Here is a 114887-nt window from a genome sequence, read left to right as displayed (position 1 = left end):
CGGAACCGCTCAACGTCTCCTGACAAGCTTCCCAGCGAACCTCGTCCCCGAAGTCCACACGAAGCACCAACGAGGTCAGGTCCTCAGGCCCAGGCAACAGCAGCACAGAAGAATCATCCCAGGCCCGGAGACCGATGAACCTGGCAGACCGATCAACGTGGCAGGTCCTCGACAGCCGGCAGGCCCAGAACACCGACGAAGCGAGCCGTCTTCATTTCAGCGAAAAGATCAGCATCGTCGAGGTAGGCAATCAGCTCGGCCGGATGGTAGACGACCTCGGTGAAGTCGCTGTCATGGATGTCCAGCCGTATCCAGGATCCCGGCAGATCAGACAGTGGCGGCGAGCAGGGGTAGCAGGCGGTCCCAGTGGTGTTGCAGGCCGGCGGGGCTGAAGGCTTCGGTGTCGGGCATGGTGAAACCGTGAACGGTGCCGGGATAGATCTCTGACGTGTGGATGACACCGGCGGCGCTCAGCGTCTCGTTCAGGCGGGCCAGGTCGGCTGGGGTTATGTCGCTCTCGGCGTGACCGAAATGGATCGGGGCGGTCAGCTTTGCCAGGGTGTCGGGGCCGTCGGCGGCCACCGGGGCGTGGAAAGCCGCTACCGCGGCCACCCGGGCGGGGTAGGCCGCGGCGGTGCGGACCGCCAGGAGGCCGCCGATGCAGTAGCCGGTCACCGCGATCGGGCCGCTGTCGGTCTCCGGCTGGGTGGTGAGGAAGTCCAGGTAGGCGTCGGCGTCGCTCACGGTCCGTTCGGCGGTGTGTGCCCTGATCATGGGCATCAGCTCGGTGAAGATCGCGTCCCGGGCGTCGTCGCCGATGAACTCGGGAAGCTCTACCACCGGAGTCGGGCCGTGGCGGTAGAACACGTTGGGTACGAGCACGTAGTAACCGTGTCCGGCCAGTTCGGCAGCCATCTGGCGTAACACGGGACGGATGCCGAAACCGTCCGGGTACATCAGCACCGCCGGATACCGTCGGCCGTCGTCAGGGACGGCCACGAACGCGTCTGCCCGGCCGTACGCGGTAATCATGTGCACTGTCCTGGTCTGCAAGATCTTCTCCCGTCAGAACAACCGCCAGAACAGTATCCGGCCTGCTCGATGGCTGCACGGACCCGGCGGTCGTGCACGCGGTCCGGGCCGGATGGCGGTGGTCAGTGGAACTCGGGTGCGGGCGTCCATCGGCATGCAGTGATGGTTCAGCCGGGGCGGTCAGTGTGCAGGCAGGCAACACCCGTACCGGAAAATTGGGGGCGAAGTGGTGTCTGTCGACGATCTGCGCATCCAGCTGCACGAGTCGGTACAGGCGTGTCTCGTCACGGTGCTGGCGGCGGCCGGTCAGCAGGCCGAGGCCCTGGCCACGTTCCGGGCGGTGCGCGGGCTGCTGGTCGAAGAGCTGGGCATCGACCCCGGGCCGGCGTTGCGGGAGGCGCACCGGCGGATCCTGTCTCCCTGGTCAGATGCGGTCGATCGTGTAGTGCAGGGTGAGGAACGGGAGGCCGTACAAAGCGAAGGCGTGCTCCGCGCGTAACCGGCCGGTGTCGGTGTGGACGTCGAGCCGCTCGGTGAAACCGTGCACTGCCAGGGTGGTCAGGTCGCGGGTCTCCGGGTCGATGGCGGTCAGGTAGTGGCCGGGGTGGGCCAGGTCGCTGGTGCTGGTGAGCACGAGGCCACCACCGGGGCGGGGCAGCGGCAGCAGGGTGGCGGTGAAACTGCCCCGCGGCACCGGGAAGCCGACACTGACATAACCACGGTCGTCGTGCCGGTACGTGGTGTAGATGCCGACGTAGATCGGTTCGTCGTTGTCGGCGAACGAGCGGATCCATCCCCGTACGCCAACCAGCTCTTGATCTTCAAGGGTGATGGTGTCGATGCGGCTGCGGACACCGCGCAGGGTCTCACGCTGGTTCATCGGCACGTTGGCCTGGCCGAGCGGGCGCGCCACCAGGTTGCGGTAGAGCAGGTAGCCGGGGCGGACCCAGAGCCGCCACTCGGGGACGATGGTCAGCTTGAAACGGCTGGTGTGCTCGTAGAACTCGCGCACCAGGGGGTCGACGCCGGCCGGGTCGAACTGCGGGCCGGCCAGCTCGTCGAGGGACGCGACGATGCCCTCGTCCTCGGCGTCGGCCTGGTATCTGCCGCCCAGGACGTCGGCGAGTTCGCGGACGAAGCCGGTGCCCACCCGGTTGGTGCGTGCCTCCAGCGGGACCACGAAGGGCAGATCGTCGGCCTGGGCGCGTTCGGCCAGCAGGCTCACCTGGGGGTCTCGGAAGAGCAGGGCGGACACCACCCGGAATCCGACCACTGCGGTGGCGGCTACCACGGCGGGGTTCGCGTTTCTCGGGGCGAGCAATCCGGCGGCGGCTCCTACCACCGGGCCCAGCAGCACCTTCTGTGGGCGTAGGCCGAGGGCGCCGGCCAGTGCGCCGGCGGCGATTCCTACCGGCAGCGGTGGGCTGTTCCTCACCAGGCCGCCGCCGATCGCCGCGGCGGCACCGCTCATCGCCACCCGCGACCACCAGGCCGGGATCTCGCCGGGGCGCTGCCTGGCGCGGGCCACTGCCTCGGTGCCGGCCAGGACAGCTGCGCCCACTGCGGCGCCCCGTGCGCTTCTGGACAGGGCGGCTCCGGCCAGTGCACCGATCGCCGCGGAGAGGGCGATTCCTCCAACTCGGATGTTCACCCCGTACTTTCTACACTGTGGTGTGGGTCAGCCAGGCCCAGCGGATCTCGGGAACCAGGAACGGCGGGCCGTCGGGCCGGTGGTTCCAGACGTCGCCGGACCAGCCCGAGGGTTCGAGCGCCTTCAACTGGTCGACGGCCGCCGGGAGGCTGGTGAGATCGGCGTTGAACTCCAGGTATGCGGGGATCTTCCAGTAGACGCCTGACTCCCTGACGTGGACCGCGCCGTAACCGGCGAGGCTGCGGACAAGGGCCGCGGCGAGGTCGGCGCTCCGATCCACCGAGCTTTCGGCGAACAGGCGCAGATGCATCAGTTCCGGCGTATCCACCACAGCAGGATGCCGCAATGATCATCCGCCGTGCGAGCATTCCGCCGTGAACACCGATCAGTGCTGGGAGATCATCGAGGCCGCAAGAGCCGACGTGAACCTCGACGGAGACACCGGCTCCTTGGACGATCTTCTGGGTGACGCGCTCATCGCGCGGCTGACCCGGTTGAGCCTTCCCGAGATCGTCGCGTTCGAGGTTCGTTTCGCACGCCTACGGGGCCGCGTCGCCGACCTGGACGGTATCCATCGGGTGTGCCGTCTGCTGACGACCGGAGTGGGCGACGATGGTTTCACCGACTTCTGCGCGGGCCTGGTGGGGCTGGGCCGGCACTGGTACGACCTGGTCGTCGCCGACCCCGACAACCTGGCAGACCATCCCGCGGTACGACGGATGGCTGCCGGAGCACTCCACGAGTACGCCCTGCTGGCCGAGGACTTCCAGTACGCCGCTTACCGGGCCTACGAGCAACTGACCGGATCAGAGGACGAACTGTGGCAGGAGACCGACCGCATGTGGGAGCTGCTGCCCGACGACCGCGACCCGGCCCCGGCATCGGCGGACGTGCGGTTACCACGCCTGGAGACCTTGTTCACGGAGGGGAACGCGGCACCATCTTGATTACATGATTACACCGTCTATGGTGGAGGTATGACGGTCGAGTACATCCGGTATCGGATCCCTGGCGACACGACGGCCTTCGAGGACGCCTATCGGCGGGCGGCACGGTTCCTGGCCGAGGCGCCGCAGTGTGCCGACTTCGAGTTGAGCCGGTGCACCGAGGAACCCTCCGCCTACATTCTGCGCATCACCTGGACCTCACCGGAAGACCACCTGAAGGGGTTCCGGACCGGCGACCTCTTCCCCGGCTTCCTCGCCGAGATCCGCCCGTACATCGAGGCGATCGAGGAGATGCGCCACTACGAGCCGACAACCGTCCGCGGCACTGGAAGAGCCACTCCTTCGCTGTACGAGTGGGCCGGCGGCGCGGAAGCGTTCGAGAATCTGACCAGCCGTTTCTACGAGAAGGTTCTCGTCGACGACGTGATCGGCCCGCTGTTCGCCCACATGGATCCCGGGCACCCCCGCTATGTCGCGATGTGGCTGTCCGAGGTGTTCGGCGGACCGTCGCGTTACACCGACGAACGCGGCGGCTACCCCCACATGCTGGGCCAGCACCTGGGCAGGTCCATCACCGAGCCGCAACGCCGCCGCTGGGTGAGCCTGCTGATGGACGCCGCCGACGAGGTGGGACTGCCGGACGACCCGGAGTTCCGGGCCGCGTTCGCCGGTTACATCGAGTGGGGAACCCGCCTGGCCCTGGCCAACTCCCAGCCCGGAGCCACCCCACCCCACCAGGCGCCGGTCCCCCACTGGGGCTGGGGTGTGGCACCGCCGTACCAGGGCTGAGCCATCATTCCTCAGCGGGACCGTCCAGGGCGACCCCGTACAACCGGGTGACCTGCAGTGTGATGACGACGCGGCCCTCCTTGGCCATCTGGTCCAGGTAGAGGGTCGCCTCGGGCTGGTCGCCGGCCATCTCCAGCAGCTCCCGGCCGGTTGCGTCGCCGGAGCGTCGGCTCGGTTCGGACACCGTCGCCCTGCCCTCGGCGACCATGTACGAGAGGACGTCGTCGCCCTGGACGTGCAGCGTGGCCCGCGGATCGCGGCGCAGGTGCACCACCTTGATCCGGCCGTCCACCGAGGAGAACCGAAGGCGGCGCCGGCCGGCGTCCCACTGGTAGACCATCGACGCCAGGTGCGGATGCCCGTCACGTTTGACGGTGGCCAGCACCCCGAACTGCTGCCGCTCCAGGATCCGCAGCGCCTCCGCCTCGTCGAGCGGCCGTGCGCTGGGCCCCTGCCCCGGCCCGTACGCACTGTCAGCCATGGAATTCCCGCCTCTCCCGGTTAACGTCCGGTTGAGGATAATCTACAAACTTACTATTTGTGTGCCCGCAGGACGCTGAGGCTGTCCTCGTAGATGTGGAAACGGGTGATCAGGCCGGCCTCGACCGTCAGGTGCAGGGCGAACGCCGAGGTGTACGCCCTGCCGCCCCGGGTGGTCTGTGCGATCGTCCCGAGCACCACGGCGTCGGGGCCGTCGACCAGGATGCGGGTCACCTCGGTCGCGTTCAGCTCTGGGACGTGAAACTGCTCCAGGGTCCCGAAGTGGTCGGCCACGTCGGCCCGGCTGGATCGCGCCCGGATCCAGGGCACCGCCGGATGCCCCTCCGCGGGCCAGTCCAGCTGCCAGTCGATCGGTTCAGCGAACAGCTCCGCCGTCCGGTCGTGATCCCCCGCCGCCATGCGGCCCAGCAACTCACCAACGGTTTCCCGAGTCCCGACATCCATGCCGATGATCGTTCGGGACCACGCTCCGGAGGTCAACCCATATTCGGTCAACGGGAGAGGGTCCAGGTCACCTGGCCGTTGTCGTCCTGGACTGTTATGCCGGCGGCGGACAGGGCGGTGCGGAGTGCGTCGGCGGTGGCGTAGTCGTGGCGGCTGCGCAGGCCGGATCGTAGGTCCAGGAGGGGCTGCACCAGCGGGGCCAGCAACGCCGCCGGGTCGGTCAGGCCGGTGGTGGCAGTGCGGGACAGGCGGAGAATCAGGGTGCGCAGGACGGCTCGGGCCTGGTCGGCGCCGTCGTCCAGCTCGGTGTCGGTGCTCCAGGCGTGGACCGCCGACTCCAGGTCCAGGACCGCCCGGGCCATGCCGTCGGCGTCCCGGGCCGCCAGGGCCTCGTCGAAACGGCGCTCGCACGTCGCGGCCGTCTCCGAGACGGTGGGCGGGGTCTCCGGCGTCCCGGCCACGGGAGGGGGCGTTGATCGTACGGCCGCGCCTCGGTGTGCCAGGGCCCGCAACTCGGTGAGCGACAAAGCGGACCCGGACGGGAAGACGGTGTCGGCGCCGTGGCGGCGGACGGTGAGGGCGCCGCGGCCGGTGACCCGCACCTGCCCGGCGCCGGGGTCGATGTGGACGGCGGTGTGCTCGTCGACGCCGAGGACCGCCGCGTCGTCGGGCAGGTGCTGTTCCAGCAGGCGCAGGCGGCGTTCGCCGAGGTAGCAGAAGCGGGTGTCGTGGGTGCCGCCCTCGCGGTTGTCGTAGTGCGGGACGACGGCGACGGTCAGGTCCAGGTGGCGCAGCAGGTCGAGGCCGTCGGCCCAGTACGGGTCCGCGCCGGACTTGTAGATCTCGTAGACCGGCACGGTCCAGCGCCCGAGGGTGGCGGCGGCCGCCGAGGCGAACACGGTGTGACCGCGGCGCCGCCGGAACCGGTCGTGCAGCGCCTGGGCGACGGGGCTGCCGGTCCAGCGGCGTAGCGCGTAGGTAGGGCTGCCCGGGCCGCAGAACAACCAGTCGGCGGTACGCGTCATCGCCAGCGCCTGATCATTGTCGGTCTCCGGGGCCACGGTCACGTGCAGGCCGACGCTGCGGTCGAAGTATTGGCAGGCCTTCGCGGAGATGTCGGCGACGTTCTCCTGGAACGCGTACGGGGTTTCGATGAGCACCGCGGCGGGACGGCCCGGCAGTCCCGCGGCGACCGCCCGGTGGACGCTCACCATGGTGGGACTCGTCTCACCCGATCCCATGATTGTCAGCACGGAGCCGTCACCTCCAGGGGAGCATTTGTTGCCATGATCTGGCAATTGCAGCAGTATGGCGTTGTGGATCTCACTACCGATGGCTCGACAGTCGTCGAGGTGTTCCGTCTCGGAATGCGCGGCGCGCGCCTGACCTACCGGGTCAGTGAACACCGCCTGGACGGTGACGTCCATCCCGACGAGGTCGCCCGGCGACTGGCCGGTTCCGGTCAGGTGGACGTGCTGCATTCGACGTCGTGGCGGTTCGAGGCGGGCCGGATCGTGCTGACCTATGTGGCGCTGCCCGACCCGGATCCGCACGACGCCACCGACCTGGACCCGGCGACGGGGATCGTATCCGGTGACGATCCGTTGTCGCCCTCCCCCGCGCACGTGGAGCGGACGGCGGTGGCCGCGCACGCCTGCCGGCACCTGGCGTTCCTACGGCACACCGATCCGCTGGTGGCCGGGGCCGCGCTACGGCAGCCCCGGCTCTGGGCCCTGCTGGACGGCTTCCGGCCGACGGTCGCCGGCGCGCTGCGTTAGGGACGGCGGGGCCGGCGGTCGCAAGCGCTGACTACGTGAGGCGCTCGCCGGCCGTCACCGCCGCCTGCAGGCCGGCGACCAGCTCACGCAGGCTGGCGTCGAGGTCGGCCTGGTCGGCGGTCTCGGCGATGATCTGGTCGCGGACCTCGTCGACGTACGGCTGCCAGATCTCCCGGGCGAGCCGCGTGCACTCCGCGGCGACCTGCTGCCGCTGGTCGGCGGCGGCCCGGTCGTGGTTCAGGCGGGCGCCGTCGGCCCGCCGGTCGTCAACGACCTTCGCCAGGTAGACGGCGAGCGGCAGCACGGCCTCGGCGGTGCCGAGGTGTTCACCGAGGGCGGCGAGACGCTTCGCCGCGGCCGATTTTCCCCGGGTCACGTCGCCGGCGGCTTTCAGGACGCTGAGCATCATGGTGCCGACCGACTCGACATGCCCGGCGACGGCCGCGGGAGCGGTCTGTTCCCGGTTCTCCAGGGTGGTGACCAGGGCGGCGAACCCGGGCCAGGACGGCTGCGCCCGTTCCCGGTCACGGGTCTTGCGGATCGACTGCCGCAGCCGCTGCAGACGGGCCTCGTGCCTGCTGAACCAGGTGTCGAGCGTCTGCTGGATCTCGGCGCCGGGCTCCCGGGGACGGCGCATCACCTCGTCGACCAGTCCGTCCAGCGCGGCGTGCGCGGCCCGGTCCAGAGTGTCGAGTTCGCTCAGCCAGCCGTCCCGGCGCTCGGTTCCCCGGGCAGCGACGGCGGCCTGTGCGGTGTAGTCGGCCAACTGCCCGCGCAGCTCGGTCAACGTCCCGGCCAGTGCGGCCGCCCAGTAGCGCTGCCCGGCCGCGGCACGCCACCCGGGCAGCCCCGCCGGGGACACCGCCCGCACGGCATCGGTCAGCGCCTCCATCCCGTCCCAGGATCGGAAGGCGTCCCATGTCGTACGGTCGAGTCCGCTCTCCGGTCCTCCGGTCTGATAGGGGTCCTGGGCGACCACGAAGACCGGCACGTGCTCTCCGATGCCGAACAGTTCCCGCAGCTCACGTACCTTGTGATCGCGTAGTTCCCGGTAACCGTCGAGGTCGTACTCCGGATCGGCCCCGGCCTCGTCGAAGCGGGACACCACGAACCACAGCGCCCCGGCCGGCCAGTCCCGGGCGATCAGCTCGCGCAGCAGGTCCCGTTCGGCGGTCGCCAGCTGGGTGGTCAGCACCGCGACACCGATGTCGGTCAACCCGATCGCCGCCAGGGCCCGCCCGGTGTTGGTGCGGGCGCGCGGATCGGCCGCCCCGGCGGTGAACCCGGGCGTGTCCCTGACGACGCAGCCGCCGATCGCGGTGTCGTTGACGTCGAAGGTCTCGTGCCGGGCGCTGATCGTGAGCCAGCCGGGCACACTGCCGCCGGTGTCCACGATCAACCGCCGCAGCAGCGAACTCTTGCCGGTGTCGTACGCGCCGAAGAGCGTGACGACCGGCCGGTCCAGTGCCGCGAACGTGTCCCAGTCGTCGCCGTACCGCCCGGCCAGTGAGCCGCCCGGCAGCCGGCCCAGCCAGTTCCGTACCGCGTCGATGTCGACCACTGTCACTCGTTCCCCTTCATGAGGCCGCCCGTGATGTCGAGCCGGGCCGTCGTCGTGTCCATCCGCTGCCGCAGCGACGCGGCCCGTTCGAGGTGTTCGTCGAGCAGCGCCGTCAGCTCGCCGATGGTCTGCTGGAGATGCCCGACCGGGCCGGCGCGCACGATCTGCTCGACAAGCGGCTCGGTCGCCGCGTCGATGGCCCGTGCCGCCTCCTCCTGCTGAACCTTGTGCCGGGCGTCCCGGCGGGCGTCGGTGGCCATCGTGACCACGTCGGCGGCGGTCGCGATGGCCCCCAGCACCACCCCGGCGCGGGCGACGTTGGCGCCACCACGGACCGCGCCCCACGGCTGGAAGTTGTGGCCGAGCTGTTTGCCGATCGCGTACACCGCGTCCCGTGTGCCGAGCGCTCCGGCGATCTGCGCGGCGGCGCCCACGACGGTGCCGGTGCTCCCGGTCACGGTCTCGTGCCAGGCGCCGGCCCGGGCGGTGAACCCGGCGCTGAGTTCCGGCGCGACCTGGAACTCGGCGGCCCGCATCTCCCGCCCGATCGCCGCGACGTGGTCGCTGTGCCATTCGCCGAGTTTGCGGGCGGCGTCGGCCAGGTAGCGCTCCAGGTCGGCCTGGAACCGCGGTGTCGCCCACCACGCCCCGGCCAGCAGCTCCAGCTTCTTGGCGTCCTTGCGGCCGACCGTCGCGACCTCGGCCTTCGCCGTCACCGCGTGCCGGTTCACCACCCGCCGGGCGTCCTCCCGCAGCGAGTTCTCCAGCAGCTCGGCGTCGTTGACCGCGGACTGCAGGGTGGCGATCACCGGTTCGGCCCGGTCCAGGTCCGCCGCGTCGTCGTCCCGCTGCCGGGAGAGAGTGTCCCGGTGCCGGTCCAGGGCGGTGACCGCCGCGTCGAAAGCCGCCGTCCGCCGCCCACCGTCAAGATCCTTCACAACATCGAGGATTGCCGGTACGCCGTCCCAGCCCCGATTCCCGTCGAAGTCCGCGGACTCCGCCGTGGCAGCCGCACCGGCCAGCCCGAACGGGTCACCGGACAGGCAGTGGATCCGGTCGGTGCCGACGTCGATGCCCCGGGAGGCGAGAGCCGCCCGCAGTTCCTCGCGTTTGCGGTCCTGCAGGTTCAGGAACGCCTCCGGCTCGGTCCACGGGTCGACGCCGAGTTCGTCGCACCTGTTGATCAGGAACAGCATCCGGGTGCCCTTCGGACCCCGGGCCAGTTCCTCCAGTGCCGCGGTGTCGCCGATCAGCAGGTTGATGTGGACCACCACGAACACCAGTGCCGCCTCGGTGACCTGCTCGAACGCGGCACTGTCGTGGTCGGGGTCGCCGCTCTGCAGACCGGGGGTGTCGATCAGGTCCACACCGGCCAGCTCGTGCCGGGTGGCGACCGCGGTCGCGGCGGTGGCGCGGATGTCGAACGTGGTGGACGGCTGCCGTCCGCTGTCGACGAGGATCCGCCGGACCAGCGACGACTTGCCCGAGTTGTAGTCGCCGAGCACGGCGATGGCCGGGCGCGCCGCGGCGACCCGGTCGAAGGTGGTCACGACATCGGACAGCTCCGGGTCACGACCGGCCGCGGTCGCCAGGTCGTCACGCCACGTGTCGATGGTCGCCGCCGGTGGGCTGTTCCAGGAGTCGGTGATCGCCCGGGACAGGCGGGTGCGGTCCTGGTCGCGGCGGTCGGCGTAGAGGGCGTGGACGGCCGGGTCGATCGGGGCCGGGTGACGGACGGTGTCGTCGCCGGTGCCGTCCTCGCCGAGCAGGGCCTTCTCCCCCACCCGCTGCCGGGCCCGGGTCAGGACGTCGGCCGAGGCCGGGGCGGGGTCGATCGCGGCGGCGTAGGCCCGCAGAGCCTCGATCGAGCGTACGAGCAGATCGTGGTCGGTCCGCAGTTGAACGGCGTCGCGCAGCGACGCGGCGACCACGGGAGCCAGCACCGACCAGGCCGCCTGCCGGCTGGAGCCGACGATGGCGTCCTCGTAGCCGTCGAACGTGCGGTCCACGGCGTGATGACTGTCCGCGATCGCCTGCGCGCGGGCCTCACGGGCCAGGTCGGCCGACTTCTGGGTGATCTTCTTGCCGAAGTACTGCTGGACCTGCCCGGCGATCCCGATGCCGACGGCGGTCACCCCGATCGCCCAGCCGATCGGGTTCGACAGCACCGCGATGGCCACCAGAGGCACCGCGGCGGCGCTTGCACCGACCGCGATCCCGGTGCCCCGGACGATCCCGCCGGTGCGGCCGCCGCCCTCGTCACCGCGGACCGGCGCGCCGTGGGCCGCCGTCACCTCGCCGCCTGTCACACTGTCGTCGACCGCGGCCCGCAACTCGCGCTCCAGGAACGTCCGGCGGTCCGCCTCGATCGCCTTCATCGCCGCCGCCACCGCCCCGGTGTCGAAGACGGTGTCCCGGAACGTGGCCTCGTCGTACGCGATCTGCTTCTCGAACGCCGTCCGGATCAGCTCGTCGGCGGCGGCCATCGACTGCCGGCGGGCCGCCGACAGGTGCGAGGCGGCCAGGTGGCGGACGAACCGATCCAGGGTGCCGGCGACCGGCGAGGTGTACGGGCGGCCGCGCGCCTTCTCGGACTCCGCCAGGAGGTCAGTGTGTTCCGGATAGCCGACCACGGCGAACAGCGACTCGATGTCACGTTCCCGGGCCTCGGCCTCCTGCTCCAGGGCCTGTCGTGCCTCCTCCAGCTCGGCGATCGCCCGCTCGGCCCGGGACCTGATGTCGCCGCGCAACGCGGCCAGCCGCAGGTCGGCGCCACCCTCGGCGATCGCGGCGACGATCAGGCGCTCCAGGGTGCCGAAGTTCGACCAGTGGTCCAGATAGTCGGTACCGAAATCGTCGCGTTCCCGGTGGAACGCCTCCGGATTCGGGCCGTGGAACGGGGTGGCCGCCCGGGCCAGCAGCGCCCGGCGGCTGTGGATCGCGACGACCGGTGTGTGCGGCAGCCCGATCTGCGCGAGGTGGGTGCGGATGTTGTCGGTGTGCTGCCGGACCGCCTCGGCCAGGTGCGCGGTCTGCGGGGCGCGCGCCGGATGACGCCAGTGCGGGTTACGCACGTTGAGCACGGCGATCGCCGGTTTGCCGTGATCCCGGATCCAGGAGGCGATCTTCTCGAACTCCATCGCCTGCTGCGACTGGCTGTCGAAACAGAGCAGCACGATGTCGGCGATCGCCACGGCCTGCCGCGCCTTGGCCTCCAGGCCGTCGCGGCAGCCGGTGCGCCCCCAGCCGTTGATGCCTGGCGTGTCGTAGAGCCGGCAGTCCCGCCAGACGATCGGCTGCACCTCGGTGGTGAAGTCACTGGCCCCCCACGGCGACACGTACTCCCCGTCGAGGCGCCCGAAAACCGACAGCAAAGTGCTCTTCCCGACGCCGGTACGCCCGAAGAACGCAATGTTGAACGACCCGAGCGACTCCCGCTCCCGCTCCAGGTGCCGTTGCAGCTCGTCCTTGATCGGCCCGGTCAGGCGATCGGTCAGCTCATCCAGCCGGGCCAGTTCCGCCCGGCCCCGCTCGACAGCCTCCCGCACCGCATCCCCGAATGCCCCCGCCTCAGTCGACAATGCACCCAACTTCCCGCTCGCCCGGTGTCGCACTCCATACCCTTGTTTCCCGCCCAGCCCTTGTTCCCCGCCCAGCCCTTATTCCCCGCGAGTTCGGCACGGACACCGGTGACACGGGTACGCACCCGCCGACCCTAGCGGTGCCCTGACGCGGTGGTCCCGCGTCAGGGCCGTTCGATCAGTCGGTGAGCAGGGGGTCGAGGCGGCCGGCGAGGGCCTTGGTCATGCTGGTGCGGAGGCCGGAGTCGGTTTTCACCTGGTCGCGCCACGCCGTCCAGGTGAAGGAACGGGAGCGTTCGAAGGTTTCGGCACGTTCGGCGTTCAGGTTTGCGTGCCGGCGGCCGGCCTCCCGTACGTCGAGGGCGGTCTGCAGGCGTTGCCAGGCGACGCGGCGGTTCTCGTGCTGGCTTCGGGAGTCGACTGCGGTCACCACCGTGCCGGTGGGGTGATGGGTCAGCCGGACCGCGGTCTCCACCTTGTTGCGGTGCTGGCCGCCCGGGCCCGAGTCACGGTAGACGTCGACCCGCACGTCCGCCCGGTCGATGCGGGCGCCGCCGGGATCGTTCCGGCTCGGCAGGGCCACGACGACGACTTCGCTGGTGTGGCGGCGGCCGTTCTTCTCCGACGTGGGGACACGCTGGATGCAGTGCCGGCCGGCCAGTGTTGCGTAGACGGGGTCAAAGACGGTGGAGCACGACGAGCCGGCCCTCACGGGCGACGGCGACACCGGCGTGGCGGCTCACAGCTGCGGCAAGCTCACCGGCGAACGTCTCAGCGTCCGCGCCACCGGCGGTGGCGTGAATCTCAAGACGAACGAACATTCTCGGCACCTCCTCAGTGCTCGACACCCGTCACCCCGCGACCACGAGGCAACGGCGACACCCGGGCCGGCCGTCCGACGGCTACCCCGGTGAGGACGCATCATGCCGGTTCCCAGCGCCGGGCGCACCCGGTTTTTCTCGGGGATCCTGGATCCCGAGGTCGAGAGGGCCATGCGTATCCACCTCGAGGGATACGCCACCGCATTGGGAATTGATGTTCCAAATCCTAGAATCTCTCTTCGAGATGATGGATCGTTGGGACTCCGAAGATCTGGATCACGATGACAAGGCTCGTATGATCGTCGGCGTCAGCGACGCGATCTTCGCAGCCTTGCAGGGCCGAGGGAACGACTAGGCAAGATCGTGCTCCAAGACCTGCGCGGTCACAGGAAGAGAGATCCCCAGCACGCCTCTACCGAACTTACGCGCCAGCTATCCGGACCGGCTTGCAATCAGATCGCGATCGCGCGACTCAGAGACCACGACGTGCCGGAACTCATCTGCCGGGACGGCTTCGCCCCTGACACGTTCGCCTTCTTTCCGGAGCGAGAGGAATAATCGTTCGGTCAGCCCGGCGGCGTTCTCCCGGGACCACCCGGCTGCTCTCCGGCCGTGGCGAGGCGACCGATCATCGCGTGTGCTGCGGCGGTGACCAGGGCTCGGTCGTAGCTGACGACGAATTCGAACTGGCGGTCGGCGTCGGGGCCGGTGTCGCCGAGGTCGCGGGCCATCAGGGCGGCCGCGGTGTGGGCGCCCAGCACCAGGACGGTCCACTCGCTGGCCAGTGGGTCCTGGATAGGCAGGCCGGTGCCGCGTACTCCGGGTGCGGGTTCGCCGGGCATGTCCACGCCCAGGGCGGCGACGAACGGCAGGCGGGCGGCGAGTTCGGTGTACCGGCGTCTGGTGGAGGGCCGGAAGAAGCGGACGTGTTCGAAGGCGGCGAACACCACCGGCGGCACGGCGGCTTGCAGGGCCATCATCTCCAGGGTCTTCGACACCGGGACGAGCAGGTGTTTGGGTGCGTGCCGGATCTGCCGGCCGGCGCCGATCAGTTCGTAGGGGGTGGCGCGCAGGGCAGCGCCGATCGGGTGGGCGGTGAAGCGTTCGGGCCGGAAGGTGGAGGGCGGGAATCGGCGTTCCCCACGGCTCCACAGCCAGCCCTGGCCGAGGGTGGCTCCCAGGACGAGGGCGCGGGTCAGGTCGCCGGGAGTCTCGATGCCTTCGGCGACGACTTCGGCGCCGGTCTGTTCGGCGTACGCGCGGACCGCTCCGGCGACGGTGACGGTGGCGGGGTCATCGACGGTGCGCAGCAGCCGCAGGTCGAGCTTGACGATCTCGGGGCGCAGCAGCGGGATGAAGGCCAGGGATTCGGGGTGCACCCCGACGTCGTCCAGGGCGATGGCGCAGCCGGCGGCGCGCAGTTGTTCGGCGCCGGTCAGAACGCCGGCCAGGTCGTCGGCCAGCGCCCGTTCGGTGATCTCGACGACCACCTGCACGTGCGCGGCACGTCCGGCGAGCGCGTTCAGCACGACGTCCGGGTGCCGGGTCAGCGTGGTGGGTTCGAGGTTGACGAACAACGTCACCGGGTGCCCCTGGGACAGCGATGCCGCGTCCCCCAGTGACGCCTGTAGTGCGGCGTGTTCGAGTTCGGCGAGCCGGCCGGTGGCGCGAGCGGCGTCCAGCAGTGCCATCGGGGACCGCAGGACGGAGTTCTCGGGGCCGCGCAGCAACGCCTCGAAGGCCAGCACCGCCCCGGAGTCCAGGTCGACGAACGGCTGGTAGACGCAGTGCAGACCGCCGTCACGCAGCAGATGGTCCAGGCTGACGCCGGTTGTCGACGCGTGCCCTGTGTCCATCGCACCCATGATCCACCTATCGGCGACCGCACTGCTCCACTGAGCCGGGGGCGGCCGGAGTGTTCATTCGTTCGGGGTGACCATCAGGTCGTAGACGCCGCCGGTGTCCAGGACCCGGCGGACGGTGGCGGTGGGGCTCTGCAGGGCGAAGTGGCGGCCGATGTCCTCGGCGTGGTTGCGGACCGCGACCAGGGCGCCGAGCGCGCCGGAGTCCAGGAAACTGACCTGGGACAGGTCGGCGATGACCGTGGTGGTGCCGGCCGTGTCGAGGTGGTCGTCGAGCAGGCGGCGCAGTTCGTCGGCGGCGGCCAGGTCGAGTTCGCCGTGCAGCAGGACGGTGCAGGTGGTGCCGTGGCTGACGTCGTCAGCCGACCATGCCGGTGTTGCGGTCATCGCCGTGTCCTCGCGTCGAGGGTGGATGCGATGGGCCGGCAAGCCGCGTCGCTGTGGGGGCCAAGGCTACGCGCCGCCCGGTCCGGGCGGCAGCCGCACGGCGAGCAGGGCGACGTCGTCCTCGTGGTCGTCGCCGGCGAACTCCTCGTAGAGCCGCTCCAGCAGATCGTCCAGCGGCACCCCGTCGGCGCCGGCCAGCCGGTCGTGCAGATCCCGCTGGCGGGCGTCGAACTCCTCGAGGGTGTGGCTGCGGACTTCGAGGAGCCCGTCGGTGTAGAACAGCAGTGTCGCGCCGGGTGGCAGGTGCCGGGTGTGGCTGTGCCGGGATATCCGCGGCCCGGCCCCGAGCAGCGGGTCGTGGCCGGTCAGGGTGCTCGCCGCGCCGCCGGAGGCGACCACCGGGCTGGGGTGGCCGGCGTTGGACCAGTGCAGGCGGTAACCGTCGGCGCCGCCGGGTTCCGGGGACAGCAGGGCCAGGGTGGCGGTGGCGGTGATCGGGTCGCCGAGTACCCGGGTGGCGGTGTCCAGGCGGCGCAGCAGTCCGGAGGGTGACTCGTTGCGGTCGACGAGCAGCAGCCGGAGTTTGCTGCGCAGCCGGCCCATCTGGGCGGCGGCGCGCATGTCGTGGCCGGTGACGTCGCCGATGACCAGGGCCAGGTGCCGGGGTTCGAGCTGGACCGCGTCGTACCAGTCGCCGCCGACGTGGTCACCGCGGGCGGCGGGCTCGTAGCGGGCGGCCAGTTCGAACGGTGGCGCGTCGGGCAGGTCGCTCAACATCGCCTTCTGCAGTACGGCGGCGGCGTTCTCCCGGGAGAACAGGTAGTCGGCGCGTTGCAGTGCCTGGGCGACGTACCCGGCCAGGGCGGCGAGCACGGTCTGTTCGGCGTCGTCGAGGCGGTACTGCTGTTTCCACACGAACGTGAGCGCGCCGACCGGGCCGTCCGGGCCGGGCAGTGGCACGCTGGCGCCGGACTGCCAGCCCATCTCCAGGAACGTTTCGGCGGCGTCGGGGGTGAGCGCGTGCACGGCGGCCATGTCCGGCAGCAGCACCGGGACGCCGGTGCGGGTCGCCAGCGCCGACGGGGTGGCGGCGCCGCGGGTGTAGCGGTTCCAGCGTTCGGCGACGCGGGACGGCAGTTGCAGGCCGGAGCGCAGGTTCACCCGGCCGGAGCGGTCGAGCACCGACACGCCGACGTACGCCGGGTCGAGGGTGCCGGTGACCAGCTGGCGGACCGCGTCGACCACGTCGTCGGCGGTGCTGGTGGCGGCCAGGGCGGTGCTGGCGCGCAGCAGCAGCCGGCTGCGGGCGGCCTGGGCGTCGGCCCGGTCCTGGTGCTGCCGGGCGCTGGTGGTGGTGATCCGCAGCTGGAGGCTGTCGGAGCAGGCGGCGGCCAGGTCGGCGAGCAGGGCGAGTTCGGCGGCGGTCCACTGCCGGGGGACGGTGTCGATGGCGCACAGCGAGCCGAGGACCCGGCCGGTCTCGTCGGTGAGGGGCATGCCGGCGTAGCCGACCACGTTCAGGTCGGTGATCGCCAGGTTGCCGGTGACCCGCGGGTCGGTGCGGGCGTCCTCGATCACCAGGGGCTGGGCGCTGTCCACCACGTGCCGGCAGAACGAGTGTGACAGGGGCGTCTGCCGCTGCTGCTGCCAGGGGTCGGCCAGGCCGAGCGCGCCCGGGAACACCTGCCGGTCCGCTTCGACCAGCGACACCAGCGCCACCGGAACCTTCAGCACGTTGCGCACCATGGAGGCGAAACGGTCGAAGGCCGGGTCCGGGGACGCTGTCAGTCCGGTCCGCCGTGCCGCCACCGTGCGGTCCCGATCCTGATTCTGCACACCCGCATATTCACACACCCGTCACCGGTCGGCTCGCGGCGGTGATTCCGGCGCTATAGTGGCGCGTCTGGTTGACCAGTTTTAGGAGAATTGCGTGAGCGGTACACGGCCACTCGATGTCCTGATCGTCGATGACGACGACGCGGACGCCATGATGATCGAGGAGGCTCTGCAGGGGGCTGCGACTCCTCCTGTCGTGCACCGCGTCAGCGACGGCGGTCAAGCTCTGGAGTACCTGCGCCGGGAGGGCGGCTTCCCCACCGCGAACCGGCCGGATCTGATCCTGCTGGACTTGAACATGCCACGGATGGGTGGCCGGGAAGTCCTGATGGAGATCAAGAAGGACGAGCGGTTCACGGCGATCCCGGTGGTGGTGCTGACCACGTCGAACGCGGTTCCGGACATCGTGGCCAGTTACGCCGGTCATGCCAGCGCGTTCGTCACCAAGCCGATGGACCTGGACGGTTTCGAGGAGGCGGTCCGGCAGATCAACCGCTTTTACGGCGCGGTGGCCACTCTGCCGTGAGCCGCGGCCGGGGGTGGGCCGGGGAAGTCGATCTCGGCCCACACCACCTTGCCCTGGTCCCTGGCCCGGGTGCCCCAGGCCCGGCTCACCGCGGCCACGATCATCAGCCCGCGGCCGCGGACCCGGCGCGCGTCCGGGCCGTGGATGTGCGGCGGGTCGGTGCTGACGTCGGCGACCTCGATCGCGATCGCGCCGTCGCGGTGTGACAGCCGCAGCTCGCCACCGCCGGCGGTGTGGTGCACCACATTCTGCACCAGCTCGCTGACCACCAGCAGAACGTCGTCGGCCAGGTCCGCGTCCACGTCGTCGGGCAGCGTCGCGCGGACCGCGTGCCGGATCCGGGCACTGTCGAGACTGCGGTGAAAAGGCAGCCTCAAGTCGTCCATGCCGGTAGTTCTACCCGGAGCCCGGCGCCGTACGCCAGTTGATCATGCACTGGCCCGGTTGTGCCTGATAGGGATCCCGGCCGGGATGCGGTACAACTGTTCCAACGACGGAAGGCCGGCGGTACGCGATGTCCCCTGAGGGAACCCTGACGATCAGCACGGCCGTCGGCGGTGACGGCACCGCGCGCCTGTCGGTGACCGGTGACGTCGACCTGGCTACCGCCGGCGATCTGTACGACGCGATCGCGGCGTCCGCGGCGACCCCCGGGGTGCGCACGGTGCAGGTGGACTTCACCGAGGTCGGGTTCTGCGACTCCACCGGCATCGGCGCGCTGATGCGGGCCCGGCACAGCGCCGGTGAGAGTGCCGTCACGGTCCGTCTGGCCGGCCCGCGCGGCATGGTCCGGCGAACTCTCGAGGTCGCGGGCGTTCTGCAGGTGCTCACCGGGGTATGACCATCGGCGCATAGCCCCGCCGAGCCGAATCGGCCGGGCCGGGTTACCTTTGTCGTCGTTGTGGCGTGTGAGCGCCGTGGGCGAGGGAGTGCAAGCGCAAACGATGGTCGACACCGAGCCTGATCCACTCCCGCCCGTCTTCGCCGCCGGTGGCGACGTCGGCCGTGACCTCGCCGCGGTGGACTGGGACGCCACCCCGCTCGGGCCACCCGAGGCCTGGCCGCAGAGTCTGCGGACGGCGGTCGGCATCCTGCTGTCGTCGCGGTTCGCGATGTGGATGGCGTGGGGGCCGGAGCTCACCTTCTTCTGCAACGCCTCCTACCGCCGCGACTCACTGGGCCAGAAGTACCCGTGGGCGCTCGGCCGGCCCGCCGGGGAGGTGTGGGCGGAGATCTGGGCCGACGTCAGCCCCCGGGTCGACACCGTGATGCGCACCGGCGACGCGACCTGGGACGAGGCGCTGCTGCTGTTCGTGGAGCGGTCCGGGTACCGGGAGGAGTCGTACCACACGTTCTCCTACAGCCCGCTGCGCGACGACGACGGCACCGTGGTCGGCCTGTTCTGTGTGGTCAGCGAGGAGACCGACCGGGTTCTCGGAGAACGGCGGATGGCGACGCTGCGCGATCTGGGGTCGGATCCCAGCGTCGTCCGTACCGAGCAGGAGATGCTCTCCTTCGCCGGGCGGCAACTGGAACGCAATCTGCGTGATCTGCCGTTCACCCTGACCTATCTGTTCCGGGAGGACGGCTCGGCCCGGCTGGCCGCCGCCACCGGTGTCCCGGCCGATCATCCGGTCACCGCGGCGGGTCTCTGGCCGGTGGCCAAGGCGGCCGGGGGCGAGTCCGTCCTGATCGACCTGCCGGTGACGGACGTGCCGGCCGGGGACTGGCCGGCGCCGCCCACGCAGGCGCTGGTGGTGCCGTTGCTGCAGCAGGGTGGTACGCCGTACGGCTTCCTGGTCGCCGCGGTCAACAGGTACCGGCGGCTGGACGACTCCTACCGCGGTTTCATCGAGCTGACGGCCGGGCACGTGGCCGCCGGGATCGCCAGTGCGCGCAGCTATCAGGCGCAGCAGCGGCGCGCCGAGGAGCTGGCCGAGCTGGATCGCGCGAAGACCACGTTCTTCTCCAACATCAGCCACGAGTTCCGTACGCCGCTGACGTTGATCATGGGTCCGGTGCAGGAGCTGCGGGACCGGCTCGGTGACGCCGACGAGCGGATCCGCCAGGAGCTGGAGGTGGCGCACCGCAACGGGCTGCGCCTGGGCAAGCTGGTCAACACGCTGCTCGACTTCTCCCGGATCGAGGCCGGGCGGATGCAGGCCCGGTTCGAGCCGGTCGACCTGTCCGCGGTCACCGCCGACCTGGCCAGTGTGTTCCGGTCCGCGGTCGACCGGGCCGGCCTGTCGTTCGAGGTGGACTGTCCCCCGCTGGACCGGCCGGTGCTGGTGGACCGCGGCCTGTGGGAGAAGGTCGTCCTCAACCTGGTCAGCAACGCGCTGAAGTTCACCTTCGCCGGCGGGGTCCGGGTGATGGTCCGGGCGGCCGGTGAGCACGCGGTGGTGACCGTCGCCGACACCGGTGTCGGGGTCGCCGAGGACGAGATGCCCCGGCTGTTCGAGCGGTTCCACCGGATCGAGAACGCCCGTTCACGCTCCAACGAGGGCAGCGGCATCGGCCTGGCCCTGGTCAAGGAACTGGTCACGCTGCACGGCGGCACGATCACCGCGGACAGCACCGCCGGGGTGGGTACGGTCTTCACCATCCGGCTGCCGTTCGGTTCCGGTCCGGTCCCGGCCGAGCCGGTGGCGGCCACCGCCGGCGCCGACCCGTTCGTCCAGGAGGCGCTGCGCTGGCTGCCGGACCAGGAGTCCACCCCGGCCCCGGAGGTGACAGCCGCGGCCGCGGTGTCCGCGCGGGTCCTGGTCGCCGACGACAACGCCGACATGCGCGACTATCTGGTCCGGCTGCTGCGGGCCGCCGGGCACCGGGCCGACGCGGTCCAGGACGGCCGGTTCGCGCTGGACCGGGTCCGTGCGGAGGCGTACGACCTGGTGGTCAGCGACGTGATGATGCCGCGGATGGACGGGCTGCAGCTGGTGGCGGCGTTGCGGGCGGACTCCCGGACCGCGGGCACCCCGGTGCTGCTGCTGTCCGCGCGGGCCGGCGAGGAGGCCTCGATCGAGGGCCTGGAGGCGGGCGCCGACGACTACCTGGTCAAACCGTTCTCGGCGGCCGAGCTGCTGGCCCGGGTGCGGGCCAACGTCGAGCTGTCCCGGTTGCGGACCCGGCACGCCCGCTGGCGGTCCGCGCTGATCGACTCGTTGCAGGAGGCGTTCTTCGTCTGTGACGAGGACGGCGCGGTCCTGGAGATCAACACCGCGTTCACCGAGATCCTCGGGTACGGGCCGGAGGGCCTGCCGTACGCCGCGGTCCATCCGTGGTGGCCCTCCGAGGACACCGACGCCGAGGCGTACCGCAGGGTCGCCGTGTTCTTCGACATGATGCTCGAACAGCAGCAGGGCATCGACACGGTCCCGGTGATCCACCGCGACGGCCGCCGGCTGTGGGTGGCGGCCGCGTTCAACCAGGTCGCCGACCCGGACTCCGGCCGCCGCGTCATCGTCGGCACGCTGCGCGACGTCACCGCCGAGCACTACGCCATCCAGCGCGAGACCGCCCTGGCCGGGCTCGGCATGCGACTGTCGCAGGCGGAGAACCTGACCGGCGCCCTGCACGGTGTCCTCGACGAACTGCGGGAGCTGTGGCAGGCGAAGTACGCCCTGGCTGCCGTCTTCGACGGGCCGGACCGCGCCGAGGTGACCGCCACCGACCCGGGCCTGCGCTGGAACGATCTGCCGCCGGACCACCGGGACGCCCTGATCCGGCTGCGCGACCAGCCGCTGTTGACACCGGACGGGACCGGGATCCTGCTGGAACACCCGCACGGCGCCATGGTGCTGTGGCTCGAACTCGGTGCGGACCGGCCGTTCACCGAGCAGGACCAGACCCTGTTCACCCTGCTCGCCGGGCATCTCGGCCAGGGCCTGCAACGGGTGCACCAGATCGACCAGCAGCGCGAGACCGCCCTCGCGCTGCAACGCGCCATCCTCGGCCCGCCCGATCTGCCCGCCGGTTTCGCGGTCCGCTACCAGCCCGCCACCCGCCCGCTCAAGGTCGGCGGCGACTGGTACGACACCGTCCAGCTCCCCGACGGCCTGATCGGCATCGTCGTCGGCGACTGCGTCGGCCACGGCCTGCACGCGGCCACCGTGATGGGCCAGCTGCGCAGCGCCTGCCGGGCCCTGCTGCTGCAACACTCCAGCCCGGCCCGCACGCTGACCGCCCTGGACCGGTTCGCCGCCCTGCTGCCCGGCGCCACCAGCGCCACCGTCTTCTGCGGGGTCCTCGACCCGGACACCGGCCGGCTGCTCTACTCCAGCGCCGGTCACCCGCCCGCGGTGGTGGTCGACGCCGACGGCGTGGCACACCTGCTGGATCAGGCACGATCAAGGCCGATGGGAGTACGTGGGGGCAAGCCCCGCTCCGAGGCCGAGTTCACCGTGCCGCCCCGGGCCACGCTGATGCTCTACACCGACGGCCTCGTCGAACGCCGCCGCCAGCCGCTGACCACCGGCATCGCCCGGGCCACCGCCGCGATCCTGCAGGGCCGGGGCGAACCGGTGGAGGACCTGGCCACCGAGGTGATGACCCGGCTGACCCCGGACGACGGCTACGACGACGACGTGGCGCTGCTGCTGTACCGGCATCCCGGCCCCCTGGAGCTGGAATTCCCGGCCGAGGCGACCCGGCTGGCACCGGTCCGCAGCGCCCTGCGCGGCTGGCTGGACCGGGCCGGCGTGGACAAGATGACCGCCCAGAACGTGCTGGTCGCCGCCGGGGAGGCGTGCGCCAACGCGATCGAGCACGGCCACCGTGACAGCCCCGGCGGGAAGATCCGGCTGCGGGCCGCCGCCACCGTCGACGACCTGCACGTGGTCGTCGTGGACAGCGGCCTGTGGAAGATCCCGATCACCGGCGAGACCTACCGGGGCCGGGGCCTGATGCTGATGCGCGCCCTGATGCACGAGATCACCGTCACCACCGGCAGTGCCGGCACCACCATCGAGATGCAGGCGAGGATCACCCGATGAGCACCCCGCTCGACCTGACCGCGGGGCCGGCCTCCCTGACCGCGGTGGGCGAGATCGACATGAGCAACGCCGGCACGTTCCGGGCGGCGCTGGACGCCGCCCTCACCCCCGACGGCACGGCGATCCTGACCGTCGACCTGACCGGCGTGGAGTACATCGACAGCTCCGGCCTGTCCTGCCTCTTCGAACACGTCGAACGGATCCGGCTGGTCGCCGGCCCACTGGTCGCGCCGGTACTCACCGTGTCCGGCCTGGCCGACATCACCAGGTTCGTCTAGGACGTCAGGACGGCCCAGCCGCGGGCGGGCAGGGTGATCTCCGCGCCGGTCAGCTGCCCCTGTCCCGCGGCCGGCTGGGTCGCCCCCGCGGCGGGCAGGGTCGCCGGGGCGTCGGCGAGGTTGAGGGCGGTGACCACGGCGCCGTCGCCGGTCGCCGAGCGCAGCACGATCTGCTGGTTGGCCAGGTGCACGACGTCGGTGTGCACGCGCAGCAGCCACGGGTGCCGGCGGCGGACGGCGATCAGCTGGCGGTGCAGGTGCACGGTGTCGTCCGCCGGGGGTGGGGTGGCCGGGAACTCGGGGCGCACGGCGTCGTCGCCGCCGGGGCGGTGCTCCTTCACGCCGGTCCACGCGTATTCGTCGCCGGCGTACACGCTGGGCACCCCAGCGACCGTGAGCAGCACCGCCATCGCGTGCGGCACGAAGTCGGCGCCGACGGCCGAGGCGAGACGGGTCACGTCGTGGTTGCCGGCGAACGTGGACGGCACGAACGTGGTGATCAGGTCGTTGTGGCGCTTGAGCGCGTGCGCCAGCTCGAACAGGTTACGGTCGGTGATGCCGTGCCAGATGGCCTGCCACAACTCGTACTGCGTGACGGAATCCATGGTGGAGGCGCGCACGATCTCCGGATAGTCGCCGTGGATCACCTCGCCGCTGAACCACGCCTGCGGATGACGCTCGCGCACCCGCGGAAGGACCGAGGCCCAGAACGACGGCGGCATCGCGTACGCGGCATCGAGCCGCCAGGCGTCGGCGCCCCGGTCGAGCCAGTGGTTCATCACCGCGACCGTGAGGTCGGCGGTCTCCGGCGCGCTGTGGTCGAGCGCCACCAGCGAGTCGTGCCCCTCGAACACGTCGGCCGAGACCGGCGCCCCGGCCCGCCACCCGGCCCGGTCGAAGCGGAACAGGGCGGCCGTCGGCGCGTCCGGGCCCAGCCGCTCGACCTGCTGGAACGCGGGGTGCGCCCGGCCGACGTGGTTGAACACGCCGTCGAGCTGGACCTTGATGCCACGCTGGTGCGCGGCGGCGACGAGCCGGTCGAAGTCGGCGTCGTCGCCCAGCCGCGGGTCGATCCGGAAGTGGTCGACGGTGTCGTATCCGTGGGTCTGCGACGCGAAGATCGGCCCGAGCGAGATCCCGTTGAGCCCGAGTTCGACGACGTGGTCGAGCCAGGCTTCGATGCGCCCGAGCCGGTGCACGACGGTGTCGTCGTGGGTCGCCGGCCGGACCGGCGCACCGGTGAACCCCAGCGGGTAGAGGTGCCACCACATCACGTGCTCAGACCAGGAGGACATGAGATCAAGACTACGGTGTACCGGTGCAGCACCTCCTTTCCCGAACGGACGCCGTTTACCAACGCTGGCTGACATCGATCACCGACGACGTGGACGCCGGCGAGGTGGTCATCTTCTGCCGCGAATCCCTGCCGGAGCGCCACACGACGTACGAGATCGGGGAATGGCTCCCGGGTTTTCTCATGATCGGTCAGGACGGTGACCGGGGGCTGTTCCTCGCGTGCGACGGTGGCGGCGGCCCGGTGTTCCGGTCCGACCTGGGCGGCCCGGGCGAGGCCGACCACGAGATCGTGGCACCGGACTTCGCGGCGTGGCAGCGTTCCGGTTTCCCTCTGCCCCGCGAGCCGGAGCTTCCATTGACCGCCGACGTCTGGGTCGACGACATTCCGATCAACACCGTTCAGCTGCTGGTACGCATGAGGAAGCTGCTGGGTGCCGATTGGCGGTTCGGCGAGCTGCGGAATCTGCTCGCCACCCAACCGTTCCTGGCGGCGCGGTCAGCTCATCCGTACGCCCTGCTCCGCCGCCTGGAGGACGCTCCCGAACTGCGGCCCCACCTGTTCTACGCCGGCCCCGACGGTCTGCGACCGGTGTGGTCCCTCCGCGGTCCTCAGGACACCGCGACCGCGATGGCCCAGCCGACGTAGGCGACGTTCAGCAGGACTTTCAGCGCTGGGCTCCAGCGTCGGCCGGCGGGGGCGTGGACGAGCGCGTCCACGTGGGCGACGGCGAAGACGGTGATCATGGTGGCGGTCGCCCCTGCGGCTGCGGGGCGGGTCGGCGCGGGCAGCAGCAGAGCCGCGTCGGCCAGCAGTGCCACGCCGCCGGCGAGGACCCGGAGCGGGGCGTGACCGAGGCGTCGGTCACCGTGTTCACCGAGTCCGGCGGGTTCCGGGTCACCCGGCACCAGCACCCGGCGTGGAAGATCGTGCTACCCACCGCCCGTGCCCTGCTCGGACGCACTCCCGCGTCGTTAGAACGGCGTGTCCGTGCGGATGTGGCCGGGTAGCAGCTCGATCAGTCGTTGAGCGGCGCGGGAGCGGCTGCGCCCGGCGGCGGTCGCCAGGGACAACGTCCAGCTCAGATCGAGGTTCCGGACCCGGACCGGGCGGAGATGGGGCACCGACCCGGCGTACCCGGCGGGCATGAACCCGATGCCGAGGCCGTGGGTGATGTACTGCTGGACGGCGGTGATCTCCATCGTCTCGACACACAGCTCGCGGGGTTGACGGGCGTCGGCGAAAGCCCGGTCGATGACGGTGCGCTGACCGAAACCGATCGGCAGGTCGATGAAGCGTTCACCGGCCAGGTCGGCCAGATCGACCGTCTGCTGCCCGGCCAGCCGATGATCGGCGGGGACGAACAGGGCCAGCGGCACGGCACGGATCGGCACCGCGTCCAGCCCCGGATCGTCGCCGGCGTCACTGACCAGGGCGAGGTCGAGGAAGCCGGACCTGAGCCGTTCGACGTGCCCGGCCGTGCCCCGCGCGGAGATCTCCAGCCGTAGCCGCACGCCCGGATGCCGGCGGTGGAACTCACCGGCCAGCGCGGGCACGTCGACGCTGCCGATGCTGTGCAGGGTGCCGAACGTCAGACTGCCACGGAGACCGTTGCGTTCCGGCTCGACCGTCGCCCGCGCCCGGTCCAGGGCCTCGATCGCGGCCCGGGCCTCGGGCAGGAACGCCGCGCCGGCTTCGGTGAGGGCGACGCTGCGGGTGGTACGCCGCAGCAGGCCCACGCCGAGTTCCTGCTCCAGCGCCTGCACCGCGGCGGACACCGTGGATTGTGTCGCATAGTGGCGCTGGGCGGCACGGGTGAAGTTGAGCTCCTCCGCCACCGCGACGAAGTATGCGAGTTTCCGGCCGTCCACCACTCCCCCATTGAACAGAAAAGGCCCCCATTGACCAAGGAAGGCGATAACGCTATCAGGATTATTCGTTGGTTCCGGTTGATCGCCGGGGCATGCTCGCCGTATGCCCCTTCCCACCATCACCATCGGCGACGACCTGACCGTGCACCGTCTCGGGTTCGGCACCATGCGGCTACCCGGCCCCGGCGCCTGGGGCCCACCGGCCGACCACGCCGAGGCGATCCGTGTTCTGCGGCAGGCGGTCGCGTCCGGCGTCGACTTCCTGGACACGGCCGACTCGTACGGCCCCGCGATCGCTGAGGAACTCATCCGCGAGGCGCTCCACCCGTACCCGGACGGGCTGGTCATCGCCACCAAGGCCGGCCTGCTGCGCCCCGGCCCGATCACCGCTCCCGGCCCGTGGCCACGCTGCGGGCGGCCGGAGTACCTGCGCCAGCAGGCCGAACTGAGCCTGCGCCGGCTCGGCGTCGAACGACTCGACCTGTTCCAGCTGCACCGCGTCGACGAGACCGTGCCGTTCGAGGATCAGATCGGCGCGCTCGCCCACCTGCGTGATCAGGGCAAGGTCCGCCACGTCGGCCTGTCCGGTGTCACCGTCGCCCAGATCGAGGCGGCCGCCCGCATCGTGCCGGTCGTGTCGGTGCAGAACCGATTCAACCTCGCCGACCGTACGGCGTCCGATGTTCTGCGGTATGCCGAGCACAACGGGCTGGCCTTCATCCCGTTCGCTCCACTGGCGACCGGTCATCTGGCGACGGGCACCGCGCTGGCCGAGATCGCCGCCGCCCGTGGCGTGCGCCCCGCCGCGGTGGCCCTGGCCTGGCTGTTGCACAGGTCACCGGCGATGCTGCCGATCCCCGGCACCTCCCGCACCGCCCACCTGGCCGACAACCTCACCGCCGCGGAGATCACCCTGACCAGCACCGAGATCGACGCCTTCGACCAGCTCGCCCGAGTCTGATGATCTTCACCTGCCGCAGGCCGCTGGACGAGGTCGACGCCTTGCGCCCCGAGCCGGCAGCGACATCGAGGAGACGAGCACCCGGTGCACGGGGGCCTAACGGCCGGCCGGACCGTAGCCGTCCTCGAGGGCTTGCCTCGCCGCCGCCAGGACGACCGGGTCGGTGCAGCCGCGCGCGTAGGCGTGGATCCGCCGGTTGATGTCGTGTCCGAGCAGCAGGTGGCCGAGGCGCTCGGCCACCGGGCGCAGGAACGCGGGGCGGCAGCGGAAGCTGTACCGCCACGTCGCCAGGGTGTGGCCGGGGGCTTCCTCGGCAGCGGCGAACCGCCATCCTCCGGCGAACATCTCGAAGAACCACGGACCGCGAAGCATCTTCATGCCGACGTTGGTCGGAGGAGCGAACGACACGTACTGACTGACCATGACAAAACCGTGGCGGGACCTGGTGAACGTCCGCACGCCCTTGCCGGGCCTGGTGGCGCCGTCGAGCAGCCGCTGTTCGCGTACGAAAGGATCCCATCGATACCGCAGCGGCGCGGTGGTCTGCGACACCGCGAACGCCACGTCCGGCGGCACCGGCACCACGACAGCGGCTTCAACGACTGGCATGCGCCCATGATCCATCGCGCACCCCTCCCGCGCATCCCCCGAGAGGCCTCAGCGCGCCGCCGAGCGGGAGGTTGCCGCTCAGCGCCTTCCGGGCGACCTGCTCACCCGCAGCCGCATCACCTCCTCCGGGACCGCGACCGCGTCGCTGCTCCCGTTCGGCATCGCTGCGGGCCTCGTCGTCATGGCCGCCCTCACCATGGCCGAGAAACGAAGGGAGGGCCGTCCATGTCGAGATGGTGGCCGAGCGACAGCCCAACGGCACCGGCGCAGGCGATCGGGGCGGGCGGGCGGGGTGGGTCAGCCGGTGAATTTGCCGCCGGCCGGGCCTCGGACTGCGGTGTCGACGAGGTCGCGCACTCGGGCGGCCGGCACCGGGACGCCGGGGGTGCTGACGAACCAGCGGTAGGCCTCCTCGCGGGTGAGGCCTTCGGGCGGGCTGCCCGGCGAGTACGGGTCGACGTAGACGGGCGTGCCGGGCTCGCTGCGCCAACTGCCGGCGAGCGGGCCGAGGTCCACGGTGTCGTAACCGAGGGTATCCAGGAGTTCAGCGACCACCCCATTAGCGGCCGCGTCGTCGCCGGCGATCGGCAGGGCGCTACGGTCGGGGGCGCCGGCCGGCCGGGCGAGCGTACCGAGACCGACGAAGTTGATGTTGTTGAAGGCTTTGACGACGCGCGAGCCGGCGAGATGCCGCTGGACCATCTCGCTGGAGGTCAGCGTGTCGGCGTCCAGCTCGGGGAGACGGCCGTCGCGGTACGGGTAGTAGTTCATCGTGTCGATGACGATCCGCCCGGCCAGGTCCTCGGCGTCGAGCTTCCGGTAGGCGCCGAGCGGGATCGTCGCCACCACGACGTCACCGGCGCGGGCGGCTTCGGCCGGGGTGGCCGCGCGGGCCCGGGAGCCCAGCTCGCTGACGAGATCGGTGAGGGACTCCGGGCCCCGGGAGTTACTGAGGACGACGGTCAGCCCGGCGGCGACCGCGAGCCGCGCGACCGTGCCGCCGATCATGCCGGTGCCGATGAGGCCCAGGGTTCTGGTCATGCTGCTCCCTCGTACCAAAAAATGTCAGTTTACTGTCACTTCCTGGCCGGAAAGCTAGCACAATTGTCAGTCGACTGACACTTCGAGGTGCTTGTCGTCGGCAGCGGGCTGGCGCCCTCGGGATCGAAGGCATCCAGCATCAGTACGAGGTATCGCCGCCAGCCCGCGCCCTGCTCGTCCATGGTCCAGAGCACGTTGGTGAGCATCGCCATGATCCGCTGCATGTCCGTCGAGGTGAGGTCGGCACGCACCGACCCGGCCCGCTGCGCCCGTTCGGTGAGCACGTCGATAGCCTCGAGAACCGGGGCGGACACCTCGGCCGCCATGCTCGCCGAGGCCGCGAGGGTGCTGCGCTCGCGGGCGACCAGGGTGAGTGTCGCGTCCATCAGGGTGACGAGACCCCGGCGCGGGTCCTCGTCCGTCAGCGCGTCCGTGATCACCGGCCCCAGCTGCTCGCCGATGCCCCGCTCCAGGGCCGCGCGCACGAGTGCCTCTTTGTGCGGAAAGTGCCGATACAAGGTCCGCACACCCACCCCGGCGTGCCGGGCGATAGCGTCGAGCGGGGCGTCCGGGCCCTGCTCGGCGAAGACCTCCCGGGCCGCGTCCAGCAGTCGTTCCGCGTTGCGCGCGGCGTCGGCGCGTCGAGGTCGTTCCGGTCCCGTTTGCACGCCCACACCGTACAACCGGCCTTAATGTTTCTCATTGGGCAAACTTGCCCGTCGAGCAAATTGAGGTGAGACTGACCTCATGGTCATTGACACCGCTCTATCGTTACCGGCGGCGCGGGACGCGAAATGCCCCTTCGATCCGCCACCCGAGCTGCGCAAACTTCAAGATCAGGCGCCGCTGGTACGGGTCCGGATCTGGGACGGCTCCACCCCGTGGCTGGTCACCCGGCACGCCGACCAGCGGCAACTCCTGACCGACCCGCGACTCAGCGCCGACCCGACCAAGCCCGGCTACCCGCTGCAGGTCGAGCGCCGCGCCGTCTCCGGCCGGGGCGGCATCGGCTTCATCATGATGGACGACCCCGAGCACAACCGGCTCCGGCGCATGGTCACCGCGCCGTTCGCGATCAAACGTGTCGAGGCACTGCGCCCCGGCATTCAGCGGATCGTCGACGACCTGATCGACCGGATGCTGGCCGGGCCGAAACCGGCCGACCTGGTCGAGGCGTTCGCACTGCCGGTCCCGTCGCTGGTCATCTGCCAACTGCTGGGCGTCCCGTACGAGGACCACGCCCTGTTCCAGTCGCACAGCCGCAACCTGATCAGCCGGTCCTCCACCCCGGAGGTGCGCGGCGCGTCGTTCGAGGCGCTGCACGACTACCTCAGCTCATTGCTGGCGACCAAGGACGCCGACGGCGACCTGCTGTCCCAGCTCGCCGAACGGGTCGGCAACGGCGAACTGTCCCGCGGCGACGCCGCCGGCATCGGCGTGCTGCTGCTGGTCGCGGGCCACGAGACGACCGCCAACATGATCTCGCTCGGCACCCTGGCGCTGCTGGAGAACCCGGACCAGCTGGCCCTGCTGCGCGACAGCGACGACCCGAAGCTGGTCGCGTCCGCGGTCGAGGAGTTGCTGCGTTACCTGACCATCACGCACACCGGCCGGCGCCGGGTCGCGCTGGCGGACATCGAGATCGCCGGGACGACCGTACGCGCGGGTGAGGGCGTGATCCTGCCCAACGACATCGGCAACCGTGACCCCGGCCAGTTCCCCGACCCGGACCGTCTCGACGTGACCCGTGACGCCGGCCGGCACCTGGCCTTCGGTTTCGGCGTACACCAGTGTCTCGGTCAGCCTCTGGCCCGGGTCGAGCTGCAGGTCGTCTACAGCACCCTGTACCGCCGCATCCCGACCCTGCACCGCACCGCCGAACTGGCCGACATCCCGTTCAAACACGACGGCGGCGTCTACGGCGTCCACGAACTCCCGGTGAGCTGGTGACGTCATGAAGATCCTGCTGGACCAGGACCGGTGTGTGGCCTCCGGCCAGTGCGTGATGACCGACCCGGACGTCTTCGACCAGCGCGACGAGGACGGCGTGGCGATCCTGCTGACCCCCAGTCCCAACCCCGCACACCACACGGCCGTACGCGAGGCCGCCGCCATCTGCCCCGCCGCCGCGATCCAGCTGGCCGAGGATCAGTAGGTCTGCTGGATCAGTTCGTACATGCGCCGCCGGGCCGGCGAGAAGTCGTAAGGCATCTTGCCGACGGCCTCCAACAGGCTCATCGAACCGGGCTCCCGCTTGCCGTCATCGGCGGTGGGCGGGTGCAGGGCGTCCCAGGCTTCGAGCATGTCGTCGTCCTCGTACAGCCCGGCCTCCGTCGCGGCGGCCTCCAGGGTCTTCTCGAAGGCCTGCCAGTCGGCGGCCACCCGGGCCACCCGGGGATCATCGACGGCGACGCCATCGTCGAGCGCCTCCTCGTCGGCCGTGATGCGGTCGGACTCGGCCCGCAGCTCGGGGTGCGTGGCCAGGAGGATGAAGCGGTCGGTCTGGTAGGCCGCACCGAGCGGGCCGAGCATCCGCTCGGTGACCAGCAGGGAGTCCAGATCCGCCTGACGCAGGGAGCCCTCGGGCAGGTGCCGGAACCGGTCGGTGACGAAGTCGGAGAGCAGACCCATCCGGCTGCCTTCGGTACGCATCCGCTGCACGGCGGCCCGGCGCCGCCGCACTTGCGCCTCCTGCTCGGCGAGGCTCTCCTCGACCCGCTCCAGGATGGCCGCGATGCCGTCGTCGCCGTCCTGACCGGCGCTGAAGGCGGCCCGGATGTCGTCCAGAGCGATCCCGACGTCAGCCATCTTACGGATCCACAGCAGCCGGATCATGTCCTCGTACCCGTACCGCCGGCGACCGTCACTCCCCCGCTCCGGCTCGGGAAGCAGCCCGATCGCGTGATAGTGACGGATGGCCCGCGGCGTGATCCCGGCAAAGGCGGCCGCGTCCCCGATCTTGACTTGGCGGGGCGACAGAAACGGCAGTGACATGAGTCGGCAATCCTCTTCTCCAGCGGGCGGGACGTGACTCCACTGGACCACATGCCGTTACGGCAGGTGCAACCCGTGATCAGTCGGACGCCTTGCGGTAGCCCGAAACGTGGGACGAAAGGTCGAGCACTCGAGTAAACGTTTTAACTCGACCATCGAACATCTTGACACCAACTTCGCCCCCATGTTCCGATCCCGTTTCAGTAAAACGTTTACATTCACGGGCTTGAAACAAGGAGTGCAGCGTGGCTCATCTCAGCAGGCGCACCGTCCTCACCTCCGCCGCCGTGGCCGGTGCCGCCGCGACCTTCCCGTTCTCCCGTCCGGCGGCCGCCGCTCCGGTGGCGCTCCCCGCCGACCTGCGCGGCCACGACCCGGTGACCCTGCGCTGGCTGGAGGGCGGCACCCCGCCCGAGCTGGCCGCCGGCACCACCTGGGGTGTGCCCTGGCCGCGCGGGTCGTTCGCCCCCGGCCAGCAGTTCTCCCTGACAACCGGAACCGGAACCGCCGTGCCGGTGCAGTCCTGGCCGACCGCCTGGTGGCCGGACGGCTCGGTGAAGTGGACCGCCCATGCGATCAGCGCCGCCCCCGACCGCGCCGAGAGGTACCGGCTCACGGCCGGAACCCCGGCCGCCCCGGCGACCCCGCTGACGGTCACCACCGGCCCGAAACGGATCGTGGTCGACACCGGCGTGGTCACCGTGACGTTCGCCCGCTCCGGCGACCGCCTCGTCGAGTCGATCCGCCGGGGCGACACGGTGATCGCCACCGACGGCCGCCTGATCGCGTCCAGCCAGGACCGCCCCAGCACTGACCAGGCGGCCACCGTCAAGACCGAGTCGTTCACCGGCGTCGTCGACTCGGTGAAGGTCGAGCAGTCCGGCCCGGTCCGCGCGGTGCTCAAGGTCGACGGCAAACACCGGCACGGACGGCGCGCGTGGCTCCCGTTCAGCGTGCGTTTCTACCTGTACGCCGGTTCCGACGGCATCCGCGTGGTGCACACGTTCTTCTACGACGGCGACGAGAAGAAGAGCTTCATCAACGGCCTGGGGGTGCGGTTCACCGTGCCGATGCGGGGCGAGCCGCACGACCGGCACGTGCGGTTCGCCGGTGCGGGTGACGGGGTGCTGGCCGAGGCGGTCCGCGGCATCACCGGTCTGCGGCGCGACCCGGGTGCGGCGGTGCAGCAGGCCCAGTACGAGGGCCGCGCCACACCCGACCCGGCCACCTGGGATCAGCGGGTGACCAGCCGTCTGCACTGGATCCCGGCGTTCGGCGACTACAGCCTGCGGCAGCTGACCGCCAACGGGTTCGAGATCTACAAGCGGACCAAGACCGGTCATTCGTGGGTACGGGTGGACGGCGGCCGTCGCGCGGCGGGGCTGGCCTATCTGGGTGGCCCGGCCGGTGGTCTCGCGTTCGGGATGCGGGACTTCTGGCAGCTGCACCCGACCGAGCTGGAGATCAGCGGGGCGGCGTCGGACAGCGCCCGGGCCACGGTGTGGATGTGGTCGCCGCGGGCCGGCGCGATGGACCTGCGGTTCTTCCACGACGGCCTGGGCCAGGACACCTATCCGGAGCAACTGGACGCCCTGGAGATCACCTACGAGGATTACGAGCCCGGATTCGGTACGCCGTACGGCGTCGCCCGTACGACCGAATTGATGTTCTGGGCTCTGGCGTCGACGCCGGCCTCGTCCCGGATCGCGGCCCTGGCCGACGCGAACGCCACTCCCCCGCTGCTGGTGGGCAGCCCGCAGCACAACAGCGCGGCGGGGGTGTTCGGTTCGTGGTCGCCGGTCGACCGGTCCACCCCGGCGAAGGTGGTCATCGAGGACCGCCTGGATCAGATGCACGCCGCGCACCTGGTGCAGACCGATCAGCGCAACTGGTACGGGTTCTGGGACTACGGCGACATCATGCACAGCTACGACGGCGTCCGGCACGTGTGGCGCTACGACGTGGGCGGTTACGCGTGGGACAACTCGGAGCTGTCCACCGATCTGTGGCTCTGGTACCACTACCTGCGCACCGGCGATCCGAAGGCCTACCGCTATGCCGAGGCGATGACCCGGCACACCAGCGAGGTCGACATGTACCACCTGGGCCGGTGGCGTGGGCTCGGCACCCGGCACGGTGTCCAGCACTGGGGTGACAGCGCGAAACAGAACCGGATCAGCAACGCCGGTTACAAGCGTTTCCTGTACTACCTGACCGCCGACGAGCGGCTCGGCGACATCATGCACTCGCTCGTCGACTCGGACCGGACCCTGCTGGTGCTCAACGCCGGCCGTAAACTCACCGATCAGCCGTTCGACCCGGATCCGAACGCCCTGGATCTGGGGCCGACGACGAACTGGGGTGCCCTCGCACTGGCGTGGCTGACCGAGTGGGAACGCAACGGGGATCCGATCGCCCGGACCAAACTGCTCAACGGGCTGACCACGATCGCGGCGCTGCCCAACGGCTGGGCGCAGGGCGGCAGCACGTACCGGCTGGCCGATGGTCGTTTCAACCCGGTGACCACGCCGTCGGTGAGTGTCGGCAGCCTCAGCTCGGTGTTCGGGCTGATCGAGCTGATGGCCGAGGTGCTCCCGCTGGTGGACGACGAGACGGTCCGGGCCCAGTGGGTGAAGTTCTGCCGGCTCTACAACGGCACCCGGGAGGAGCAGGTCGCCGAGACCGGCACGTACTGGGGCAGCCTCAACCTGGGGCAGGCGTACTCGCGGGCGACCGCCTACGCCGCCAGCCAGCTGGGCGACCCGAACCTGGGCCGGCGGGCGTGGCAGGAACTGCGGACCGGGCACGCCGGATACACCGAGGCGCACTCGTTCGCGCTGACCCGCATCGACGGCCCGGCGGTCCTGAACCCGGTGGACGAGGCGGACGTCTCGGCGAACGCCAGCGCCCAGTACGGCCTCGCCGCCATCCAGTGCCTGGCCCTGGTCCCGGACCAGATCTGACCGGTCAGGGCAGGGCCGTCGACTCGTGCGGGACCAGGCGGCTCTCGATGACGGTGCGGCCCGGCGGCACCGTGGCGCCGCGGATGGCCTCGACCATCCGTGCCGCCGCGGTGCGCCCGACGTCGGGCAGGTTCAGGTCGATGCTGGACAGCCGGGGCCGGCTGCCCTCGACCATCACGCTCCAGTTGTCGAAGCCGATCACCGCGGTGTCGTCGGGCACGACGACGCCGCGGGACTGGAGTGCCTCGATGACGCCGCGGGCGATCATGTCGTTGCCGCAGACGATGCCGTCGACACCGTCGACGTTGTGCAGCAGCTCGTAGGTGGCCTGGCGTCCCCACTGCTCGGTCCAGTCCCCGCAGAGTGGTTCCATCACCAGGTCCAGGCCGTGCTCGGCGAGGACGTCGCGGGTGGCCGCGGTCTTCAGTGCGGCCGCCTCCTCCGTTCCGGGGCCGAGGACGGCGGCGATCCGGCGGCGGCCGGTCGACAGCAGGTGGCGGACGGCCAACTCGGCGCCGCCCCGGTTGTCGGGCACCACCGACACGTCGTCCGGGTCGGTCGAGGTGGTCACCATGTAGACCACCGGCAGGTCGTCGACGCCGCGCAACGGTGGGCGTGAGTAGCTGCCGCGGCTGCTGCCGGCCACCAGGATGCCGTCGACCCGGCGCCGCCGCAGCGAGTCGACGAAGAACTGCTCACGCAGCGCGTCGGCGCGGCCGTCGCACACCAGGAACGCGATGTCGTGCTCGGCGAACGTCTCCAGCACGCCGAGCATGACCGGGGCGTTGCGCCTGTCGAACGGGTTGCGGGTGATCAGCCCGACCGTCAGGTCGCGTTGCTCGGGGAGGCCGTGCAGGCCCATCTCCCGGGCGGCCCTCAGGATCCGGTCACGGGTGTCGGGGTGCACCGCGCCCTTCCCGGTGAGCGCTTTGGAGACCGTGCCCGGGGAGACCCCGGCCAGGGTGGCGACCTCACGTGCGGTGACCCGTCGTTTGTCCGGCATGGCGGTGACGTTAGCAAACAGTTTCCGAATGTTTCTGACACGGAATCTATTGACCCTGTTCAGAGCGCCGAATTACTTTGCTTTCAAGAAACTTGGCATAATATTTCCGAAAGTTTCCACAGGAGTTCCCGATGGACGTCGACGGCACTCGCAGTTTTGCCGAACGGATGGGCGGGGTGGTGTTCGGTGGGGACTACAACCCCGAGCAGTGGCCCCGGGAGGTGTGGGACGACGACGTCCGGCTGATGAAGGACGCCGGGGTCGCGATGGTCACCGTCGGCGTCTTCTCCTGGTCGATGCTGGAGCCCCGGGACGGGGTGTTCGAGTTCGACTGGCTCGACGACGTGCTCGACCGGCTGCACGCCGGGGGTATCGCGGTCGATCTGGCCACGCCGAACGCCTCGCCGCCACCCTGGATGGCCGAGGACCATCCGGAGTCGTCGATGGTCGACCGGCACGGGGTGCGGGTCGGGGTCGGCAGCCGGGGGCACTTCTGCCCGTCGTCGCCGGTCTACCGGGACCGGAGTCTGCGGATCGCCCGGAGGCTCGCCGAACGGTACGGCGGGCATCCGGCGCTGGCGCTGTGGCACGTCGGCAACGAGTACCACGCCGAGTGCTTCTGCGACCTGTGTGACGAGCGGTTCCGTGGGTGGTTGCGGGAGAAGTACGGCAGCCTGGACGAACTCAACCGCCGCTGGGGTACGGCCGTGTGGAGTCAGCGGTACTCCGACTGGTCGCAGGTGCACCTGCCCCGGCCGGTGCGGGGACGGGTCAACCCGGCCCGGCAGCTGGACTACTCACGGTTCAACTCCGGCGTACAGCTGGAGCTGTATCGGCGCGAGCGTGACCTGCTCCGCGAGATCACCCCGAGCGTGCCGGTGACCACCAACTTCTTCCAGTCGATCTCGCTGCTCGACTATCACCGGTGGGGTGCCGAGGTCGACGTGGTCGCCTTCGACACCTATCCCGATCCGGGCCGGGCCGACGCGAAGATCAAGGCCGCTTTCCAGTACGACCTGATGCGCTCGATCGGCGGCGGCCGCCCGTGGCTGGTCCTGGAACAGTCGTCGAGCGCGGTGTCGCAGTGGCCCCGCAACTACGTGAAGAAGCCCGGCCGGATGCGGCTCGGCTCCTACCAGGCCCTGGCCCGGGGCGCGGACGCCGTGATGTTCTTCCAGTGGCGGGCCTCTAGATCCGGCCAGGAGAAGTTCCATTCGGCGATGCTGCCGCACAGTGGCACCGCCGGCCGGACCTGGCGGGAGGTCAGCGCGCTCGGCCGGGAACTGCCACGGGTCGCCGGGGTGGCCGGCAGCCGGTCGTCGGCGGACGTGGCGATCGTGTGGGACTACGAGAACTGGTGGGCCGTCGAGGGCTGCTTCCACCCGGTGAACGACTTCTCGTACCCCGCGACCGTGCTGGAGCACTACACCCCGCTGTGGGAGCGCAACATCGCCGTCGACGTCGTCACCCTCACCTCGGACCTGTCCCGCTACCGGGTCCTCGTCGTCCCGAACCAGTACCTGCTCACTACGGACCGGCAGGAGGCGCTGCACGCGTTCGTGGCCGCCGGCGGGCATGTGCTGGTGTCGTACTTCAGCGGCATCGTCGACGGCGACGACCGCGTCGTCCCCGGTGGGATCCGGGAGGTGATCGGCGCCCACGTGCACGAGTTCGCGCCGATGCCACCCGATGAGACGGTCACCGTCCGCGCGGTCCACGGCCAAGATCTCGTCCCGTCCGGGTTCACCGGAACAGCACGGAACTGGCAGGACGACATGGTCGCCGAGGGCGCGCGGGTGGTGGCCGAGTACACCGACGGGTTTCTGCGCGGTCAGCCCGCGGTCCTCGATCGGCAGCTGGGTGACGGAAGCTGTGTGTACCTCGGCACCCGGCTCGACCCGCAGTCGTTCGCCGTGGTGCTCGGCACCGTCCTGCAACGGGCCGGGGTGACACCGGTCTTCGACGCACCCGCCGGGGTGGAGGCCGGGGTGCGGATCGGGCCGGAACAGCGCTTCCTGTTCCTGGTGAACCACGGCGACGCCACCGCCGTGCGGCTGGATCGTGACGGCACCGACCTGCTCACGGGGGTCAGCTGGACTGCGGGTCGGTCGATTCCCCTGGAAGCGGCCGGGGTCGCGGTGATAGCGAGCCCGTCGACTCCCGCCAGATGATTCTGGTCGGGGGCCGGGGTCCGGGGCGGGTGGGTGGTTGTTCAGGGTGGCCAGCAGGCGGGTCACGGCTCGGCGGCCCAGGGCGTCGTGGTCGACGTGGACGGTGGTCAGGGTGGGGGTCATGACGGCTGCCACCGAGTTGTCGTCCCAGCCGGTGACGCTCAGGTCGGCCGGGATCCGCCAGCCTCGGTGCAGGGCTCCGCTGATCGCGCCGGTGGCCAGGATGTCGTTGGCGGCCAGCACCGCCGTCACCCGGGCGTTCTCCGGCAGGCCGAGGATCGCCTCGCGGGCGGCGGCGGGATCCCAGCCACAGTCGATCACCCCGTACGACAGGCAGTCATGGCTCTTGATCGCCTTCTGGAAGGCATCGCGGCGGCGGCGGGCGGACGTGTGCGCGTAGTCGCCCGCCAAGTGCAGGAAGCGGCGATGACCGGCCGCTACCAGGCCCGCTACCAGGCCGTCGGTGGCGTCCGCGTCGGCGAGTTCGCCGATGCCGCGCATGTGCTCGTCGTAGTAGGGCGCCACCACCGCGGGGGCCGGCTCCGGCAGGGGGGTCAGCGACACGATGCCGTCGAAGAACCCGCTGCCGGCCAGCTCCCGGACCCGTTCGGCGCGGTCCCCGGGCGGGCCGTCCAGGATCACCACCTCGACCGTGTATCCGGCGTCGCGGGCCGCGCGGGTGGCGCCGGGCAGCATCTCCAGGGAGCTGACAGCGGTGCCGGCGGGCAGCAGGAACGCCAGCCGGCCGGTCCGGCGGCTGCGCATCGCGCGGGCCACCAGGTTCGGCCGGTAGCCCAGGTCGGTGACGGCCCGGGCGACCCGCTGCCGGATCGGCTCGGTGACCGTCTCGTCGCCGTTGAGGTAACGCGACACGGTCTGGTGGGACACGCCGGCCAGCCGGGCCACCTCGCGGATCGTCGGCCGGCGGCCCGGCCGCGTCATCCCAGGTCCCGGCCCAGGTCGAGGTCGTCGACGAGCACCGGCACGCCGTCGGCCACCGACCGGTTGGCGGCGATGCCCACGGCGACCGCGCGCAGGCCGTCCAGGACTCCGGCGGTACGGCCCAGGGTGTCGGGGCGTTCGCGCAGGTCGCGGCGGAACACGTCCATCAGCATGATCGCGTCGCCGCCGCCGTGGCCACCGATGCCGGCCGGGATCGGGACCTCCTCGGCCCGGCCCCAGTGCCGCTGCACCACCAGGCGTTCGGTCTCCGGGCGGACCGGATCGCCTGCCTCGGCTTGCAGGGCCGACGGGTCGAGGACGTTCTCGTCGAGCACCGCCCCACGTTCGACGACCTCCAGCTCGGCGCGCCCAGCGGTGCCGTTGACCGTCACCCGGTAGCCCTCCCACGGGCTGTGCGCGTTGAGCGAATAGGACAGCATCGCGCCGCGCCGGTAGTCGACCAGCACCGCCATGTTGTCGTCGATGGTGACGCCGGGCGCGAACGGGTCCTGGTCACGGCGGTAGCCGTCGTGGTGTTCGGCGTTCAGGTAGAGCGCCTCCAGCCGCGGATCGGTGCGCAGATCCAGGGAGAACGGGTCACCCTGGACGCCGGTCCCGCGCTCGGGCCGCCCGGTCAGGCCGCGGGCGGCGGCGTTGTCCGCACCGTAGAACCGCAGCGCGGTGGAGGCGTAGACCCGGCGCGGCACGTCGCCGAGCCACCAGTTGACCAGGTCGAAGTGGTGGCTGGCCTTGTGCACGAGCAGTCCGCCGGAGTTGGCCCGGTCGCGGTGCCAGCGGCGGAAGTAGTCGGCACCGTGCATGGTGTCCAGCGCCCACTCGAAGTGCACGCCGGTGACCTCGCCGATCGTCCCCGACGCGATCACCTCGCGCAGCGCCGAGTTGCGGGGCGCATAGCGGTAGTTGAAGGTCATCACCAGATCGCCGGGAGAATCATGCAGAGCGGCGACGATGGTACGGCACCCCGTCACGTCCGTGGCCAGGGGTTTCTCCACCACCACGCCCGCGCCGGCGCGTAGTGCGCGGTCGACGATCCCGGCGTGGCTGTGATCGGGGGTGGTCACGATGACGACGTCGACGGCCTGCTCGGTGATGAGGCGTTCGAGGCCGTCCACGTCGCTGCGGGCGATCCCGGGGCCGGCTTGGGCGTCGTACCAGTCGATGCGGGCCGGGTTGGGGTCGCACCAGCCGACGATCTCACCGACGTCGGCGTGGTCCTTGAGCAGCGCGTCCACATACATCCCGGCCCGGTGGCCGGTGCCGACGATCGCGTAACGACGGCGGGCCCGCCCGGCCGGTGGCTCCCGGAAGGCGGGGATGACAGCGGAGTCGGCGTGCACGCTACGGCTGGACGGCGGCCGGGGCGCCGTGGGGTTCTGATCAACGCTGGACATGGATCTCCCTCAGCACCTCAAAGTGACCGTTCACTCGAACGCTAGAAGACCCCCTTGAATCGTGTCAACCGTCGTGATCCCCACCTTCGAACGCATCGACTGCGGCCGACGCCCGCGACGACGACGTGACCGGCGGTGGCGACGAGATGTACCAGACCACCCGCATCGGAAACGCCGTGGTCGGTCCGCCTCTTCGAGAAGCGCGACCCGGCGAACGGTGGAAGCGCCCGGGCCACCCGCCTGTTGACGGACTTGACCGCCACCGCCGAGGCGATCACCGCCGAGATCGCCGGGCAGCTGGTGCGTTAGCTTCCGCGCTCGGAAAGGAAGTCCAGCAGGGCGTCGGCCACCGCGGCGGGAGCCTGCTCGGCCTGGTGGTGGCCGCTGTCGATGACCCGGTGGTCGAGCGGGTGGGCCAGCCAGGGAGCCCAGATCGCCGCCGGGTCGCCGTGGATGTCGAGGTCGTCCTGCGCCGACTCGAGCAGCATGGCCGGGCAGGCGACCTGTCGCCCGGCCGCCCGGTCGGCTTCGTCGTGTTCGCGGTCGACGCCCAGGCCGGCCCGGTAGTCCTCGCACATGCCGTGGACCACCGCCGGGTCACGCAGGGCCGCCCACACGTCGGCGTGGTTGCCCGCGCCCATCTCGTCCGGTCCGGGGGTGCGGTACCACGCGTCGGGGTCGGCGCAGATCACCCGTTCCGCGGGTTTGTCGGTCTGGCCGAGGAACCACCAGTGCCACCAGGCCCGGGCGAAGGTGGCATCGGTGCGTTCCAGGTGCTCGACGACCGGCAGCCCGTCCATGACCACCAGGTGCGACACCCGGTCCGGATGGTCCATGGCGGTCCGGAACGCCACCAGCGATCCCCGATCGTGGCCGACCACCGCGAACCGGTCATGACCGAGGCGCGCCATCAGGGCCACCACGTCGGCGGCCATCGCCCGCTTGCTGGACTGGGTGTGACCCGGCGCGTCCGGCGGAAGCGTCGATCCGCCGTACCCCCGCAGGTCGGGTGTCACCACGAAGTGGCTCGCCGCCAGTCGCGGCGCCACCTCGTGCCAGGTCGTGTGCGTGCGGGGATGCCCGTGCAGCAGCACGACCGGCGGGCCGTCGCCGCCGGAGCGGGCGCGCAGCGTGACGTCACCGAGGTCCACCTGATCGAGCCGGAATCCGTCGAACATAGATCGAACCTACCCGGCAGCCGGTCCAACGCCGCGGTCGGTCGTCACGAGGTCCGCGGCTTCACCAGCGGGCACGTGGAGAATTCGGTGGTGGTGACCCGGGTGGCCGGGCCCAGCGGAGTGGTGATGTCGAAGGAGAAACAGTTCGGCCCACTGCTGCCGAAGTCGGTGCGCAGGACCCACACCGGGTCGGTGCGCTGCAGGTCCCACGCCGTGCCGGCGGCCGCCTCGCTGATCTCCTCGTCGGTGAGGCGGCCGTCGGCGGCCGCGGTGGTCAGCGTCTGCTGTGCGGTGGCGGCCATCCGACGGGAATTCTCCGTCTCCCACTCGGTGATCTCGCGCTGATGGCCGGGCAGGGCGACGCCGTACATCCAGAGCACCACACCGGCCACGGCGAGGAAGCCCAGCACCGGCACCAGGACGACGGCCAGCAGTGCCCCGCCGGCAACGGACTTCGCGGAGGGTGGCATCGGGTTCTGTGGTATCCGGTGCCGTCAAGGCCGGGTGCACGTCCACCGGCCGTCGTGCCAGCCGCAGGTCTGTTCGTAGCCGGAGCGGAACGAGCCCAGCCACGGGATGTCGTCGCGGTAGCGGACCGGTGGTGGGGCCGGGGTGAAGTTCGCCGCGTCGTCGGTGCTGCCGGTGCCGTCGTGACGGGCGACCGCCGGGTAGGGGTAGACCGGGCGGGATCGTACGACCGTGCCGGTGTCGTCCCGGCGTTTGACGGCGGTCAGCCGGTCGGGGGCGATGCCGTTCTCCACCCAGGCCAGGGTGGGAGTGAGCGCGTCGATGGCGTCCGGGCCCTCGCCGGAACCGCAGTGCGCGACACCCGGGAGCATGAACAGGCGGGCGAACCGCTGGGTGGCGGCCGCTCCGCCCATGCGTTCGGTGACGGCGTGGTAGTAGGCGATCGTGCCGTACGGAGAGATCGCCTGGTCCGCCCAACCGTGCCAGAGCAGGAGCTTGCCACCAGCGGCGCGGAACGCGGTCAGGTCCGGGTTGCTCGCGTCGTAGACGCCGGCCTGCCGGGCGATCTCCCGGAACGTCGCCGAGTCGTAGCGCAAATCACGCAGGGTCGCCGACGGCCGGGCGGACGGGTAGGCGAGGTATTTCAGCGCGTTCGTGGTGTTGCCTTCGGCCACGGCCGGTGCTCCGGCGGCGGTCGGGGTGACCCAGCGTGCCCAGTTCGCCTCCGACTCGACCGGCTCGCCTCCGGGATACATCAGCCTGCCTCGTTCGTCGCGGGGTCCGTCGTACAGCAGCCGGACGGTGTTGATCTGTGCCTCGGTGAGACAGGGGACGGCCGGGCAGCGCAGGGCCCGCGGATCGAACCCGCAGGCCCGGGGGTCGTCGATCTGTCCGTCGGCGAGGCCGTCACGGGCGTCGCACTCGCGCAGAACCGCGGCGTGCAGGGCGGGCAGCTCGGCCGCGGTCAGGATCGGGCGGCCCCGAGGGCCGGTGTTGGCGGTGGCGTGCCAGCCGGTGGACCACACGATCAGCGAGGTGAACAGGTTCGCCGGGGCGCCGGCGATGATGCCGTCGAAGTCGTCCGGGTAGCGCTGCGCCTCGGTCAGTCCCTGATGGCCACCCTGGGAGCAGCCGTCGAAGTAGGACCAGCGCGGGCCCTGACCGTAGTAGAGCGCGATGAGCCGTTTGGCGACGACCGCGACGACGTGGTCGGCGCGGTAGCCGAAGTCGGCGCGCAGCTGCGGGTCGGCGCCGAAGGTGGCGTCGAAACCGGACACGCCGACGTGTCCCTGGTTGTTGGTGGCGATGACGAAGTCGCCGCGTTCCAGGGGCACACATCCGTCGGCGGCGTCGGCGAAGAAGTCGACACTGCCGCAGAAGGCGCCGCATCCGGTCTGCAGGTACCGCTGCCGCCACGTCCCGGTGGGCAGTTGCACGTCGAACTGGATCTGCGGCGCGACGGTCCCCTTGACCTCGCAGACCGCCCAGCCGCCCGGGGAGATGGTCTCGGCCGCGGACCCGACGACCGCCGGAGCATCCGGTGTCCCGGACAGATCCTGCCCGGCCAGCGACGCACAGCCGACTTTCGGCAGCACCACGGCGGGCCCGTCCACCCGGGGCACCGCCTGCGCTCCACAGCCCACAACCATCAAGGCGGCGAGTACGACCGACAGCACCTGAACCGGCATCCGCATGAGTTCCCCCCGCCGGACAGCGAAGTACCGCCGGGTACGGGAGTCAACACCCGCCCCACCATCCGGGGATCAGGCGAACTCCCGCGGTCAGTGCGACGGCCCGGATTCGGTGTCGTACGCGGCTTGGGCCGCCCGGATGGTGGCGGCGTGCTCGATCGTCCAGTCGTAGAGCCGCCCGAAGGGTTCACGCAGCGATTCACCGAGGGGCGTGAGGGCGTACTCGACACCGATCGGGGACGTCGGGATGACCCGGCGGGTGATCATCCCGTTCCGTTCGAGACGCCGCAACGTCTGGGTCAGGACCCGCTGCGTCACCCCGGACAGCCGGCGTTTGATCTCGTTGAACCGGGTCGGCTTCGCCAGCACGGCGAGGACCATCATCGACCACTTGTCGGAAATCTGGTCCAGGATCGACCGGCTCGGGCAGTCCGCAGTGAACAGCACCTTCTCGTCGTAGTGCGCCGTGTAGGGACTGGTATCCACCATGTGCTCTAGGACCTCCGAAGTGCGTTCTTGACGGCATCCGCGCATGCCCGCAAGGTAGGTATGCAAAGCAAACCTACCTGCTCAACGCACACTTACGAAGGACTCTCATGCCACAGCCGTACTCCACCCTGCACGTGACCGTCGCGGACGGAATCGCCGGCATCGTGCTCGACAACCCTCCGGTGAACGTCATCAGCGCGACGATGATGGCGGAGCTCCGCAGCGTCCTGGGAGAGTTTCGCGACGACCGGTCGGTGCGGGTGATCGTGTTCTCCTCGGCGAACCCGGAGTTCTTCCTCGCCCACGTCGACATGCACATCCTCGACGAGGAGGACCTCCTGCACGAACTCACGGCGGCCACCCCGCACGGGGTGAACGTCTTCCAGGCCGTCGGCGAACTGCTCCGCAGCCAGCCGCAGCCGATCATCGTCAAGCTCGCCGGCAAGGCGCGCGGCGGCGGCGCCGAATTCGTCGCGGCCGCCGACATGGTCTTCGCCGCGACCGAGACCGCCGGGATCGGGCAGATCGAAAGCCTCATGGGCATCGTGCCCGCCGGGGGTGGAACGCAGTATCTCCTGGAACGCGTCGGCCGCAACCGGGCCCTGGAGATCGTCCTGACCGGAGACCTCTACGACGCGACCACCGCCGCCGCCTACGGGTGGATCAACCGCGCGGTGCCCGCGGCAGAGCTCGACACGTTCGTCGATCGTGTCGCGCGTGACATCGCCGGCCTCGCCGACGGCGTCGCCCTGCGGGTGAAGGAGATCTTTTCGCCCGGCGTCCCGGTCGAGGGCTACGAGCGGGAGGAGAAGGCCTGGTCAGCGCTGATCGCCGGGCCGGCCGCGCTGCCGCTGATGAGCAGGGCGCTGGAGCACGGCGCGCAGACCCCGGAAGGCGAGGCCGACCTGGAGCACCTCATGCGATCCGTGCGGGCCGGTCAGCGGGAGATCGTCGCCGAGCGTCCTTCCTCCATGGTGTAGACGCCGGTGTCCGGGTGCGCGGCGGCCTTCGGGTGTCCGACTCCCTCGCCGACGCTGCGTAGGCACTGGTCGAGGCGTTGCAGGAAGACGTCGAAGCCTTCTTCGGTACGCCAGGCCTGGTACGCCGTCGACGTCGCCGCCTGGACCAGGTTGAGCTGGAGGAGCGCGGTCATCTCGTCATCTGCGCCGGCTCGGGCCAGCGCCCAGGTGTGCAGGTCGTCGCGGAAGCGGGCGCCGAAGTCCTGGGTGGACTGGGCGAGTGCGGGTGACTGGGCCTTGAGCCGTCGTTGCAGGGGCATCCGGTCGGCGAGGCGTTCGGTGAACCCGGTCATGATCGCGCTGAGCGATTCCCAGAGCGGCTCGTCGGCGGGGCGCTGGTCCATCAGTGCCCGCCAGGCGTCCTGTTCCTCCGGGTCCTGGTCGAAGACGACGGCTTCCTTGCTGGCGAAGTAGTTGAAGAACGTCGCGCGGGACACGTCGGCGGCGGCGGCGATCTGCTCGACGCTGACGGCCTCGTAGCCGCGCTCCTCGAACAGCCGGAGTGCGGCTGTCCGGATGGCCCGCCAGGTCGCCAGCTTCTTGCGTTCGCGCAGGCTCATCAGCACATCCTACCGTGACTTGACGCCGTCGATAATTAGACGCGGTCTAGAGTTCGAACTCGGAAAGGGGGATCACCATGAGCAAGGTCTGGTTCATCACCGGCACCTCCCGCGGCTTCGGCCGCACGTTCACCGAAGCGGCACTCGACCGCGGTGACAAGGTCGCCGCCACCGCCCGCGACACCGGGTCACTGGACGGTCTGGTCGCCAAGTACGGGGACGCGATCCTGCCGCTCGCACTGGACGTCACCGACAAGGACGCCGTCAGCGCCGCCGTCGTCACCGCGTACCAGAAATTCGGTCGTCTCGATGTCGTGGTCAACAATGCGGGTTACGGCCTGTTCGGGGCGGTGGAGGAGATCACCGAGGAGCAGCTGCGGGACCAGCTGGAGACCAACCTGTTCGGCGCGTTCTTCGTGACCCGGGCGGTCCTGCCGATCCTGCGCGAGCAGCAGAGCGGTCACATCGTCCAGATCTCCACCATCGGCGGGGTCGGCGCGTTCCCGAACCTCGGCGGCTACCACGCCTCCAAGTGGGCTCTGGAGGGTCTCACCGAATCCCTTGCGCAGGAGGTCGCCGGGTTCGGCATCAAGGTGACCCTGGTCGAGCCGGGTGGTTTCGCCACCGACTGGGCCGGGTCGTCGGCGGTGCGTGCCACACCGCAGCCCGCCTACCAGCCGCTTCGTGACGCGATGGCGGCTCGCGCGGGCGGCGCCCAGTACGGGGATCCGGCAGCGGCCGGGCCGGCTCTGCTGCAGATCGTTGACGCGGAGAACCCGCCGCTACGGGTGCTGTTCGGTTCCCAGCCGACCCAGATCGTCAAGCACCTGTACGCCCAGCGTCTGCAAACCTGGTCCGACTGGGAGCACGTCTCACACGCCGCCCAAGGATAGGTAGGGATCGGCCCAGGCGCTGATCACCCGGGCCGCCCGCTGTGGCTGGCCCGGGGCCGTCAGCAGGTGGTCCGACCCCTCGAGGGCGATGAAACTCCGCGGATGCCTGGCGGTCTTGAAGATCCGGCTGGCGTTGTCGACACTCACCGTGCTGTCCGTGGGTGAGTGCATCACCAGCAGCGGCAGGCCCAGCTCGACCACGTGATGATGCAGCTCGGCGCGGCGGAAGTCCTCGACGAGGCTGCGTTTCAGGATCAGCGTCTTCCCGCCGACCAGCCACTCGGCGTGCCCGTCCTGCAGCACCCGGTCGGCGAGCGCCTGGTAGTGCCGCTCCACGTTCTTCGGCTCGAACGGGGCGCCGATGGTGGCGACCGCCCGGACGCTCGGCACCCGGTTCGCGGCGGCGATCACCGCGGCGCCGCCGAGGGAGTGCCCGACCAGGATGCCCGGCGGCGTACCGAGTCCGGTCAGGAACTCCGCGGCCAGCACGGTGTCGTCGACCTTGACCGCGAACGATCCGTCGCCCCAGTCGCCCTCCGAGTCGCCCAGGCCGAGGTTGTCGAAGCGCAGCATGCCGATGCCCTCGGACGCGAGCTGCTTGCAGGTGCGGGAGGCCGCGGGCGAGTCCTTGCTGAGCGCGAAGCCGTGCGCGAACACACCCCAGCCCCGGACCGGCTCGGCGGGGTGGTCGATCAGGCCGACCAGGGCGGGACCTCGACTGCTGGCGAATCGGACACGCTCGGCCACAAGACCATCCTAGTAGGTGGGGTGCGGGGTGAGGCCGGAACGGTTCAGGGCCGCCACCGGGGCGCCTCGTCGTCGGGCTGGTCCGGGCTGCCGAAGTGGAACGGCACCCCGAGATGCTCGGCCAGCGCCCGGCCGGATCTTTCGGCGGCGACCGCGGACGGGTGCCCAGGGCTGTCGACGTCACCGAGGTAGCGCTCGGCGGCGCCCCAGGGGATCACGGCCAGCACCTGCTCGCCCAGCACCTGCTCGCCCGGCGCCGGATCCAGCACGGCCAGCAGGCGCACGAACCAGTCGTGGACCGTGTCGCCGTCCCACACCGCCTCGATCGCCACGATCCGCTGCCGGATCCCGGCCGCCCGGAACACCAGCGACTCCAGGTCGAGCGGATCGTCCGGGCGGCGCGCGACCCGGTCGCCGTAGTGCCGGGACCGGTCACCGACGACGAGCTGAGCCGTGACCAGCCCGACTCCGGCGATGATGCGGATCGCCGGAAGATCCTGGCCCTGCAGCACGTACCCGTCGACCTGCCGGCGGATCCCCTCCGGCAGCGCCTCGAACCACGCCGCGCGGGCGTCCTCCTCCATCATCGGCCCATCATCCTCGGCCCAGGACCGCCTGCCGCACCCGGTCGCGGCGCAGGCTGAATGCCAGGCCGGCCAGAGAGATCAAGATCAGAAGAGCGACGATCTCCTTCGCCGTACGGTCGGCGAGGCTAGTCACGAACACCGGCTCGGACACCACCCAGGTCAGCACCGCGCACATGATCAGGCCCAGAATCGGTTCGGAGTGCCGGTTCCAGGGCATCCGGCGGCCCTGCCCGATCGTCACCGCCTGCAGCACCAGGCTCAGGACCAGCAGGCCGAGTACGACAGGGCCGCGAACCGCCAGGAAATCGTCGTCGTACGCCAGGGCGGTGTAGGCCTGGGGCGCCGCCTGACCGCCACTGATCAGCTCCAGCATGGTCGCCGGGTAGACGAGCGCGAGGGTGCCGGCGACGTAGAACACCAGTGCCGCCACCCGCCCGGGCCGGCTGATCCGGTCGGTCGGGACCGGCCGGGGTCTCCACACCGGGACCGGCCGGCGCCGCCGCCACCAGGCCGCGACCGCGAACCAGGTGACCAGCAGGCCCAGCCACCCGAACAGCCACGGTGTGGCCTCGTCGAGGGCGGCCGGGAGGTCCCGGTGCTCGATGAGCCCACCGAGCAGAGCCCCGGCCCAGATCAGGACCGCTCCCCCGGCGGCCAGGGTGAACAGGCGGCGCGAGTCGGCCGGGTCGATCACCACGATCGGCGCCCGGTACCGGGCGGCCACCTCGGCCGGGCGCCCGAATCCGGTCAGCACCGCGGCCACCGCGTCGTCGGCACGGCCGGGCCGGGTCTCGGCGGCGTCGGCCACCTCCTGGGCGATCAGGTCCCGCAGCTCCCGGGCCACGTCGGCGCGCTGCCGGTGCGGCAGGAGCAGCACGACCTCGGCCACGTATCCGTCGATCATCTCGTCAGGTGTCATCACGCCGCCCCTCGTCCAGGATGTCGTCCATCGCCTTGGCCATGCCGTGCCAGGTGCCGGTGAGCCGCCCGAGCAGATCGACACCGGCGGCGCTGAGCACGTAGTAGCGCCGCGACGGCCCCTGCTCGGCGGCCCGCCACTCGCTGGTCAGCACCCCTTGACTCTCCAGCCGCCGCAGCAGCGGGTAGAGCGTGCCCTCCTCGATCGGCATTCCCACAGCGATCAGCGATTGCCGCAGCTCATAGCCGTACCGCAGGGTCCGCAGCCGCGACAGAACGGCAAGCACCACGACCCCACGGCGAAGCTCGAGTTCGAGCTTGTCGTGCACGTCACCTACCATGCGCCACACTGTACTGTACGCCGCACAGTAGCGCCCGGATCCACATCTGGCACCAGTTCCGCACGGCAGCCGCCAGGCCGGACATACTTGCGCAGTGACGACGACCATCGTGCCCGTGGTGCCGGGCCATGCAGCGTTTGATCAGGTAGCTGTCCTGTTCGATGCCTATCGGGTGCACTACGGTCAGCCGTCGGCCCTTGCGCGCACGGGCTCCTGGCTCCGGGAGCAGGTCGCACAGCACGGGCTTGCCGTTGCCGCGGCCATCCGGGGTGATCAGGTCGGTGGCTTCGTCACGGTGGCGACCATGCCGGCATCGCTCATGCTGGGCACCGCATGGTCGATCCGCGACCTCTACGTGACCCCGCACCATCGCCGCACCGGAATCGCGAGCGCCCTGCTGCGCCACACCATCACAGGCGCACGTGCTGCCGGCGCTCTCCGCGTGTCACTGCAGACCGAGACGGACAACGTCCCGGCGCTGAAGCTCTACACCGCCATCGGCTTCCGGCCCGTCGGGGGCCTGGAACTGCTCAATCTGAGCTTCGCGCCGTGAGCGACTCGATCGGGAGGAGCGGACGTGGATGAGCAGGACTTCTGGGTGCGGCTCGAGTACCGCGTCACGGCCGAGTTCCGGAAGATCGCCGACGAGCGGCTGCGGCGGCACTGGTGCGACGGCATGATCGCCGAGGACTATGACTTCGGTGGGCCGCGGCCGTCGGTCTCCGGACGAGCGTGGTGTGGGGACAGCGGACAGGAGCAGTGGCGGTTCGTTCTGGTTCTGCCGGTCGGGATCGGCTCGTCGGAGCAGGTGGACTGGGCGGCGCTGCTGCCCGGGGACGAGGTGACGGGATGGCTCTCGGTGGATCCCCGGGCCCGGAGCTTGACCGTCGACACCTCGCCCCAGCACTGAGAGGGTCAGGGGCAGGGGCGTTCGAAGTCCAGGCCGGGGGCGTACGCTGCCCATTCTGCCGGGGTCAGGCCGCTGGTCTGCCGGCATGCCGCCGGCAGTGGGTCTCGTAGGACCTCCCGGATCGGGATCAGGTCCCACAGGGTCACGCCGGACGGGTCGGCGGTCACCAGCAGGGGCTGGCGGGAGCTGAACGCCGAACCTGTCGTCCGGCCGCCGACCACCGCCAGCAGCACCGGGTCACTGGCGAAACCGACACTCCAGATCTCGGTGGATCCGCTCGCCGTGACCGCCAGCAGTGAGCCGTCGACCGACAACGCCAGCGAGTCGGGGCGGCCGAAATCGGTGCGCCTCGCGGTGCGTACCGACTGGTCCTTGCCTTCCCGGTTGTTCCAGACCGTCAGGTCCTGACCGACCGTGACGGTGAACGCGGCTCCCGGCACCAGCGCCGCGGGGCCGACACTGTTGACCGCGAACGTCCCGGTTCTCGTGGGCGCGGTGGGGTCGGCGAGATCCCAGACGGTGACGTTGCTGCTACCACTCTGCTGACCGGCGCTGTCCGCGACGGCCAGGGTGCCGCCGGCCAGACCGAAACGGGCGGTGAACACGTTCGCGGCCGGGATCGTGGCGACCAGCGGCGGCGGTTCGTCCCCGGCCAGCCGGTGGATGCGGATCTGCTCCTGCGGGCCGCCGGCCAGGACCGCGACCAGCCCACGGACCGGTTCGAGGTCGAGCACGGCACCCGCCCGCAGCTGCGGGAAGACATTGCGCGGGCTTGCCCCGGTCAACGAGTAGAGGCTGCCGCCGGTGTAGTAGAAGTTCGTGCCGTGGACCGCATAGGTACTGCTCACCAGCGGTTCACCGGCGGACGGGACGAGTTTTGCGGTCCCGGCCGGTTTCGGGTTCCCGGCGTCGATGACGTCCCAGTAGTCCAGGCGCTCGGCGGATCCGGCGGCCACCACGTCCTCGGCCGACACCGACACCGTCCGGGACGGGATCACCGTGCTGCCCTGGAGAGTGGCCCGGCGGCGCAACGCGAAACCGTCGATCTGCCACAGCATCGCCGCCTTGGTCAGGCGCGGGCCCGGTGTCAGGATCCGGGCGCCGTCGGGGCTGAAGTCGATCGAGGTGATCCACCCGCCGGTCCGGGTCATCGTCTTGGTCTGCACCGGGGAGTCCGGGTCGGCGACGTTCCACACCTCGACGGTGCCGTCGGTGCGGCCGAGCGCGATGGTCGTACCCGCGGCGTTGAACTCCGCCGTCGACAGTCGATCCCCGGAGACCGTGATGGTGCCCCGGCGCCGCGGCTCCGCCGGGTCGGTCAGGTCGTAGAAGTGGATCGCCTTCTCGCCGTCCTGGACCGCGAGGATCCGGCTGGTCGCGCTGAGGGCGACCGGGGTGCCGGTGGAGACGCCGGTGACGGTCCGGGATCCGTCGGCGCGCCAGAGCGTCAGCCGCCCGTCCTCACCGGTGCCGGCGAGCAGGGTGGAGTCCGCGTTCATCACGGTCGGCAGCGCGGTGCTGGTGCTGGTCCAGAGCGCGCGCGGCCGGCCCGGTTCGCGGACGTCCCAGAGGGTGGCCCGGGCCGCGACGGTGAACAGCCGCCGGCCGTCCGCGCTGAACCGCACGTCGGTGACCGCCGAGCTGCCGGCCTGGGTGGTGAGCAGGCGTGGGGCGGACGTGTCGGCGACGTTCCACACGGTGAGCCGGTCGGCGGCGACGGCCAGGGTGCGGCCGTCCGGGCTGAAGGCCAGCTCGTTCACGTTTCCCAAGTTCGAGGGCAGATTTCCGGTACGACGGAAGCCCGCTCCCGTCTCCGTCCACAACTCGGCGGTGCTCTCCCCACCGATGGCGACCGCTTTGCCGTCGGGCCGGAACGCGGCGCTGACGACCGGGGAGCCCGTGGTCAGCTCGCCGGCGTAGCCGGTGGCCAGGGCCGCCATCACCGCCGCGCCACTGCGTGCCGACCGGTCCATGCCGTAGGCGCTGACCGCCAGTCGCGACGCCAGGCCCGGATCCGCGGTCAGGGCCGCCGCCGAACGGGCCAGCAGATCCTGTTGCACGAGCGTCCGTTCCTGCTGTCTCGCCTGGTCGGAGGCACGGTCGGCGTCGGCGCGGGCGCGGATCGCGGCGAACCCGGCCCCGCCGAGCAGCACCGCCACGACGGCCGCGGTCAGCAATCGGCGCGGCCAGCGGCGCAGCCGGGACCGGGCCCGGGCGGCGAGCGCGGCCTGCCGCAGTTCCGGGGTGACGTTCGACGACACGTCGGCGGTGCCCATGCTGAGCAGCGAGTCGAGCAGTTCCCGGGCGGTGGGCCGGGCCGACGGGTCCTTCTCCAGAGTGGTGGCGACCAGGTCGCGCAGCGAGTCGGGGATGCCGGTCAGGTCGGGCGGCTGGGTGAGCATCCGGCCGATCGTCGCCATCGGGGAGTCGCCGTGGAACGGGGTGCTGCCGGTCGCCGCGTACCCGATCAGCACGCCCCAGGCGAACACGTCGGCGGCCGGGCCGGCCTTTCCGGAGCCGTCGAGGCTCTCCGGGGCGACGTAGCCGACCGTGCCCATCACCTGATCGGGGCCGGTCAACTCGGCGCTGAGCTCGGTGCCGCGGGCGATCCCGAAGTCGATCACCTTGGGCAGGCCGACGGCGACCAGGACGTTCGCCGGTTTCAGGTCGCGGTGCACGACACCGGCGCCGTGGATGGCGACCAGGGCGGTGGCCACGCCGACTGCCAGACCGTACACCTCGGAGGGTTTGAGGGGTCCCCGCTCGCGGACGACACTGGCCAGGCTGGGGCCGTCGACGAACTCGACGACCAGGTAGGGCGGATCGTGCTCGACGTCGGCGTCCAGAACCGCCGCGGTGCAGAACGGGGGGACCTCGCGGGCCCGTTTCACCTCGCTGCGGAACCGGGCGAGGAAGGCGGGGTCGGAGGACCACTCGGGACGGATGGCCTTGACCGCGACCCGCTGCCCGTCGGGGGCGGTGCCGAGGAAGACGGTGCCCATGCCGCCGGCGCCGAGACGGCCCAGCAACTGGTACTGCCCGAGCCGGTCGGGATCACCGGCGAGCAGCGGCGTCATGGTCACTGAGCTGCCACCCATCGAACTCGGCCGTTACGGATCGTCCGGCTGAATATAGAACATCCCGAAACTGCTGCCCGCTGTCGCCTCGCGCGGTCTCGCCGCGGTGGCGCGCCCCTCACGGCCTTGGCCGTCCTAGGAGGCTGGGTCGAAAGGGAGCGGCTCGGGAGCCTCGGCCGCGACCCGGGTGGCCGGCAGCGACATGCTGAACGCGACGACCCCCAGCGCTCGCCCGGGTCACGTTGGGCGGAGGGCGGTCAGGGCGGCTCGGGTGATCTCGGCCGCCCGGGTCATGTCGGCGGCCGTCCGGGCCTGGTCGTCGTGGCGGCGGAGGCTGTCGGCCTGGACCCGCCACAGGCCGATCAGGGCGTGGGCCGCGATCTCGGCTCCGGGGTCGCCGGGCGGGAGGCCGGTCCGGTGGCACAGGGCTTCGGCGGCGATGGTGACGAAACGGTCGTGCATCTCGCTGCGGTAGGCGCGCAGGGACGGTGTGGCGCGCAGCAGGTCGCCGAAGCGCCGGTAGCGGTCGCCGCCGCCAGCGGTGGTGGCGGTGGTGGCGGTGGCGGTGGCGGCGGTGGCGGCGGTGGCGGTGGCGGCGCGCTCGGTGGCGAGCATGGCCAGGCAGGCGTCCAGCGGATCGCCGGGGCCGGTGATCGCGGTGCGCAGTGCGGTCGCGGTGGCCTCCAGGCGGTCCATGATCAGGGATTCCTTGGTCGGGAAGTAGTTGTAGACGGTCTTCTCCGACACTCCGCATGCCTCGGCCACGTCGGTGATCCGGAAGCCGTCGAAGCCCCGCTCCAGGAAGAGCGCCGCCGCCGTGTCGGACAGCGTGCGCCGCATGTGCTGTTTCTTCTGTTCGCGGAGCCCAGCCATGCCCCGAATTCTACACTCACTTGATTTTTACAGTGACGGTAAATATCGTTCGGCGGTATGAGCGAATACCGCATCGTGCAGGACTATCCGCACCCGATCGAGCAGGTCTGGGCCGTCCTCACCGAGCCGGAGCTGATGGGCCGCTGGACCACCACCGGCAAGGGCGGGCGGCCCGAGGGGTTCGTGCTCGCACCGGGCACCCGGTTCCGGTTCGTGGCCGAGAAGACGCCGGTGTGGCGGGGCATCGTCGACTGCGAGATCCTCGAGGTGCAGGCGCCCCGGCTGCTGCGTTACACCTGGGTCGGGGACGAGGGCGACGCGCCGACCTTCGTCACCTACACGCTGGAGCCGACTCCGGCCGGCACCCGTTTCACCTGGGCGCACACCGGGTTTACGGGGGTAGGCGGCTTCTTCATGTCGCGGTTGCTGGGCAGAGTGCGGCGCAGGATGCTGGCTGTCGGTGTTCCCGCTACGCTCGCATACGCCCGGAGCCCGCGGGGCGGCCTCGGGTGAGGCCCTCGTCGCGGTGACGGGGCAGAGCTCTGCTCCGACCGTACAAAATGGTCGTGGTTTTCAAGTTTGTCGCGGCCGGGTACTGCGCCGCGCATGGCATCCCGCATCCCCTCCGTGCGCATCGCGCGGTCCGTCACATGAGCCGGTCGAGCGATCGGCGCCGGCGGCATCCAGGCGGTCTCGGCATCGTCCGGTTCCGGGCCGATCCGTCGCTGCCGCGGGAGCAGGCAGCGGCCAGGATCTCCGCCTACGTGTACGGCAACATCATCACGTTCGCCACCATCGTGCCGTTCACCGCCGACACCGTCCGGCACGGCCACGCCGCGCTGGTGGTGCTGGGGGTGGCGGCGTCGACGTACATCGCGCACGTCTTCGCCGAGTTGGTCGGCCACCGCGCGCACGACCGTCCCCCGGCCCCGGGCGGGTTCGTGCGCGGCTTGCGGGACGCGCTGCCGATCTTCTCGTCGGCGCTGGTCCCGGCCCTGTTCCTGCTGGCCGGCAGCAGAGGCTCGATCGAGGCGGGAGCTGCGGTGACCGCGTCGGAGATCTACCTGCTGATCCGGATGAGCCTGGTCGGCCTGATCATCGAGCGGCTGCGCCCGTCCGACCGGGCCCGCGGCTGGCCAGTGCTCTCCGGTGTCCTGCTCGCGGCAGCGGCCGCAGCCGTCTCCCTGATCAAGGCAGCCCTCGGCCACTGATCACCGACGGGACGCCGGCGCCGCGTTCCGAACCCGGCCGGGGTTGCGCACCCGCTCCTGAAGCCGTGATTCTCGGAGGGCGGTCACGAACTGTTCGACGTGATCTATGCGTTGGATCCGTTTGGAGATCGTTCTCCGGGTTCGCGGTAGACAGTGATCACTCGCTGGCGTGAAAGATGAGGATCGGTCACGTCAGTGGATCTAGACGAGTAAGTCCTAACCGGGGTCAGTGGTCGTAGGCGATCAGTGACCTGGTCAGGGGCTGACCGGTGGTGCGGTTGTGCCAGATCGCGGCGGTCATGGCGAGGATGCGCTGGGCGATGCGGACGGTGACGCCTTCGATGCTGCGGCCGCCGTGTAGTTCGAGGTCGAGTTGGCCTTTCAACGTGTCGTTGACCGACTCGAAGGGCGGCTTACGGCGTACAGGAAGAAGAGGGGTTGAAGTCCGTGCTCAAGCTGATCAGCCCGACGACGGAACTACGTGCGGCATGGTTGGCGTCGCGCGACGAGTGGGGCATCGGCGTCCACCAGCCCGGCAGCGGTCTGCGCCCTGGCGACGACCTCGATTCGCCGTCCGGTTTCGCCGAGTGGGTGGCGCGGCTGCACCGCGAGAGCGACGAGAGCCGGCCGCCGGCCACCGGCTTGGTGCATGCCGCGTACTGGTGGATCGTCAGTCCCGAGGACTTCGTGCTCGGGACCATCTCGTTGCGATACGCGCTGACCGACTTCCTGCTCCAGGCGGCGGGCCACATCGGCTACAGCGTTCGGCCCTCTGCGCGGGGTCACGGCGTGGCGAGCTGGGCGCTCGCCGAGGTTTTGGACGCGGCTCGGCGACAACGTCTCGGCTCCGTGCTCATCACCTGCGACGAGGACAACGCCGCATCGGCACGGGTGATCGAGAAGAACGGCGGAGTGCTCGAGGACGTGCGCGACACACCTGTCGGGCGCAAGCGACGCTACTGGATCGGGCTCTGACGCCGATGGTCAGCCGGACCGCTGTTCGCCGAGGCCGCGGCGGTGGAGTTCGGCGCGGATGTCTGCCGGTGACGCGGTCAGGCCGGCGATCGGCATGGAGAAGCGCAGTTGATCGGCCTTGTACTTGCGTAGCGGGCGGCGGCCGCCGCGGTGCAGTCGCAGCACCTGTGATTCGTCGGCGGCGGCCACGGTGACGTCGAGCATCGCGACCGGCCACACCCACCGGACGCGGGCACCGGTCACGGCCGGGTAGGGCACCACGGCCGCGTCGCGGCCCTCGGCGGCCAGGTCGATCCAGTCGTCGCCGAACCTCAGCCACGCCGGGCGTGCGCGGGCGAACAGCAGGGAGAACGTGGCGAAGCCGATCGTGTAGACAGTCACGAAAACGGCGTTGGCGACGAGGCGGCCGCCGGGTTCCCAGAGCAGCAGGGACATGGCCGTCCATGCGGCGACCGCCGCGAGGAAGCCCGTCGCGGTCGCCGCGGCCCAGTGACGCCACGGCGACCACCCGAACATCACATCACCCGTCACGGGGGCGGCACCGTTCACCATCAGCCGATCACCATGAGCCGATCATGGCAGCCGCTGCCGCCCCGGCGCCAGGCCCGTCAGGTCGTCAGGGTGGCGTAGGAGCCGCCGATCGCCATCAGGCGGTCGTGGGTGCCCACCTCCAGGATACGGCCGTCGCCCATCACGACGATCTGGTGGGCGTTGCGGATGGTGGACAGGCGGTGGGCGATGGTGACCGTGGTACGGCCGCGGGCCAGCGCGTCCAGGGCGGTCTGTACCGCTCGTTCGGTCGAGTTGTCCAGGGCGCTGGTCGCCTCATCCAATACCAGGATGGGCGGGTCGCGCAGCAGCGTACGGGCGATCGCGATCCGTTGTTTCTCGCCGCCGGAGAAGCGGTGACCGCGCGAGCCGACCATGGTGTCGTAGCCCTTCGGCAGCCCGGTGATCACGTCGTGGACCTGTGCCGTGCGGGCGGCCCACTCCACCTGTTCGTCGGTGGCGTCGGGCCGGGCGTAGCGCAGGTTCTCCCGGACCGAGGCGTGCAGCAGGTACGTCTCCTGGCCGACCATGCTGATCACGCCGACGAGTTCCTCGAGCCGCAGCGCCCGCAGGTCGAAGCCGTCGATGGTGATCCGCCCGGCGGTGGGGTCGTAGAGCCGCATGATCAGGGCGGCCACCGTGCTCTTGCCCGAGCCGGTCGCGCCGACCAGGGCCAGCGAGGAGCCGGGCGGCACGTCCAGGTGGATGTCGCTGATCGCGGGTTTCTCGTTGTCCGGGTAGGTGAAGCTGACGTCCTCGAACCGCAGGTGGCCGCGGACCGGCCGGGGCAGGCTGATCGGCAGGATCGGGTCGTCGATCTCGATCGGCAGGTCCAGGTATTCGAAGACGCGGGCGAACAGCGCGGTCGACGCGGTCCAGGTGACTCCGACGTCGAGCAGGCTGGTCATCGGCTGGAACAGCCGGCCCTGAAGGGCGGTGAACGCCACCACGGTGCCGATGGTCAGGTCGGCGGCGCCCGGCACGACACCCGCGCTGATGTAGATGAGCGCGGGAATGGTGGCGAACATGATGTTCATCGTGGCGCCGCGCCAGCGTCCGGCGAGTTGGGCGCGCAACTGCAGTTCGACGAGGCGGGCCGACGAGCCGGAGAAGCGTTCGATCAGGGCCGGGCCGGTTCCCATGATCTTGCTGAGTTGTACGCCGCTGATCGACAGGCTCTCCTCGACGATGACGTTGAGGTCGGCGAGTTCGCGCTGGCGTTTGCCGGTGATCTCTTTGCGCAGGCGGGCCATCCGGCGGGCCAGCAGCAGCGCGGGCGGGAGAACCAGCATCGACACCAGGAACAGTTGCCAGTTCAGGGCGAGCATGGCGATCGCGGTGGCGACGGCCGTGGTCAGGTTCGACGCGATCGAGGTGGCGGTGGAGGTGACCACGGCCTGCATGCCGCCGATGTCGTTGGTGATCCGGGACTGGATCTCACCGGCCCGGGTGCGGGTGAAGAACGCCACCGACTGGCGGTGCAGGTGGCTGAAGACGTCCACCCGCAGGGTGTGCATGACGCGCTGGCCGATGCCGGTGGCGATCCAGGTCTGGGTGATGCCGAAGACCGCGGTGAGGACGGCGACCATGATCAGGCCGACGGCCAGCCAGATCAGCAGCTGGACGTTCCCGGTGGGCAGCGCTTTGTCGATGATCTCCCGTACCAGGAACGGGGTGGCCATGTTGACCAGTGACGACGCGACGATGATGGCCATCACCGCGCTCAGCCGGGGCCAGTGCGGCTTGAACAGCCGGGCGATACGACGCGGAGAGACGTCGGTGGTGTCAGACAACGCTCACCGCGTGCTGGGTACGGGCCCACTTGCGCAGGACGTTGTAGTGCGGGCGGTGGTGCCAGTAGCAGTCGTACAGGAACCGGTCGTTGTCGGTGGTGGAGCGGTAGGCGCGGTCGGAGCGGGTGAAGCAGGTGCTGCCGGCGGCGTCCTGGTGCCACGGTGAGGTGCGGCTCCAGACCTGCTGGTCGCCGGGCTGCCAGGACAGCGACGATTCCAGGAACGGGATGCCGGCGCCCGCGCAGTAGCGTTCGATAGTGCCGCGGGCGTCGGTGAGCAGGTCCTCGGCCTCCACCACGTACGGCCGGACGCCGGTCAGCTCGCGGACCCGCCGGGCCAGCGCCACCTGGTGGCCGTAGCCGATCTCGGCGCAGACCATCTCCGGGTTCATCGCGTAGTGCGACGGGATGACCCGCCGGGGGTCGCGGATGATGAAGGTGTGCCGTCCCACCGACGGGATGTGGTCCCCGCCGTTGGTGAGGTAGTCGTACTCGGTGGTCTCCTTGACGAACACCGGGTGGTCACGGGCGCGTTCCTCCAGGTGCCGGGACAGTTCGTCGTGGCTGGAGACCTTGTGGTCGCCGACCGTGGTCCAGCCCTGCACGACGATGCTGGAGAACGGTTCGTGGAAGACCTCGTGGTCGCCGCGTTCCAGCATCATCCGCAGGAACGCCGTCGACATCGACCGCGGGGTGCCCCAGAGGAACAGCAGGTTCGCGTCCATCACGCGTCCCCCGCCGGGGACATCCGGGCGATCAGGCTCGCCGGGCGGATGTCCCACCAGGACTTCTCGACGTAGGCCAGGCAGTCGTCGCGACTGTCCGGGCCGTGGACGGTGCGCCAGCCGGCCGGCACGTCGATCACCTCCGGCCAGAGCGAGTGCTGTCCCTCGTCGTTGACGAGCACGAAGAAATCGATGTCGGTACGTTCGAACGGGTTGGTCATGCCGTCGGCCCTTCGGTAGGAGTGAGGCGCAGGTGCTCGGCCACCCGCGCGCCGATGATCTGCAGCACCTCGGCCCGGGCGAGCTGCCGGTGTTTGTAGTCCAGGGCCATCACGTCGACCGATCCGGAGACGTACGGGCGCCACAGCGGTGCGAAGTGGTGTTCCTCGGGCCGGGCCGCGACCGCCTCGACGAACAGGATGTCGCCCTCGAAGACCGAGAACCGGTGACTGTCCGCGATCTTGATCAGGTTCTCGTAGAAGTCGACGGTGGCCCGCCCCTTCTGCCGCATCAGGAACGAGTACGGCCCCTGCCTCTCCCGCAGGTGCTCGTAGAGGATGTCGCCGGTCAGGTGCGGGCGCTCGGCGGCGGGCAGGTTGAGGTCGAAGTGGTGGGCGAGGGCGTTCAGCCGCTCGACCAGGGTCACCGGGCGGTACGGCGTCGGGCGGGCGTCGAGCATCGCGACCAGGGCCACCTCATGGCCGGCGCGCTGCAGCTGCACCCCCATCTCGTGGGCGATCTCCCCGCCGGTGCTCAGGCCGAGCAGGTGGTACGGCCCCTCCGGCTGGACCAGGCGGATCTGCTGCACGTAGTCGGCGGCCATCGCGGCCATGGTCGCCGGCAACTGCTCGCCCGGGTCCAGTCCACGGGCCTGGACCCCGTACACGCCGAAGGTCTTCGGAATGGCGTTGACCAGCGGATAGTAGAGCCAGCTGAGCCCGCCCAGCGGATGGATGCAGAACAGCGAGACAGGGCTCGACCCGGTGCGCAGCGGCACCACCACGTCGAGGGTCGCCTCCTCGGGCTCGTCGGCGAGCCACGTCGCCAGGTCCTTCGCGGTCGGCACCGCGGAGACCACCAGCGGGTTGACGGCGACTCCGAACTCCGCCTCGATGGCCCGGGTGAGCGCCTCGACGGTCTCCCGGCCGCCGCCGAGGTCGAAGAGGTTGTCCTCGGCGGCCACCGTGTCGACGCCCAGGGCTTGGGCGACCAGGGCACGCATCCGGTCCTCGGCCGACTTCTGCTCCGGCGGCGCGTCCGGCAGCCGGGGCAGGTCGCCGGCCCGTTCGGCCAGGTCGGCGAGGGTCAGGCTCTCGAAGACGTACCGGAAGGGCAGTTCCACCCGCATCAGCGTCCGGATCCGATTGACCATCTGCATCGCCAGCAGCGAGTGGCCGCCGAGCGCGAAGAAGTTGTCGTCGCGGCCCACCCGGTCGACACCGAGCAGGTCCCGCCACACCTCGGCCAGGAACTCCTCGACCGGGCCGGCCGGCGGCACGTGGGCCCGTTCGCGGTCGGCCCTGCCCGGATCCGGCAGCCGGCGGCGGTCCACCTTGCCGTTGACGGTGACCGGGAAGGCGTCCATGGCCACGAATGTCGACGGCACCAGGTGTGCGGGCACGACCGCGGGCATCTGCCGGCGCAGCCGGACCGGGTCGGGGTCGAAACCGGTGACGTACGCGACCAGGCGCTTGTCCACACCGTCGCCGTGCACCATCGCGACCGCCTGCTCGACACCGTGCAGTCCGAGCAGCGCGGCCTCCACCTCGCCGAGTTCGACCCGTACGCCGCGGATCTTGACCTGTTCGTCGTCGCGGCCGAGGAACTCGATCGCCCCGTCGGACCGGCGGCGGGCCCGGTCACCGGTGCGGTACATCCGCTCGCCGGGCACGAACGGGTCGGCGACGAACCGGTGCGCGGTCAGGGCCGGCCGGTTCAGGTAGCCGCGGGCCAGCGGGCGCCCGGCGATGTAGATCTCGCCGGGCATGCCGAGCGGCACATGGTCCAGGTCCGGGCCGAGCAGGTAGACCCGCGCGTTGGCGATCGGCACCCCGATCGGGGCGCTGCGGCCCTCGTCGTCGTCACCGCACAGCCAGCTGGTCACCCCGATGGCGGCCTCGGTCGGCCCGTACAAATTGTGGATCCGGGTTTCGGGCAGCGCCTCGGCGAAGCGGCGGCGCAGGCTGTGGGTCAGGGTCTCGCCGCCGGCGATGATGTGGCGCAGGCTGGTGCAGCCGGCGGCGCCGGGTTCGCGCAGGAACATCTCCAGCATGGACGGGACGAAGTCGACGAAGGTCACCTGTTCGCGCTGGATCAGGTCGACCAGGTAGCCGGGGTCGCGGTGGCCGTCGGGGCGGGCCATCACCAGGGTCGCCCCGTTGGTCAGCGCCCAGAGCAGCTCCCAGACCGAGGTGTCGAAGGTGATCGGTGACTTCTGCAGCACCCGGCCCTCGGCGCCGAGGGCGAACCGGTCGTCCATCCAGGCGATCCGGTTGCTGACCGCCGCGTGGACGTTCACCACGCCCTTCGGGGTGCCCGTCGAGCCGGAGGTGTGGATCGCGTACATCGCGTCCTCGGCGTCCACCGCCACATCGGGGTCGTGAACCGGCTCGTTCGCGGCATCGCCGACGTCGAGCAGCAGGTGGTCGTGACCGGACAGCCGGTCCCGGGTGGCGGCGTGGGTCACGACGGCCCGGACGCCGATGTCAGCGATCATCGAGGCCAGGCGGGCGGGCGGCAGGTCCGGGTCGAGCGGGACGAACGCTCCCCCCGACTTGCCGATCGCGAGGACCGCCACGACCAGGTCGAAGCTCCGCTCCACGCTCACGCCGACCAGGACGTCACGGCCCACGCCGAGCCCGATCAGGCGATGCGCCAGCCGGTTCGCACGGCGGTTCAGTTCCCGGTACGACAGGTCGGCGCCCTCGAAACGTACCGCTGTCGCGTACGGCTGCCGGCGGGCCTGGTCCCGGATCAGCTGGTGTGGCCAGAGCCGGGCGCCCCGGTCGCGGACCTCGCCGGTGCTCATCATTTCGACCGCGAGCCGTTCCGGCCCGCTCATCAACGGCAGGACACTGATCGGTACGCCGGGCCGGGCCACCGCCTCGGTCAGCAGCCGGCCGAGCATGGCGACCATCCGCTGGGCGGTGTCGTGGTCGAACAGGTCACCGGCGTACATCACCTCGCCGCCGATGCCGCCGGGTCTGCCGTCCTGGTCGAGGAACTCCACGAACTGGACGCTGAGGTCGAACTTCGCCGAGCCGGATCCCACGCCGATCCGCTCCGAGCGCACCCCGTCCAGGCCGAACTTCGCGGTCCGGCCGACCTGGGAGGCGACCATGACCTGGAACAGCGGGTGCCGGCCGGGCACCCGGGACGGGTTCAGCTCCTCCACCACACTCTCGAACGGCACGTCCTGGTTGCCGAAGGCCAGCAGATCCTGCTCCCGGACCCGGCCGATGAGCTGGTCGAACGACGGATCGCCGGTGAGGTCGGCGCGCAGCACCACGGTGTTGACGAAGAAGCCGACGAGATCTTCCAGGGCCTCGTCGACCCGGCCGGACACCGGCCAGCCGAGCGGGATGTCGGTGCCGGCGCCGAGGCGGTGCAGCAGCGCGGCCACCGCCGACTGCAGCACCATGAAGACGGTGGCGCCGTGCCGGCGGGCCGCGTCGGCCACCCGCTGGTGGGTCTCGGCGGGCAGCGACACCGGCACCGACCGGCCGCGGTAGGTGGGTTCGGCGGGGCGGCCACGGTCGGCGGGTAGCGCGATCTCGTCGGGGGCGCCGGCGAGCAGGTCGCGCCAGTACGCGATCTGCGGGCGGGCGAGCCGGATCAGGTCGCGTTGCCAGATCGCGAAGTCGGCGTACTGCACCGGCAGTTCGGTCCACCCCGGTGACCGGCCGGCACGGCGCCGCTCGTACGCCTCGGACAGGTCACGCATCAGCGGTTTCATCGATCCGCCGTCGGCGGTGATGTGGTGCAGGACCAGGACCAGGACGAACTCGTCCGGGCCGATCTCCAGCAGCCGCGCCCGCAGCGGGATCTGCGTGGTCAGGTCGAAGCCCGCACGCACCACCCGCTGGACGGTGTCCTGCCACCCGCCGGCGGTGACGGGCTCGCGGACCAGCAGGTCACCGAGTTCGGCCATCGGCACCACCTGCTGGTACGGCTGCCCGTCCAGCACCGGGAAACGGGTCCGCAACGGCTCGTGCCGGCGGACCACGTCGGTGACCGCGGCCCGCAGCGCGCGCTCGTCGAGGCCGTCGTCGAGCCGGACCACCACCGGGATGTGGTAGGCCCCGTCGCTGCCGCGCAGCTGGGCGGTCAGCCACATCCGCTGCTGCGGGTAGGACAGCGGCACCCGCTCGGAACGCACCTGGCGCCGCAGCACCGGCCGGACGCCGGTCTTCAGCACCGACACCCGCCGGGCGAGGTCGGCCAGCGTCGAGGTCTCGAACAGGTCGCGGACCGGCAGTTCGACGTTCATCGTGGTCCGGACCCGGTTCACCAGCTGGGTCGCCAGCAGCGAGTGGCCGCCGAGACGGTAGAACTCGTCGGTGCGGCCGACCCGCTCCACCCCGAGGACCTCCTCCCACAGACGCGCCAGGGTCTGCTCCACCGCGCCGACCGGGGCGACGTGGTCACGGCGGCCGGTCGCGGCGGCGGGATCCGGCAGCGCCTTGCGGTCGACCTTGCCGTTCACCGTCACCGGCAGCACGTCGAGCAGCACCAGGACCGAGGGCACCAGATGCTCCGGCACCAGGCCGGCCAGGTCCCGGCGCAGCGCGGCCTCGTCCGGGCCTCCGGCGTCGGTCACCACGTAGCCGACCAGGCGGCGATCCGCGCCGTCGCCGTGCGGAACGACCACGGCCTGGCCCACTCCGGGCAGGCTCATCAGCGCCGACTCGATCTCGCCCGGTTCCACCCGGACGCCCCGGATCTTGACCTGGTCGTCGGCGCGGCCGCGGTACTCCAGTTGGCCGTCGGGGCGGCGCAGCACCACGTCACCGGTGCGGTACATCCGCTCGCCGGGTGCGCCGAACGGGTCGGCGACGAAGCGGTGGGCGGTCAGCCCGGTCCGGCCGGCGTACCCGCGGGCCACCCCGGTGCCGGCCAGGTACAGCTCGCCGGGGACGTCGGCCGGTTGCTCGCGCAGGTCGTCGTCCAGCACGTAGGCGCGCACGTTGGGCAGCGGCCGCCCGATGGGCGGGACACCGTCGCCGGTCAGCGGGTCGCTCACGGTCGCCGCGACGGTGGCCTCGGTCGGGCCGTACGCGTTGAACATGCGCCGCTCGCGGGACCAGCGGGCCGCCACCGACGGCGGGCAGGCCTCCCCCGCCACGATCAGCGTCACCTGCTCCGGCAGTCCCCCGGCGTCCTCCACGGCCGGCAGCAGCGACGGCGGCAACGTCACGTGGGTGACCCCGCGGCTGCGGACCACATCGACCAACTCCGGGCCGGGGACCAGCCGGGACCGGTCGGTCACCACCAGGGCGGCGCCGGACAGCAGGGTCGTCCACACCTCGGACACCGACGCGTCGAAACTGACCGACGCGAACTGCAGCCGCCGGGAGCCCGGCCCGAGCCGGAAGATCTCGGTCTGGGACCGGACCAGGTTCCGGGCGCTGGCGTGGGTGACCACGACGCCCTTCGGCACGCCTGTCGAGCCCGAGGTGTAGATGAGGTAGGCGGCGTGGTCCGGCAGCAGCGGCTCGTGGCGGTCGGTGTCGCGCACGGCGCCGCCGTCCAGCCCGGCCAGTTCGCCGGTGGTCTTCGGGTCGTCCAGGACCACCTCGGTGATCGCCGGCGAGCCCGGCAGGCGGGTGCCGGCGGTGGTGACCACGCAGCGTGCCCGGGCGTCGGCCATCATGAACTCGGCGCGCACCGCCGGGTAGGCCACGTCCACCGGCAGGTAGGCACCGCCGGCCTTCGACACGGCGACGGCGGCGACCACGAACTCGGCCGAGCGGGGCATCCGCAGCGCCACCACCACCTCGGGGCCGACGCCCTGGTCGATCAGCAGGCGGGCGAGGCGGTTGGAACGTTCGTCCAGGTCGGCGAAGGAGATCGGGGCGTCGTCACACACCACGGCGGTCTCGGCGGGCCCGTGCTCCACCCGCGCGGCGAACAGCTCCGGAAGCGTCCACGGATCGCCCTGCGGTGATGCGAGCACTACGGCCTCCTCGTTGACAGTTGCGACGATCGTTAACGCCGCGCACAGTCCGCCACTGTGGAGGAAAGCCGAATAGGTGGCAAGATGGTAAATATCATGACGATTGCGCTACACAGAATGTGCTCCTGCCGCGTCGCCGTCATCGACAGCCCCGCGCGGTCCGGGCCGCAGACCCCACCACCTGCGGATCAGCCCACCCGAACCCCGGCGTGATCCACCGACACGGTACGTGCCGCTGTCACGTGGACGGTCACGCTCGGTATTCCGCATGCAGACCGGGGTGTAAGGAAACCGAGAAAGTCTCCGAATCGGATTTCCGACCGCACGGTGCCGCTGTCAACGAAAGTCACACGTGTGTCTGTCGATCGCCGGACGCGCCGGGGTGGGCGGGATCGGCATGCTCATCGGTGTGCGGCGGTGCCGGCCGGTACCGCGTACCGGAAAGGGGTTCTTCGATGGGTGACTTCGTTGCGGTTGCGGGATCACGCCGGGTTCGGGTGATGCTGCGGGTGATCGGGCTGGTGCTGACGCCGCTGCTCGCCTTCTGGGCGTGGCAGGCGGGCGACGTGTGGCTGGCCGTGCTGGGCGCCGGCGTGGTCGTCGGGACGGCGGTGCTGATCGCCGGCGACGTGCGGGCGCTGCTCCGTGAGCGACGCGACGCCTCGTGAACGGCGGCGGGACCGGGCGGGCTCCTCGGATCTCGCCGAGGAGCCCCGACGGGTTCGCCCGCGCTCAGAGGACGATGTCGGCCAGGCGCGTCACCTCGTCCAGGTCGTCGGTCGACGGGATCAGGATCAGTTCGTCGGCGCCCAGGTCGTCGAACTGTTTGATCGCGTCGCGCAGGCCGGCCGCATCGGTGTGCACGCCCGCGACGGCGAGGTCCCGGTAGTCGCCGGTGGCGGCGTAGTAGTCGCCGACGTTGGCCAGGCCGCGGTCCGGGTCGCCGAGGGCGAAGTAGTTCAGGGCGACCAGCCGGGGCTTGCCGGTGCGCCCGGCGGCCTGCCACGCGGCGCGGGCGCCGTCGAAGGCCTCGCCCGCCATGGACGCCGGCATCGTCCCGGCGATGAAGCCGTCCGACGACTCGGCCATCCGCCGGTACGCGGCCGGGCTCATCGCGCCGAACAGCATCGGCACCTGCCGGGTGCCGGCCGGAACGACGGGCATCTCGCCGCCCGCGACCGGTTCACCGGCCCACACCGCCCGGTAGGTGGCGAGGTCCTGGTCCATCCGGGCGCCCCGGCCGCGTGGCCCGTGGCCGGGGACCACGAAGTCGTCCTCGCGGACGCCGACACCGAGGCCGAGGGTGAGACGGCCGCCGGAGACCCCGTCGATCGAGGCGGCCTCCTTGGCCAGCAGCACACCCGGCCAGGTGGTCGCCAGCAGCACGTGGCTGATCAGCTTGATGGTGCTGGTGGCCCCGGCCGCGGCGGCCAGGGCGACGGTGTCCATCACGCTTGGATAGGCGAACCGGCCGGTGCTGCCGAGGGTGGCGAAGCCCGTTTCCTCGGCCCGGCGTGCCCAGCGGGGAATGATCGAGGCGGTCACGTCACGTACCTGGTTGGGTAGTCCGATTCCGATGTCCATAGAGGACCGCTTCCCGGTCGCCGATCTCCATAAACCGACCCCCTATGAAGAACTAGCCATAGCTATGTAGAGTTCGGGCATGGCCCTTCGGATGACGACACCGCGGCTCCTCGCGCTCCAGGCGTTCCTCGACGACCCCGGGCGGGAGTGGTACGGCCTCGAACTCGCCCAGCACGCGGGGCTCGAACCCGGCACCATCTATCCGATCCTGGTGGCGTTCGAGAGCGCCGGATGGCTCTCCAGCCGCGACGACGACATCGACCCGCACGTCGAGGGACGGCCCCGGCGCCGCTACTACCTGCTCACCGCGGAAGGCCTCGCGGCCTCCCGGCAATGGACCGAGGCCGTACGCCGACGCCGCGCCCCGCGTGTGGCTCGCCCCGCGGAAGGGATCGCGTGATGACCGAGGCCCACGCCGCACTCCCCCGCGCCGACCGGCTCTGGATCCGCGCGCTCGGCGCCCTGCTCCCGGCCGCCTTCCGGGAACGCCAGCGCGGTGAATGGGCCGCCGACCTGCTGACGATGGCGCACGACCCGGCCGCCCGGCGCAGCTATCTGCTCGGGGCGATCCGCACTCTGCCGATGCTGCGCGCCGCGGCACGCGGGCACGAGAGCGTCCTGAACGCCGCCGCCTCGGGGACCACGGCCGCGATCACCGCCTCCCGACTGCTCGCCACGATGATGGCCTGGAGTGTGAGCGGCTGGCTGACCGCCGCCCTGGTCCCGTACCTGATCGTCAGCAACAACCCGGACGCCGACCTGTGGGGATGGGCGCAGGGCATCCCGGACCCGGTGGCGCTACCGCCGGCCGCGGTGCTGTTCTGGGGCGCCCTGTCCGGCGCCCTCCCCTACGTGCTCTCCGCCGCCACCGGTCTCGTCGCCTTCGTGCTGGCCTGCACCGAACGGCGCCGGGGTGTCGGGCACCGGCTCGGCCTCATCGGCCTCGGCACCGCCATGATCGTGCTGGCGTGGGCGCAGGTGCTCCCACTCTACCTGACAGTGCTCAGCCGGGACGGGTTCGGCCAGGCGATGCTGGCCCTGGCCACCCTCCCGCTGCTGACCCGCCGGGCCAGCCTGTCCCGCCGGCGCCGGCTCGCCCTCGGCATCCTGGCCGCCCTGACCGCCGTCGTGGCCGTCGTCTACCAGACACCCTTCGGCTACGACATGGGCATCTGGCTACGCGACTGAACGACCCGCCGTCCCGCCCTGCCGTCCCGCCCCGGCTTCCCGGTCAGGCGGAGTAGGCGGGCGGGTAGGCGACCGGCTGGAAGAAGCGCCACACCTGCTGTTCCACCGGCGCCGCCGGGCTCGGGATCCGGGAAGTGTAGACCCGCCAGGTCGAGGCGGTGTACTTCACGTTGTGCGAGACGCTGAGGCCTTGGCCGCTCAAGCCGTTCTCGAACATGTAGCGGTTCGTCGCGCCACCACGGACGGTGTAGACGACCCATCCGTGCCCCTTCGCGCTGCTCGACCGGGCTGAGAAGGCGCCGAAGGTGTTCTGGTCGCCACCGGGAACCGGTGACGTGTTGCCGCTGACGTCGTAGGGGTAGCCGCTGTACTTACGCCAGCTCTCGATGGTGGTGTCACCGCTGCCGTCGAACCGCCACCACTGGCCGGGGACGTCCGCGTCACAGGTGGCCAGGTAGAGCTGATGGGTGCCCGCGCCACTCGGTGAGGTCTCCGAGTTCGTGCTCAGACACCACATCACACCGCCGTCGTAGCCCGAGGTCCCGTCGTAGTAGTCGTTGACGAGCATGTACCACCCGCCGACCGGGATGGCGTTCGCCGGAGAACCGGCGATCAGCGCAACCGCGGTGGCAACGGTGGTGAGAGCGAGCGTGACGAGAGCCGAAGCCAGTCGCCGCATGATGGAGCCTCCCCGTGACGTTTGCTTGATCGACTCATGTGATCACGGGCGCGGGTGGCCGGGCCGCCCCGTCGAGCCACCGGGGCGGGAACAGAAGGTGACGAACACTCGAACGTGGCCCGGCTCGCCGTTGGCCCGGGCCGGTTTCGTCTAGTCCAGGCGCTCGGCCATTCGTACCAGCGCGGTGAGGTCTTCCGGGGTCAGCCTGTCGATGAGGTGGCGCCGGACCGAGGCGACGTGGATCGGGGCGGCGCCCTCCAGGGCGAGCAGCCCCTGCGGGGTGAGGGTGAGCAGGCAACCCCGGCCGTCGGCGGGGTCGGGGGCCCTCGACAGGAGGCCGCGGGCTTCCATCCGGGTGGCGTGCCGGGACAGCCGGCTGCGGGACCAGCCCATCTTGTCGGCCTGCTCGCCGAGGGTGCTGGTGTTCGCGGGCCGCTCGGAGAGGGTGCTGAGCACCTCGTAGTCGGGCTCGGACAGTCCGGCGGTCGCCAGGTCGCGGGCCGTGCTGGTCTGAACGGCGACCATCACCCGCCGGTACGCCCGCCAGGCCCGGTCCTCGTCAGGGCTCAACCATTTCGTTGACATGGAATCAAACTAGCATCTAGCCTTCGTTTCCATGTCAACGAAAAAGGTCCGTGTGCTGGTCCTGACCTGCTCCACCCGGCCGGGAGCCCTCGGCCCGTCGGTGGCGCAGTGGTTCACCGACACCGTCGGCCCGGACACCGCGGAACTCGTGCCGGTCGCCCTCGCCGATCTGGACCTGCCGTTCCTGGACGAGGAGGAACACCCCTCGACGGGCGTCTACCGGCAGGAGCACACCCGGCGCTGGAGTGCGATGGTGGACGCCGCGGACGGGTTCGTGGTGGTCACGCCGGAGTACAACTACGGGATGCCGGCGGCGCTGAAGAACGCCCTCGACTACCTGAGCCGTGAGTGGGCGTGGAAACCGATCGGTTTTGTCAGCTACGGCCACACCTCGGCCGGCACCCGGGCGGTCCAGCACGCCAAACAGGTGGTGACGACGCTGCGGATGGTCCCGCTGGGCGCCACCGTCGCGATCCGCATCGGCACGCCCGCCGACCCTGCCCGGGACGCCGCCGCCGTCGGCCTGCTCGACGAACTGGTCCGCCTCGCCCACGCCCTGCGCCCGATGCGGCGGGAATCGTCGGCCGGGCCGCTGCCCGGCTCCCGCACGACACGGCTCACCGCCGACGACGCGGCCGACGTCACCGTGCTGCAGCGGTGCTGCTGGGTGGACGAGGCCCTCCAGAACGACACCCTGGACATCCCGGCCCTGCACGAGTCGGTGGACGAGGTCCGCGCATGGCTGCCGGACTGGACCACGACCGGCCTCTGGATCGGCGGCCGCCTCGTCGGCATGGTCCGCACCCGCCGCACCGGAACCGACTGGCACATCGGCCGCCTCGCCGTCACCCCCGACCTGCGCGGCCGGGGCGTGGGCCGCTGGCTGCTGCACACCGCCGAGTCCGCCGCCGACCCGGACTGCACCCGCATCCTGCTGTCCACCGGCGCGAAGAGCCACCGCAACATCGCCCTCTACCAGCGCGAAGGCTACGTCACCCGGACGCCACCCGGCTCCGGCGCCGTCCTACATCTGGCCAAGAGCATCCCGGCCGGTTCCGGCGCCTAGATTTCGTACCGGCCAGGCGGCAGATCGCGGCCATCCAGTCCTGTTCGATCGGCAGCGGGTCACCAGCCGTGTCCTGAGGATCGAAAATGCTGTAGCGACGTACCGTGACGCCGTTCCTGGCAACCAACCACGCGGTCCCGTTGTTGTACGCGCTGAACGAGAACGCGCGCACCTCGCCGCCATCCGCACTCAACCGCTCGACGGTCGCCCGGGCTTCATCAGCACGATCACCGAAGGCGTCGCACCACCGTCGCGGCATCCGGCGTCTTCTCGATATCGCGGCGGATCTCCCCACGCCGGTGGAAGTCACGTTCCACCGACAGCAGCGCCAGCAGCTCGGGCACTTCCCCTGTCATCCGCGCACCGTACGACACGTCGGAGCGCGCCCCGCCCCGACGTCATCTGTCTCGCCGCTGGTCCGGGGGACAGATAGGGCTGTGCCGGGGACAGATGGATCCGCACGGTGGGAGGTGGCGGTCGCCGGACCGCCGGTGACGATCGTCGAGAGGACACCATCGATGAACCGACGTAGGTTGCTGACCCTTCCGATGCTGGGAGCAGCCGCTGCCGGGGTGGGTGCGCTGAGTCTTCCCGGCGCGGCGCAGGCCGCACCGGTGAAGATTCCGCTGATCTGGCAGCGGCAGCAGCGCAACTACTGGTGTGGGCCGGCGGCCCTGCGGATCGCGATCTCCGCCTGGCACGACGACGCTTCCGATCTGCCCAGTCAGACCTCGCTCGCGTCGTACGTCGGCACCAACTCGGGCGGCACGAACCGCCACCAGATGTTGAGCGGCGCGAACCATTGGTTCGGTGCGGACACCTACGACCTCGAGGACGTCGAGTCCCGGGGCGGGTTGCGCAGTTCGGTCGCGTTGCGGGAGCAGTTCTGGCAGCGGATCACGAACGGTATCGGGGCCTGGGTGCCGCCGATCGTGAACGTGGTGGTGCCGGCGTACAGCCCGTACCGGCCCGACGACTGGAACAACTCGTCCGAGGTCGACCACTGGTTCGTGATCTACGGCTATGAGCCGGGGAACCGGATCGTCTACATCATCGACCCGGCTTCCGGCCTGCCCGAGTTCGATCCGGATCCCACGTACGGCATCCGATTCGATTATCTGTGCCAGCTGGTGAAGAAGGCGTACCTCCACTTCTAAGGGTGTCCCGGTCGTCGGGGTCATCGGGGGCGACCGGGACAACGGACGGCGGTCTTTCGGGGTCCGTTCAGCCGTGCAGGATCTGTTCGAGCCGTTTCTCGCCCTCGCGGGTCTGGTAGCCGGCCTTGAGCAGGTCCACCGTCCGCTGGGCGGCCTCGGCGGTGAACAACTTGCCGAGCTGCTGGTTCTCCAGCGCCAGGCCGTCCTCGTACGATCCGGTGAGGGCGGCGTCGACCGCGGCGCGCACCGCCTGGATGACCTCGGTGGGCAGGCCGGCGATGTGGCGGGCCAGGACGCTGACGAAGTCGTCGAGCTCGTCGGCGGGCGGTGCCCGGTTGACCAGCCCGTAACGTTCGGCCAGCTCGGCGTCGACAAGTGGGGCGCCCAGCAGCAGCTCCAGCGCGCGGGCGCGGCCGGTGAGCCGGGTCAGGTACTGGGTGCCGCCGCCTCCGGGAAGGATGCCGAGCAGCACCTCGGGCTGCGCCACCTGGGCCCGGCCGATCGCGGCGAAGCGCAGGTCGAGCGCCATCAGCAGCTCGTGGCCACCGCCGCGGGCGAAACCGGCGATCTTGCCGATGGTGATCTGGGGCAGGGCACGCAGCTTCTCGTGCAGGGCCTGCATCGGGTTCAGCGGGCCCTCGAATCCCTCGGCGAGAGCGGCGAAGGTCTCCGGGCGGTCGACGAAGTGGGCGTCGCCGTGTGCGATGAAGAATTCGGGGTCGGCGCTCTCGACCACGATCACCTTGACGGCCTCGTCGTCGCGTACACCGTCGGCAAAGGTGTTCAGGTCCGTGATCAGTGCGACGTCGAGCAGGTTGAGTGGCGGGTTGTCGATGGTGACGGTGGCGACGCCGGAGTCGACGGCGACACGGAGGGCTGTGAACTGCGGGTTTGTCATGCGGGCTACGCTAGATCCTGACATCCATGTCAGATTCAAGGACTTGTGGCGCAGCCCACCGGAGGAGGATCCCGTGCGGATCGGCGAGCTCAGCGAACGCACCGGAGTCAGCACGAGGTCGCTGCGCTACTACGAGCAGCAGGGGCTGCTGTCCAGTGAGCGCAGCTCCGGCGGGCACCGCAACTACACCGAGCACGAGGTCGACCGGGTCAACTACCTGCAGGGGCTCTACACCGCCGGCCTGAACAGTCAGGTCATCCTCGAAGTGCTGCCCTGCCTGGAGTCCCCCAGCGACGAGACCAGCGATGCCGCCTTCGGACGGCTGGTCGAGGTCCGCGACAAGCTCCGCACCGACATCGCCGGGCTGAACCGCACCCTGCGGTCCCTCGACGAGCTGATCACCTACAACCGCGCGCGCCGGAACGGCAGCCCGTCAACGCCCGGGCAGCCGTTGGAGGCGTAGCTGAGCAGCGGCACCCGCCCGGCGAGCCGTGGCCCGCCCTGCCGTGCGGGGCTCAGAGGGGGTGGCAGTCGGCGTCTTCGCCGGGGCGGGCGTCGTAGCAGCTGTACTGCAGGCCTTCGGCGGACTGGTCGAGCACACCGTCGGTGAAGTGGACCAGGGAGACCCAGCCCCATTCGCCGTTGTCGGCCCGGGTGTAGGCCCACCAGAAGTTGTGCAGGGACCGGTAGGTGTGGGGCTCGCCCGGTCGCTGGCCCAGGAACCAGGTGCGGCCGCCGTCGGCCAGTGCTCCGGCGGGGGCGGAGTTGGGGTCGGGGCGGCTCATCACCGGCACCTCGCCGGTGGTGAGGGTGCAGTACTGGCCGTTGAGCCGCTGGTCCGGGATCCATGCGGCGACGGCGCAGTCTCCCCCACCGCCCCCGGCGGCGTTGGTGGTGAGCCAGTCGCCGAGCAGGGCCAGGTGGTTGCTGCTGAGGTAGTCGACGCCGCCGTAGAGGGCGTCGGTCCAGAAGTGGGTGCGGTCGGTGCAGTCCCGCGGATCCCACACCCGTACATGATGGCCGGTGGTCTGGGCTTTGAAGACGTCGTCCCAGTGCTCCAGCTGGATCGGTTGCCCGCCGGGTGCCGTGCAGTTCGCGCCGGTGACGGGGTTCGGGAAGCTGATCACCGGGACCAGGTCCGCGTTGTGCTGGTCCCGGTCGACGGCGAAGGTTCCGTCGAGGAACGTGTAGGTGTCGGGCTGCCGCGCGAGCAGTCCGCGGACCGAGTCGTCGCCGGTGGTTCCGGTGGGCAGCCGGTCGTTGTTGTGGTCGCCGGTGAGGACCACCTGCACCGGGCCCCAGCGCCGTGCGGTCCCATCGACGTGCAAGAGCATCTTGCGGTACGGGATCAGCGCGTCCATGATCGCGCGGGCGACCACCAGCGGATTGTTCGGGTCGGTGGCCGCCGCGGCCGGGTCGGCCGGCAGGGCGCAGCCGGTCACGGCCGTCACGCAGGTGATCTCGACGAACAGCAGGACCGGCTGGTGGAATCCCGGGTACACCCGGCCGTCGTGGGTGTCCACCCGGGTCTTCAGGGCCTGGAGGTAGGTCGTGTCGAAGGGTTTCGCGGTGATCCGGTTGTCGCGCGGGTCCTTGCAGACGTCGCCGTCCATGTGGTGGCAGAGCAGCAGGGTGCCGTCGTGCAGGACGACGTCGGTGTCGAGGCCGGTGAACCCGTGGTCGAGCGCGTCGCGTACCGGCCGCGGGTTGAGGTAGTCGTCGCGGGCGTCCGCGTGGCCCAGGGGTGTCACCGAGCCCGCCGCGGCCGGCGGTGCCACCACCGGCGGCGGTGCTTCCCGGGTCACGCTGCGGAAACCCGCGACGGCCGCGAATCCGGCGAGCACCAGGACACCGACGGCGCCCACGATCAGAGCCTTGCGGCGTACGGGCCGGCGGGTGGTGAAGTAGGCGTCGATGACCACGGGTTCCGCCTGTGGGCGGGTGACCGGCACCAGGTCGCTCACGCGCTCGTCGGCGTCGCGGGCCGCGTCGAGCAGCACCGACACGTGGGCGGCCGCCACGGCGAGCCGGTCGGCGTCGGCGTCGTCGAGGGGCGTACCGGCGATGAGGTGGGCGGCGCGGGCGACCGCGAGGACCGGAACCGGATCGGTGACCCATCGTGGATCCCCGGCGAGGATCGCCGCGACGTCGTCCTTGTCCATGGACATGCCGGGAGCCAGCCGGTGGGCCCGGATCACCTCGGCGAGGTGCCGCAGGGAGGCGGGCCGACGGCGGCGGCGCGGCTCGGGGGTGCCGGGCGGCGGCCGGTAGACGCCGGTCTGCGCGGCCATCGTCACCAGGGCGTTCAGCCGGGAGGCCAGCAGTTGTGCCGCCTCGTGTACCTCGTCCCACCACGGCGGCGACGTCTTTTTCACCAGATCTCCGTTCGCGGCATCCCGATCCGGACCTTTCGGCCATGATGCCGCACCGATCGACGCTTGACCATCGATCAAGATCCGGCCGGTAGCTGCCGCAGCCGGCTGGGGCTGTCACATGGTCAGCCAGCGCCAGTCGGGTTGGTGCCACTCGATCCGCCGTTCGCGGGCGGCTTCGGCGGCTTTCCGGCTCGCGGCCGATCCGATGCTCAGGGCGATCATCGAGGCGCCGAGCATGCGGATGGCATGCCGGCGCGTCAACTGGCGCCGGATCGCTGTCCTCATCGTCCACTCTCCGAAACACTCGGAACCCACTGTCACCATTCGCACTTTATATACCAGTTCAGACCATCAGATGCCGCCGTCGGACCGGCTGCCGCCAGAGATTAAGTTGATCAATGGCGGGGTAGTGGCTCGCCCTACTCTTATTTGGAAGGCCACCCGCCCTCGTGAAGACGCGCTCGTCCCGGTTCCTCGGTGTGTCCATGACACTTGTTCTGGCCGCCGCTTCGGCCACCCTGGCCCCCTCCCCCGCGCTTGCCGGCGACCCCTTGTGGACCACCCCGCGCCTGCTGGGAACCCCGATCGTCTACGTCGAGGAACACGTCGGCGCCCGGTTCGACTCCGCGCTGCGTTCGTCGATCTCGTTCGTCGACAGGTACACTGGCTCGGACATGCGCCTGGGGCGATGCCGGACCGGATCCCGCTGCATCCGGGTGATCCGCAGCAATGCCACCCATGGGTACGGCGCGTGGACCAGCTGGACCCCCGGGCGCAAGACCACCGTGATCCGCCTCTCGGCGACGCTCGCCCGCAAGAACTGGCACACCCGGCGGTCGATCATCGACCACGAGCTCGGCCACGCCAACGGGGCGCGGCACAACTCCCGGTGCACCTCGCGGATGTGGCCCGACTACCGATGCCGCAACAAACAACTGCCGGCCCGCACCTTCACGAAATCCGAGCGGGCGATGCTGGCCAAGTGGTGACCCGACCGCCCGGCGGGCGGGCCTGCCATGATCGCCGGTATGGGCTACGACCTGCACATCACCCGGGCGTTGTTCTGGTTCGACAGTGAGCGGTACCCGATCCTGGATGCCGAGATCGATGCGCTGGTACGCGACGAGCCCGAACTGACGATCCCGGCCGGCGCACCGCGCCGGCCGGACTTCTGCCACCTCACGTGGGACGGTGCCACCTCGGGCGACGATGCCGGGCTGAAGTTCGACCGCGGCCTACTACAAACCAAGAACCCGGGATCAGAGCTGGTCCGCCGGATGACGAAGTGGGTGCGCTCGCCGGCACACTGGCCGCCAAGACTCTCGACGACGACGATCAGCCGTCCTGGCCCGGCAACGGAGGCCGGGCGGAGGGCTCAGATGGCCGGGAGTTCGCCGCCGTCGATGTTCAGGCTGGTGCCGGTGATCCACTGGGCCCGGTCCGACACGAGGAAGGCGACGGCCTCGGCGATGTCCCGCGGGTCACCGGGGCGGCCCAGCGGGATGCCTGCCGTGGTCGCGGCGAGCTCGACACCCATCGCGTCGGCGAAGTTCTGGCGGATCGCGTCGGCGCCGGGGGTCAGCACGTTGCCGGGCATGATCGTGGTGACGCGGATCCCGGCCGGTGCCAGCTCGGCGGCGAGTGCCTTGCCGTAGGTGTTGAGCGCGGCCTTGGCGGCGGCGTAATGGGCCAGCGGCGGGCCGGGCAGGATCGCCGCTCCGGACGAGATGTTGACGATCGCGCTGCCCGCTCCGGCCTCGCGCAGCGCCGGCAGCAGCGCGTTGTTGACCCGTACGGCGGACAGGTAGTTGAGGTGCAGGGCGTCGAGCCATTCCTCGTCGGGGATGGTGGCGATGCCGCCGAGGTGGGTGCGGGCCGCGGCGGCGTTGTTCACGATGATGTCGACCCCGCCGAGTTCGCGCAGCGCCGCCCCAGTGAACGCCTGAACGCCGCCGAGGGTGCTGATGTCGCCCGGGATGAAGGTGGCGCCCTTGGGGGTCTCGCCGGTGGCGGTGCGGGCCGTGGTGACGACGCTCGCGCCGCCGTCGAGCAGCCGCTGCACGATGGCCGCGCCGATGCCGCGGGAGCCGCCGGTGACGATCGCGCGCTTGCCGGCGAACTCGGTGATGTCTGCGGGAACCAGGGTTTTGAACATTCGTTCAGAATAGGCATAATTTTGAACGTACGTCCAGAACCTTTTTGAACCAGTGTTCAGAACGGCGTAGGGTGGGGTCATGGGGCGTCCACGAAAGTTCGATGAGCACGACGTGCTGGTCGCCGTGCGCCGGCAGTTCAACGAGACCGGCTACCACGGCACCTCGGTCGAGGACCTCTCCCGCGTGACAGGGCTCAGCAAGGGCAGCCTCTACAGCGCGTTCGGTGACAAGGACACGCTGTTCCGGCGCGTCTTCGAGGAGTACTGCGACGGCTCCGACCAGGGCGCCGCCGCTCGGGTCGACGGCCCGGAGGATCAGGCGCTCGACCGCCTCCGCGCCTGGCTCACCACTCCGGAGGGTTGGTCCGACCGGCGGGGCTGCCTGCTGGCGAAGACCACCGCCGAACTGGCGTGGCAGGACGACGCCATCGCGGCCCGATCGCTCGCGGCCTACGAAACGCTGCTGGAGAGCTGCCGCCTCCTCGTCGAGCAGGCCCAACGCGCCGGGCACATCGATCCGGCCGCCGACCCGGCGGCGCTCGGCGGGCTCGTCCTCGCCACCCATCGCGGACTCGAAGCGCTCCTCAAGTCAGGAGTGGACACGAAGACCTTGAACCGCATCGCCGATGCGGCGATCGACGGCATCGCGCTCCAGCCCGGGCACACCGGCGCGTAATACGCCGGTCGCCGGCTGTTGCGCTCGTTCATGGAGGCCGGCGAAGCGAATGCGGCCGCGCGCGGCCTCTACGAGTCGATGGGCGCGGGTCTGGCCACGCAGGGCCCGACCGTGAACTACTGGTTCGCTCTGCCGCCGGCTGCCTCCGGGCCTGGTGACGCTCCCCGCAAAAAGCGGTGAGCGAGCGGCGCGGGCCCGGGGTACACCGGCCGGTCATCCGTACTCAATGGATATGATCTCGGTCTTTGCGTGGGTCCTCCGGAGGAGAACGTGACATCGTCACCCATGAGGCTCAACCAACGCTATCGGCTGGTGGAGGTCATCGGCGAAGGTGGGATGGGGCGGGTCTGGGCCGCACACGACGAGCTGCTCGGTCGTGAGGTGGCGATCAAGGAGATGTTCACGCCGCGGGGCCTGGGCTCGGCCGAGCGGGACGAGCTGCGCCATCGGGTGATCCGGGAGGCTCAGGCGATCACCCGGGTCGAGCATCCGAACGTGGTCCGGGTCATCGACGTCCTGCACGAGCGGGACCAGCCGTGGATCGTGATGGAGCTGATCAAGGCCCGGTCGCTGTTCGAGGTGGTCCGCGCGGACGGGCCGATGGCGCCACGGCAGGCCGCCACGATCGGGCTGACCGTGCTCGCCGCGCTGCGGGCCGCGCACGGGGCCGGGCTGCTGCACCGCGACGTCAAACCGGCCAACATCCTGCTGGCCGACGACGGGCGTGTGGTGCTGACCGACTTCGGGCTGGCGGTCATGTCCGGCGACGCTTCGGTGACCACGACCGGGGTGGTGCTCGGCTCGCCGTCCTACATGGCGCCGGAACGTGCGCTCGACCTGCCGTTCGGGCCGCCGTCGGACCTCTGGTCGCTCGGGGCGACGCTGTACGCGGCGGTCGAGGGCCGTCCGCCGTACTCGAAATCGTCGCAGGCCGCGACGCTTGCCGCGCTGGCCGGCACCGAACCGCCGAGTCCCCCGGCCCGGGCCGGGCAGTTGCGGCCGGTCCTCGAAGCGCTCCTGCAGAAGGATCCGGCACACCGGGCCGACGCGGCGACGGCCGAGCGGATGCTCCGTGCGGTGGCGGCCGGGCAAAACCCCGCCCCGATGGCAGAGGCGCCGAGTGCCGGCGGACGGCGGCGGCCACTGGTGATCGGGGCGGCGGTGACCGCCGTACTGGCGCTGGGCTCGGTCGCCTATGGCGTGTCGGCCCGAGACCGGACCGAAAAGGAGGCCCTGCCACCGGCCGACGTGCCCGTGGCGTCGATCTCCGCGGAGGCGTCGTCGTCTCCGCATCCCGCCAGTGCAATGCCCTCGTCCAAGGCCGCCGCACCCGCTGAGGCCCGAAGTCACGCACGGGTGACGCCGTCACGTTCGGTCCCCGCGAAAGCCTCGGCGCAGGCCGCGCCGCCGGTGACGACGATCGCTGACAACGGCTGGTACCGGGTGGTCAACAAGAAGAGCGGCATGTGCCTGGACATCCGCGGCGCGAGCAGCGCCGACCGGGCGCCGGTCCAACAGTTCACCTGCAACTTCAGCGAGGCACAGAGCTTCCTGTTCACCGAGACCGACGGCGGTTTCCTGCGGATCGCCACCCAGCTCGACACCGGCAAACACCTGGACGTCAAGGACCAGTCACCGGCCGACAAGGCGCTGATCCAGATCTGGCCCTACAACGGCCGGCAGCAGTGGAAGGCGGTGTCCGAGGGCAACGGATACTTCCATTTCGTCAGCAAGTTCAGCGGCAAGTGCATCGACGTCCCCGAGGGTGGCACCGGCAAGGCGGTCCAGCTGTGGCAGTTCAGCTGCAACGGCTCCGCCGCCCAGAGCTTCCGCCTGGTGGCCTGAGCGGCACGAACCGGCCCTGGTCGCGGGAGGGTCGCTGCCGCCCGCGCCGGCGGCATGTTTCATCGTGATCCTCCGCTAGTCTCACGGCATCTCGAGCAGAGGAGCGTTCCATGGGCAAAGTGGTCATGTACGCCTCGGTGTCGGTGGACGGTTTCGTCGCGGACGAGAACGACCGACCCGGACCGTTGTTCGACTGGCTGACCAGCGGTGACGTCCCGCTGGACGACAGCGGCGTGGTGAAGGTGTCGCAGAAGTCCTACGACTACATCCGCCCGTACTGGGACGAGATCGGGGTGACGGTCGCCGGCCGGCACGTCTTCGACATGACGGACGGCTGGGACGGAACGCCGCCGAGCGGCATCGATCACGTGGTCGTCGTGACGCACCGGCCGCCGCCCGACGGCTGGGATGCCGCAGCCCCGTTTCACTTCGTCGACGGCATTGTGGCAGCCATGGCCAAGGCGCAGGAGCTCGCGGGTGATCGCACGGTCGAGGTTGCCGCCGGCGACGTCGGTGGCCAGGTGCTTGCCGCGGGCTTGGTCGATGAGGTGCGGATGGACGTCGTGCCCGTCGTGCTGGGCGCCGGCAAACGCTACTTCGGGTCAGTTCACGCGCAGGTCCTGCTGGAAGATCCCGATGTGGTCATTCAGGGCGACCGGGTACTCCACCTGCGGCATCGGGTGCGTCGCTGACCGATCCGGGCGTTTCAGAGCCAGTCGTGTTCCCGGGCGTAGCGGGCCGCCTCGTGGCGGGTGGTGGTCTGGGTCTTCTGCATGGCACTGGAGAGGTAGTTGCGGACCGTGCCCTGGGCCAGGTGCAGGCGGGCCGCGATGTCGACTGCCGAATAGCCCTCGCCGGTCGCCCGCAGCACGTCCAGTTCGCGGTCGGTCAGCGGGCAGTCGTCGATCACGGCCAGTGCGGACACGTCCGGGTCGATCCAGCGGCGGCCGGTGTGCAGGGTGGCGATGACCGTCGCGATGTGGGACGGGTCGGCGGATTTGGAGACGAAACCCTGCACCCCCAACTTCAAGGCCTTGCGCAGTACGCCGGGACGGGCGTGCCTGGTCAGCATCAGGATCGTCTGGCCGGGGCGGGTCCGGCGGATCTCGGCGACCGCTTCCAGGCCGTCCACGCCGGGCATCTCCAGGTCGATCACCAGCACGTCCGGCTCGTGCCGCACGGTCGCCGCGACGGCTGACGCCCCGTCGGCGGCCTCGGCCAGCACGGTGATGTCGCCCTCCAGGGGGAGCAGGGCGGCGAGGGCCTTGCGCAGCAGCGCCTCGTCGTCGGCCAGCACCACGCTCGTCATCGCGCACCCGCTCGGGGAAACGAGGGGAACGAGGCGGCCGTGGTGAACGACTCCCCTGCTGTCGTCACGGTCAGTTCTCCCCCATCGGTCACGATCCGTTGCCGTAATGCGGACAGGCCCCGCAGCTGCGGGGGTCCGCCCACCGCGCCGTCGTTGACGATCGTGATGCCCGACGCGGTCAGGTCGATGCGCACCTCGGTGGCCTGGGCGTGCCGCAGGATGTTGGTCGTCGTCTCGCGCAGCACCTGGCCGAGCATCTCGCTCACCCGCTCGTCGGTCTCCGGCACGCGGGTGACCCGGACCCGGATCCCGGCGGCCTCGAACAGGTTCTTGGCGTTCTCCAGCTCGGCCGACAGATTGAGCCTTCGTTGGGCGTACGCCAACTCCTTGGTCTGTCTGATCGTGTCACTGACCAGCGCGTGGATCTCGCTCAGCTCCTCCTCGGCCCGCCCCGGGTCGGTGTGCACCAGCTTGCGGGCGAGCGCCGTCTTCAGTTTGACCACGTGCAGGGTGTGGCCCTGGATGTCGTGCAGGTCGCCGGCGAACCGCACCCGCTCGCGGATGACGGCGAGTTCGGCCTCCCGTTCCCGGGACAGTTCGAGTTCCTGCACCACGTCGTAGAACCGCTCGCCCACGAACGACAGCACCACGACCAGCACGGTGACCGCGGTCGGGTACAGCAGGTAGCCGCGCAGGGCGGCGCTGTCGGTCAGCAGCCGGGCGGCTCCGAACGCGGCGACGTACCCGATCAGGGCGACCGCGGCCACCGCCCGGTACCGGGGCAGGCGCGGAATCGCCATCGACGCCGCGCTGGTCAGGCCCCAGTACGAGTTCGGGGCGCCGATGACGAGCGCGCCGACCGGCCACACCGCGGCGGCGACCAGGACACACGGCACCGCGACCCGGCCGATGTCGTTGGCGGTCCACCGTTCGAACGCGACGAGCGCCGCGATCACCCCGGGCGTCAGCACCACCACGTGCCACCAGGTCCGCGAGTCGACCGCCACCACCACGAACGCGGCCAGCAGCAGCGGCGGCATCGCGCTGTACAGGTTGAGCCGCCGAAGCCGCCCCTGGGTGGCCTCGGTGATCCGCAACGCTCCCGCTCTCACCGGTCCAGTATTTCCGGTCGATCACGAGGCCAGTAGTGACACCACGTCATGTGTCGACGTGACACGGCGACACTGACGTCACATAGGGCTGAGTTGATGTCATCGAGTCATGTCCACATCGCCAGTCATCGAAGTCGAACGTCTCAACCTCAAGTACGGTGACTTCCACGCCGTCCGGGACCTGTCGTTCCAGGTGCGGGCCGGGGAACTGTACGCCCTGCTCGGCACGAACGGCGCCGGCAAGACCTCGACCCTGGAGACCGTCGAGGGGCACCGGACGCCGACGTCGGGCGCGGTGCGGGTGTTCGGGCACAGCCCCCGCGACCGGGCGGCGGTGCGGCCCCGGATGGGGATCATGCTGCAGGAGAGCGGCTTCTCCCCCGATCTGACGGTCCGCGAGTCGGTGGCGCTGATCGGCCGGCTGACCCGGCGCGACGACGACGTGGCCCGGGTGCTCGGCGTGGTCGGCCTGACCGGCAAGGCGAAGACTGTGGTCGGGCAGCTGTCCGGCGGGGAGAAACGGCGCCTGGACTTCGCGACCGCCGTGTACGGCGCCCCGGAACTGATCTTCCTGGACGAGCCGACCACCGGCCTGGACATCCAGTCCCGCGACGACCTGTGGCAGGCGGTGGACCGGCTGCGGGAGGACGGGTCGACGGTCGTGCTGACCACCCACTACCTGGAGGAGGCGCAGCAGCGTGCCGACCGGATCGGGCTGATGCACCAGGGCGTGTTCCACCGGGAGGGCACGGTCGCCGAACTGACCCGCACGCTGCCGGCCGTCATCACGTTCACGCTGCCGGGCGCCGCGCCGGCACTGCCGCTGCCGGGTGTGGCCGGGGCCGGCGGCGTGGTGCGGATCGAGACGTTCCAGCTGCAGAAGGACCTGCACCTGCTGCTGGCGTGGGCCCAGGATCACGCCGTGGAGCTCAGTGACCTGTCGGCCGGCGCCACCCGCCTGGACGACGTCTTCCGCGCCATCGAATCCTGAGAGAGGCAGTCATGCTCACCATCGCCCGTTCCGAGCTGGTCCAGATCTTCCGGAACCGCCTCGTGCTGGTCACCAGCTTCGTCATGCCGATCGCGGTCAGTGCGTTCTTCGTCTACCGGCACGAGATCTTCGCGCAGCTCGGCAGCCTCGGCTACATCGCCGCGGTCGTGCTGTTCACCGTCGGCGCGTTCGGTCTCTACACGTCGACCGTGACGACCCTCGCCTCGCGACGGCAGAACCTGTTCCTCAAACGGCTGCGGTCGACGGCCGTGTCCGACGCCGGGATCCTGGCGGGGCTGGTTGCTCCGGCGACCGTGCTGTCCCTCGTACAGGTGAGCGGGATCTTGATCGTTTTCGGTCTGGTCGCGGGGCGGCCGGACAATGTGGGACTGCTGATCCTGGCCGTCCTCGCCACCATGGCCATGATGATCGGCCTCGCGCTGGCGACCGCCGGGGTCACCAACTCGCCGGAGCACGCCCAGGTGACCACGCTGCCGGTCAGCCTCGGCGTGATCGCGGTGGCGAGCTGGGTCGGCATCACCGGCACGGAAAACCTGGAACTGGTGAAACGGCTGCTCCCGGGCGGTGCCGCCACCGAACTGATGCTCAACGCGTGGAACGGCGGGGTCGCCCTGTCCGACTCGCTGATCCTGCTCGCGCCCACCCTCGCCTGGGTCGTCGTCGCCGTCACGTTCGCCGTCCGCATGTTCCGCTGGGAGCCCCGCCGATGATGCTGCACGCACTGCTGTCGATGTCCCTGCTGCTCGGGCCGGCCCCGGCCACACCCGCGCTGCAGTGGGGTGACTGTCCAGAAAACGCCACCGCGCCCGGCGTCGAATGTGCCACCCTCGACGTCCCGCTGGACTACGGCGATCCCGGCGGCGAGACGATCGAGATCGCGATCTCCCGGATGAAGAGCACCGACACGACCAAGCGTCACGGTGTGTTGCTGACCAACTCGGGCGGACCGGGCGGGCCCGGGCTGGCGTTCCCCGCCTACCTGCGCACCCTCGGCATGTCACAAAGCATCCTCGACACGTACGACGTGATCGGCATGGATCCTCGCGGGGTCGACCACAGCAGCCCGGTGACCTGCGATCTCCCGAGCGACGAGTTCTTCTCCAACATTCCGCCGTACGCCCGGAACCAGGCCGACGTCACCACCGACGCGGCGCGGGCCCGCACCATCGCCGAGAAATGCGCCCAGTCGCCGACCGCCCGGCTGATCCCGCACATCTCCACCGCGAACACCGCCCGTGACCTCGACCGGGTCCGGCAGGCCCTCGGCGAACGCACGGCGTCGTACTTCGCCCCGTCCTACGGCACCTACCTGGGTTCGGTGTGGGCGACGATGTTCCCGCACACCACCGACCGGGTGATGCTGGACAGCGCGACCGGGCCCGGCGGCTGGGACGCCACGTTCTCCCGGCTCTTCGGCCGCGGCGTCGAGGAGCGCTTCCCCGACTTCGCGAAATGGGTGGCGGCCCACCCGTCCTACGGCCTGGGATCAACCCCGGCTGCGGTACGGGCCAAGTATCTCGAGATCGCCGCCAAGCTCGACGCCACGCCCCGCCCCGAGGGCATCGACGGCCGGCTGTTCCGGCAGATCACCTTCGCCGACCTGTACTACGACCGGGAGTTCCCGGCCCTCGCCACCAAATGGCAGATCCTGGACACCGGCGCGCCGTTGCCCGCACCCAGCGACCCGGGGTTGCCTTCTACGGACAACTATCTGGCCAGTCAGATGCACGTGATCTGCAACGACTCGGACTGGCCGTCCTCGGTGGGGCACTACCGCCGGGCCGTGGAGCAGGACCGCAAGCGCTGGCCGTTGTTCGGTGCGGCCGGGGCGAACATCACGCCGTGCGCGTTCTGGCCCACGTCGGCCGTTCCGGTGACCATCACCGACCATGGCCCGTCGAACATCCTGATCCTGCACAACCTGCGTGACCCGGCCACCCCGCTGGCCGGAGCGGTGCAGCTCCGTAAGGCTTTCGGTGACCGGGCCCGCCTGGTCACCGCCGACCAGGGCGGGCACCTGGCCTACCTGGAACTGAAGAACCGGTGCGCCGACACCATCACCGAGACGTTCCTGACCACCGGAAAACGGCCGGCCCACGACGTCCGCTGCTGATCATGACCTGACTCGTTCTGACAGGAGGCGGCCTTCACTGAGGCCGCCTCCTGTCAGGAAAACCGTGCCGCCAGCGTCTCGGCCCGTTGCAGCTGGCCGGCCCGAGCCTGCTTGCGGGCATACCACCGCACCGGAGCCGCCGCGGTCAACGTGATCGTGTCCTCGGCCAGCGTCCCCTCGGGCGCGGGAGAGACATCGGTGACGATCCGCACCCCCACTCCCCCTCGGGTGCCGACCTCCATCACGAACCGCGTGCCGTCCCGCTCGCCCCGGACCCGGACCCGCAGCCGGCCGTCGAAGTGGAAACCGAGGACCGGCAGGCGCTCGATCGCGGTGTAGGCGGTGAAGCCGTCCTCCTCCCGGATGTCCCGGACGGCGACGACGAACCCGTTGAGCCCGACGTAACTCTGCGGCTCCAGAAGGTGTGAGACGACCACACCCGGCGACGCCGGGACGGTGAAACTGTGCCGCAGAACCTCGCTCTTCATGTCGGCATACTCCCTATGAGTGGTGACGCCAAGAACAATTGATGAAGGCGAGACTCCAAGAAGGACACCGGATCCTCCTTGCCCGGAGCCTCGCCCAGGAAACAGTCGGTGATCAGCCGATAAGACAGGAGACTCTGACGCGTCGGGCCCATTCTCCCGCGAGGTACCCGGCCTCGCCCTGGTAGGCGCGAGACATCACCACGAGCAGTTCATATTGGGCCGAGGGGTTGTCGGGGTAAGGCCGCACGCCATTGTTGAGGCTGTACACCCAGTTGCTGGAGTAGAACATGACATCGTTGCAGGTCTCAGCCGCCATCTGGCTCTGCGCGGACACCGGCGCCGCCGCCGACGCCGGCGCGGACGTCAGCAGGCCTCCGGCAACGATGGCGACCGCGATGACACCGGTGGCGATTCTGCTTTTCCTCATCTTCTCCCTTTCCCGGATCGGTGAGTGACGTGCTCGCTCCATTCGAAGCCATTCAGCAGCGTCATTGCGGGAACCATAGTGATCTCCAGGCCTCGCAACCTCCCCCACGCGCGGGATGCGGCCGCGCAGCCGACGGTCACCGCCACCGACCGGGTGACACCGAACAGCGCGACCGGCCCCGGCGGCTGGAACGCCGCGTTCTCCCGGCTCTTCGGTCGCGGCGAACCGGTGTCCTCGGCCGGCCGGCTGGGGTGGTCGGCGGGCCGGGATGCTTGATCAAACGCCTTGACTGCCGTGTCGCCATTCCCGGCCACCAGGCAGGGCTGGTCCGCGATCGGCGTGGCCCGCCTGCGCTCCGCGAGCCCCACCTTCGTTTCGGGTCGAGGGGTAGCGGCGACACCTGCTTCGCCCTCTGGGTATCGCCCGAACTCCAGAGGTTCAGAGCCGGTAGAGGGCGAAAGGGGCGTCCGGGTGTATGCCGGTCCGGCCCTCGATGAGTCCGTCACGCCGGATCGTGCCGGTAAGCCGCATCCCGAGCCGCTCCATCACCGTCCGTGAGGCACGGTTGTGTACCTCGGTGAACGCCACGATCGGCAGGTCGGGCCGGTGGGTAGCCGCCCAGGCGAGCGCTGCCCGGCCGAGCTCCGTCGCATAGCCGCGGCTCGTGCGGGCATCGCGTACCGCCCAGCCGAGCTCGAGCACCGTCTCGCCGGCCAGGTCGAAGCGGGTGAAGCCACCGCGCCCCACGAGCGACCCGTCCGACCGGGCGTGCGCCATCCACTTACCCACCCCGTCCGCCGTCCACCGGGCGACCATGGTCGCGGTCCATTCCTTCACCGCCTCGCGGGTCCAGGGCCCGGTCCAATACGCGACCACCGGGTCGCTGTACAGCAGGGCGAGGTCGTCGACATCGTTGTGCTCGACCGGTGACAGGACGAGGCGCCGTGTCAGGACAGGATCGGTCGGCGCCCGGACCGGCCACTGCGCACCCATCGACTCAGTAAACAGTCGGAGCAGCTTCAAGACCAGCCGACCGAACGCAGGACGACAAGGGCTGAACCGGGGTGCCGGGGTGACGCGACATCACGGAGTTCGGCGTGTGGGAGGGCGCCACACCGGCGATCGGCGCCCTCCCGCGAGCCACAGGTTCAGTCGGCGGTCACCGGTAGTGACCAGACATCGGCGATGGAGGGGTCGTAGTTCCGTCCGTCCGGGTCCTCCTGGAACCGGACCCGCACTGTTGCATTCGTGGTCAAGTCCGGGCGGTCCACCAGGATCTGGTAACCCACGACACCCTCCCCGGCGGTGGTGCGCTGATGGGAGCGCGAGTGGACCGGGACGCCGTCGATCAGGATGTCGTAGTCCTTGGTCTGCGGCTGGTTGTAGGTCTCGACGGCCCGGAGCACGAACGGGCGGCCGGGTGTGATCGCCAGGTCGAACTCGAAGTGGGCGCCGGCTACGCCCTGCTGGGTGTAACGCCGGGTCAGGCCGGCCTCGGTGTTGGTGCCCGAGCTGGCCGAGGCCGTCAGGTGGTGGGCCTGCTCCGAGGTGCTGTCGCCCAGATCGACGTGGTCGGCGGCTCCGGTGGGCGGCACCGGGAGGACGACCCGTACCTCGGTGGTGGCCTGCTGTGCCGGGTCGGTGCCGGTGGCGGCCGTCAGGGTCGCGGGGCCCTCGGTGACGGTCAACGGCACGGCCACCGGCACTTCCACCGTCTGTTGCTGACCGGCGGCCAGCTGGTAGCGCTGGCCCGGGACGGCGGGCCATCCGGCCGGGGTGGTGATGGTGAGGTCGCCTCGCGCCGGGATCGTCGAGCGGTTGTGCAGCGTCACGCTGACGGTGGTGGTGCCGCCCGGTTCCACCGTGCCCGGCCCGGTGGTGACCTTGATCTGTACCGGTGGTGCGATGGTGAGCGCGGCGCTGATCGGCAGCGTGGCGGTACCGGTGGTCCGCCGGTAGCTGACGGTGCCGGGCAGGGTTGCGGTGCCGGGCGGCTGGCCGGCGCCGATGCGTACGTCGTAGCGGGCGGTAACCGTGCCGCCGGGCCGGACCGATGTGGCCGGCGGCGGTCCGGCCGGTGTCACGGTCCATCCCGTGGGAGCGGGCAGAGCGATGCGGACCTCGGTCAGGGGTGTGGTGCCCTTGTTCTGCAGGGTCGCCTCGATGCGGACGACGTCGCCGGGCAACGGATTCCCTGCCGGTACGGTCACCGACGCGACCGCTCCCACCAGGGCGGCCGACACCCGGGACAGCCGGGTGCGGACGTCGGTCAGCACGGCTCGCAGGTCGGCGGCGGTCTGCGCGGTGATCCGGCCGTGCGCGAGTTCGGCGGCGATCCAGCGATCGACGCCGGCAGCCGTCCCCAGGGCGAGGTGCACGGTACCGGCGGTGGTGGCCGCGGGAACCGAGTGGTAGCCACGGTCCGCGGCGTCGACCGTACCGGCAAGGGTCCTGGAAAGGGGTGTGGCGGCCAGGCCGGCCAGTTTCGTGGCGGAGACGCGGGCCTCGCCGACGTCGCCGCGCACGGTGTCGACGGCGAAGCGGTAGGTGCCCGCGCCGACGGTGAACACCGCGTCGGGCCCGGCCATCCGGACGAACCGGACACCATCGGCCTGGGCCGCGGGTTTACCGCCTTCGGTCACCGACCAGCGGCTGGCGGCCGGGATCTGGACGGTGGCCGTGGTGTTGCCGGGGACGGTGACGCTCAGCGACATCTGCCCGGCCCGGTCCAGTGTCCAGTCGCTGACGATCCGGCCGTACCGGGAGCGGTAGGCGGCCCGGGCCGCGGTGAGGCCGCCGCCGGGGCGCGGTGCGATGGTGACGTGCCGGTATCCGGGCGCCGTGTCGTCCGGGCGGATGCCGCCGATGGTGCGGTACATCCAGTCGCCGACCGCGCCGTAGGCGTAGTGGTTGAAGGAGTTCATGCCGACGTCGCCGAAGGTGCCGTCGGGTTTGATGGAGTCCCAGCGTTCCCAGATCGTGGTGGCACCGCGGGCGATCTCGTAACCCCAGGAGGGGTAGTCCCGGTTCTGCAGCAGCCGGTAGGCGATGTCCAGGTTGCCGGTGTCGGTGAGGGCGGGCAGCAGGTCGGGGGTGCCGAGGAAACCGGTGGACAGGTGGTGGCCGCGGGCCGCGACCCGCTCCGCGAGGCGTCTGCCGACGGCGTCGCGCCGGTCGGTGGGCACCAGGTTCATGCTCAGGGCCAGGACGTAGCCGGTCTGGCTGTCGCCCCGGATGCGGTTGTCGGCGGTGAGGTAGGTGGCGGCGAACGCCGCGGTGACGGCGTCGGCGCGGGCGCGGTACTTCCCGGCGTCGGCGGTGCGGCCCAGCGCGGTTGCCATCTCGGCGAAGAGCCTGGTGCTGTACGCCGCGTACGCGGTTCCGACGACACCGGCCGGGGTGGGGTCGTCCAGGTTGAGCCAGTCCAGGTACGGTCCGGCGTTCGGGCGCAGCGGGCCGTCGCTGGTGGCCTGCAGGTAGTCGACGTACCGGCGCATCGAGTCGTAGTGGTCGGCCAGAACCCGGGTGTCGCCGTAGCGTTTCCACAGCGTGTACGGCACGGTGATCCCGGCGTCGGCCCAGCCGGCGGCCCCGTCACCGCAGCAGCTGCGGGGTGCGACGTCGGGGTAGGCGCCGTTGGCGGACTGTGCGTCGCGCAGGTCTGCCAGCCATTTGGTGAGGAAGCTGAGCGAGTCCATGTTGTAAGTGGCGGTCTCGGCGAAGACGTTGATGTCGCCGGTCCAGCCGAGGCGTTCGTCGCGGGCCGGGGTGTCGGTCGGGACGGACAGGAAGTTGCCGCGCTGGCCCCAGACGATGTTGCTCTGCAGTTGGTTGATCATCGGGTCGGAGGTGGTCAGTTCGCCGGTGACCGGCGCCGCCGTCCCGGTGACCCGTCCGGTCACCGCGGACAGTGCCGGGGTACCGGGGTATCCGGTGAGTTCGACGTAGCGGAAGCCGTGGAAGGTGAACCGGGGTTCGTACACCTCGGCGCCCGTACCGGCGAGGGTGTAGTTGTCGGTGGCCTGGGCGGTGCGCAGGTTGGCGGTGTAGACGGTGCCGTCGGGGTTGAGGACCTCGGCGTGCCGGATCCGGACCGTCCGGCCGGCGTCGCCGGTGACCTTGAGCCGGACCGTGCCGACCATGTTCTGGCCGAGGTCGAAGACCCATACTCCGGGCCGGGGCTGGGTGACGGTCTTCGCGGGCAGTTCCCCGGTGACCTTCACCGGCGGGTCGATCTGGGCGACCAGGCGGGCCGTCGGATCGTCGGCGGTGGTGTCGCGGACGGTGGCGGCGGTCCAGGCGGTGTCGTCGAAGGCGGAGCGGCGCCAGCCCGGCGGGTCCAGGCGGGCGTCGTAGGTCTCACCGTGGACGTTGTCGCCGCGCAGCACCGGCCCGGTGGCGGTCCGCCAGGTGCCGTCGCTGCCGATCGTCTGCGACGTGCCGTCGGCGTAGTCGATGTGCAGCTGGGCGAGCAGTTCCGGGCGTTCGCCGTAGAGTTTGTCGCCGAGCCAGGCGATGGATCCGGAGTACCAGCCGTCGCCGAGCATCGCGCCGAGGGTGTTGTCGCCGGTGACGAGTTGCCCGGTGACGTCGAAGGTCTGGTACTGGATGCGTTCGGCGTAGTCGGTCCAGCCCGGGGCCAGCTGGTGGTCGCCGACGCGGGCGCCGTTGAGGGAGAGTTCGTAGACCCCGAGCGCGGTGGCGTAGATCCGGGCGCGGCTGATCTTCCGGTCGATGTGGAACTCGCGGCGCAGCAGTGGTTTTCCGGCCGGGTCCGCCAGCAGTGCCTGTGTCGAGCCGGAGACGGCCAGGCCCTGTGCGGTGGGCGTACCCGCGGTGAACGGGTTTGATCCGGCGGTCAGGTCGGCGTCGATCTCGACCTTGCCGCCGACAGTGAGTCTCACCGCGTGGAAGACCGCCGACTCGGCGTCGGAGGTCCGCAGACCGATGGTCCCGCTGGTGCGCCTGCTGTCGGTGGTGGTGTCGACCAGGGTGCCGTCCACGTAGGTCCGGATGGTGCTGCCCGCGGTTTCGATACGCAAATCGTGTGGTTTGTGGAAGTCGGCCGGGGCAACGACGCCGTCGATGGGCACCTGTTTCAGCAGCTGCCAGGTGCCGCCGGTGCGTACGTGCGGGCGCAGGACCGGGGCGTTGCCGAAGTCGGCGAGCTGCCACATGTAGGCGTCGTTGACGCCCTTCGCGCGGAAGAAGACACCCGCCGCGTCCCGGACGACGCTCAGGCGCAGATCCAGGGTGAAGTCCGACCAGGAGGCGCTGGGGCTCTCCCGGCCGATCCACTTCGCCCGCCAGTCGCCGGGGCGCAGCAGTCCGGTCTCCCACCAGGACGGTGTGCTCCAGGCCGAGCCGCGTCCGGCGGTGTCCCAGATCCGGACCTGCCAGTGGTAGCGGGTGGCGGAGGTGAGCGCGGGGCCGCCGTAGGCGACCTGGGTGGAGTCGGCGCCGGCCGTCCGGCCGCTGTCCCAGACGTCGGCCTTGCCGGCCGACAGTTTCGCGGCGGTGGAGGCCACCCGGATCTGGTACGCGGCTTGCAGGACGCCGCGTCGTGGTGAGTCGATCAGCCAGCCGAGGCGGGGTGCGGGGGTGTCGATGCCGAGCGCGCCGGGGAGGCCTTCGACGGCGAGGCCGGTCGCGGTCGGCGCCGGGCCGGACGCGATGGCCGGTTCAGCGGTGAGGGTGGTGGCTGCCAGTGTGCTCACGAGGCACATCAGGACGGCGAGCAGACGGTGCGATCCAGTTTCCCGGTTCATTTTTCGCCCTTCCGATCAAGTCGTGGTGACTGAACGGCCGCGAGTCGGGTACGCCGAGGTCGCGGCGCGGGGGACGCGCCGAGCAGAGAAGCCTTGGTGAAACGTTTCAGCAACGTGGTAACCCGATAGTACGGAAACTGTCACGAAGGCGCAATCATCGATGCCTATGAGTGCCCGCCTCCCCTCTGCGTTCGCACGGTGACATCCAGTCGTACAAATGTCGGGAAAATGTCTAGTTTGACCTTGGACGCCTCGCGGGCGGGACATTCCGCCGGCTGATCGTGCAGACTCTCGTCGATGCCACGTTCCCCTGAGGAAGGAAGCACCTGTGCGGTTACGTACCGTGATTTCGTTGTCGTTGGGTGGGGTTCTCGTCGCCGGTCTCGCCGTCGCCGGGGTCGGTGCGGCGAACGCCGTGGCCAACGGGGAACCGGTGCCCGAGGGTGAGTACCGGTTCTCCACCCGCCTCGTGATGACCGGCATCCCGACCGCCGCCGGCGGCAAACGCAACAGCGGCTGCTCCGGTGCCCTGATCACCGATCAGTGGATCATCACGGCCGGGCACTGTTTCCGGGACGTGAACGGGGTCCGGGTGGACCGGCCGGTCGCCGACTCGACGGTGGCCACCATCGGCAAGGCCGACGTGACGGGTGACGGCGAGGGTGTCGCCCTGGAGGTGGTCGAAGTCCACCAGTCGGCGACCGCCGACGTGGCGATCGCCAGACTGGAATCCCCGGTCGAGGGCATCGAGCCGCTCGCCGTCGCGGACGCCCCGCCGGCCGTCGGCGACGTGCTCCGGCTGACCGGGTACGGCTCGGTGACCAGCACCAACCCGGTGCAGGAGAACCAGCTGCGGACCGGTCAGCTGACCGTCCTGAACGTGCAGCAGAGCATCGTCGGGGTGGAGGGTTTCGCGCCGGCCTCGAACACCACGCCGTGCCCGTTCGACTCGGGCGGCCCGTTCTTCACCGAGCCGCGTTTCGGTGACCCGGAACTGGTGTCGGTGGTCAGCAACGGCCCGTCCTGCCCGCACACGGCGCAGGAGAACAGCGCCCGTGTCGACAACCTGAAGGACTGGATCACCCAGACCGTGACGGCCGGGTAAGGGTGAACAGCAGCACGCCATGACCGGAATCGATCTGCCGGTACCCGAGACCCGGTAGTCCGGCCAGCACCGTCCGGTACTGGGCGCGGGTGTACGACACGTACTCCGGCCGCTCGAAGAGCACCACCCACTCGGGCCGCAGCGCATCGCCGGGATAGCCGGGGAACAGGTAGACCTCGCACCGGGCGGTGAGCTGCGGCGCCAGCCGGTTGCTCGCCGCGACGACCGCGCCGTCCGGGATCCGCTCCAGAATCCGGCGGACCCCGGCCGCGGCCGGATCGGACCGGGCCTGCCAGGTGGCGGGATCGGTCAGCGCCCGGAACGGCAACGTGGCCGTCGACAGCAGCGCGAAGGCGAGACAGAACGCCGGGACGATCCGGCGGAACCGCCCGCTCAGAACCGGCGGCGCGTCCAGCATCGCGACGAAGGCGATCGGCATCAGCACGGCGCTGTAGTGGAAGCCGGTTCCCCAGTAGTTCGGGTTCGCCGCCCAGAACCGCCAGGCCAGGGTGGGCAGGGCGATCAGCAGGATCGGGGACCGGGCCGCGAGCAGGGCGGTCGGTGCCAGGATCATCGCCACCGTCAGCAGTTTGCGGGGGACCTCGGTGAGCAGGGCGCCGCCGGAGGTGTAGGCGTATGCGGCATCGTGGTTGAACGCCGGCACGATCACGCCGACGATGAGCAGCCAGGCCACGACGCCGCCGCCGAGTGTCGCAAGACCGCGGCGGCGCTGACCGCGCAGGATCAGGTAGCCGCCGATCGCCGCGACGGTCAGCGGCAGGTCCTCCTTGACCAGCACCAGCGGCGCCGCCCACGCCACCGCGGCCCGCCACCGCCCCTCGACCAGGCATTCCAGAGCGAAGGCCAGCAGCGGTACGGCGAGACAGATCTCGTGGAAGTCGAACGCGACCGCCTGCTGGACACCCCAGGACAGCCCGTAGGCGGCGCCGACCGCCAGGCCGCCGCGGGTGCCGAACCGCCGGATCGCCAGGCGGGTCACCGGCACCGCGGACACCGCGAACAGGGCGGCCTGCGCGAGCAGCAGGGTGCCCGGGCCGGGAAACAGCCGGTAGAGCGGGGCGAGCACGGCCAGCAGCGGATGGAAGTGGTCGCCGAGCAGGTGGACACCGGGTCCTTTGAGGGGTGACAGCGGCGCGCCCCCGCCGGCGTACCCGCGGATGCCCTGCTCGAAGATGCCGAGGTCGTACCCGGTCGTACGAATCCGCAGGTGTTTCGATACCGAGACCGTCGTATACGCCAGAAAGAGCGCCGCGGCCAGCCACCGGACCGGCCGATCGATTGTTCGCATCGGGCGACCCTGGCCACCGGCACCTGAAGCGACCCTTAAACCTCCTGAAGATCGCTTCAGGTTCGGTACGCCGGTGCCTGGCATCATGTGGCCCGTGCGAATACTGCTGGTCGAGGACGAGCGTGACCTGGCCGCGTCGCTGCGGGCCGGCCTGCAGAGGGAGAGTTACGCGGTCGACGTCGCCCACGACGGGCGGGACGGCTGGACCATGGCCCAGCTGCATCGCTACCACCTGTTCGTCCTCGACCTGATGCTGCCCGGGCTGAACGGCTTCCAGCTGTGCGCCCGCATCCGGGAGGCCGGCCTCACCGCCCCGATCCTGGTGCTCACCGCCAAGGACGGGGAGTACGACGAGGCCGAGGCTCTGGACACCGGCGCCGACGACTACCTGACCAAACCGTTCTCGCACGTCGTGCTGCTGGCCCGGCTCCGGGCGCTGCTGCGGCGCCGGCCGGGGCCCGCCTCCAGCGAACTACGCGTCGGCGACCTGGTGCTCGATCCGGCCCGGCGGCGCTGTCTGCGGGGCAGCACCGAGATCCCGCTGACCGAGAAGCAGTTCGCGGTGCTGGCCACGCTCGCCCGCCGGGCCGGGGAGGTGGTCAGCAAGACCGAGATCATCGACGAGGTCTGGGACATGGCGTTCGACGGCGACATCAACATCATCGAGGTGTACGTGTCGGCTCTGCGCCGCCGCGTCGATCTGCCGTTCCGGCGCCGCAGCATCCAAACGGTCCGTGGTGCCGGGTACCGGCTGGTGGACGTCGATGAGTAGGCGGATCCCGCGGTCCACCCGGGCCCGCACCACCGTGGCGGCGACCGCGGCGGCCGCGATCTGCTTCGGAGCGGGCGCGTTGTGGCTGCGCGACGAGTTGTACGCCAACAGTTTCCAGGCATCGGTCGTGCAGACCGCGTCCCGGGTGAACGACCTCGCCGTCGCGCACGCCTCGGGCAGCGACGAGCGGATGGCCGCCTTCGAGGGCGCCCGGTGGATCGCGGTCGACCTCGGCGACCGGATCCGGGCGACCGACGTCAACCGCCGGGCCACCGACACGAGCGCACCGGTGGTGACACCCGACCCGCTGTTGCAGCAGGTCAACCCGGTCCGGCTGGGGTCCGGCCTCCGCGGCCCGAAGAACGGCATCACCTGGTCGACGGCGACCGTCGACGGCGTGGAGCGGACGTTCGTCGTCGGTTACGTCTGGACCGGCACCGACGGGCGAACCCTGCTGGAGCCACCGGTCGTGGACGGCCCGGACGGCAGCAGGTCGTACGATCCCGCGGTCGAACCGAGCCGGGTCGCCTACTACGTGCTGGTGCCGACGGACGGCGCCGAGGCCGCCACCGGCGCCGTCGACCCGCTCCTCGGGGTGGCGCTGCCCCTGTCGATGGCGCTGATCGCCGGGGTCGCCTGGTTCTCGGTGGGCCGGGCCCTGAAACCGGTCGAGGCGATCAGCGCCGAACTGGCCGCGATCACGTCGGCGAACCTGGACCGGCGGGTACCGGTCCCGGACACCGGCGACGAGATCACCGTCCTGGCCGAGACGACGAACGCCACCCTGGACCGGCTCGAGGACGCCGTCACCAGGCAACGGCGTTTTGTCGCGGACGCCGCCCACGAGCTGCGCACTCCCCTGGCGGCGCTGCGCAACACGGCCGAGGTGGCCCGGGCCGCCACCGCGTCGGCCGACCTCGACGTCGTCCTGTCCTCGGCGCTGCGGCTGCAGGATCTCACCGACGATCTGCTGCTGCTGGCCCGGCTGGACCGGGCCGAGACCCGGCCACCGGCCGCCGTCGACCTGGCCGCGATCGTCGAGGAACAGGTCGCCGAACGGCAGTACCGGCGGACCGCCGGGCCGGAGTTCACCGCCGAGCTCACCGGACCGGCGATGGTCGACGGGGACCGGCGCCAACTGGAACGGCTGCTGCGCAACCTGCTGGACAACGCCGGCCGGCACGCGAACGCCACGGTGACCGTCACCGTGGCGGCGGCCGGCGACCGGGTGACCGTCGAGGTTCTCGACGACGGCGCGGGTATCGCCCCGGAGGACCGGGAACGGATCTTCCAGCCGTTCACCCGCCTCGACGACGCCCGCGCCCGCGACAGCGGCGGCACCGGGCTCGGCCTGGCGATCGCCCGGACCATCACCGCCGCCCACCACGGCAGCCTCGAAGTGGGCGACGCCCCCGGCGGCCGTTTCGTCCTGCACCTGCCGGCCCGTTGATCGTCCCGCCGGCGGGACTTCCGCATCGCCGAGCGCGTCGGCGGCGGCCTCGATCTTCGCGGGCCGCCTACCCTTCCTCCATGATCATCGCCGCTGGCCAGGAATCGGTCACCGTGCTGCCGGAGCTGCGATTCCCGCTCGACGGCCGGTCTGTCACCCGGGGACTGACGACGTGACACACACGGTCGAGTTGCTGCTGGACGACGATCTCGATCGGCACGTACGCGGATGGTGGCGGCGCCTGCGCGACGCCGGCCTGGCCAGCCTCGCAGCACACCCGCATCCGACGAACCGGCCGCACCTGACCGTCGTCACCGCCGCGTCGCTCGCCGGGCTGCGGCCGCTCCCGCTGCCGATCCCGGTGGAGCTGGGGCCGGTGCGGATGCTCGGGCGGGCGCTGGTGCTCGGGGTGACCGCGACGGCCCGTCTGCGGGACCTGCACCACGAGGTCGTTTCGGCGCTGGCGGATCCCGAGCCGTGGCCTCCGCCCCCGCAGTGGGTGCCGCACGTCAGCCTGGCCCTGCGGATGCCCGAGGAGCAGCGGGCCGCCGCACTGGACCTGTTCGCGGGCGAACCGCCGGCACGTGGGCACCTCGTCGCGGCGCGAAGCTACGACTCGCGTACCCGAACAGTCGTTGATCTGGACCCTTCATGCGGTCCGTGAAGCCGGTGGCGGAGGGCGCCGAAGTCGGCGTGGCCGGGATCGACCACGCCGGCTTCAGCGGTCAGGACAGGCCCAGCTCGTTGTCGAGCAGGTCGAAGACGTCGTCGTCGGAGGCCGCGTCGAAGTCGAACGTCTTCTCGGTTGTCGCGTCTGCCGACCGCAGGCCGCTCCACCTGGTGCGGAGCACCTCCAGGCGGCCGGCGATCTGCTCGTGCTGTTGTTCGGAGACGGTGATCTCGGTGAGAAGCCGTTCCATCTTCTCCAGGTCGGCCAGCAGGGCGTCGCCGCCGGACACCGGCGCCGGGGCCACCTGCGCGTGCAGGTGGGTGACCAGCTCGTCCGGGGTCGGGTAGTCGAACAGCAGCGTGGCCGGCAGCCGCACCCCGGTCCGGGCGGTCAGGCGGTTGCGCAGCTCCACCGACGTCAGCGAGTCGAACCCGAGGTCCTGGAACGCCCGGTCCGCGGCGATCCGCTCCGCACCGCTGTGGCCGAGCACCGCGCCCGCCTCGGTCAGCACCAGGTCCAGCAGGATCTCCCGCTGCTCCGGCACCGGCTTGCCGGTGAGGCGGCGGACCAGGTCGGCGCCGCCGTCGCCGGTGGCGGCGGCCCGCTTGACCGGGGTCCGGACCAGGCCGCCGAGCAGCGCGGGAACGTCCCCGCGGGCCCGCAGCGCGGCCGTGTCCAGGCGGACCGGCGCGACCACCGCCGCGCCGGTGGCCAGGGCGGCGTCGAACAGTTCCAGGCCCCGCGTGACGGTGAGCGGCGGCATGCCGCCACGCGCCATCCGGGCGACCTCGTCCTGGCTCAACGTCCCGGTCATCCCGCCGGTGCTCTCCCACGGGCCCCAGGCCAGCGCGGTCGCCGGCAGGCCCTGTGCGGCCCGTTCGGTCGCGAGGGCGTCCAGGAACGCGTTGCCGGCCGCGTAGCTCGCCTGCCCGGGATTGCCGAGCAGGCCCGCCATCGACGAGAACAGCACGAACGCGTCCAGCTCGCGGCCGGCGGTGGCCCGGTGCAGGTTCCACGCCGCGTCCACCTTCGGCCGCAGCACCCCGGACAGGCGCTCGGCGGTCAGCGAACCGATTACCCCGTCGTCGAGGACACCCGCCGAGTGCACGACCGCCCGCAGTTCGGGCAGGCTCGCGACCAGAGCGTCGACCGCTGCCGGATCGGTCACGTCGCAGGCCACCGCCCGGCCGGGCAGCTCGTCCGCGCCCGGAGCGTCCGGGCCACGGCGGCTGACCAGGACCAGGTCGGTGACGCCCTGAGCGGCCAGGTGCCGGGCCACGACCGCGCCCAGGCCACTGGTGCCGCCGGTGATCAGCACGGTTCCCCGCCACTGGATCGGCTCCGGCTCCACCGCGGCGACCCGGGCCAGGCGCGGGGCGTACGAACCCTCGGCGGTCAGGATCAGATGCGGCTCGCCGGTGCCGAACGCCGCGGCGGTGAGGATGCCGCCATCCAGCTCCACCAGCAGGATCCGGCCGGGGTTCTCCGACTGGGCGCTGCGGGCCAGACCACGCACCGCCGCTCCGGCCAGGTCACCGGTCTGGGTGACCAGGGCCAGCCGGGTCGCGGTGAACCGGTCGTCGGCCAGCCACTCCTGCAGCAGTGCCAGGATCCGGGCGGTCTCGGCGTGCACCCCGTCGGGGCTCGCCGTGACCGGAACCGCGATGACGTCGGGCACTCCGGACTCGGCCAGGGCGTTCAGATCGGCGTACGCCTTGGCGTGCAGGTCCGCGAACGGCTCGGCGCCGAGGACGGCCACCGATTCGGTCCCGGCCCCGGATACCGGCGCGACGGCGACCCGTTCCACGGTGTACAGGTCGCGGGTGCTCGTCACGCCCGCCTCCAGCGGCCGGGTGACCAGCGACTCCACCGTGGCGACCGGTGTGCCGGCCGGGTCGGTGACCGCCAGGGTCAGGCTGTCGCCGTCGCGGCGCAACCGGACCCGGACCGTGGACGCTCCCCCGGCGTGCAGGGTGACACCACGCCACGCGAACGGCACCCCGGACGGCCCGTCGCCGCCGGCCACCATGACGGCGTGCAGGCAGGCGTCGAACAGCGCCGGGTGCAGCCCGTACCGGTCCGCGTCGCCGTCGTCGGGCAGGGTCACCTCGGCGAACAGGTCGTCGCCGTCGCGCCGGAGCGTGCGCAGGCCGCGGAAGGCCGGGCCGTAGCCGAAGCCGTTGTCCGCCAGGCTCTCGTACGCGCCGGTCAGGTCGATCTCGTCGCCGGTGACGGTGAACGTCTCCGGCTCGCCCGCCACGCCGAGGACACCGTTCGCGTGTTCGGTCCACACACCGTCCGGGTCGTTCTCCGGCCGGGAGTGCACGGCCACCGGGCGGCGGCCGGTGTCGTCGGCCGCGCCGACGCTGACCCGGGTCTGCAGGGCGCCCCGCTCGGGCAGCGTCATCGGCGCGGCCAGGGTGAGTTCCTCCAGACCGGGAGCGCCGGTCTGCGCACCGGCGTGCAGGGCCAGCTCCACCAGGGCGGTGCCGGGAACCATGACGGTCCCGAACATCTGGTGGTCGGTGACCCAGGGCTGGTCCTGGGCGGACAGCCGGCCGGTGAACAGGTGGCCGTCCGAGGTGAGCAGTTCCAGGGCCGCGCCGAGCAGCGGGTGCCCGGCGTCGGTGAGCCCGGCCCGGCGGACGTCGCCGCCCGGCGCCGACGAGCCCTGCGGCCAGAACCGCTGGTGCTGGAACGCGTAGGTGGGCAGGTCGACCCGGTTTCCGGAACCGACGACGGCGGCCAGGTCCACCGGGACACCGTCGGTCCAGGCCCGGGCGACGGCGGTGAGCAGCGTGGTGACCTCGTCACGGTCGCGGCGCAGGGTCGCGATGCCGTCCCCGGCCATCGCCGACAGCACCCCGTCCGGGCCGACCTCCACGAACCGGTCCGCGCCGGCGGCGGCCAGGCCGTCCGCGAAGCGCACCGTGGCCCGGACGTGCCGCACCCAGTAGCCGGGGTCGGCGAACAGCGAAGACTCGATCCGGCCGGTCACGTTCGACACCAGCGGCAGAACAGGCTCGTGGAACGTCAGTCCCTCGACCACCGTGCGGAACTCGTCGAGCATCGGATCCATCAGCACCGAGTGGAACGCGTGGCTGACGTTCAGCCGCTTGGTGCGCTCGAAACGGCTCGTGATCTTGTCCAGAGCGGAAGCGGGGCCGGACAGCACGACAGCGTCCGGGCCGTTGATCGCCGCGATGTCGACACCCTCCGGGATGTCCTCCTCACGGGCCTGCACCGCGATCATCGCCCCGCCCGACGGCAGGGCCTGCATCAAACGGCCACGAGCGGAGATCAGCGTGCACGCGTCAGCCAGGGAGAGCACGCCGGCCACGTGCGCGGCCGCGATCTCACCTACCGAGTGACCCAGCAGCACGTCCGGGGCGATCCCCCACGATTCCAGGAGCCGGTAGAGGGCGACCTCGACGGCGAAGATCGCCGGCTGGGCGTTACCGGTCGCGTCCAGGTCGTCCCAGTCGATGTCCAGACCGGCCACGACCGCGTCGAACGCGGAGGCGAACACCGGGAAACGCTCGTACAGGCCGCGGCCCATCCCGGCGCGCTGCGAACCCTGACCGGTGAACATGAAGGCGGTCCGGCCGGTCCGGGCGGCGCCCTGGATCAACTGGTCGCCGATCCGGACCGCACGGTGCGGGAACAGCGCCCGGGTGGTGGCCAGCGACCAGGCGACGTCCGCGGGGGCGGCGTCGATCGTGGCGATGCGGGCGAGCTGGTCGCGCAGCGCGTCCTCGGACCTGGCCGAGACCGCCAGGGGGACGAGGTCGCCGGAGGTTTCCACAGCGTGAATCGCGGCGGGCTCGGGCTGCTCCAGGATGATGTGCGCGTTGGTGCCGGAGATACCGAACGAGGACACCCCGGCGCGGCGCTTGGCGGTGGCCGGCCACGGGGTGTTCTCCCGGACCAGCTCGACCGCGCCGGTCTCCCAGTCGACGTGCGATGAGGGCGCGTCGACGTGCAGGGTCTGCGGGACGACGCCGTGCCGCATCGCCATCACCATCTTGATGATCCCGGCGACACCGGCGGCGGCCTGCGTGTGACCGATGTTCGACTTCACCGAGCCCAAGAGCAAAGGCATTTCACGATCGCGGCCGTACGTCGCCAGCAGCGCCTGTGCCTCGATCGGGTCGCCCAGCGTGGTGCCGGTGCCGTGCGCCTCGACCACGTCCACGTCGGAGGTGGCGAGGCCGGCCGAGGCGAGCGCCTGCCGGATGACCCGCTGCTGCGAGGGGCCGTTCGGGGCGGTCAGGCCGTTGGACGCGCCGTCGGAGTTGACCGCGGATCCGCGTACGACAGCAAGGATCTGGTGGTTGTTGCGTTTGGCGTCGGAGAGCCGTTCGAGAACCAGGATGCCGACGCCCTCGCCCCAGCCGACACCGTCCGCCGCGTCGGCGAACGGCTTGCAGCGCCCGTCCGGGGACAGGCCGCCCTGCCGGGAGAACTCCACGAACGTTCCCGGCGTCGACATCACCGTCACACCACCGGCCAGCGCCAGGTCACACTCCCCGGACCGCAGCGCCTGCGCCCCGAGGTGCAGTGCGACCAGCGACGACGAGCAGGCCGTGTCGACGGTGAGTGTCGGGCCCTCGAAACCGAACGTGTAGGACACCCGGCCGGAGGCGATGCTGGGCGCGCTGCCGCTGCCCTGGTGGCCCTCGTGTCTACCACCGCCGAGCAGGTTGGCGTAGTCATTGTACATGACACCGGCGAACACACCGGTCCGGGAGCCGCGCAGCGAGTGCGGGTCGATCCCGGTCCGTTCCAGGGCCTCCCAGGTGGACTCCAGCAGCAGGCGCTGCTGGGAGTCGGTGGCCAGGGCCTCCCGGGGGCTCATCCCGAAGAACTCCGGGTCGAAGCCGGCCGCGTCGCGCAGGAAACCACCCCACTTGGTGTACGAGGTACCCGGCTCGTCGCGGTCGGTGCTGTACAGGCTGTCCACGTCCCAGCCACGGTCGGCCGGGAACTCGCCGACCGCGTCCACACCGTCACGGACCAGCTCCCACAGGCCCTCGGGTGAGGTGATGCCGCCGGAGAACCGGCAGGACATGCCGACGATGACGATCGGGTCGTCGGCGACCGGCGGCAGCGCCCGCACCGGGGCGACCGCTTCAGCGACCGTGCCGAGCAGTTCGTCGCGCAGGAACGCGGCGAGCGCCGTGGCGTTCGGGTAGTCGAACACCAGGGTGGCGGGCAGGCGCAGGCCGGTGGCGGCGCCGAGCCGGTTGCGCAGTTCGACAGCGGTGAGCGAGTCGAAGCCGAGGTCCTTCAGGGCCCGGCCAGGTTCGATGCCGGCGGTGCCGTCGTGGCCGAGCACCCGGGCGATCTGGCCGCGGACCACGTCGAGCAGGGCCGTGGTGCGCTCGTCCGGTCCCAGCGCGGCGAGGCGCTGGATCAGGTCGGCGCTGCCGGCCGCGGCAGCCCGGCGGGACGGCCCGCGGACCAGGCCGCGCAGCAGCGGCGGAACCTCACCGCGGGCCCGCAGCGCGGCGGTGTCCAGCTTGACCGCGACCACCGTCGCGGCGTCGGCCACCACTGCCGCGTCGAACAGGGCCAGGCCCTGCTGCTCGGTCAGCGGGGGCAGGCCGGCCCGGGTCATCCGGGCCACGTCGTCGTCGGTGAGCCCGGCGGTCATGCCGTCCCCGCCGACCCACGGTCCCCACGCCACCGAGGTGGCCGGGAGACCGGCGGCGCGGCGCTGTTCGGCGAGGGCATCCAGGTAGGCGTTACCGGCCGCGTAGGCGGCCTGTCCCGCGTTGCCGAACAGGCCCGCCACCGAGGAGAACAGCACAAACGCGGCGAGGTCCCGGTCGCGGACGGCCTCGTGCAGGTTCCGGGCCGCGTCGATCTTCGGCCGCAGGACGGCCTCGGCGCGTTCCGGGGTGAGCGACTCGATGACGCCGTCGTCCAAGACTCCGGCCGCGTGCACGACCGCGACCAGGTCCGGCAGTCCGGCGACGAGCGCCTGTACCGCATCCGGATCGGTGACGTCGCATGCCACCGCGCGGCCGGGCAGTTCGTCGGCGCCCGGAGCGTCCGGGCCCCGGCGGCTGACCAGGACCAGGTCGGTGACGCCCTGGGTGGCCAGGTGCCGGGCGATGATCGCGCCCAGGCCGCCGGTGCCGCCGGTGATCAGTACGGTGCCCTGCCAGGGCTCCGCGCCGGTGCTGGCGGTGAGCCGGGCCAGGCGCGGTGCGGTGGCGGCGCCGTCGTGCAGGGCGATCCGCGGCTCGTCGGTGGCCAGGGCGCCCGGTGGGACGTCGCCGTCGGTCTCGATCAGGCCGAAGCGGCCCGGGTGTTCGGACTGGGCGGAGCGGATCAGTCCGGAGACGGCCGCGCCGGCCGGGTCGCCGGGGCTGGTCACGATGACCATGCGGCGACCGTCGTCCTCAGCGGCCAGGAACTCCTGTACCTGGCCGAGGGCGTGCACAACAGCGGCACGCGGCTCGGTACCGGCGTCGACCACCAGCACCGTGGCGTCGGCTGTGGTGTCCGGCAGGCGAACCGGCACCCAGTCGAGGCGGTACAGCGGGTCGGCGGTGACCGCCTGCGGAGCACGGACGCGCAGCGACTCGGCCGAGGCGACCGGGGCGCCGGACGGGTCGGTCATCACGATGGTGAAGCCCTCGCCGTCGCGGGTCAGCCGCACCCGGAGCGTGGACGCGCCGGTGGCGTGCAGGGTGACGCCGTGCCAGGCGAACGGGATGCCCGCCGGGCCGGTCGCGCTGTCGAGCATCAGGGCGTGCAGGGCGGCGTCGAACAGCGCCGGGTGCAGGCCGAAACCGGCCGGGTCGGCGTCGTCCGGGAGGGTGACCTCGGCGTAGACGTGCTCGCCGTCGCGCCAGGCGGCGCGCAGTCCGCGGAAGGCCGGGCCGTAGACGAAGCCGCCGTCGGCGAGCCGGTCGTGGACACCGTCCACGCTCACCGGTTCCGCACCGGGCGGGGGCCAGGCCGCAGCGCCGAGGTTGTCGGTCCGGGCCGGGCCGGCGTTCTCGCTCCGGGCCGGGTCGAGGGTGAGCGGTGTGCCGGCCGCGCCGAGCAGGCCGGTGGCGTGTTCGGTCCAGGTGGCGTCGGGGTCGCCGTCCGGGCGGGAGTGCACGGTCACCGCGCGGCGGCCGGTGGGGTCCGGGGCGCCGGCCCACACCTGCACCTGCACGGCCCCGCGCTCCGGCAGGACCAGCGGCGCGGCGAGGGTCAACTCGTCCAGGCCGGGGGTGCCCGCCTCGGCGCCGGCGTGCAGGGCCAGTTCGACCAGGGCGGTGCCGGGCAGCAGCACACTGCCGTGCATCTCGTGGTCGGCGAGCCAGGGCTGGGCCGCGGTGGAGAGCCGGCCGGTGAACAGCAGGGCGTCCGAGCCGGGCAGGGTGGCCGCGCCGCTGAGCAGCGGGTGACCGGCGGCGTCCAGGCCGGGCGCGGTGCCGCCGAGGGTCATCTCGGCGGGCCAGAACCGCTGGTGCTGGAACGGGTAGGTGGGCAGGTCGGCCCGGTGTCCGGAACCGATCACCGCGGACCAGTCCACGTGCCGTCCCCGGGTGAAGATCGTGCCGACGGCGGTGAGCAGGGCGGTGGCCTCGTCACGATCGCGGCGCAGCGTCGCGACGCCATCGGCCATCGCGGACAGCACCGCGTCCGGGCCCACTTCCAGGAGGTCGGCCGGACCGGCCGCGGCGATCGCGTCGGCGAACCGGACCGTCTCCCGGACGTGCCGCACCCAGTACTCCGGGTCGGTGAACAACTCCGTCTCGATCTGTCCGGTCACACCGGAGACCAGCGGCAGCGTGGGCTGGTGGAGGGTCAGCCCGGCCACCACCGCCCGGAAGTCGCCGAGCATCGGATCCATCAACGCGGAGTGGAACGCGTGGCTGACGTTGAGGCGCTTGGTGCGCTCGAAGCGGCTCGCGACCTCCTCGACCGCCTCGGACGAGCCGGACAGCACCACGGCGTCCGGGCCGTTGACGGCCGCGATGTCGACACCGTCCGGGATGTCGTACTCCCGGGCCTGGACCGCGATCATCGCGCCGCCGGACGGCAGCGCCTGCATCAGGCGGCCACGCGCCGAGATCAGCGTGCACGCGTCGTCGAGGGAGAGGACACCGGCGACGTGGGCTGCCGCGATCTCGCCGACCGAGTGGCCGAGCAGGACGTCGGGGGTGATCCCCCACGATTCGAGAAGCCGGTACAGCGCGACCTCGACGGCGAAGATCGCCGGCTGGGCGTTGCCGGTGGCGTCCAGGTCGTCCCAGTCGATGTCCAGGCCGGCCACGACCGCGTCGAACGCGGACGCGAAGACCGGGAAGCGCTCGTACAGGCCGCGGCCCATGTCGGTGCGCTGGGAACCCTGGCCGGTGAACATCACCGCGAGGCGGCCGTCGGTGGCCACGGTGGGCTCGATCGCCCGCAGGGCCGCGTTGATCTCGTCGCGGGTGGTGCCGACGACCACGGCGCGATGGTCCAGGGCGGCGCGGGCGGTCAGGGCCCGGGCCACGCCGGCCGGGTGCGCGTCCACCGTGGTCAGCCGGTCGGCCTGCTCGCGCAGCGCCTCCGGGGACCGGGCGGACAGCACCCACGGGACCACCGTGCCGGCCGGTTCCGGTGCGGCGGCGGGCGCCGGGACGGACTCGATGATGACGTGCGCGTTGGTGCCGGAGATGCCGAACGAGGAGATGCCGGCGCGGCGGGGCCGGTCGTCGCGCTGCCACGGCCGGGCCTCGGTGAGCAGTTCGACAGCGCCGGTGGTCCAGTCCACCTGCGACGACGGCTCGTCGATGTGCAGGCTCGCCGGGAGCAACTCCCGGCGCATCGCCATCACCATCTTGATGATGCCGGCGACACCGGCGGCGGCCTGGGTGTGGCCGATGTTCGACTTCACCGAACCCAGGTAGAGCGGTTCGGAACGGTCCTGGCCGTACGTCGCGAGCAGGGCCTGTGCCTCGATCGGGTCGCCGAGGGTGGTGCCGGTGCCGTGCGCCTCCACCGCGTCCACGTCAGCCGTGGCGAGTCCCGCGGTGGCCAGGGCGTGCCTGATCACCCGGCGCTGGGAGGGGCCGTTCGGGGCGGTCAGGCCGTTGGACGCGCCGTCCTGGTTGACGGCGCTGCCGCGTACGACGGCAAGGATCTCGTGGCCGTTGGCCTGTGCGTCGGAGAGCCGTTCCAGAACCAGGAAGCCCGCTCCCTCGGCGAATCCGGTGCCGTCCGCGGCGGTGGCGAACGACTTGCACCGGCCGTCCGGAGACAGGCCGCCCTGGCGCCCGAACTCCACGAACACGCCGGGTGTGGACAGCACCGTGACACCACCGGTGATCGCCAGGGTGCAGTCGTCCTGGCGCAGCGCCTGCACCGCCAGGTGCAGCGAGACCAGCGACGACGAGCAGGCGGTGTCCACCGCGACCGAGGGCCCTTCCAGGCCGAGGCTGTAGGACACCCGGCCGGGCACCACACTGCCGTTGCCGTCGGCGCCCGGGTAGTCGTGGTACATCACGCCGGCGAAGACGCCGGTGCGGCTGCCGCGCAGCGAGGTCGGGTCGATCCCGGCGCGCTCCAGGGCCTCCCAGGTGAGTTCCAGGGTGAGCCGCTGCTGCGGGTCCATGCCGAGCGCCTCACGCGGCGAGATGCCGAAGAACGCCGGGTCGAAACCCGCGACGTCGTCCAGGAAACCGCCGGTGCTGGCGTACACACCGCCGTCGGGGGTGCGCAGCGGGCCGAGGTCCCAGCCGCGGTCGGCAGGGAACTCGGCGACCGCGTCGACCCCGCCGGTGACCAGCCGCCACAGGTCCTCGGGCGAGGCGACACCGCCCGGGTAGCGGCAGGACATGCCGACGATCGCGATGGGTTCGGCCGGGTCCGCGCGGCGTACCACGGTGGTCTCGGCGTCCCGCTGCCCCTCGGGGGTCAGCTCGGCGTCGATGAACCGGGCCACCGCCTCGGCGTTCGGCTCGTCGAAGACCAGGGTGGCCGGCAGGCGCAGCCCGGTCGCGGTGTTCAGCTGGTTGCGCAGCTCGGTGGCCGCCAGGGAGTCGAAGCCCAGCTCCTGGAAGGCCCGGCCGGGCGCGATGGCGTCGGCCGAGTCGTGGCCGAGCACGGCCGCGACCCGGGTGCGGACGATCCGCAGAAGGGCGCGGTGCCGTTCGGCCGCATCGAGGCCGGCGAGTTCGCCGGCCAGTCCCGTCACCGGTGCGGAGGCAACGGCGACGGCCGCGGCGGTACGGCGGACGGCCGGGACGAGGTCCCTCAGCAGGGCCGGGATCTCGTCGGTGCGGGCCCGCAGGGCGGCCGTGTCGACGCGGATCGGCGCGACGGCGGGACGCCCGGACCGCAGCCCGGCGGTGAACAGGGCCAGGCCCTGGTCGCCGGTCAGCGGCGGGATGCCGAGCCCGGTCATCCGCCGCCGGTTGGCGTCACCGAGCAGCGCGCCCAGGCCACCGTCGACCTCCCACAGCGCGTACGCCATGGCGGTGGCCGGGCGGCCGTGGCCGTGCCGCAGTTCGGCGAGCGCGTCCAGGAACACGTTGGCGGCGGCGTAGTTGCCCTGCCCGCCGGTCAGCACGGTGCCACCGGCCGACGAGAACATGACGAACGCGGCCAGGTCCATGTCGGCGGTCAGCTCGTGCAGGTACCAGGCGGCGTCGGCCTTCGGGGCCAGCACCGCGTCGATCCGCTCCGGGGTGAGCGCGGTGACCAGGCCGTTGTCGCCGATACCGGCGGCGTGCACGACACCGGTCAGGTTCTCCCCCGCCAGCAGAGTGGCGAGCGCCGACCGGTCGGCGACGTCGCAGGCGACCACCCGGACCTGAGCGCCGGCTTCGGTCAGTTCGGCGGCCAGCTCTGCCGCGCCGGGCGCGTCCGGGCCGCTGCGGCTGACCAGCAGCAGGTGGCGGACGTTCAGGTCGGTGACCAGGTGACGGGCCACCACAGCGCCGATGCCGCCGGTGCCGCCGGTGATCAGGACCGGTCGGTCCGGGTCGAACTCGGGCAGTGCCGTGTCCGTCGCGACGGTGGTCAGGCGGGGCACCAGAATCCGGCCGTCGCGGACGGCGAACTCGGGCTCGTCCACGGTCTCCACGGCGACGCTGCCGTCGGAGTCGGCGAGGACGATCCGGCCGGGGTTCTCCGCCTGCGCGGCACGCACCAGACCCCACACCGCGGTCTGTGCCACGTCCGGGGTCTCGGTCGCCACCGCGCCGTGGGTCAGCACCACCAGGCGTTCGGTGGTGTCGGAGGCCAGGTGGTCCTGGAGACGAGCCAGAACCTGATGGGTCAGCGCCCGCGTCGCGGACGGGACATCGCCCTGCGGGGTCCGCACCTCGTGGACGATCGAGGGGATCGGGTCGCCGGTGGCGGCGGCGCGCCAGGTGACGGCGTACAGCGGGTGGGCGGCGGTGAGCTGGTCGGCGGCGACCGGGCGGCCGACCATCGACGCCGCGGTCAGCACCGGCTGTCCGGCCGGGTCGGCCAGGTCCAGGGCCATGCCGCCGTTGGCGGCGCGGCGCACCCGGATCCGCAGCGCGGCGGCGCCGGCCGCGTGCAGGGTGACGTCGTTCCAGGCGAACGGGATGGACGTGGGGGCGTCCGGATCGCCGACCAGGCCGGGCAGGGTGGCGTGCATGGTGGCGTCGAGCAGCGCCGGGTGGATGCCGTAGCGGGCCGCGTCGGCGGCGACCGTCTCCGGCAGGGCCACCTCGGCGTAGATGTCGTCGCCGGCGCGCCAGGCCGCGGTCAGGCCCCGGAACGACGGGCCGTAGGCGTAGCCGTGCTCGGCGAACACGGTGTACGCGTCGTCCACCGGGATCGTCTGCGCTCCGGCCGGCGGCCACTCGTCGAGAGTGACCCCGCTGGTGGGTGCGGTGGTGGCGAGGAAACCGGAGGCGTGCCGCAGCCAGACACCGTCCCGGCGGGTGTGCACCGCGACCGTGCGGCGGCCGTCCTCGTCCGGTCCGACGGTGACCTGCAGCGGCCACGCGCCGGTGGCGGGCAGGGTCAGCGGCGCGCCGAGGGTCAGCTCCTCCAGGTGCGGGGTGCCGCTCTCGGCCCCGGCGTGCAGGGCCAGCTCGACCAGCGCGGATCCGGGGACCAGGGTGGAACCGAGCACGGCATGGTCGGCGAGCCACGGCTGGGCGTCCAGGGACAGCCGGCCGGTGAACAGGCGGCCACCGGTGCCGGGCAGGTCGGCGGCGGCGCCGAGCAGCGGGTGGTCCTCGGCGCCGAGGCCGAGCGCCGCCGGGTCGGTGCCGCCGGTGGTGGCGTCGACCCAGAACCGCTTGCGCTGGAACGGGTAGGTGGGCAGGTCGATCCGGGCGCCGCGGACGATAGCGGTCCAGTCGACGTGCTGCCCGGTGGACCAGATCCGGCCCACCGCGGTGAGCAGCGTGGTGGCCTCGTCCCGGTCCCGGCGCAGCACCGGGACGCCCTCGGTCATCGCGGACAGCACCGCGTCCGGGCCGATCTCCAGGAGCCGGCCGGCGTTCGCGGCGGCCACCCCGTCGGCGAAGCGGACCGTCTCGCGAACGTGCCGCACCCAGTAGTCAGGGTCGGTGAACAGTTCCGACTCGACCTGTCCGGTCACGTTGGAGACCAGCGCGATCGTGGGCTCGTGGAACGTCAGTCCTTCGACGACCGCGCGGAACTCGTCGAGCATCGGGTCCATCAGGACCGAGTGGAAGGCGTGGCTGACGTTGAGGCGTTTGGTCCGCTCGAAACGGCTCGCCGCCTCTTCGACCACGGCAGCGTCGCCGGAGATCACCACGGAGTCCGGGCCGTTCACGGCCGCGATGTCGACACCCTCGGGGATGTCCTCCTCGCGAGCCTGCACCGCGATCATCGCCCCACCCGACGGCAGCGCCTGCATCAGACGGCCACGGGCCGAGATGAGCGTGCAGGCGTCTTCCAGGGAGAGGACACCGGCGACGTGCGCAGCCGCGATCTCGCCGACCGAGTGACCCAGCAGCACGTCCGGGGTGATCCCCCACGACTCCAGGAGCCGGTAGAGGGCGACCTCGACGGCGAAGATCGCCGGCTGGGCATTACCCGTGGCGTCCAGGTCGTCCCAGTCGATGTCCAGACCGGCCACGACCGCGTCGAACGCGGACGCGAACACCGGGAAACGCTCGTACAGGCCGCGGCCCATGTCGGTGCGCTGGGAACCCTGGCCGGTGAACATCATGGCCAGCAGGCCGTCGACCGGGGTGCCGGCCTCGACCGTGCGGAGTGCGGCCCGCATTTCGTCGCGGGTGGTGCCGACGACCACGGCCCGGTGGTCCAGTGCGGACCGGCCGGCCAGGGTGGCCCCGATGTCCGCCGGTTCCGCGTCGATCGCGGCGATCCGGGACACCTGCTCGCGCAGCGCCTCCGGGGAGCGGGCCGACAGCACCCACGGCAGGACGCCGCCGGTGCGGATCGGCTCGACCGGTGCCGCGACGGGCGGCTGCTCCAGGACGACGTGCGCGTTGGTGCCGGAGATGCCGAACGCCGACACCGCCGCCCGGCGCGGGCCGGTGCCGCTGTCCCACGGGCGGGACTCGGTGAGCAGTTCGACGGCGCCCTCGGTCCAGTCGACGTGCCCGGACGGGACGTCGGCGTGCAGGGTGCGGGGCATCTCGCCGTGCCGCATGGCCTGCACCATCTTGATCACGCCCGCCACACCGGCGGCCGCCTGGGTGTGGCCGATGTTCGACTTCACCGTGCCCAGCCGCAGCGGCTCGGAGCGGTTCTGGCCGTACGTCGCGAGCAGCGCCTGCGCCTCGATCGGGTCGCCGAGGGTGGTGCCGGTGCCGTGCGCCTCGACCACGTCGATCTGCTCGGGCGTGAGGCCCGCGTCGGCCAGGGCGGCCCGGATCACCCGCTGCTGGGAGGGGCCGTTCGGGGCGGTCATGCCGTTGGACGCGCCGTCCTGGTTGACCGCGGAACCGCGTACGACGGCAAGGATCTGGTGGCCGTTGGCCTGTGCGTCGGAGAGCCGCTCGACCAGCAGCACACCGACACCCTCGGACCAGCCGACACCGTCCGCGGAGTCGGCGAACGCCTTGCAGCGGCCGTCGGCGGAGAGACCGCGCTGGCGGGAGAACTCGATGAACATGCCCGGGGTCGCCATCACCGTGGCGCCACCGGCCAGGGCCAGGTCACATTCCCCGGACCGCAGCGCCTGTACGGCGAGGTGCAGCGCGACCAGCGACGACGAGCAGGCCGTGTCGACGGTGACCGCCGGGCCCTCGAAACCGAACGTGTACGACACCCGGCCGGAGACGACGCTGCCGCCGCTGGTGCCGGACGGGGACACGTTCAGTGCGTAGTCGTGGTACATCACCCCGGCGAACACGCCGGTGGCACTGCCCTTGAGGGTCGCCGGGTCGATGCCGGCGCTCTCCATCGCCTCCCACGAGGACTCCAGGAGCAGACGCTGCTGCGGGTCCATGTAGGTGGCCTCGCGCGGTGAGATGCCGAAGAAGGCGGGGTCGAAGTCACCGGCGTCGTACAGGAAGCTGCCCTTGCGGGTGTAGCTCCTGCCGTCCTTGCCGGGCTCCGGGTCGTACAGGCCGTCGATGTCCCAGCCGCGGTCGGTGGGCAGGTCGGAGACCGTGTCGACACCGTCGCGGACCAGACGCCACAGCGACTCCGGGTCGGTGACGCCGCCGGGGTACCGGCAGGCCATGCCGACGATGGCGATCGGCTCCTCGTGCCGGGACCGGCCGGCCGCGCGGGCCACCGGCGCGACCGGAGCGGCGGCGGGGGCCAGACGGCTCATGATCTCGTCGGTGACCGCGCGGGCGTTCGGGTGGTCGAAGACCAGGGTGGCCGGCAGGCGCAGCCCGGTCGCGGTGTTGAGCTGGTTGCGCAGCTCGGTGGCCGCGAGGGAGTCGAAGCCCAGCTCCTGGAAGGCGCGGTCGGGGGCGATCGCGTCCGCCGAGCCGTGCCCGAGGACCGCGGCGACCCGCTCCCGGACCAGGGTGAGGATCTGCCGGTGCTCGGCGGCGGCCGCCGGCATCGGCGTCACCGTGGCCGCGGCGGCCCGGCGGATCCGCGGGGCGAGGCCGCGGAGCAGGGCCGGGACCTCGTCGGTACGGGCCCGCAGCGCGGCCGTGTCGAGCCGGACGGCCGCGACGGTCGCCTCGGTGGCGCGCAGTGCGGTGTCGAACAGGGCGAGGCCCTCGGCGCGGGTGAGCACCGGCACGCCCTGGGTGGCCATCCGGCGCCGGTCCACGTCGGCGAGGTGCTGTCCGAGTCCGGCGTCCATGTCCCACAGACCGAACGCCATCGCGGTGGCCGGGCGGCCCTGGCCGTGCCGCAGCTCGGCGAGTCCGTCCAGGAACACGTTGGCGACGGCGTAGTTGCCCTGCCCGGCGGTGAGGACCAGCCCGCCGACCGAGGAGAGCAGCACGAACGCGGCCAGGTCCATGTCGGCGGTCAGTTCGTGCAGGTGCCAGGCGGCGTCGGCCTTCGGGGCCAGCACCGCGTCGATGCGTTCCGGGGTCAGCGCGGTGACCAGGCCGTTGTCGCCGATACCGGCGGCATGCACGACACCCGTCAGGTTCTCCCCCGCCAGCAGACCCGCGAGCGCCGACCGGTCGGCGACGTCACAGGCGACCACCCGGACCTCGGCACCGGCCTCGGTCAGCTCGGCGGTCAGGTCTGCCGCGCCAGGCGCGTCCGGACCGCGGCGGCTGACCAGCAGCAGGTTGCGGACGCCGTGGTCGGTGACCAGCCGGCGGGCGAGGTCGGCGCCGATGCCGCCGGTGCCGCCGGTGATCAGGACCGGTCGGTCCGGGTCGAATTCGGGCGCGTCGGCGGTGGGTTCGGTGCGGATCAGGCGCGGGACCAGTACCTGGCCGTCGCGGACGGCGAACTCGGGTTCGTCCACGGTCTGCACCGGGACGCTGCCGTCGGAGTCAGCGAGGACGATCCGGCCGGGGTTCTCCGCCTGCGCGGCACGCACCAGACCCCACACCGCGGTCTGCGCCACATCGGGAAGCTCCGTCGCCACCGCGCCGGAGGTCACCACCACCAGCCGCTCGGCGGTGTCCGAGGCCAGGTGCTCCTGGAGGCGCGCCAGAACCTGGTGGGTGAGCGCCTGCGTCGCGGACGGGACGTCGCCCTCCGGGGTCGCCGTCGCGAACACGACCGACGGGACGGGCTCGGACCGGGCCGTCGTGGTGCGCCACTCGATCGTGTGGATCGGGGTGTCGGCGGTGAGGTTCTCGGCGGTGACCGGGCGGCCGGTCATCGAGCGGACCGACAGCACCGCCCGGCCGGCCAGGTCGGCGACCTCGATGCCGGTGGCGTCGTCGGCCGGGCGGCTGAGCCGGACCCGGACCGTGGACGCGCCGGCCGTGTGCAGGGTGACGTCGTTCCACGCGAACGGGATCATCGTCTGCCGTTCGCCGCTGCCCAGGATGACCGCGTGCAGGCAGGCGTCGAGCAGGGCCGGGTGGATGCCGAACCGGGCGGCGTCGTCCCGGGCCGGTTCCGGCAGGGTCACCTCGGCGTAGATGTCGTCGCCGTCGCGCCAGGCGGCGGTCAGGCCCTGGAAGGCGGGGCCGTAGGTGAAGCCCAGCTGGTGGAAGGTGTCGTACGCGCCGTCGACCGGAACCGGCTGCGCGCCGGGCGGTGGCCACGCGGTCAGGTCGGCGGGCGCGGGCGGGGCGGCGACGGTGAGGAAGCCCTCGGCGTGCCGGGTCCACCTGTCGTCGGCGCCGGAGTGGACGGTGACCGTACGCCGGCCGTCCACGTCGGGGCCGACGGTGACCTGGACCGGCACCGCGGCGCCGGCGGTCAGCACCAGCGGGGCGGCCAGGGTCAGCTCCTCCAGGGCGGCGGCGCCCGCCTCGGCGCCGGCGCACAGCGCCAGCTCGACCAGGGCGGTGCCGGGGACCAGCACCGCGCCGTGCACGGTGTGGTCGGCCAGCCACGGCTGGGCGGTGGCGGACAGGCGGCCGGTGAGGATCAGGCCGCCGTCGTCGGGCCGGTGCAGGGCGGCGCCGAGCAGCGGGTGGGCGACACCGGTGAGACCGGCGGCGCCGACGTCCCCGGCGGACGCTCCGGACGTGGCGGGCGCTCCGGACGGGGTAGGCCAGAAACGCTGCCGCTGGAACGGGTAGGTGGGCAGGTCGATCCGGTTGCCGGCGCCGATCACCGCCGGCCAGTCGACGGGCTGGCCCTGGATGAAGACCGTGCCGACGGCCGCGAGCAGGGTGGCCACCTCGTCCCGGTCGCGGCGCAGCGCCGGGACACCCTCGGCCATCGCGGACAGCACCGCGTCGGGGCCGATCTCCAGGAGCCGGTCGGCGTTCGCCGCCGCGACTCCGTCGGCGAACCGGACCGTCTCCCGGACGTGCCGGACCCAGTAGCCGGGGTCGGTGAACAGCTCCGACTCGATCCGGCCGGTCACGTTCGACACCAGCGGCATCGTGGGCCGGTGGAACGTCAAGCCGTCGAGCACGGCGCGGAAGTCGTCGAGCATCGGGTCCATCAGGACCGAGTGGAAGGCGTGGCTGACGTTCAGCTGCTTGGTGCGCTCGAACCGGCGCGCAACCTTCTTGATCGCGGCGGCCCTACCGGACAGGACTACGGCGTCCGGGCCGTTCACCGCGGCGATGTCGACACCCTGGGGGACGTCCTCCTCGCGGGCCTGCACGGCGATCATCGCGCCACCGGACGGCAGGGCCTGCATCAGGCGGCCCCGGGCCGAGATGAGCGTGCAGGCGTCCTCG

Annotated in this window: 96 protein-coding genes and 2 pseudogenes (1 of these 98 running past the window's edge); 40 read left to right on the top strand and 58 right to left on the bottom strand. The window is 71.2% G+C overall.

All coding sequences use genetic code 11. From position 1 onward, the window contains the following. Both Aco03nite_RS42570 and Aco03nite_RS42565 read right to left on the bottom strand, forming a co-directional pair. Positions 1–67, bottom strand: partial view of a DUF6924 domain-containing protein gene (locus Aco03nite_RS42570; RefSeq protein ID WP_373872678.1) — the beginning only. It extends 314 nt beyond the left edge of the window; only the first 67 of its 381 coding nucleotides appear in the window; its start codon is at positions 65–67; its stop codon lies off the left edge, out of view. A 260-nt stretch (positions 68–327) separates the two neighbouring features. After that, positions 328–1032, bottom strand: a complete 705-nt coding sequence (locus tag Aco03nite_RS42565) for a dienelactone hydrolase family protein (RefSeq protein ID WP_239145899.1) — start codon at positions 1030–1032, stop codon at positions 328–330. Between the two features lie 229 nt (positions 1033–1261). Between Aco03nite_RS42565 and Aco03nite_RS42560 the strand changes: the two genes are divergently transcribed. After that, positions 1262–1531 (top strand): AfsR/SARP family transcriptional regulator, encoded by a 270-nt coding sequence (locus tag Aco03nite_RS42560; protein WP_239145898.1) that lies wholly within the window; start codon positions 1262–1264, stop codon positions 1529–1531. Here Aco03nite_RS42560 and Aco03nite_RS42555 read toward each other — a convergent pair. Together Aco03nite_RS42555 and Aco03nite_RS42550 are read right to left on the bottom strand one after the other, a co-directional pair. Further along, positions 1457–2683: a hypothetical protein gene (locus tag Aco03nite_RS42555; RefSeq protein WP_203806925.1), complete on the bottom strand. Its 1227-nt coding sequence runs from the start codon at positions 2681–2683 to the stop codon at positions 1457–1459. The genes Aco03nite_RS42560 and Aco03nite_RS42555 overlap by 75 nt on opposite strands. Before the next feature lie 10 nt (positions 2684–2693). Beyond that, entirely contained in the window at positions 2694–3011 is a 318-nt protein-coding gene (locus Aco03nite_RS42550; RefSeq protein ID WP_203806923.1) for a hypothetical protein, read from the bottom strand. 46 nt (positions 3012–3057) lie between these two features. On the opposite strand from Aco03nite_RS42550, the gene Aco03nite_RS42545 reads away from it, so the two are divergent. Both Aco03nite_RS42545 and Aco03nite_RS42540 read left to right on the top strand, forming a co-directional pair. After that, positions 3058–3630 carry a DUF4240 domain-containing protein gene (locus Aco03nite_RS42545; RefSeq protein ID WP_203806921.1) on the top strand — a complete coding sequence of 191 codons (573 nt, stop codon included), beginning with the start codon at positions 3058–3060 and terminating at the stop codon, positions 3628–3630. Positions 3631–3660: 30 nt separating this feature from the next. Beyond that, the gene (locus Aco03nite_RS42540) at positions 3661–4419 is read left to right on the top strand and encodes a globin domain-containing protein (RefSeq protein WP_203806919.1); all 759 of its coding nucleotides are present in this window, start codon (positions 3661–3663) and stop codon (positions 4417–4419) included. 4 nt (positions 4420–4423) lie between these two features. On the opposite strand, the gene Aco03nite_RS42535 is transcribed toward Aco03nite_RS42540, so the two are convergent. Genes Aco03nite_RS42535 through Aco03nite_RS42525 form a run of 3 tightly spaced genes read right to left on the bottom strand, consistent with a single transcriptional unit; the run spans position 4424 to position 6617 of the window. Continuing rightward, positions 4424–4900, bottom strand: coding sequence for a pyridoxamine 5'-phosphate oxidase family protein (locus Aco03nite_RS42535; RefSeq protein WP_203806917.1), 477 nt, complete (start codon positions 4898–4900; stop codon positions 4424–4426). Positions 4901–4953: 53 nt separating this feature from the next. Next, positions 4954–5364, bottom strand: coding sequence for a nuclear transport factor 2 family protein (locus Aco03nite_RS42530; protein WP_203806915.1), 411 nt, complete (start codon positions 5362–5364; stop codon positions 4954–4956). Positions 5365–5411: 47 nt separating this feature from the next. After that, positions 5412–6617, bottom strand: a complete 1206-nt coding sequence (locus Aco03nite_RS42525; RefSeq protein ID WP_203806913.1) for a CysS/YqeB C-terminal domain-containing protein — start codon at positions 6615–6617, stop codon at positions 5412–5414. 63 nt (positions 6618–6680) lie between these two features. Here Aco03nite_RS42525 and Aco03nite_RS42520 point away from each other — a divergent pair, with 63 nt between their 5' ends. Next, positions 6681–7142 carry a hypothetical protein gene (locus tag Aco03nite_RS42520; RefSeq protein ID WP_203806911.1) on the top strand — a complete coding sequence of 154 codons (462 nt, stop codon included), beginning with the start codon at positions 6681–6683 and terminating at the stop codon, positions 7140–7142. 31 nt (positions 7143–7173) lie between these two features. On the opposite strand, the gene Aco03nite_RS42515 is transcribed toward Aco03nite_RS42520, so the two are convergent. The 7 genes from Aco03nite_RS42515 to Aco03nite_RS42485 all read right to left on the bottom strand — a co-directional run bounded on the left by Aco03nite_RS42515 (position 7174) and on the right by Aco03nite_RS42485 (position 17190). Continuing rightward, a complete protein-coding gene (locus Aco03nite_RS42515) occupies positions 7174–8709 on the bottom strand; it encodes a P-loop NTPase family protein (protein WP_203806909.1) in 1536 nt (511 codons plus the stop codon). After that, on the bottom strand, positions 8706–12251 hold the full coding sequence (locus Aco03nite_RS42510; protein ID WP_203806907.1) for a GTPase: 3546 nt from the start codon (positions 12249–12251) through the stop codon (positions 8706–8708). The genes Aco03nite_RS42515 and Aco03nite_RS42510 overlap by 4 nt, the downstream gene beginning before the upstream one ends. 211 nt (positions 12252–12462) lie before the next feature. Beyond that, entirely contained in the window at positions 12463–12867 is a 405-nt protein-coding gene (locus Aco03nite_RS42505; protein ID WP_239145897.1) for a peptide chain release factor family protein, read from the bottom strand. A 94-nt stretch (positions 12868–12961) separates the two neighbouring features. Further along, a complete protein-coding gene (locus Aco03nite_RS42500; protein WP_203806903.1) occupies positions 12962–13105 on the bottom strand; it encodes a hypothetical protein in 144 nt (47 codons plus the stop codon). Positions 13106–13671: 566 nt separating this feature from the next. Then, entirely contained in the window at positions 13672–14961 is a 1290-nt protein-coding gene (locus tag Aco03nite_RS42495; protein WP_203806901.1) for a sensor domain-containing phosphodiesterase, read from the bottom strand. 63 nt (positions 14962–15024) lie between these two features. After that, positions 15025–15354: an STAS domain-containing protein gene (locus tag Aco03nite_RS42490; protein WP_203806899.1), complete on the bottom strand. Its 330-nt coding sequence runs from the start codon at positions 15352–15354 to the stop codon at positions 15025–15027. Between the two features lie 66 nt (positions 15355–15420). Beyond that, a complete protein-coding gene (locus tag Aco03nite_RS42485; protein WP_239145896.1) occupies positions 15421–17190 on the bottom strand; it encodes a GAF domain-containing SpoIIE family protein phosphatase in 1770 nt (589 codons plus the stop codon). Between the two features lie 94 nt (positions 17191–17284). On the opposite strand from Aco03nite_RS42485, the gene Aco03nite_RS42480 reads away from it, so the two are divergent. Further along, a complete protein-coding gene (locus Aco03nite_RS42480) occupies positions 17285–17716 on the top strand; it encodes a response regulator (protein WP_203806897.1) in 432 nt (143 codons plus the stop codon). Here Aco03nite_RS42480 and Aco03nite_RS42475 read toward each other — a convergent pair. Beyond that, a complete protein-coding gene (locus tag Aco03nite_RS42475; RefSeq protein ID WP_203806895.1) occupies positions 17689–18102 on the bottom strand; it encodes an ATP-binding protein in 414 nt (137 codons plus the stop codon). The two genes, Aco03nite_RS42480 and Aco03nite_RS42475, sit on opposite strands and share 28 nt — an antisense overlap. A gap of 128 nt (positions 18103–18230) precedes the next feature. On the opposite strand from Aco03nite_RS42475, the gene Aco03nite_RS42470 reads away from it, so the two are divergent. The 3 genes from Aco03nite_RS42470 to Aco03nite_RS42460 all read left to right on the top strand — a co-directional run bounded on the left by Aco03nite_RS42470 (position 18231) and on the right by Aco03nite_RS42460 (position 22988). Continuing rightward, positions 18231–18557, top strand: a complete 327-nt coding sequence (locus Aco03nite_RS42470) for an STAS domain-containing protein (protein WP_203806893.1) — start codon at positions 18231–18233, stop codon at positions 18555–18557. A 103-nt stretch (positions 18558–18660) separates the two neighbouring features. Next, positions 18661–22710: a SpoIIE family protein phosphatase gene (locus Aco03nite_RS42465; RefSeq protein ID WP_203806891.1), complete on the top strand. Its 4050-nt coding sequence runs from the start codon at positions 18661–18663 to the stop codon at positions 22708–22710. Then, positions 22707–22988 carry an STAS domain-containing protein gene (locus Aco03nite_RS42460; protein ID WP_203806889.1) on the top strand — a complete coding sequence of 94 codons (282 nt, stop codon included), beginning with the start codon at positions 22707–22709 and terminating at the stop codon, positions 22986–22988. The genes Aco03nite_RS42465 and Aco03nite_RS42460 overlap by 4 nt, the downstream gene beginning before the upstream one ends. Here Aco03nite_RS42460 and Aco03nite_RS42455 read toward each other — a convergent pair. After that, entirely contained in the window at positions 22985–24283 is a 1299-nt protein-coding gene (locus Aco03nite_RS42455) for an alpha-amylase family glycosyl hydrolase (RefSeq protein ID WP_203806888.1), read from the bottom strand. The two genes, Aco03nite_RS42460 and Aco03nite_RS42455, sit on opposite strands and share 4 nt — an antisense overlap. Positions 24284–24306: 23 nt before the next feature. Here Aco03nite_RS42455 and Aco03nite_RS42450 point away from each other — a divergent pair, with 23 nt between their 5' ends. Continuing rightward, positions 24307–24930, top strand: a complete 624-nt coding sequence (locus Aco03nite_RS42450) for a hypothetical protein (protein ID WP_203806886.1) — start codon at positions 24307–24309, stop codon at positions 24928–24930. On the opposite strand, the gene Aco03nite_RS42445 is transcribed toward Aco03nite_RS42450, so the two are convergent. Together Aco03nite_RS42445 and Aco03nite_RS42440 are read right to left on the bottom strand one after the other, a co-directional pair. Continuing rightward, complete coding sequence (locus tag Aco03nite_RS42445) at positions 24894–25196, bottom strand: DoxX-related protein (protein ID WP_203806884.1); 303 nt, start codon at positions 25194–25196, stop codon at positions 24894–24896. The genes Aco03nite_RS42450 and Aco03nite_RS42445 overlap by 37 nt on opposite strands. A gap of 60 nt (positions 25197–25256) precedes the next feature. After that, complete coding sequence (locus Aco03nite_RS42440; RefSeq protein WP_203806882.1) at positions 25257–26156, bottom strand: LysR family transcriptional regulator; 900 nt, start codon at positions 26154–26156, stop codon at positions 25257–25259. Positions 26157–26256: 100 nt separating this feature from the next. Here Aco03nite_RS42440 and Aco03nite_RS42435 point away from each other — a divergent pair, with 100 nt between their 5' ends. After that, on the top strand, positions 26257–27114 hold the full coding sequence (locus Aco03nite_RS42435; protein ID WP_203806880.1) for an aldo/keto reductase: 858 nt from the start codon (positions 26257–26259) through the stop codon (positions 27112–27114). 96 nt (positions 27115–27210) lie between these two features. On the opposite strand, the gene Aco03nite_RS42430 is transcribed toward Aco03nite_RS42435, so the two are convergent. From Aco03nite_RS42430 to Aco03nite_RS42420, 3 genes are all read right to left on the bottom strand, one after another. Further along, entirely contained in the window at positions 27211–27723 is a 513-nt protein-coding gene (locus Aco03nite_RS42430) for an SRPBCC family protein (protein WP_203806878.1), read from the bottom strand. A gap of 297 nt (positions 27724–28020) precedes the next feature. Further along, complete coding sequence (locus tag Aco03nite_RS42425) at positions 28021–28764, bottom strand: NADPH-dependent F420 reductase (RefSeq protein ID WP_203806876.1); 744 nt, start codon at positions 28762–28764, stop codon at positions 28021–28023. Positions 28765–28799: 35 nt separating this feature from the next. Next, complete coding sequence (locus tag Aco03nite_RS42420; protein ID WP_239145895.1) at positions 28800–29432, bottom strand: TetR/AcrR family transcriptional regulator; 633 nt, start codon at positions 29430–29432, stop codon at positions 28800–28802. Positions 29433–29511: 79 nt separating this feature from the next. On the opposite strand from Aco03nite_RS42420, the gene Aco03nite_RS42415 reads away from it, so the two are divergent. Then, complete coding sequence (locus Aco03nite_RS42415) at positions 29512–30714, top strand: cytochrome P450 (RefSeq protein WP_203806872.1); 1203 nt, start codon at positions 29512–29514, stop codon at positions 30712–30714. Between the two features lie 4 nt (positions 30715–30718). Then, positions 30719–30919, top strand: coding sequence for a ferredoxin (locus tag Aco03nite_RS42410; RefSeq protein ID WP_203806870.1), 201 nt, complete (start codon positions 30719–30721; stop codon positions 30917–30919). Here Aco03nite_RS42410 and Aco03nite_RS42405 read toward each other — a convergent pair. After that, the gene (locus Aco03nite_RS42405; RefSeq protein ID WP_203806868.1) at positions 30913–31758 is read right to left on the bottom strand and encodes a helix-turn-helix domain-containing protein; all 846 of its coding nucleotides are present in this window, start codon (positions 31756–31758) and stop codon (positions 30913–30915) included. The two genes, Aco03nite_RS42410 and Aco03nite_RS42405, sit on opposite strands and share 7 nt — an antisense overlap. 245 nt (positions 31759–32003) lie before the next feature. On the opposite strand from Aco03nite_RS42405, the gene Aco03nite_RS42400 reads away from it, so the two are divergent. Beyond that, on the top strand, positions 32004–34721 hold the full coding sequence (locus Aco03nite_RS42400) for an exo-rhamnogalacturonan lyase family protein (protein WP_203806866.1): 2718 nt from the start codon (positions 32004–32006) through the stop codon (positions 34719–34721). 4 nt (positions 34722–34725) lie between these two features. Here the strand turns inward: Aco03nite_RS42400 and Aco03nite_RS42395 are convergent, their stop codons facing one another. Then, positions 34726–35724: a LacI family DNA-binding transcriptional regulator gene (locus tag Aco03nite_RS42395; RefSeq protein ID WP_203806864.1), complete on the bottom strand. Its 999-nt coding sequence runs from the start codon at positions 35722–35724 to the stop codon at positions 34726–34728. A 131-nt stretch (positions 35725–35855) separates the two neighbouring features. Here Aco03nite_RS42395 and Aco03nite_RS42390 point away from each other — a divergent pair, with 131 nt between their 5' ends. Then, positions 35856–37895, top strand: coding sequence for a beta-galactosidase (locus tag Aco03nite_RS42390; RefSeq protein WP_203806862.1), 2040 nt, complete (start codon positions 35856–35858; stop codon positions 37893–37895). 33 nt (positions 37896–37928) lie between these two features. Here the strand turns inward: Aco03nite_RS42390 and Aco03nite_RS54905 are convergent. Both Aco03nite_RS54905 and Aco03nite_RS42375 read right to left on the bottom strand, forming a co-directional pair. Further along, positions 37929–38837, bottom strand: a pseudogene (locus tag Aco03nite_RS54905) (LacI family DNA-binding transcriptional regulator); the annotation flags it as partial. Then, positions 38834–40249: a Gfo/Idh/MocA family protein gene (locus tag Aco03nite_RS42375; protein ID WP_203806860.1), complete on the bottom strand. Its 1416-nt coding sequence runs from the start codon at positions 40247–40249 to the stop codon at positions 38834–38836. The pseudogene Aco03nite_RS54905 and the gene Aco03nite_RS42375, both read right to left, overlap by 4 nt. A 135-nt stretch (positions 40250–40384) precedes the next feature. Between Aco03nite_RS42375 and Aco03nite_RS42370 the strand changes: the two genes are divergently transcribed. Next, positions 40385–40558, top strand: coding sequence for a hypothetical protein (locus Aco03nite_RS42370; RefSeq protein ID WP_203806858.1), 174 nt, complete (start codon positions 40385–40387; stop codon positions 40556–40558). Here the strand turns inward: Aco03nite_RS42370 and Aco03nite_RS42365 are convergent. The 4 genes from Aco03nite_RS42365 to Aco03nite_RS42350 all read right to left on the bottom strand — a co-directional run bounded on the left by Aco03nite_RS42365 (position 40555) and on the right by Aco03nite_RS42350 (position 44075). Further along, on the bottom strand, positions 40555–41427 hold the full coding sequence (locus tag Aco03nite_RS42365; protein WP_203806856.1) for an alpha/beta fold hydrolase: 873 nt from the start codon (positions 41425–41427) through the stop codon (positions 40555–40557). The genes Aco03nite_RS42370 and Aco03nite_RS42365 overlap by 4 nt on opposite strands. A gap of 44 nt (positions 41428–41471) precedes the next feature. Next, positions 41472–41897, bottom strand: a complete 426-nt coding sequence (locus Aco03nite_RS42360; protein WP_203806854.1) for a hypothetical protein — start codon at positions 41895–41897, stop codon at positions 41472–41474. 24 nt (positions 41898–41921) lie between these two features. Beyond that, complete coding sequence (locus Aco03nite_RS42355) at positions 41922–43589, bottom strand: tannase/feruloyl esterase family alpha/beta hydrolase (RefSeq protein ID WP_203806852.1); 1668 nt, start codon at positions 43587–43589, stop codon at positions 41922–41924. Positions 43590–43676: 87 nt separating this feature from the next. Then, positions 43677–44075, bottom strand: coding sequence for a winged helix-turn-helix transcriptional regulator (locus Aco03nite_RS42350; protein WP_203806850.1), 399 nt, complete (start codon positions 44073–44075; stop codon positions 43677–43679). Between the two features lie 107 nt (positions 44076–44182). On the opposite strand from Aco03nite_RS42350, the gene Aco03nite_RS42345 reads away from it, so the two are divergent. Further along, positions 44183–45055 carry an enoyl-CoA hydratase/isomerase family protein gene (locus Aco03nite_RS42345; protein WP_203806847.1) on the top strand — a complete coding sequence of 291 codons (873 nt, stop codon included), beginning with the start codon at positions 44183–44185 and terminating at the stop codon, positions 45053–45055. On the opposite strand, the gene Aco03nite_RS42340 is transcribed toward Aco03nite_RS42345, so the two are convergent. Continuing rightward, positions 45013–45654: a TetR/AcrR family transcriptional regulator gene (locus Aco03nite_RS42340; RefSeq protein ID WP_203806845.1), complete on the bottom strand. Its 642-nt coding sequence runs from the start codon at positions 45652–45654 to the stop codon at positions 45013–45015. The two genes, Aco03nite_RS42345 and Aco03nite_RS42340, sit on opposite strands and share 43 nt — an antisense overlap. 77 nt (positions 45655–45731) lie before the next feature. On the opposite strand from Aco03nite_RS42340, the gene Aco03nite_RS42335 reads away from it, so the two are divergent. After that, positions 45732–46547, top strand: a complete 816-nt coding sequence (locus tag Aco03nite_RS42335) for an SDR family oxidoreductase (RefSeq protein WP_203806843.1) — start codon at positions 45732–45734, stop codon at positions 46545–46547. Here Aco03nite_RS42335 and Aco03nite_RS42330 read toward each other — a convergent pair. Genes Aco03nite_RS42330 through Aco03nite_RS42315 form a run of 4 tightly spaced genes read right to left on the bottom strand, consistent with a single transcriptional unit; the run spans position 46527 to position 49140 of the window. Next, positions 46527–47294: an alpha/beta hydrolase family protein gene (locus tag Aco03nite_RS42330; protein ID WP_203806841.1), complete on the bottom strand. Its 768-nt coding sequence runs from the start codon at positions 47292–47294 to the stop codon at positions 46527–46529. The two genes, Aco03nite_RS42335 and Aco03nite_RS42330, sit on opposite strands and share 21 nt — an antisense overlap. A gap of 44 nt (positions 47295–47338) precedes the next feature. Further along, positions 47339–47881 carry a hypothetical protein gene (locus Aco03nite_RS42325; RefSeq protein ID WP_203806839.1) on the bottom strand — a complete coding sequence of 181 codons (543 nt, stop codon included), beginning with the start codon at positions 47879–47881 and terminating at the stop codon, positions 47339–47341. Between the two features lie 7 nt (positions 47882–47888). After that, on the bottom strand, positions 47889–48800 hold the full coding sequence (locus Aco03nite_RS42320) for a hypothetical protein (RefSeq protein ID WP_203806837.1): 912 nt from the start codon (positions 48798–48800) through the stop codon (positions 47889–47891). Next, positions 48790–49140 carry a PadR family transcriptional regulator gene (locus Aco03nite_RS42315; RefSeq protein WP_203806835.1) on the bottom strand — a complete coding sequence of 117 codons (351 nt, stop codon included), beginning with the start codon at positions 49138–49140 and terminating at the stop codon, positions 48790–48792. The genes Aco03nite_RS42320 and Aco03nite_RS42315 overlap by 11 nt, the downstream gene beginning before the upstream one ends. Before the next feature lie 94 nt (positions 49141–49234). On the opposite strand from Aco03nite_RS42315, the gene Aco03nite_RS42310 reads away from it, so the two are divergent. Both Aco03nite_RS42310 and Aco03nite_RS42305 read left to right on the top strand, forming a co-directional pair. Beyond that, positions 49235–49693, top strand: a complete 459-nt coding sequence (locus Aco03nite_RS42310; RefSeq protein ID WP_203806833.1) for a GNAT family N-acetyltransferase — start codon at positions 49235–49237, stop codon at positions 49691–49693. A gap of 24 nt (positions 49694–49717) precedes the next feature. Further along, positions 49718–50050 (top strand): hypothetical protein, encoded by a 333-nt coding sequence (locus tag Aco03nite_RS42305; RefSeq protein WP_203806831.1) that lies wholly within the window; start codon positions 49718–49720, stop codon positions 50048–50050. A 5-nt stretch (positions 50051–50055) separates the two neighbouring features. Here the strand turns inward: Aco03nite_RS42305 and Aco03nite_RS42300 are convergent, their stop codons facing one another. Together Aco03nite_RS42300 and Aco03nite_RS54395 are read right to left on the bottom strand one after the other, a co-directional pair. Continuing rightward, positions 50056–53127, bottom strand: coding sequence for a serine/threonine-protein kinase (locus Aco03nite_RS42300; protein ID WP_203806969.1), 3072 nt, complete (start codon positions 53125–53127; stop codon positions 50056–50058). A gap of 237 nt (positions 53128–53364) precedes the next feature. Beyond that, on the bottom strand, positions 53365–54000 hold the full coding sequence (locus tag Aco03nite_RS54395) for a TetR/AcrR family transcriptional regulator (RefSeq protein WP_203806829.1): 636 nt from the start codon (positions 53998–54000) through the stop codon (positions 53365–53367). 57 nt (positions 54001–54057) lie between these two features. On the opposite strand from Aco03nite_RS54395, the gene Aco03nite_RS42290 reads away from it, so the two are divergent. Next, positions 54058–54513, top strand: a complete 456-nt coding sequence (locus Aco03nite_RS42290; RefSeq protein WP_203806827.1) for an SRPBCC family protein — start codon at positions 54058–54060, stop codon at positions 54511–54513. Between the two features lie 137 nt (positions 54514–54650). Continuing rightward, positions 54651–55211: a hypothetical protein gene (locus Aco03nite_RS42285; protein WP_203806825.1), complete on the top strand. Its 561-nt coding sequence runs from the start codon at positions 54651–54653 to the stop codon at positions 55209–55211. Between the two features lie 226 nt (positions 55212–55437). Here Aco03nite_RS42285 and Aco03nite_RS42280 read toward each other — a convergent pair. Beyond that, positions 55438–55614: pseudogene (locus Aco03nite_RS42280) on the bottom strand (IS982 family transposase); the annotation flags it as partial. 44 nt (positions 55615–55658) lie between these two features. Between Aco03nite_RS42280 and Aco03nite_RS42275 the strand changes: the two are divergent. Continuing rightward, positions 55659–56186 (top strand): GNAT family N-acetyltransferase, encoded by a 528-nt coding sequence (locus Aco03nite_RS42275; RefSeq protein ID WP_203806967.1) that lies wholly within the window; start codon positions 55659–55661, stop codon positions 56184–56186. 9 nt (positions 56187–56195) lie between these two features. Here Aco03nite_RS42275 and Aco03nite_RS42270 read toward each other — a convergent pair whose 3' ends face one another. From Aco03nite_RS42270 to Aco03nite_RS42250, 5 genes are all read right to left on the bottom strand, one after another. Beyond that, the gene (locus Aco03nite_RS42270; protein ID WP_203806824.1) at positions 56196–56717 is read right to left on the bottom strand and encodes a hypothetical protein; all 522 of its coding nucleotides are present in this window, start codon (positions 56715–56717) and stop codon (positions 56196–56198) included. 77 nt (positions 56718–56794) lie between these two features. Beyond that, positions 56795–58450: an ABC transporter ATP-binding protein gene (locus Aco03nite_RS42265; RefSeq protein WP_203806965.1), complete on the bottom strand. Its 1656-nt coding sequence runs from the start codon at positions 58448–58450 to the stop codon at positions 56795–56797. Positions 58451–58520: 70 nt separating this feature from the next. Beyond that, on the bottom strand, positions 58521–59252 hold the full coding sequence (locus Aco03nite_RS42260) for a sulfotransferase-like domain-containing protein (RefSeq protein ID WP_203806822.1): 732 nt from the start codon (positions 59250–59252) through the stop codon (positions 58521–58523). Further along, a complete protein-coding gene (locus Aco03nite_RS42255; protein WP_203806820.1) occupies positions 59252–59473 on the bottom strand; it encodes an MbtH family protein in 222 nt (73 codons plus the stop codon). The genes Aco03nite_RS42260 and Aco03nite_RS42255 overlap by 1 nt, the downstream gene beginning before the upstream one ends. Next, positions 59470–65427 carry a non-ribosomal peptide synthetase gene (locus Aco03nite_RS42250; protein WP_203806818.1) on the bottom strand — a complete coding sequence of 1986 codons (5958 nt, stop codon included), beginning with the start codon at positions 65425–65427 and terminating at the stop codon, positions 59470–59472. Before Aco03nite_RS42250 ends, Aco03nite_RS42255 begins: the two co-directional genes overlap by 4 nt. Before the next feature lie 455 nt (positions 65428–65882). On the opposite strand from Aco03nite_RS42250, the gene Aco03nite_RS42245 reads away from it, so the two are divergent. Beyond that, positions 65883–66095 carry a hypothetical protein gene (locus tag Aco03nite_RS42245; protein WP_203806816.1) on the top strand — a complete coding sequence of 71 codons (213 nt, stop codon included), beginning with the start codon at positions 65883–65885 and terminating at the stop codon, positions 66093–66095. A gap of 64 nt (positions 66096–66159) precedes the next feature. Here the strand turns inward: Aco03nite_RS42245 and Aco03nite_RS42240 are convergent, their stop codons facing one another. Further along, positions 66160–67011, bottom strand: coding sequence for an LLM class flavin-dependent oxidoreductase (locus tag Aco03nite_RS42240; RefSeq protein ID WP_203806814.1), 852 nt, complete (start codon positions 67009–67011; stop codon positions 66160–66162). A gap of 79 nt (positions 67012–67090) precedes the next feature. Between Aco03nite_RS42240 and Aco03nite_RS42235 the strand changes: the two genes are divergently transcribed. Together Aco03nite_RS42235 and Aco03nite_RS42230 are read left to right on the top strand one after the other, a co-directional pair. Continuing rightward, positions 67091–67411: a PadR family transcriptional regulator gene (locus Aco03nite_RS42235; protein ID WP_239145893.1), complete on the top strand. Its 321-nt coding sequence runs from the start codon at positions 67091–67093 to the stop codon at positions 67409–67411. Continuing rightward, the gene (locus Aco03nite_RS42230; protein WP_203806812.1) at positions 67411–68199 is read left to right on the top strand and encodes a hypothetical protein; all 789 of its coding nucleotides are present in this window, start codon (positions 67411–67413) and stop codon (positions 68197–68199) included. Before Aco03nite_RS42235 ends, Aco03nite_RS42230 begins: the two co-directional genes overlap by 1 nt. A 43-nt stretch (positions 68200–68242) precedes the next feature. On the opposite strand, the gene Aco03nite_RS42225 is transcribed toward Aco03nite_RS42230, so the two are convergent. Next, positions 68243–68878, bottom strand: a complete 636-nt coding sequence (locus Aco03nite_RS42225) for a hypothetical protein (protein WP_203806810.1) — start codon at positions 68876–68878, stop codon at positions 68243–68245. 150 nt (positions 68879–69028) lie between these two features. Beyond that, complete coding sequence (locus Aco03nite_RS42220) at positions 69029–69463, bottom strand: MarR family winged helix-turn-helix transcriptional regulator (protein ID WP_203806808.1); 435 nt, start codon at positions 69461–69463, stop codon at positions 69029–69031. Positions 69464–69494: 31 nt separating this feature from the next. Between Aco03nite_RS42220 and Aco03nite_RS42215 the strand changes: the two genes are divergently transcribed. Further along, positions 69495–70529, top strand: a complete 1035-nt coding sequence (locus Aco03nite_RS42215) for a bifunctional NAD(P)H-dependent oxidoreductase/GNAT family N-acetyltransferase (protein ID WP_203806806.1) — start codon at positions 69495–69497, stop codon at positions 70527–70529. A 227-nt stretch (positions 70530–70756) separates the two neighbouring features. Here the strand turns inward: Aco03nite_RS42215 and Aco03nite_RS54390 are convergent, their stop codons facing one another. After that, the gene (locus Aco03nite_RS54390; RefSeq protein WP_275415960.1) at positions 70757–70885 is read right to left on the bottom strand and encodes a hypothetical protein; all 129 of its coding nucleotides are present in this window, start codon (positions 70883–70885) and stop codon (positions 70757–70759) included. Between the two features lie 162 nt (positions 70886–71047). Between Aco03nite_RS54390 and Aco03nite_RS42210 the strand changes: the two genes are divergently transcribed. Next, positions 71048–71686 carry a C39 family peptidase gene (locus Aco03nite_RS42210; protein WP_203806804.1) on the top strand — a complete coding sequence of 213 codons (639 nt, stop codon included), beginning with the start codon at positions 71048–71050 and terminating at the stop codon, positions 71684–71686. 67 nt (positions 71687–71753) lie between these two features. Here the strand turns inward: Aco03nite_RS42210 and Aco03nite_RS42205 are convergent, their stop codons facing one another. Further along, a complete protein-coding gene (locus Aco03nite_RS42205; protein ID WP_203806802.1) occupies positions 71754–72584 on the bottom strand; it encodes an enoyl-CoA hydratase/isomerase family protein in 831 nt (276 codons plus the stop codon). 73 nt (positions 72585–72657) lie between these two features. Between Aco03nite_RS42205 and Aco03nite_RS42200 the strand changes: the two genes are divergently transcribed. Then, on the top strand, positions 72658–73047 hold the full coding sequence (locus Aco03nite_RS42200) for a MerR family transcriptional regulator (protein ID WP_203806800.1): 390 nt from the start codon (positions 72658–72660) through the stop codon (positions 73045–73047). 52 nt (positions 73048–73099) lie between these two features. Here the strand turns inward: Aco03nite_RS42200 and Aco03nite_RS42195 are convergent, their stop codons facing one another. Further along, positions 73100–74959, bottom strand: a complete 1860-nt coding sequence (locus tag Aco03nite_RS42195) for a PI-PLC domain-containing protein (protein WP_203806798.1) — start codon at positions 74957–74959, stop codon at positions 73100–73102. A gap of 114 nt (positions 74960–75073) precedes the next feature. After that, positions 75074–75244, bottom strand: coding sequence for a hypothetical protein (locus tag Aco03nite_RS42190; RefSeq protein ID WP_203806796.1), 171 nt, complete (start codon positions 75242–75244; stop codon positions 75074–75076). A gap of 200 nt (positions 75245–75444) precedes the next feature. On the opposite strand from Aco03nite_RS42190, the gene Aco03nite_RS42185 reads away from it, so the two are divergent. After that, positions 75445–75948, top strand: a complete 504-nt coding sequence (locus Aco03nite_RS42185) for a zinc metalloprotease (protein ID WP_203806794.1) — start codon at positions 75445–75447, stop codon at positions 75946–75948. A 386-nt stretch (positions 75949–76334) separates the two neighbouring features. On the opposite strand, the gene Aco03nite_RS42180 is transcribed toward Aco03nite_RS42185, so the two are convergent. Further along, positions 76335–77114: an SDR family oxidoreductase gene (locus tag Aco03nite_RS42180; RefSeq protein WP_203806792.1), complete on the bottom strand. Its 780-nt coding sequence runs from the start codon at positions 77112–77114 to the stop codon at positions 76335–76337. Between the two features lie 79 nt (positions 77115–77193). Here Aco03nite_RS42180 and Aco03nite_RS42175 point away from each other — a divergent pair, with 79 nt between their 5' ends. From Aco03nite_RS42175 to Aco03nite_RS42165, 3 genes are all read left to right on the top strand, one after another. Next, positions 77194–77790, top strand: coding sequence for a TetR/AcrR family transcriptional regulator (locus tag Aco03nite_RS42175; RefSeq protein WP_203806790.1), 597 nt, complete (start codon positions 77194–77196; stop codon positions 77788–77790). A gap of 285 nt (positions 77791–78075) precedes the next feature. Further along, on the top strand, positions 78076–79635 hold the full coding sequence (locus Aco03nite_RS42170; RefSeq protein ID WP_239145892.1) for a serine/threonine protein kinase: 1560 nt from the start codon (positions 78076–78078) through the stop codon (positions 79633–79635). Positions 79636–79745: 110 nt separating this feature from the next. After that, the gene (locus tag Aco03nite_RS42165; protein ID WP_203806786.1) at positions 79746–80327 is read left to right on the top strand and encodes a dihydrofolate reductase family protein; all 582 of its coding nucleotides are present in this window, start codon (positions 79746–79748) and stop codon (positions 80325–80327) included. Positions 80328–80341: 14 nt separating this feature from the next. On the opposite strand, the gene Aco03nite_RS42160 is transcribed toward Aco03nite_RS42165, so the two are convergent. Then, positions 80342–80944 (bottom strand): response regulator transcription factor, encoded by a 603-nt coding sequence (locus Aco03nite_RS42160; RefSeq protein ID WP_203806784.1) that lies wholly within the window; start codon positions 80942–80944, stop codon positions 80342–80344. Continuing rightward, entirely contained in the window at positions 80941–82056 is a 1116-nt protein-coding gene (locus Aco03nite_RS42155) for a sensor histidine kinase (RefSeq protein ID WP_203806782.1), read from the bottom strand. The genes Aco03nite_RS42160 and Aco03nite_RS42155 overlap by 4 nt, the downstream gene beginning before the upstream one ends. A 109-nt stretch (positions 82057–82165) precedes the next feature. Here Aco03nite_RS42155 and Aco03nite_RS42150 point away from each other — a divergent pair, with 109 nt between their 5' ends. The 3 genes from Aco03nite_RS42150 to Aco03nite_RS42140 are packed head-to-tail and all read left to right on the top strand — an operon-like array spanning position 82166 to position 85181. Continuing rightward, entirely contained in the window at positions 82166–83047 is an 882-nt protein-coding gene (locus Aco03nite_RS42150; RefSeq protein WP_203806780.1) for an ABC transporter ATP-binding protein, read from the top strand. A gap of 11 nt (positions 83048–83058) precedes the next feature. Beyond that, positions 83059–83778, top strand: coding sequence for an ABC transporter permease (locus tag Aco03nite_RS42145; RefSeq protein ID WP_203806778.1), 720 nt, complete (start codon positions 83059–83061; stop codon positions 83776–83778). Next, the gene (locus Aco03nite_RS42140; protein WP_239145891.1) at positions 83775–85181 is read left to right on the top strand and encodes an alpha/beta hydrolase; all 1407 of its coding nucleotides are present in this window, start codon (positions 83775–83777) and stop codon (positions 85179–85181) included. Before Aco03nite_RS42145 ends, Aco03nite_RS42140 begins: the two co-directional genes overlap by 4 nt. Before the next feature lie 53 nt (positions 85182–85234). Here Aco03nite_RS42140 and Aco03nite_RS42135 read toward each other — a convergent pair whose 3' ends face one another. Then, positions 85235–85669, bottom strand: coding sequence for a hypothetical protein (locus Aco03nite_RS42135; protein WP_203806776.1), 435 nt, complete (start codon positions 85667–85669; stop codon positions 85235–85237). Positions 85670–85781: 112 nt separating this feature from the next. Further along, entirely contained in the window at positions 85782–86096 is a 315-nt protein-coding gene (locus Aco03nite_RS42130; RefSeq protein ID WP_203806774.1) for a hypothetical protein, read from the bottom strand. A gap of 78 nt (positions 86097–86174) precedes the next feature. Here Aco03nite_RS42130 and Aco03nite_RS42125 point away from each other — a divergent pair, with 78 nt between their 5' ends. Further along, positions 86175–86372, top strand: coding sequence for a hypothetical protein (locus Aco03nite_RS42125; RefSeq protein WP_203806772.1), 198 nt, complete (start codon positions 86175–86177; stop codon positions 86370–86372). Positions 86373–86534: 162 nt separating this feature from the next. Here Aco03nite_RS42125 and Aco03nite_RS42120 read toward each other — a convergent pair whose 3' ends face one another. Then, positions 86535–87089, bottom strand: a complete 555-nt coding sequence (locus Aco03nite_RS42120) for a GNAT family N-acetyltransferase (protein ID WP_203806770.1) — start codon at positions 87087–87089, stop codon at positions 86535–86537. Positions 87090–87244: 155 nt separating this feature from the next. After that, entirely contained in the window at positions 87245–91813 is a 4569-nt protein-coding gene (locus Aco03nite_RS42115) for a family 78 glycoside hydrolase catalytic domain (RefSeq protein ID WP_203806768.1), read from the bottom strand. 394 nt (positions 91814–92207) lie between these two features. Here Aco03nite_RS42115 and Aco03nite_RS42110 point away from each other — a divergent pair, with 394 nt between their 5' ends. Further along, positions 92208–92969 (top strand): S1 family peptidase, encoded by a 762-nt coding sequence (locus tag Aco03nite_RS42110; protein ID WP_239145890.1) that lies wholly within the window; start codon positions 92208–92210, stop codon positions 92967–92969. On the opposite strand, the gene Aco03nite_RS42105 is transcribed toward Aco03nite_RS42110, so the two are convergent. After that, positions 92944–94278, bottom strand: coding sequence for a DUF2079 domain-containing protein (locus Aco03nite_RS42105; protein ID WP_203806766.1), 1335 nt, complete (start codon positions 94276–94278; stop codon positions 92944–92946). The two genes, Aco03nite_RS42110 and Aco03nite_RS42105, sit on opposite strands and share 26 nt — an antisense overlap. 94 nt (positions 94279–94372) lie before the next feature. On the opposite strand from Aco03nite_RS42105, the gene Aco03nite_RS42100 reads away from it, so the two are divergent. The 3 genes from Aco03nite_RS42100 to Aco03nite_RS42090 all read left to right on the top strand — a co-directional run bounded on the left by Aco03nite_RS42100 (position 94373) and on the right by Aco03nite_RS42090 (position 97164). Further along, a complete protein-coding gene (locus Aco03nite_RS42100; RefSeq protein ID WP_203806764.1) occupies positions 94373–95050 on the top strand; it encodes a response regulator in 678 nt (225 codons plus the stop codon). Then, on the top strand, positions 95043–96500 hold the full coding sequence (locus Aco03nite_RS42095; protein ID WP_203806762.1) for a sensor histidine kinase: 1458 nt from the start codon (positions 95043–95045) through the stop codon (positions 96498–96500). Before Aco03nite_RS42100 ends, Aco03nite_RS42095 begins: the two co-directional genes overlap by 8 nt. Before the next feature lie 172 nt (positions 96501–96672). Then, positions 96673–97164, top strand: coding sequence for a 2'-5' RNA ligase family protein (locus Aco03nite_RS42090; protein WP_203806760.1), 492 nt, complete (start codon positions 96673–96675; stop codon positions 97162–97164). 61 nt (positions 97165–97225) lie between these two features. Here Aco03nite_RS42090 and Aco03nite_RS42085 read toward each other — a convergent pair. Next, the coding region (locus Aco03nite_RS42085) for a type I polyketide synthase (protein WP_203806758.1) at positions 97226–114887 on the bottom strand (17662 nt) is incomplete at its 5' end.

It is taken from the genome of Actinoplanes couchii (assembly GCF_016862075.1).
Lineage (GTDB): Bacteria > Actinomycetota > Actinomycetes > Mycobacteriales > Micromonosporaceae > Actinoplanes > Actinoplanes couchii.
This window is presented reverse-complemented; position numbering and strand designations above follow the sequence as displayed.

Bases quoted from the DNA above. Each gene is read 5' to 3' on its own strand.
- Aco03nite_RS42565 (WP_239145899.1), bottom strand. From the start codon at position 1,032: ATGATTACCGCGTACGGCCGGGCAGACGCGTTCGTGGCCGTCCCTGAC.
- Aco03nite_RS42540 (WP_203806919.1), top strand. From the start codon at position 3,661: ATGACGGTCGAGTACATCCGGTATCGGATCCCTGGCGACACGACGGCC.
- Aco03nite_RS42535 (WP_203806917.1), bottom strand. From the start codon at position 4,900: ATGGCTGACAGTGCGTACGGGCCGGGGCAGGGGCCCAGCGCACGGCCG.
- Aco03nite_RS42530 (WP_203806915.1), bottom strand. From the start codon at position 5,364: ATGGATGTCGGGACTCGGGAAACCGTTGGTGAGTTGCTGGGCCGCATG.
- Aco03nite_RS42500 (WP_203806903.1), bottom strand. From the start codon at position 13,105: ATGTTCGTTCGTCTTGAGATTCACGCCACCGCCGGTGGCGCGGACGCT.
- Aco03nite_RS42495 (WP_203806901.1), bottom strand. From the start codon at position 14,961: ATGGACACAGGGCACGCGTCGACAACCGGCGTCAGCCTGGACCATCTG.
- Aco03nite_RS42490 (WP_203806899.1), bottom strand. From the start codon at position 15,354: ATGACCGCAACACCGGCATGGTCGGCTGACGACGTCAGCCACGGCACC.
- Aco03nite_RS42475 (WP_203806895.1), bottom strand. From the start codon at position 18,102: ATGGACGACTTGAGGCTGCCTTTTCACCGCAGTCTCGACAGTGCCCGG.
- Aco03nite_RS42470 (WP_203806893.1), top strand. From the start codon at position 18,231: ATGTCCCCTGAGGGAACCCTGACGATCAGCACGGCCGTCGGCGGTGAC.
- Aco03nite_RS42465 (WP_203806891.1), top strand. From the start codon at position 18,661: ATGGTCGACACCGAGCCTGATCCACTCCCGCCCGTCTTCGCCGCCGGT.
- Aco03nite_RS42460 (WP_203806889.1), top strand. From the start codon at position 22,707: ATGAGCACCCCGCTCGACCTGACCGCGGGGCCGGCCTCCCTGACCGCG.
- Aco03nite_RS42455 (WP_203806888.1), bottom strand. From the start codon at position 24,283: ATGTCCTCCTGGTCTGAGCACGTGATGTGGTGGCACCTCTACCCGCTG.
- Aco03nite_RS42435 (WP_203806880.1), top strand. From the start codon at position 26,257: ATGCCCCTTCCCACCATCACCATCGGCGACGACCTGACCGTGCACCGT.
- Aco03nite_RS42430 (WP_203806878.1), bottom strand. From the start codon at position 27,723: ATGCCAGTCGTTGAAGCCGCTGTCGTGGTGCCGGTGCCGCCGGACGTG.
- Aco03nite_RS42425 (WP_203806876.1), bottom strand. From the start codon at position 28,764: ATGACCAGAACCCTGGGCCTCATCGGCACCGGCATGATCGGCGGCACG.
- Aco03nite_RS42415 (WP_203806872.1), top strand. From the start codon at position 29,512: ATGGTCATTGACACCGCTCTATCGTTACCGGCGGCGCGGGACGCGAAA.
- Aco03nite_RS42410 (WP_203806870.1), top strand. From the start codon at position 30,719: ATGAAGATCCTGCTGGACCAGGACCGGTGTGTGGCCTCCGGCCAGTGC.
- Aco03nite_RS42405 (WP_203806868.1), bottom strand. From the start codon at position 31,758: ATGTCACTGCCGTTTCTGTCGCCCCGCCAAGTCAAGATCGGGGACGCG.
- Aco03nite_RS42395 (WP_203806864.1), bottom strand. From the start codon at position 35,724: ATGCCGGACAAACGACGGGTCACCGCACGTGAGGTCGCCACCCTGGCC.
- Aco03nite_RS42390 (WP_203806862.1), top strand. From the start codon at position 35,856: ATGGACGTCGACGGCACTCGCAGTTTTGCCGAACGGATGGGCGGGGTG.
- Aco03nite_RS42375 (WP_203806860.1), bottom strand. From the start codon at position 40,249: ATGTCCAGCGTTGATCAGAACCCCACGGCGCCCCGGCCGCCGTCCAGC.
- Aco03nite_RS42365 (WP_203806856.1), bottom strand. From the start codon at position 41,427: ATGTTCGACGGATTCCGGCTCGATCAGGTGGACCTCGGTGACGTCACG.
- Aco03nite_RS42360 (WP_203806854.1), bottom strand. From the start codon at position 41,897: ATGCCACCCTCCGCGAAGTCCGTTGCCGGCGGGGCACTGCTGGCCGTC.
- Aco03nite_RS42355 (WP_203806852.1), bottom strand. From the start codon at position 43,589: ATGCGGATGCCGGTTCAGGTGCTGTCGGTCGTACTCGCCGCCTTGATG.
- Aco03nite_RS42350 (WP_203806850.1), bottom strand. From the start codon at position 44,075: ATGGTGGATACCAGTCCCTACACGGCGCACTACGACGAGAAGGTGCTG.
- Aco03nite_RS42345 (WP_203806847.1), top strand. From the start codon at position 44,183: ATGCCACAGCCGTACTCCACCCTGCACGTGACCGTCGCGGACGGAATC.
- Aco03nite_RS42340 (WP_203806845.1), bottom strand. From the start codon at position 45,654: ATGAGCCTGCGCGAACGCAAGAAGCTGGCGACCTGGCGGGCCATCCGG.
- Aco03nite_RS42335 (WP_203806843.1), top strand. From the start codon at position 45,732: ATGAGCAAGGTCTGGTTCATCACCGGCACCTCCCGCGGCTTCGGCCGC.
- Aco03nite_RS42325 (WP_203806839.1), bottom strand. From the start codon at position 47,881: ATGATGGAGGAGGACGCCCGCGCGGCGTGGTTCGAGGCGCTGCCGGAG.
- Aco03nite_RS42320 (WP_203806837.1), bottom strand. From the start codon at position 48,800: ATGACACCTGACGAGATGATCGACGGATACGTGGCCGAGGTCGTGCTG.
- Aco03nite_RS42315 (WP_203806835.1), bottom strand. From the start codon at position 49,140: ATGGTAGGTGACGTGCACGACAAGCTCGAACTCGAGCTTCGCCGTGGG.
- Aco03nite_RS42300 (WP_203806969.1), bottom strand. From the start codon at position 53,127: ATGACGCCGCTGCTCGCCGGTGATCCCGACCGGCTCGGGCAGTACCAG.
- Aco03nite_RS54395 (WP_203806829.1), bottom strand. From the start codon at position 54,000: ATGGCTGGGCTCCGCGAACAGAAGAAACAGCACATGCGGCGCACGCTG.
- Aco03nite_RS42290 (WP_203806827.1), top strand. From the start codon at position 54,058: ATGAGCGAATACCGCATCGTGCAGGACTATCCGCACCCGATCGAGCAG.
- Aco03nite_RS42285 (WP_203806825.1), top strand. From the start codon at position 54,651: ATGAGCCGGTCGAGCGATCGGCGCCGGCGGCATCCAGGCGGTCTCGGC.
- Aco03nite_RS42265 (WP_203806965.1), bottom strand. From the start codon at position 58,450: ATGGCCATCATCGTCGCGTCGTCACTGGTCAACATGGCCACCCCGTTC.
- Aco03nite_RS42260 (WP_203806822.1), bottom strand. From the start codon at position 59,252: ATGGACGCGAACCTGCTGTTCCTCTGGGGCACCCCGCGGTCGATGTCG.
- Aco03nite_RS42255 (WP_203806820.1), bottom strand. From the start codon at position 59,473: ATGACCAACCCGTTCGAACGTACCGACATCGATTTCTTCGTGCTCGTC.
- Aco03nite_RS42245 (WP_203806816.1), top strand. From the start codon at position 65,883: ATGGGTGACTTCGTTGCGGTTGCGGGATCACGCCGGGTTCGGGTGATG.
- Aco03nite_RS42240 (WP_203806814.1), bottom strand. From the start codon at position 67,011: ATGGACATCGGAATCGGACTACCCAACCAGGTACGTGACGTGACCGCC.
- Aco03nite_RS42235 (WP_239145893.1), top strand. From the start codon at position 67,091: ATGGCCCTTCGGATGACGACACCGCGGCTCCTCGCGCTCCAGGCGTTC.
- Aco03nite_RS42230 (WP_203806812.1), top strand. From the start codon at position 67,411: ATGACCGAGGCCCACGCCGCACTCCCCCGCGCCGACCGGCTCTGGATC.
- Aco03nite_RS42225 (WP_203806810.1), bottom strand. From the start codon at position 68,878: ATGCGGCGACTGGCTTCGGCTCTCGTCACGCTCGCTCTCACCACCGTT.
- Aco03nite_RS42220 (WP_203806808.1), bottom strand. From the start codon at position 69,463: ATGTCAACGAAATGGTTGAGCCCTGACGAGGACCGGGCCTGGCGGGCG.
- Aco03nite_RS42215 (WP_203806806.1), top strand. From the start codon at position 69,495: ATGTCAACGAAAAAGGTCCGTGTGCTGGTCCTGACCTGCTCCACCCGG.
- Aco03nite_RS54390 (WP_275415960.1), bottom strand. From the start codon at position 70,885: ATGACAGGGGAAGTGCCCGAGCTGCTGGCGCTGCTGTCGGTGGAACGT.
- Aco03nite_RS42210 (WP_203806804.1), top strand. From the start codon at position 71,048: ATGAACCGACGTAGGTTGCTGACCCTTCCGATGCTGGGAGCAGCCGCT.
- Aco03nite_RS42205 (WP_203806802.1), bottom strand. From the start codon at position 72,584: ATGACAAACCCGCAGTTCACAGCCCTCCGTGTCGCCGTCGACTCCGGC.
- Aco03nite_RS42190 (WP_203806796.1), bottom strand. From the start codon at position 75,244: ATGAGGACAGCGATCCGGCGCCAGTTGACGCGCCGGCATGCCATCCGC.
- Aco03nite_RS42185 (WP_203806794.1), top strand. From the start codon at position 75,445: ATGACACTTGTTCTGGCCGCCGCTTCGGCCACCCTGGCCCCCTCCCCC.
- Aco03nite_RS42180 (WP_203806792.1), bottom strand. From the start codon at position 77,114: ATGTTCAAAACCCTGGTTCCCGCAGACATCACCGAGTTCGCCGGCAAG.
- Aco03nite_RS42175 (WP_203806790.1), top strand. From the start codon at position 77,194: ATGGGGCGTCCACGAAAGTTCGATGAGCACGACGTGCTGGTCGCCGTG.
- Aco03nite_RS42170 (WP_239145892.1), top strand. From the start codon at position 78,076: ATGAGGCTCAACCAACGCTATCGGCTGGTGGAGGTCATCGGCGAAGGT.
- Aco03nite_RS42165 (WP_203806786.1), top strand. From the start codon at position 79,746: ATGGGCAAAGTGGTCATGTACGCCTCGGTGTCGGTGGACGGTTTCGTC.
- Aco03nite_RS42160 (WP_203806784.1), bottom strand. From the start codon at position 80,944: ATGACGAGCGTGGTGCTGGCCGACGACGAGGCGCTGCTGCGCAAGGCC.
- Aco03nite_RS42150 (WP_203806780.1), top strand. From the start codon at position 82,166: ATGTCCACATCGCCAGTCATCGAAGTCGAACGTCTCAACCTCAAGTAC.
- Aco03nite_RS42145 (WP_203806778.1), top strand. From the start codon at position 83,059: ATGCTCACCATCGCCCGTTCCGAGCTGGTCCAGATCTTCCGGAACCGC.
- Aco03nite_RS42140 (WP_239145891.1), top strand. From the start codon at position 83,775: ATGATGCTGCACGCACTGCTGTCGATGTCCCTGCTGCTCGGGCCGGCC.
- Aco03nite_RS42135 (WP_203806776.1), bottom strand. From the start codon at position 85,669: ATGAAGAGCGAGGTTCTGCGGCACAGTTTCACCGTCCCGGCGTCGCCG.
- Aco03nite_RS42130 (WP_203806774.1), bottom strand. From the start codon at position 86,096: ATGAGGAAAAGCAGAATCGCCACCGGTGTCATCGCGGTCGCCATCGTT.
- Aco03nite_RS42120 (WP_203806770.1), bottom strand. From the start codon at position 87,089: ATGGGTGCGCAGTGGCCGGTCCGGGCGCCGACCGATCCTGTCCTGACA.
- Aco03nite_RS42105 (WP_203806766.1), bottom strand. From the start codon at position 94,278: ATGCGAACAATCGATCGGCCGGTCCGGTGGCTGGCCGCGGCGCTCTTT.
- Aco03nite_RS42095 (WP_203806762.1), top strand. From the start codon at position 95,043: ATGAGTAGGCGGATCCCGCGGTCCACCCGGGCCCGCACCACCGTGGCG.